At 60.8% G+C, this 114,644-nt stretch carries 99 protein-coding genes, 2 tRNA genes and 2 pseudogenes (2 of these 103 cut by a window edge); 50 read left to right on the top strand and 53 right to left on the bottom strand.

The genetic code is table 11. The annotated features are described in order from the left end of the window. Positions 1-2,196: the 5' portion of a preprotein translocase subunit SecA gene (secA, locus tag NTD89_RS22490; protein ID WP_262209781.1), read on the bottom strand. It extends 540 nt beyond the left edge of the window; only the first 2,196 of its 2,736 coding nucleotides appear in the window; the start codon lies at positions 2,194-2,196; the stop codon falls past the left edge of the window. Positions 2,197-2,503: 307 nt separating this feature from the next. Between secA and NTD89_RS22495 the strand changes: the two genes are divergently transcribed. Continuing rightward, the gene (locus NTD89_RS22495) at positions 2,504-2,962 is read left to right on the top strand and encodes a DUF721 domain-containing protein (protein ID WP_145165373.1); all 459 of its coding nucleotides are present in this window, start codon (positions 2,504-2,506) and stop codon (positions 2,960-2,962) included. Here NTD89_RS22495 and NTD89_RS22500 read toward each other — a convergent pair whose 3' ends face one another. Next, positions 2,963-4,441: a DUF853 domain-containing protein gene (locus NTD89_RS22500; RefSeq protein ID WP_262209784.1), complete on the bottom strand. Its 1,479-nt coding sequence runs from the start codon at positions 4,439-4,441 to the stop codon at positions 2,963-2,965. A 204-nt stretch (positions 4,442-4,645) separates the two neighbouring features. Here NTD89_RS22500 and NTD89_RS29575 point away from each other — a divergent pair. Both NTD89_RS29575 and NTD89_RS29580 read left to right on the top strand, forming a co-directional pair. Continuing rightward, positions 4,646-5,680: pseudogene (locus tag NTD89_RS29575) on the top strand (cache domain-containing protein); the annotation flags it as partial. Between the two features lie 93 nt (positions 5,681-5,773). After that, positions 5,774-6,538, top strand: coding sequence for a methyl-accepting chemotaxis protein (locus NTD89_RS29580; RefSeq protein ID WP_370004806.1), 765 nt, complete (start codon positions 5,774-5,776; stop codon positions 6,536-6,538). Between the two features lie 36 nt (positions 6,539-6,574). Here NTD89_RS29580 and NTD89_RS22510 read toward each other — a convergent pair whose 3' ends face one another. Together NTD89_RS22510 and purU are read right to left on the bottom strand one after the other, a co-directional pair. Then, a complete protein-coding gene (locus NTD89_RS22510; RefSeq protein WP_242199966.1) occupies positions 6,575-6,745 on the bottom strand; it encodes a hypothetical protein in 171 nt (56 codons plus the stop codon). Positions 6,746-6,823: 78 nt separating this feature from the next. Then, on the bottom strand, positions 6,824-7,672 hold the full coding sequence (gene purU, locus NTD89_RS22515; RefSeq protein WP_005790961.1) for a formyltetrahydrofolate deformylase: 849 nt from the start codon (positions 7,670-7,672) through the stop codon (positions 6,824-6,826). Between the two features lie 349 nt (positions 7,673-8,021). On the opposite strand from purU, the gene mvaT reads away from it, so the two are divergent. After that, a complete protein-coding gene (mvaT, locus tag NTD89_RS22520; protein WP_005790963.1) occupies positions 8,022-8,396 on the top strand; it encodes a histone-like nucleoid-structuring protein MvaT in 375 nt (124 codons plus the stop codon). A 90-nt stretch (positions 8,397-8,486) separates the two neighbouring features. Here the strand turns inward: mvaT and sbcB are convergent, their stop codons facing one another. Next, positions 8,487-9,914: an exodeoxyribonuclease I gene (gene sbcB, locus NTD89_RS22525; RefSeq protein WP_262209788.1), complete on the bottom strand. Its 1,428-nt coding sequence runs from the start codon at positions 9,912-9,914 to the stop codon at positions 8,487-8,489. Between the two features lie 167 nt (positions 9,915-10,081). Here sbcB and NTD89_RS22530 point away from each other — a divergent pair, with 167 nt between their 5' ends. From NTD89_RS22530 to NTD89_RS22555, 6 genes are read left to right on the top strand one after another with little or no spacing between them, the layout of a single operon-like run. After that, positions 10,082-10,774, top strand: a complete 693-nt coding sequence (locus tag NTD89_RS22530) for an RDD family protein (protein ID WP_262209790.1) — start codon at positions 10,082-10,084, stop codon at positions 10,772-10,774. Then, positions 10,771-11,751 carry a stage II sporulation protein M gene (locus tag NTD89_RS22535; RefSeq protein ID WP_262209793.1) on the top strand — a complete coding sequence of 327 codons (981 nt, stop codon included), beginning with the start codon at positions 10,771-10,773 and terminating at the stop codon, positions 11,749-11,751. Before NTD89_RS22530 ends, NTD89_RS22535 begins: the two co-directional genes overlap by 4 nt. Next, positions 11,738-13,264, top strand: a complete 1,527-nt coding sequence (locus NTD89_RS22540) for a DUF4129 domain-containing protein (protein WP_262209794.1) — start codon at positions 11,738-11,740, stop codon at positions 13,262-13,264. The genes NTD89_RS22535 and NTD89_RS22540 overlap by 14 nt, the downstream gene beginning before the upstream one ends. Continuing rightward, positions 13,261-14,418, top strand: a complete 1,158-nt coding sequence (locus NTD89_RS22545) for a DUF4350 domain-containing protein (RefSeq protein ID WP_262209796.1) — start codon at positions 13,261-13,263, stop codon at positions 14,416-14,418. Before NTD89_RS22540 ends, NTD89_RS22545 begins: the two co-directional genes overlap by 4 nt. Continuing rightward, complete coding sequence (locus tag NTD89_RS22550) at positions 14,415-15,410, top strand: AAA family ATPase (RefSeq protein WP_242199955.1); 996 nt, start codon at positions 14,415-14,417, stop codon at positions 15,408-15,410. Before NTD89_RS22545 ends, NTD89_RS22550 begins: the two co-directional genes overlap by 4 nt. 7 nt (positions 15,411-15,417) lie before the next feature. Continuing rightward, complete coding sequence (locus NTD89_RS22555; protein ID WP_262209798.1) at positions 15,418-16,749, top strand: DUF58 domain-containing protein; 1,332 nt, start codon at positions 15,418-15,420, stop codon at positions 16,747-16,749. 69 nt (positions 16,750-16,818) lie between these two features. On the opposite strand, the gene NTD89_RS22560 is transcribed toward NTD89_RS22555, so the two are convergent. Together NTD89_RS22560 and NTD89_RS22565 are read right to left on the bottom strand one after the other, a co-directional pair. Then, positions 16,819-17,178 (bottom strand): PilZ domain-containing protein, encoded by a 360-nt coding sequence (locus NTD89_RS22560; RefSeq protein ID WP_145165394.1) that lies wholly within the window; start codon positions 17,176-17,178, stop codon positions 16,819-16,821. Between the two features lie 223 nt (positions 17,179-17,401). Then, positions 17,402-17,776 carry a tetratricopeptide repeat protein gene (locus NTD89_RS22565; RefSeq protein ID WP_106578362.1) on the bottom strand — a complete coding sequence of 125 codons (375 nt, stop codon included), beginning with the start codon at positions 17,774-17,776 and terminating at the stop codon, positions 17,402-17,404. A gap of 175 nt (positions 17,777-17,951) precedes the next feature. Between NTD89_RS22565 and pyk the strand changes: the two genes are divergently transcribed. Next, positions 17,952-19,403 carry a pyruvate kinase gene (pyk, locus tag NTD89_RS22570; protein ID WP_262209801.1) on the top strand — a complete coding sequence of 484 codons (1,452 nt, stop codon included), beginning with the start codon at positions 17,952-17,954 and terminating at the stop codon, positions 19,401-19,403. A 197-nt stretch (positions 19,404-19,600) separates the two neighbouring features. Here pyk and NTD89_RS22575 read toward each other — a convergent pair whose 3' ends face one another. After that, positions 19,601-20,350 (bottom strand): enoyl-CoA hydratase-related protein, encoded by a 750-nt coding sequence (locus NTD89_RS22575; protein ID WP_262209803.1) that lies wholly within the window; start codon positions 20,348-20,350, stop codon positions 19,601-19,603. Between the two features lie 30 nt (positions 20,351-20,380). After that, positions 20,381-21,313, bottom strand: coding sequence for an iron-sulfur-binding ferredoxin reductase (locus NTD89_RS22580; RefSeq protein ID WP_262209804.1), 933 nt, complete (start codon positions 21,311-21,313; stop codon positions 20,381-20,383). A 215-nt stretch (positions 21,314-21,528) separates the two neighbouring features. Between NTD89_RS22580 and NTD89_RS22585 the strand changes: the two genes are divergently transcribed. The 4 genes from NTD89_RS22585 (at position 21,529) to NTD89_RS22600 (ending at position 28,082) form a co-directional block, all read left to right on the top strand. Continuing rightward, positions 21,529-23,052: a fumarate hydratase gene (locus NTD89_RS22585; RefSeq protein WP_005790979.1), complete on the top strand. Its 1,524-nt coding sequence runs from the start codon at positions 21,529-21,531 to the stop codon at positions 23,050-23,052. 338 nt (positions 23,053-23,390) lie between these two features. Continuing rightward, positions 23,391-25,157, top strand: a complete 1,767-nt coding sequence (locus NTD89_RS22590) for an ATP-binding protein (RefSeq protein WP_262209807.1) — start codon at positions 23,391-23,393, stop codon at positions 25,155-25,157. Continuing rightward, positions 25,151-26,476 carry a sigma-54-dependent transcriptional regulator gene (locus tag NTD89_RS22595; protein ID WP_262209809.1) on the top strand — a complete coding sequence of 442 codons (1,326 nt, stop codon included), beginning with the start codon at positions 25,151-25,153 and terminating at the stop codon, positions 26,474-26,476. Before NTD89_RS22590 ends, NTD89_RS22595 begins: the two co-directional genes overlap by 7 nt. 286 nt (positions 26,477-26,762) lie before the next feature. Next, complete coding sequence (locus NTD89_RS22600; RefSeq protein ID WP_145165403.1) at positions 26,763-28,082, top strand: MFS transporter; 1,320 nt, start codon at positions 26,763-26,765, stop codon at positions 28,080-28,082. A gap of 122 nt (positions 28,083-28,204) precedes the next feature. Here the strand turns inward: NTD89_RS22600 and NTD89_RS22605 are convergent, their stop codons facing one another. Next, the gene (locus NTD89_RS22605) at positions 28,205-28,960 is read right to left on the bottom strand and encodes a hypothetical protein (RefSeq protein WP_262209811.1); all 756 of its coding nucleotides are present in this window, start codon (positions 28,958-28,960) and stop codon (positions 28,205-28,207) included. Between the two features lie 194 nt (positions 28,961-29,154). Here NTD89_RS22605 and NTD89_RS22610 point away from each other — a divergent pair, with 194 nt between their 5' ends. Beyond that, positions 29,155-29,787 carry a flavin reductase family protein gene (locus NTD89_RS22610; protein ID WP_242199949.1) on the top strand — a complete coding sequence of 211 codons (633 nt, stop codon included), beginning with the start codon at positions 29,155-29,157 and terminating at the stop codon, positions 29,785-29,787. A gap of 125 nt (positions 29,788-29,912) precedes the next feature. Here NTD89_RS22610 and NTD89_RS22615 read toward each other — a convergent pair whose 3' ends face one another. Continuing rightward, complete coding sequence (locus NTD89_RS22615) at positions 29,913-30,161, bottom strand: hypothetical protein (protein ID WP_106578353.1); 249 nt, start codon at positions 30,159-30,161, stop codon at positions 29,913-29,915. Between the two features lie 44 nt (positions 30,162-30,205). Beyond that, the gene (locus NTD89_RS22620; protein ID WP_145165411.1) at positions 30,206-30,547 is read right to left on the bottom strand and encodes an antibiotic biosynthesis monooxygenase family protein; all 342 of its coding nucleotides are present in this window, start codon (positions 30,545-30,547) and stop codon (positions 30,206-30,208) included. 328 nt (positions 30,548-30,875) lie between these two features. Between NTD89_RS22620 and NTD89_RS22625 the strand changes: the two genes are divergently transcribed. After that, positions 30,876-31,802 (top strand): AraC family transcriptional regulator, encoded by a 927-nt coding sequence (locus tag NTD89_RS22625; RefSeq protein ID WP_242199943.1) that lies wholly within the window; start codon positions 30,876-30,878, stop codon positions 31,800-31,802. A gap of 63 nt (positions 31,803-31,865) precedes the next feature. Here the strand turns inward: NTD89_RS22625 and NTD89_RS22630 are convergent, their stop codons facing one another. The 4 genes from NTD89_RS22630 to edd form a co-directional block, all read right to left on the bottom strand. Further along, positions 31,866-33,293, bottom strand: coding sequence for an ATP-binding protein (locus tag NTD89_RS22630; RefSeq protein ID WP_410017227.1), 1,428 nt, complete (start codon positions 33,291-33,293; stop codon positions 31,866-31,868). Positions 33,294-33,324: 31 nt separating this feature from the next. Next, positions 33,325-34,059, bottom strand: coding sequence for a response regulator (locus NTD89_RS22635; protein WP_262209816.1), 735 nt, complete (start codon positions 34,057-34,059; stop codon positions 33,325-33,327). A 153-nt stretch (positions 34,060-34,212) separates the two neighbouring features. Beyond that, the gene (locus NTD89_RS22640) at positions 34,213-35,169 is read right to left on the bottom strand and encodes a glucokinase (RefSeq protein WP_145165416.1); all 957 of its coding nucleotides are present in this window, start codon (positions 35,167-35,169) and stop codon (positions 34,213-34,215) included. Continuing rightward, positions 35,166-36,992, bottom strand: coding sequence for a phosphogluconate dehydratase (gene edd, locus NTD89_RS22645; protein ID WP_262209818.1), 1,827 nt, complete (start codon positions 36,990-36,992; stop codon positions 35,166-35,168). The genes NTD89_RS22640 and edd overlap by 4 nt, the downstream gene beginning before the upstream one ends. Positions 36,993-37,213: 221 nt before the next feature. On the opposite strand from edd, the gene gap reads away from it, so the two are divergent. The 8 genes and pseudogenes from gap to NTD89_RS29590 all read left to right on the top strand — a co-directional run bounded on the left by gap (position 37,214) and on the right by NTD89_RS29590 (position 46,265). Continuing rightward, positions 37,214-38,215 carry a type I glyceraldehyde-3-phosphate dehydrogenase gene (gene gap / locus NTD89_RS22650; RefSeq protein ID WP_083356951.1) on the top strand — a complete coding sequence of 334 codons (1,002 nt, stop codon included), beginning with the start codon at positions 37,214-37,216 and terminating at the stop codon, positions 38,213-38,215. A 215-nt stretch (positions 38,216-38,430) separates the two neighbouring features. Then, entirely contained in the window at positions 38,431-38,949 is a 519-nt protein-coding gene (locus NTD89_RS22655; RefSeq protein WP_242199938.1) for an RNA polymerase sigma factor, read from the top strand. Between the two features lie 74 nt (positions 38,950-39,023). Next, complete coding sequence (locus NTD89_RS22660) at positions 39,024-39,992, top strand: FecR family protein (RefSeq protein WP_262209820.1); 969 nt, start codon at positions 39,024-39,026, stop codon at positions 39,990-39,992. Between the two features lie 115 nt (positions 39,993-40,107). Beyond that, a complete protein-coding gene (locus NTD89_RS22665) occupies positions 40,108-42,672 on the top strand; it encodes a TonB-dependent receptor (protein ID WP_262209821.1) in 2,565 nt (854 codons plus the stop codon). A gap of 151 nt (positions 42,673-42,823) precedes the next feature. Beyond that, on the top strand, positions 42,824-43,432 hold the full coding sequence (locus NTD89_RS22670) for a biliverdin-producing heme oxygenase (RefSeq protein ID WP_145165426.1): 609 nt from the start codon (positions 42,824-42,826) through the stop codon (positions 43,430-43,432). Positions 43,433-43,585: 153 nt separating this feature from the next. Then, the gene (locus tag NTD89_RS22675; RefSeq protein ID WP_145165428.1) at positions 43,586-43,987 is read left to right on the top strand and encodes a YbaN family protein; all 402 of its coding nucleotides are present in this window, start codon (positions 43,586-43,588) and stop codon (positions 43,985-43,987) included. Between the two features lie 280 nt (positions 43,988-44,267). Continuing rightward, positions 44,268-45,407: pseudogene (locus tag NTD89_RS29585) on the top strand (HAMP domain-containing protein); the annotation flags it as partial. A gap of 102 nt (positions 45,408-45,509) precedes the next feature. Beyond that, complete coding sequence (locus NTD89_RS29590; protein WP_370004810.1) at positions 45,510-46,265, top strand: methyl-accepting chemotaxis protein; 756 nt, start codon at positions 45,510-45,512, stop codon at positions 46,263-46,265. Positions 46,266-46,403: 138 nt separating this feature from the next. On the opposite strand, the gene NTD89_RS22685 is transcribed toward NTD89_RS29590, so the two are convergent. Continuing rightward, positions 46,404-46,967 (bottom strand): NAD(P)H nitroreductase, encoded by a 564-nt coding sequence (locus tag NTD89_RS22685; protein WP_242199932.1) that lies wholly within the window; start codon positions 46,965-46,967, stop codon positions 46,404-46,406. 139 nt (positions 46,968-47,106) lie between these two features. On the opposite strand from NTD89_RS22685, the gene NTD89_RS22690 reads away from it, so the two are divergent. From NTD89_RS22690 to NTD89_RS22700, 3 genes are read left to right on the top strand one after another with little or no spacing between them, the layout of a single operon-like run. Further along, positions 47,107-48,546 carry a di-heme oxidoredictase family protein gene (locus tag NTD89_RS22690; RefSeq protein WP_262209826.1) on the top strand — a complete coding sequence of 480 codons (1,440 nt, stop codon included), beginning with the start codon at positions 47,107-47,109 and terminating at the stop codon, positions 48,544-48,546. Between the two features lie 31 nt (positions 48,547-48,577). Continuing rightward, positions 48,578-49,642 carry an imelysin family protein gene (locus NTD89_RS22695; RefSeq protein ID WP_242199928.1) on the top strand — a complete coding sequence of 355 codons (1,065 nt, stop codon included), beginning with the start codon at positions 48,578-48,580 and terminating at the stop codon, positions 49,640-49,642. 2 nt (positions 49,643-49,644) lie between these two features. Then, positions 49,645-50,745 carry a DUF1513 domain-containing protein gene (locus NTD89_RS22700; RefSeq protein ID WP_262209971.1) on the top strand — a complete coding sequence of 367 codons (1,101 nt, stop codon included), beginning with the start codon at positions 49,645-49,647 and terminating at the stop codon, positions 50,743-50,745. 120 nt (positions 50,746-50,865) lie between these two features. On the opposite strand, the gene NTD89_RS22705 is transcribed toward NTD89_RS22700, so the two are convergent. The 5 genes from NTD89_RS22705 to colR form a co-directional block, all read right to left on the bottom strand. Next, positions 50,866-51,093 (bottom strand): hypothetical protein, encoded by a 228-nt coding sequence (locus NTD89_RS22705; RefSeq protein WP_145165438.1) that lies wholly within the window; start codon positions 51,091-51,093, stop codon positions 50,866-50,868. Further along, positions 51,090-51,809, bottom strand: coding sequence for a lipopolysaccharide kinase InaA family protein (locus NTD89_RS22710; RefSeq protein ID WP_119736897.1), 720 nt, complete (start codon positions 51,807-51,809; stop codon positions 51,090-51,092). The genes NTD89_RS22705 and NTD89_RS22710 overlap by 4 nt, the downstream gene beginning before the upstream one ends. Before the next feature lie 4 nt (positions 51,810-51,813). Beyond that, positions 51,814-52,494 (bottom strand): class I SAM-dependent methyltransferase, encoded by a 681-nt coding sequence (locus tag NTD89_RS22715; protein ID WP_145165440.1) that lies wholly within the window; start codon positions 52,492-52,494, stop codon positions 51,814-51,816. 188 nt (positions 52,495-52,682) lie between these two features. Then, positions 52,683-53,963 carry a sensor histidine kinase gene (locus tag NTD89_RS22720; protein ID WP_145165442.1) on the bottom strand — a complete coding sequence of 427 codons (1,281 nt, stop codon included), beginning with the start codon at positions 53,961-53,963 and terminating at the stop codon, positions 52,683-52,685. Then, positions 53,953-54,636, bottom strand: a complete 684-nt coding sequence (gene colR, locus NTD89_RS22725) for a two-component system response regulator ColR (protein WP_003208587.1) — start codon at positions 54,634-54,636, stop codon at positions 53,953-53,955. Before colR ends, NTD89_RS22720 begins: the two co-directional genes overlap by 11 nt. A 201-nt stretch (positions 54,637-54,837) precedes the next feature. Here colR and NTD89_RS22730 point away from each other — a divergent pair, with 201 nt between their 5' ends. Then, the gene (locus NTD89_RS22730) at positions 54,838-56,787 is read left to right on the top strand and encodes an LTA synthase family protein (RefSeq protein ID WP_262209828.1); all 1,950 of its coding nucleotides are present in this window, start codon (positions 54,838-54,840) and stop codon (positions 56,785-56,787) included. 88 nt (positions 56,788-56,875) lie between these two features. Here the strand turns inward: NTD89_RS22730 and groL are convergent, their stop codons facing one another. From groL to NTD89_RS22755, 5 genes are all read right to left on the bottom strand, one after another. Beyond that, the gene (groL, locus tag NTD89_RS22735; protein WP_106578329.1) at positions 56,876-58,522 is read right to left on the bottom strand and encodes a chaperonin GroEL; all 1,647 of its coding nucleotides are present in this window, start codon (positions 58,520-58,522) and stop codon (positions 56,876-56,878) included. 50 nt (positions 58,523-58,572) lie between these two features. Next, entirely contained in the window at positions 58,573-58,869 is a 297-nt protein-coding gene (groES, locus tag NTD89_RS22740) for a co-chaperone GroES (RefSeq protein ID WP_017846112.1), read from the bottom strand. 247 nt (positions 58,870-59,116) lie between these two features. Next, the gene (locus NTD89_RS22745) at positions 59,117-59,593 is read right to left on the bottom strand and encodes an FxsA family protein (protein ID WP_145165446.1); all 477 of its coding nucleotides are present in this window, start codon (positions 59,591-59,593) and stop codon (positions 59,117-59,119) included. 66 nt (positions 59,594-59,659) lie between these two features. After that, a complete protein-coding gene (locus tag NTD89_RS22750; RefSeq protein ID WP_262209830.1) occupies positions 59,660-60,391 on the bottom strand; it encodes a HugZ family protein in 732 nt (243 codons plus the stop codon). 93 nt (positions 60,392-60,484) lie between these two features. Then, positions 60,485-61,492 carry a DUF481 domain-containing protein gene (locus NTD89_RS22755; RefSeq protein WP_145165448.1) on the bottom strand — a complete coding sequence of 336 codons (1,008 nt, stop codon included), beginning with the start codon at positions 61,490-61,492 and terminating at the stop codon, positions 60,485-60,487. Positions 61,493-61,625: 133 nt separating this feature from the next. Between NTD89_RS22755 and NTD89_RS22760 the strand changes: the two genes are divergently transcribed. The 4 genes from NTD89_RS22760 to NTD89_RS22775 all read left to right on the top strand — a co-directional run bounded on the left by NTD89_RS22760 (position 61,626) and on the right by NTD89_RS22775 (position 66,455). After that, the gene (locus tag NTD89_RS22760; protein WP_145165450.1) at positions 61,626-61,988 is read left to right on the top strand and encodes an MGMT family protein; all 363 of its coding nucleotides are present in this window, start codon (positions 61,626-61,628) and stop codon (positions 61,986-61,988) included. A 43-nt stretch (positions 61,989-62,031) separates the two neighbouring features. Continuing rightward, positions 62,032-63,564 carry an AmpG family muropeptide MFS transporter gene (locus NTD89_RS22765; protein WP_242199923.1) on the top strand — a complete coding sequence of 511 codons (1,533 nt, stop codon included), beginning with the start codon at positions 62,032-62,034 and terminating at the stop codon, positions 63,562-63,564. Between the two features lie 201 nt (positions 63,565-63,765). Next, the gene (locus NTD89_RS22770; RefSeq protein ID WP_106578324.1) at positions 63,766-65,481 is read left to right on the top strand and encodes a proline--tRNA ligase; all 1,716 of its coding nucleotides are present in this window, start codon (positions 63,766-63,768) and stop codon (positions 65,479-65,481) included. 20 nt (positions 65,482-65,501) lie between these two features. Further along, positions 65,502-66,455, top strand: a complete 954-nt coding sequence (locus NTD89_RS22775) for a hypothetical protein (protein ID WP_262209832.1) — start codon at positions 65,502-65,504, stop codon at positions 66,453-66,455. 130 nt (positions 66,456-66,585) lie between these two features. Here NTD89_RS22775 and dinB read toward each other — a convergent pair whose 3' ends face one another. Next, complete coding sequence (dinB, locus tag NTD89_RS22780; protein ID WP_262209833.1) at positions 66,586-67,644, bottom strand: DNA polymerase IV; 1,059 nt, start codon at positions 67,642-67,644, stop codon at positions 66,586-66,588. 280 nt (positions 67,645-67,924) lie between these two features. Here dinB and NTD89_RS22785 point away from each other — a divergent pair. From NTD89_RS22785 to NTD89_RS22800, 4 genes are all read left to right on the top strand, one after another. Beyond that, positions 67,925-68,001, top strand: a tRNA-Met gene (locus NTD89_RS22785). Between the two features lie 208 nt (positions 68,002-68,209). Continuing rightward, positions 68,210-68,286, top strand: a tRNA-Met gene (locus tag NTD89_RS22790). Between the two features lie 279 nt (positions 68,287-68,565). Beyond that, positions 68,566-71,208, top strand: coding sequence for a bifunctional lysylphosphatidylglycerol flippase/synthetase MprF (gene mprF, locus NTD89_RS22795; protein ID WP_145164127.1), 2,643 nt, complete (start codon positions 68,566-68,568; stop codon positions 71,206-71,208). Beyond that, a complete protein-coding gene (locus NTD89_RS22800) occupies positions 71,208-72,494 on the top strand; it encodes a virulence factor family protein (RefSeq protein ID WP_106578320.1) in 1,287 nt (428 codons plus the stop codon). Before mprF ends, NTD89_RS22800 begins: the two co-directional genes overlap by 1 nt. Positions 72,495-72,571: 77 nt before the next feature. Here the strand turns inward: NTD89_RS22800 and recJ are convergent, their stop codons facing one another. Beyond that, the gene (recJ, locus tag NTD89_RS22805) at positions 72,572-74,281 is read right to left on the bottom strand and encodes a single-stranded-DNA-specific exonuclease RecJ (RefSeq protein WP_145164129.1); all 1,710 of its coding nucleotides are present in this window, start codon (positions 74,279-74,281) and stop codon (positions 72,572-72,574) included. Between the two features lie 157 nt (positions 74,282-74,438). Continuing rightward, the gene (locus NTD89_RS22810; RefSeq protein ID WP_003193952.1) at positions 74,439-74,981 is read right to left on the bottom strand and encodes a YaeQ family protein; all 543 of its coding nucleotides are present in this window, start codon (positions 74,979-74,981) and stop codon (positions 74,439-74,441) included. A 149-nt stretch (positions 74,982-75,130) separates the two neighbouring features. Here NTD89_RS22810 and NTD89_RS22815 point away from each other — a divergent pair, with 149 nt between their 5' ends. Both NTD89_RS22815 and NTD89_RS22820 read left to right on the top strand, forming a co-directional pair. Continuing rightward, positions 75,131-76,330 carry a CaiB/BaiF CoA transferase family protein gene (locus tag NTD89_RS22815; protein WP_262209836.1) on the top strand — a complete coding sequence of 400 codons (1,200 nt, stop codon included), beginning with the start codon at positions 75,131-75,133 and terminating at the stop codon, positions 76,328-76,330. After that, the gene (locus NTD89_RS22820; protein WP_410017226.1) at positions 76,330-77,214 is read left to right on the top strand and encodes a TIGR02285 family protein; all 885 of its coding nucleotides are present in this window, start codon (positions 76,330-76,332) and stop codon (positions 77,212-77,214) included. Before NTD89_RS22815 ends, NTD89_RS22820 begins: the two co-directional genes overlap by 1 nt. Positions 77,215-77,396: 182 nt before the next feature. Here NTD89_RS22820 and NTD89_RS22825 read toward each other — a convergent pair whose 3' ends face one another. From NTD89_RS22825 to ffh, 11 genes are all read right to left on the bottom strand, one after another. Continuing rightward, on the bottom strand, positions 77,397-77,681 hold the full coding sequence (locus tag NTD89_RS22825; protein WP_262209837.1) for a DUF3509 domain-containing protein: 285 nt from the start codon (positions 77,679-77,681) through the stop codon (positions 77,397-77,399). A gap of 270 nt (positions 77,682-77,951) precedes the next feature. Beyond that, on the bottom strand, positions 77,952-79,361 hold the full coding sequence (thrC, locus tag NTD89_RS22830) for a threonine synthase (protein WP_119736873.1): 1,410 nt from the start codon (positions 79,359-79,361) through the stop codon (positions 77,952-77,954). Between the two features lie 103 nt (positions 79,362-79,464). Next, a complete protein-coding gene (locus NTD89_RS22835; RefSeq protein ID WP_106578313.1) occupies positions 79,465-80,769 on the bottom strand; it encodes a homoserine dehydrogenase in 1,305 nt (434 codons plus the stop codon). Positions 80,770-80,891: 122 nt separating this feature from the next. Further along, on the bottom strand, positions 80,892-81,629 hold the full coding sequence (locus NTD89_RS22840) for a thioredoxin fold domain-containing protein (RefSeq protein WP_145164137.1): 738 nt from the start codon (positions 81,627-81,629) through the stop codon (positions 80,892-80,894). Positions 81,630-81,805: 176 nt separating this feature from the next. Next, positions 81,806-82,702 (bottom strand): site-specific tyrosine recombinase XerD, encoded by an 897-nt coding sequence (gene xerD / locus NTD89_RS22845; protein WP_262209842.1) that lies wholly within the window; start codon positions 82,700-82,702, stop codon positions 81,806-81,808. A 151-nt stretch (positions 82,703-82,853) separates the two neighbouring features. After that, entirely contained in the window at positions 82,854-83,267 is a 414-nt protein-coding gene (locus NTD89_RS22850) for an acyl-CoA thioesterase (RefSeq protein ID WP_003193963.1), read from the bottom strand. 81 nt (positions 83,268-83,348) lie between these two features. After that, positions 83,349-83,699, bottom strand: a complete 351-nt coding sequence (rplS, locus tag NTD89_RS22855) for a 50S ribosomal protein L19 (RefSeq protein ID WP_003175895.1) — start codon at positions 83,697-83,699, stop codon at positions 83,349-83,351. A 45-nt stretch (positions 83,700-83,744) separates the two neighbouring features. After that, entirely contained in the window at positions 83,745-84,518 is a 774-nt protein-coding gene (trmD, locus tag NTD89_RS22860; protein ID WP_262209844.1) for a tRNA (guanosine(37)-N1)-methyltransferase TrmD, read from the bottom strand. Then, entirely contained in the window at positions 84,500-85,036 is a 537-nt protein-coding gene (gene rimM, locus NTD89_RS22865; RefSeq protein ID WP_003175898.1) for a ribosome maturation factor RimM, read from the bottom strand. The genes trmD and rimM overlap by 19 nt, the downstream gene beginning before the upstream one ends. A gap of 5 nt (positions 85,037-85,041) precedes the next feature. Then, the gene (rpsP, locus tag NTD89_RS22870) at positions 85,042-85,293 is read right to left on the bottom strand and encodes a 30S ribosomal protein S16 (protein ID WP_003175899.1); all 252 of its coding nucleotides are present in this window, start codon (positions 85,291-85,293) and stop codon (positions 85,042-85,044) included. Between the two features lie 250 nt (positions 85,294-85,543). Continuing rightward, complete coding sequence (ffh, locus tag NTD89_RS22875; protein ID WP_010207982.1) at positions 85,544-86,920, bottom strand: signal recognition particle protein; 1,377 nt, start codon at positions 86,918-86,920, stop codon at positions 85,544-85,546. Positions 86,921-87,153: 233 nt separating this feature from the next. Here ffh and NTD89_RS22880 point away from each other — a divergent pair, with 233 nt between their 5' ends. From NTD89_RS22880 to NTD89_RS22890, 3 genes are all read left to right on the top strand, one after another. After that, positions 87,154-87,966 carry an inner membrane protein YpjD gene (locus tag NTD89_RS22880; protein ID WP_106578310.1) on the top strand — a complete coding sequence of 271 codons (813 nt, stop codon included), beginning with the start codon at positions 87,154-87,156 and terminating at the stop codon, positions 87,964-87,966. Positions 87,967-87,978: 12 nt separating this feature from the next. Further along, positions 87,979-89,217, top strand: a complete 1,239-nt coding sequence (locus NTD89_RS22885; protein ID WP_262209849.1) for a transporter associated domain-containing protein — start codon at positions 87,979-87,981, stop codon at positions 89,215-89,217. A 367-nt stretch (positions 89,218-89,584) separates the two neighbouring features. Then, a complete protein-coding gene (locus tag NTD89_RS22890) occupies positions 89,585-90,895 on the top strand; it encodes an MFS transporter (RefSeq protein WP_145164143.1) in 1,311 nt (436 codons plus the stop codon). Positions 90,896-90,991: 96 nt separating this feature from the next. Here the strand turns inward: NTD89_RS22890 and purT are convergent, their stop codons facing one another. From purT to NTD89_RS22915, 5 genes are all read right to left on the bottom strand, one after another. Then, on the bottom strand, positions 90,992-92,173 hold the full coding sequence (gene purT, locus NTD89_RS22895; RefSeq protein WP_262209850.1) for a formate-dependent phosphoribosylglycinamide formyltransferase: 1,182 nt from the start codon (positions 92,171-92,173) through the stop codon (positions 90,992-90,994). 69 nt (positions 92,174-92,242) lie between these two features. Next, entirely contained in the window at positions 92,243-92,710 is a 468-nt protein-coding gene (locus tag NTD89_RS22900) for a VUT family protein (protein ID WP_106578306.1), read from the bottom strand. A gap of 312 nt (positions 92,711-93,022) precedes the next feature. Beyond that, positions 93,023-93,238: a DUF1289 domain-containing protein gene (locus NTD89_RS22905; protein ID WP_262209853.1), complete on the bottom strand. Its 216-nt coding sequence runs from the start codon at positions 93,236-93,238 to the stop codon at positions 93,023-93,025. Continuing rightward, positions 93,235-93,759 carry a gamma carbonic anhydrase family protein gene (locus tag NTD89_RS22910; protein ID WP_106578304.1) on the bottom strand — a complete coding sequence of 175 codons (525 nt, stop codon included), beginning with the start codon at positions 93,757-93,759 and terminating at the stop codon, positions 93,235-93,237. The genes NTD89_RS22905 and NTD89_RS22910 overlap by 4 nt, the downstream gene beginning before the upstream one ends. 36 nt (positions 93,760-93,795) lie before the next feature. Continuing rightward, entirely contained in the window at positions 93,796-94,398 is a 603-nt protein-coding gene (locus tag NTD89_RS22915; RefSeq protein WP_060754282.1) for a CoA pyrophosphatase, read from the bottom strand. A 146-nt stretch (positions 94,399-94,544) separates the two neighbouring features. Between NTD89_RS22915 and NTD89_RS22920 the strand changes: the two genes are divergently transcribed. From NTD89_RS22920 to nagE, 7 genes are all read left to right on the top strand, one after another. Next, a complete protein-coding gene (locus tag NTD89_RS22920) occupies positions 94,545-95,093 on the top strand; it encodes an NUDIX hydrolase (protein ID WP_262209856.1) in 549 nt (182 codons plus the stop codon). Positions 95,094-95,133: 40 nt separating this feature from the next. Beyond that, on the top strand, positions 95,134-95,637 hold the full coding sequence (locus NTD89_RS22925; RefSeq protein ID WP_242199909.1) for a murein L,D-transpeptidase family protein: 504 nt from the start codon (positions 95,134-95,136) through the stop codon (positions 95,635-95,637). Positions 95,638-95,900: 263 nt separating this feature from the next. Next, positions 95,901-96,659: a GntR family transcriptional regulator gene (locus NTD89_RS22930; protein ID WP_106578301.1), complete on the top strand. Its 759-nt coding sequence runs from the start codon at positions 95,901-95,903 to the stop codon at positions 96,657-96,659. A gap of 10 nt (positions 96,660-96,669) precedes the next feature. Then, the gene (gene nagA / locus NTD89_RS22935; protein ID WP_262209857.1) at positions 96,670-97,776 is read left to right on the top strand and encodes an N-acetylglucosamine-6-phosphate deacetylase; all 1,107 of its coding nucleotides are present in this window, start codon (positions 96,670-96,672) and stop codon (positions 97,774-97,776) included. Beyond that, positions 97,757-98,779, top strand: a complete 1,023-nt coding sequence (locus NTD89_RS22940; protein ID WP_262209858.1) for an SIS domain-containing protein — start codon at positions 97,757-97,759, stop codon at positions 98,777-98,779. Before nagA ends, NTD89_RS22940 begins: the two co-directional genes overlap by 20 nt. Before the next feature lie 36 nt (positions 98,780-98,815). Then, entirely contained in the window at positions 98,816-101,326 is a 2,511-nt protein-coding gene (gene ptsP, locus NTD89_RS22945) for a phosphoenolpyruvate--protein phosphotransferase (RefSeq protein WP_262209860.1), read from the top strand. Between the two features lie 27 nt (positions 101,327-101,353). Beyond that, on the top strand, positions 101,354-103,060 hold the full coding sequence (gene nagE / locus NTD89_RS22950; protein WP_262209862.1) for an N-acetylglucosamine-specific PTS transporter subunit IIBC: 1,707 nt from the start codon (positions 101,354-101,356) through the stop codon (positions 103,058-103,060). Positions 103,061-103,178: 118 nt separating this feature from the next. Here nagE and NTD89_RS22955 read toward each other — a convergent pair whose 3' ends face one another. From NTD89_RS22955 to purL, 3 genes are all read right to left on the bottom strand, one after another. Next, complete coding sequence (locus NTD89_RS22955; protein WP_262209864.1) at positions 103,179-103,442, bottom strand: DUF6124 family protein; 264 nt, start codon at positions 103,440-103,442, stop codon at positions 103,179-103,181. A 473-nt stretch (positions 103,443-103,915) separates the two neighbouring features. Beyond that, positions 103,916-104,227 (bottom strand): NGG1p interacting factor NIF3, encoded by a 312-nt coding sequence (locus tag NTD89_RS22960; protein WP_262209866.1) that lies wholly within the window; start codon positions 104,225-104,227, stop codon positions 103,916-103,918. 4 nt (positions 104,228-104,231) lie between these two features. Next, positions 104,232-108,128: a phosphoribosylformylglycinamidine synthase gene (purL, locus tag NTD89_RS22965; RefSeq protein ID WP_145164403.1), complete on the bottom strand. Its 3,897-nt coding sequence runs from the start codon at positions 108,126-108,128 to the stop codon at positions 104,232-104,234. A gap of 287 nt (positions 108,129-108,415) precedes the next feature. On the opposite strand from purL, the gene mltF reads away from it, so the two are divergent. Next, entirely contained in the window at positions 108,416-109,876 is a 1,461-nt protein-coding gene (gene mltF / locus NTD89_RS22970) for a membrane-bound lytic murein transglycosylase MltF (RefSeq protein ID WP_262209869.1), read from the top strand. Between the two features lie 135 nt (positions 109,877-110,011). On the opposite strand, the gene NTD89_RS22975 is transcribed toward mltF, so the two are convergent. The 4 genes from NTD89_RS22975 to treC form a co-directional block, all read right to left on the bottom strand. Continuing rightward, a complete protein-coding gene (locus tag NTD89_RS22975; RefSeq protein ID WP_262209871.1) occupies positions 110,012-110,290 on the bottom strand; it encodes a PTS transporter subunit EIIB in 279 nt (92 codons plus the stop codon). A 2-nt stretch (positions 110,291-110,292) separates the two neighbouring features. Beyond that, the gene (ptsP, locus tag NTD89_RS22980) at positions 110,293-112,824 is read right to left on the bottom strand and encodes a phosphoenolpyruvate--protein phosphotransferase (RefSeq protein ID WP_262209873.1); all 2,532 of its coding nucleotides are present in this window, start codon (positions 112,822-112,824) and stop codon (positions 110,293-110,295) included. A gap of 135 nt (positions 112,825-112,959) precedes the next feature. After that, positions 112,960-114,180, bottom strand: coding sequence for a maltoporin (locus NTD89_RS22985; protein WP_145164168.1), 1,221 nt, complete (start codon positions 114,178-114,180; stop codon positions 112,960-112,962). A gap of 135 nt (positions 114,181-114,315) precedes the next feature. Then, positions 114,316-114,644, bottom strand: the end of a protein-coding gene (gene treC / locus NTD89_RS22990; RefSeq protein WP_262209876.1) for an alpha,alpha-phosphotrehalase. Its footprint extends 1,318 nt past the window's final position; the window shows 329 of its 1,647 coding nt (coding positions 1,319-1,647); its start codon lies beyond the right edge, outside the window; its stop codon occupies positions 114,316-114,318.

Here is a 114,644-nt window from a genome sequence, read left to right on the forward strand (position 1 = left end):
TTCGTACAGGTGATCGTCTTCGTCCAGCCACTGCTGAACCGGCAGGTCGACACCGAAATCGCTCTTCAACGCCGCTTCCAGACCGGCAACATCCCACTGCTCAGGCAGGGACTGTGGCGGGATATGCGCGCTGACGGTGGCGTTGAGCACGTCCTGACGGAAATCGGCAATGGTCTCGCCAATGTTGTCGGCGGCCAGCAACGTGTTACGCATGTGATAAATCACTTTACGCTGTTCGTTGTTGACGTCATCGAACTCGAGCAGTTGCTTACGAATGTCGAAGTTACGGCCTTCTACCTTGCGCTGGGCCTTCTCGATGGCGTTGGTCACCATCCGGTGCTCGATCGCTTCACCGGACTGCATGCCCAGGGCCTTCATGAAGTTCTTCACCCGATCGGAGGCGAAGATGCGCATCAGGCTGTCTTCCAGCGACAGATAGAAACGGCTGGAACCGGCGTCACCCTGACGACCGGCACGACCACGCAGCTGGTTGTCGATACGGCGCGATTCGTGACGCTCGGAGGCGATCACCTGCAGGCCGCCGGATTCCAGCACGGCCTGGTGACGTTTCTGCCAGTCGGCCTTGATCTGAGCGATCTGCTCAGGGCTCGGGTTTTCGAGCGCCGCGACTTCCACTTCCCAGTTACCGCCCAACAGGATGTCGGTACCACGACCGGCCATGTTGGTGGCAATGGTCAGTGCGCCTGGGCGACCGGCCTGGGCGATGATCTCGGCTTCTTTTTCGTGGAACTTGGCGTTGAGGACTTTGTGCTCGATGCCTTCCTTGTTGAGCAGGTTGGACACGTGCTCGGAAGTCTCGATGGTGGCAGTACCCACCAGGATCGGACGTCCCTGGGCCATGCCGTCCTTGATGTCGTTGATGATTGCCGCGTATTTCTCTTCGGCCGTCAGGAACACCAGGTCGTTGTAGTCTTTACGCGCCAGCGGCTTGTTCGGTGGAATCACCATCACGGCCAGGTTGTAGATCTGGTGGAACTCGAACGCTTCGGTGTCGGCCGTACCGGTCATGCCGGACAGTTTGTTGTACAGACGGAAGTAGTTCTGGAAGGTCGTGGAGGCCAACGTCTGGCTTTCAGCCTGGATGTTGAGCCCTTCCTTGGCTTCGATGGCCTGGTGCAGGCCTTCGGACAGACGACGACCCGGCATGGTACGGCCGGTGTGTTCGTCAACCAGTACGACCTGACCGTCCTGGACGATGTATTCGACGTTGCGATGGAACAGCTTGTGGGCGCGCAGGCCGGCATACACGTGGGTCAACAGGCCCAGGTTGTGGGCCGAGTACAGGCTTTCGCCCTCGGCCAGCTCGCCGATCTGGGTCAGCATCTCTTCGACGAACTGGTGACCGGCTTCGTTGAGCTCGACCTGACGGGTCTTCTCGTCGATGGAGAAGTGACCTTCTTTGGTCACCACGTCTTCCACTTCCTCGATGTGCTGCTCCAGACGCGGGATCAACTTGTTGATCTCGGTGTACAGGCGCGAGCTGTCTTCGGCCTGGCCGGAGATGATCAGCGGGGTACGGGCTTCGTCGATGAGGATGGAGTCGACTTCGTCGATCACGGCAAAATTGAGTTCGCGCTGGAATTTTTCTTCCATGCTGAACGCCATGTTGTCGCGCAGGTAATCGAAACCGAATTCGTTGTTGGTGCCGTAGGTGATGTCGGCCGCGTACGCGGCGCGCTTCTCTTCCGGCGGCTGGAACGGCGTTACCACGCCAACGGTCAGGCCGAGGAATTCATACAGCGGGCGCATCCAGTTGGCGTCCCGGCGAGCCAGGTAGTCGTTCACCGTCACAACGTGCACGCCCTTGCCGGACAGTGCGTTGAGGTAAACACCCAGGGTTGCCACCAGGGTCTTGCCTTCACCAGTGCGCATTTCGGCAATCATGCCTTCATGCAAGGTCATGCCGCCGATCAACTGCACGTCGAAGTGGCGCATGCCCATGACACGCTTACCGGCTTCACGGGCGACCGCAAAGGCTTCGGGAAGCAGCTTGTCGAGGGTTTCACCTTTGGCTATGCGGGCCTTGAACTCTTGGGTCTTGGCGCGCAATTGCTCGTCCGAAAGGGCAACCATCTGCTCTTCGAAAGCATTGACCAGCTGCACCGTCTTGAGCATGCGTTTAACTTCGCGCTCATTCTTGCTTCCAAAAAGTTTCTTTAACAAAGGCGCAAACATATCGGCAGGTTCTTCCACACATAGGGATGGAGGGCGCACCGTGAGTGGCCCGAGCAGCCCTCACGGCCGCATGCGAACGCGCATTCTACCCGGAATCGTGGGTGAGGAAAGTGGCGTTATTCCCCGATGCTGGCATGGCGCTGTGAGAGGGCCTGTTTAAAATAAGGGCTTTTGCTGGAACTTCAACCCATCAGGCGCAGAAGTTACCTATTGATTTTACGAGCAAAGCGCTGCGTGACGCATTGGCTGGGGGGCACACAGGCGCTTTCTGCTAAGATGGCGGCTCTGTTACTTAAGGTGTCTAAACATGGCATTTCGCCCTCTTACAGCCCGCGCGCCCAGCGTGTTGCTCCGCGAAGCCAAGCCGTTGAAAGCCATCTTCGGCCATGCGCAACGCTTGGGCCATTTGCAACGCCTGGTCGAAAGCCAGCTACAACCTGCCGCACGTGAACATTGCCATGTGGCGTCCTGGCGCGAAGGAAATTTGCTGTTAATTGTCACCGACGGTCATTGGGCGACCCGTTTGCGCTATCAGCAAAAACGCCTGCAGCGACAATTGATGGCCTTTGATGAATTTGCCAGTTTGACCCGTATCCAGTTCAAGGTGCAGCCGCCGACCGTGCAGCAAGGCGCGGTGGGGCACACCATCAACCTGTCGATAAATGCGGCCGAAACCATTCAGGCAACGGCCGACGGGATCAGCGATCCGGGCTTGCGCGCAGCACTGGAGCGATTGGCCGCGCACGCCAAGCCCAAATCTGAATAGCTACTTACGCTTGCTGCCGCCCAGCAACGAGCCCAACAAACCCCGCACCAACTGCCGGCCCATCTGATTGGCGGCCTGTTGCATGGCTGACTTGAGTGCCTTGCCGGCCGCAGTGCCCAAAAACGCCCCGGCCTTGTCGGTAAAGCTCGGTTCTTCGGCAGCAGGCGTGGCTGCCTCAGTCGGCCCGAGCTCCTTGCGCGCCATCAACACTTCATAGGCCGACTCTCGATCAATCGGCTTGTCATAGCGCCCCAGCAACGGCGAGTTGGCAATCAGCGCGGCGCGTTCGGTTTCGCTGAGCGGCCCGATGCGCGATTGCGGCGGCGCTACCAGCACGCGTTGGACTACTTCCGGCGTGCCCTTTTCCTGCAAGGTGCCCACCAGTGCCTCACCAGTGCCCAGCTCTGTGAGCACCGACAAGGTGTCGAACGCCGGGTTGGCCCGAAAGCCATCCGCTACCGCGCGCAGGGATTTCTGCTCTTTCGTGGTGAACGCCCGCAAGCCGTGCTGAATACGCAGACCAAGTTGCGCCAGGACCGTGTCAGGCAAATCAGCGGGGGATTGCGTGACAAAGTACACACCGACACCCTTGGAGCGGATCAGGCGTACCACTTGCTCCAGTCGATCCTGCAAAGCCTTGGGCGTGTCGGCAAACAACAAATGCGCCTCATCGAAAAACAGCGCGAGCAACGGTTTGTCGGCATCCCCGCGCTCCGGCAACTGCTCGAACAGTTCGGCCAGCAGCCACAGCAGGAAAGTCGCGTACACCTTGGGCGCCTCGTGCACCAGCCGGCTGGCGTCGAGCAGATGGATTCGCCCGCGGCCGTCGCTGGCCGGCTGCAAAATATCTTCAAGCTGCAGGGCCGGCTCACCAAACAAGGCTTCAGCGCCCTGTTGTTCAAGCACCGCCAAGCGCCGCAACAGCGCCTGGCTGGAGCCGGTGGTCATCAGCGCGGCATCGTCACCCAGCAGCTGCGGGTGATAGCGCAGATGGTTGAGCAATGCCTTGAGGTCTTTGAGGTCGAGCAGCAGCAGGCCTTCGCGGTCCGCCACTTTGAAGGTGGCATAGAGTGCCGACTGCTGGCTGTCGGTGAGTTCCAACAGGCTGCCGAGCAATAAAGGTCCCATTTCGCTGATGGTCGTGCGAAGCGGATGACCCGACTGCCCGTGGATATCCCACAGCGTTACCGGATAAGCCTTCGCCGTGTAATTAAGGAAGGGCATGCCCGCGATGCGCTCAGCCACTTTACCTTGAGGGTTCGCGGCAGCCCCCAGACCACATAGATCGCCTTTGATATCAGCGGCGAACACGGCCACACCCGCATCACTGAACGCTTCCGCCAGGCGCTGCAAGGTGACGGTCTTGCCGGTGCCCGTGGCGCCGGCAATCAGGCCGTGACGGTTGGCCAGGCGCATGGCCTGGGCGATGGGCTGGCCGTCGGGGCCGGCGCCAATAAGGAGTTGCGAGGAGTCAGGCATTTCGTCACCTTTGGTTAATCTTTAGTGCCGCAAGGTCGATACAGATAATTGTAAGACCCACAAAGTCTAAAAACAGGTCGGATGGCTCCTACAGGGACTCACAGAGCTATCACCAGAAGTACCACACCTTTTTTGACGCTGCCATTTTGCGCATCCCATGAGGACGCGCTTCGGATACCAAGACCTTAGCGGACCCTTCAAGCCATGAATAAAAACCTGCGCTTCAGCCACAAAATCCTGCTTGCAGCCGCCCTTATCGTCATCGCCGCCTTCGCATTGTTTACCCTCTACAACGACTACCTGCAACGCAACGCGATTCGCGACGACCTCAATAATTACCTGCATGAAATGGGCGACGTCACCGCCAGCAATATTCAAACCTGGCTCACCGGGCGCATAGCGCTGGTGGAAAACGCAGCACAGAACATTGCCATCAACCCTGAACCCGTCGTGGTCGCCGGCCTGCTGGAACAGAAAGCCCTGACGTCCTCGTTCATGGCCACCTACGTGGGCGACAGCAAAGGCGCCTTCACCATCCGCCCCGACACCAAGATGCCCGATGGCTTCGACCCAAGGGTGCGCCCCTGGTACAAGGGCGCCCAGTCCAGCAATGGCTCAACCCTGACTGAACCCTACATTGATGCCGCCACCGGGAAACTGATCATTTCGGTCGCCACCCCCAGCACCACCACAACTGGCCAGAGCATCGGCGTGGTTGGCGGCGACCTGAGTCTGCAAACGCTGGTGGATAACATTGGCGCGCTGAACTTCGGCGGCATGGGTTATGCGTTCCTGGTCAGTGCCGATGGCAAAGTGCTCGTGCACCCGGACAAAAACCTGGTGATGAAGACCCTGGCCGACATGTACCCCAATCACACGCCGAAGATCAGTACTGACTTCAGTGAAGTTCAAGCCAACGGTAAAGACAACATCGTGACCTTTACACCGATCAAGGGCCTGCCCTCGGTGAACTGGTACCTGGGCATTTCGGTGGATAAAGACAAGTCGTTCGCCATGCTCAGCGAGTTCCGCAATTCGGCGATCATCGCCACGATCATCGCGGTGGTGATCATCATTGCGCTGCTGGGCATGCTCATCCGCGTGCTGTTGCAACCCCTGCACGTAATGACCCGCGCGATGCAGGACATCGCCGATGGCGAGGGCGACTTGACCCGCCGCCTGACCATCCAGAACAACGATGAGTTCGGCACGCTGGGCATTGCCTTCAACCGCTTCGTGGAGCGGATTCATACCTCGATCCGCGAAGTGTCCTCGGCCACCGAACAGGTCAACGAAGTCGCTTTGCGCGTGGTCAGTGCCTCCAATTCCTCGATGGTCAACTCTGACGAGCAGGCCAACCGCACCAACAGCGTCGCCGCCGCCATCAACGAACTGGGCGCCGCCGCCCAGGAAATCGCGCGCAACGCCGCACAAGCCTCCAGCCAGGCCAGCGATGCGCGGCACTTGGCCGAAGACGGCCAACAGGTGGTGGATCGCAATATCAAGGCAATGACCCAACTGTCAGCGATGATCAGTGCTTCGAGCAGCAATATAGAAGCGCTGAACAGCAAGACTGTGAACATCGGGCAAATTCTGGAGGTGATCACCAGCATCTCCCAGCAAACCAACTTGCTGGCACTGAACGCCGCCATCGAAGCGGCGCGTGCCGGGGAAGCCGGGCGCGGGTTTGCGGTCGTGGCCGATGAGGTGCGCAACCTGGCCCATCGCACTCAGGAGTCGGCGCAGCAAGTGCAGAAGATGATTGAGGAACTGCAAGTCGGCGCGCGCGACTCGGTCAGCACCATGAGTGAAAGCCAGCGCCACAGCCAGGACAGCGTGGAAATCGCCAACCTGGCCGGCGAGCGCTTGAACAGCGTGACCCAGCGCATTGGCGAGATCGACGGCATGAACCAGTCAGTGGCCACCGCCACCGAGGAGCAAACCTCGGTGGTGGAGTCGATCAACATGGACATTACCGAGATCAATACCCTCAATCAGGAAGGCGTGGAAAACCTGCAATCCACCCTGCGCGCCTGCACCGACCTGGAACAACAGGCCGCTCGCTTGAAACAGTTGGTGGGCAGTTTCCGAATCTGAGCCCAGTGCCCGCCGTTTTTTTAGAGCGGCGGGCCGTTATTTTTCCGGAGGCTCGGATTTGGCCTGTTCGCGCTCCCACAACTCAGCGGCACCCGGAAACTCGGTGCCGTCCTCAGCATCCAGGTCATCCGGGTCATATCGACTTAAACACCCCTCCCCCAGCGTCGCCGGGGCTTGGGAGGTGGCTTTGTCGAGTGGATCGCTCATTGATCAATCCCCAATAGCAGCAAAAAAAAAGGCCTGGGACGATTTAACGCCCAGGCCTGTGCTTCTTCAAGACCTGTATCAGAACACTACGGTCTTGTTGCCGTGCACGAGCACGCGATCTTCCAAGTGATAACGCAGGCCACGGGCCAGCACCATCTTCTCGACGTCACGGCCGAAACGCACCATGTCTTCAATGCTGTCGCTGTGGCTGACGCGTACCACGTCCTGCTCGATGATCGGGCCGGCGTCCAGTTCTTCGGTGACGTAGTGGCACGTTGCGCCAATCAGCTTCACGCCACGCAGGGAGGCTTGGTGGTACGGCTTGGCACCCACAAACGACGGCAGGAAGCTGTGGTGAATGTTGATCACCTTGCCGGCATATTCGCGGCACAGTTCCGGCGGCAGAATCTGCATGTAGCGCGCCAGCACCACCACATCCGCTTCGTGCTGCTTAACCAGGCGGGAAACTTCGGCAAAGGCCGGCTCCTTGTCCTGCGGGTTGACCGGCACGTGGTAGTACGGGATGCCATGCCATTCGACCATGCTGCGCAGGTCGTCATGGTTGGAGATTACGCAAGCGATCTCGCAGTCCAGCTCATCGCTGTGCCAGCGGTGCAGCAGGTCGGCCAGACAATGGGACTCGCGGCTGGCCATCAGCACGACACGTTTTTTCTGTTCGGTGTCGGTGATGTGCCAGGTCATCGAAAACTCTTCGGCGATCGGCGCAAACGCCTCACGAAAAGCTTCAAGACCAAAGGGCAGCGTGTCGGCACGAATTTCGTGACGCATGAAAAACCAACCGCTGAGATCGTCCGAGTGATGGCTCGCCTCGGTGATCCAGCCGTTGTGGGAGGCCAGAAAGTTACTGACTTTGGCAACGATGCCAACCCGGTCCGGGCAAGCAATCACCAGCCGAAAAGTGCGCATTAGGGGGAAACTCCAGAACTTCGCAAAGGCGGCCATTCTAGCGATTGCGCAGAAAAACTGCAGTATTCCTTACGGCTTATTCTGCCCCCACCCTCAGGCTACAGCCCTTAATAGCGTAAGGTTTTACCAACGCTATATGCGTGTCCAACGTGATGCACGGGCAATTGTCGGAAAATAAACGAGATTATCTTTACGTCTACCACCTACTAATTAACTCGATTGCGTAGCAGCGCTACAAACATTCAAAGTAATTCACATAAATGCATCCTTAAATGTTTACTTGGGGTTAGTGCCTGACTATTATTGGGCCACTCTCCTGCCAATCCGCGCTCTACATAAGGTAGTCCACATGTCTCTGATCAACGAATACCGTGCCACCGAAGAAGCTATCAAAGAGCTGCAAGCCCGTTTGAAGAACCTGTCCCAAGACGACAAGCTGCAAACCGAGCTGGAATTCGAAGGCAAACTGCGCACCCTGATGGGTGAATACTCCAAATCCCTGCGTGACATCATCGCGCTGCTGGATCCAGAGTCGAAAGTTAAAGCACCCCGCGGCGCTGTGAAAACTACCGGCACCAAGCGCGCTCGCAAGGTCAAGCAATACAAGAACCCACACAACGGTGAAGTGATTGAAACCAAAGGTGGCAACCACAAGACGCTGAAAGAGTGGAAAGCCAAGTGGGGCGGCGACGTGGTTGAAGGCTGGGCTACCCTGCTGGGCTAAGCCTGGTCGGGCTCTCGCCTGATAAGCGACACAATAAAAAACGCCAGCTTGCTGGCGTTTTTTATTGTCCGAATATTCTCCAATGCCTGACTACAGGTTCAGCCGGGCGGCTAAAGAGTCGGCATACTCCTGCCATTGATCCAGCACCTGACACTGAAACGATGTAGCACTAACAGCCAACTCCTCGCGCGCCTGTTTAAATGCCAACAGGGTAGTCGGCGCGCCCCACTCCGAACTCGACAACCGTTGCTGACAGAAAAGTTTCCAGCGCTGTTGCTCCTCGTTGTTCAAGGTGTCAGGAAAGTTACGCGCGCGGTAGCGGAATAATAATTCCGGCAAACGATGATCATCAAATGGCCACTGCTGATGGGCCAGATGTAAAGGCTCGGCTGCCCGGACTTGTTCGCATAAACGACGATCGCGATCACCAATAAAACCGTCATAGAGCTGCTGCTCGGGATCCGCACTCGGCGCAAAATCTTCCTCGGCATAAATAGCCGCCAACTTATCGCGCCAAACTTCGTGTGCGTCAGTTAGTCGCAGTGCACGTGCCTGGCACGTGTCCATATCCAATTGAAGTCGCTCGCGGTCCTGCGCCCGCAGCACGTTCAATGGGGCAACGACCGGGCAGCGGTTGATATGCACTAACTTGAGCGGTACTGGCAGTTCGCCTTCCGCCAGATCGCCACGGCGCGTGTAGAGGCGCTGGCGCAAGGTATCGGCGTCCAGATCCAGCAACCCCTGCGGGTCCAGCCCAAGGTCACAGACGATCAATGCATTGCGATTGCGCGGGTGCCAGGCCAGCGGCAGCACCACGCCCAAGTAGTGACGCTCGGCGGAAAAGCGTCCGGATATATGGACCATCGGTTGCAGCAGGCGTACCTGATCCATTACCCGCTGCTTGCTGCGCAGTTGAAACAGCCACTCATACAACTTGGGCTGTTTCTCGCGGACCAGACGCGCCAGGGCGATCGTGGCTCGCACGTCCGACAACGCGTCGTGGGCCTCGCCATGATCGATTCCGTTGGCGGCGGTCAAACGCTCAAGCTTGAGAGTGACGCGCCCATCCTGCTCTGGCCAGACGATCCCTTCCGGGCGAAGTGCGTAGGCCGTGCGCACCACATCGATCAAATCCCAGCGACTGTTGCCGCCCTGCCATTCACGGGCGTAAGGGTCGAAAAAATTGCGATACAAACTGTAGCGCGTCATTTCATCGTCAAAACGCAACGTGTTGTAACCGGCACCGCAAGTGCCCGGTGCGGCCAGTTCGGCATGCACTCGGGTCATGAAGTCGGCTTCGGCCAGACCTTTGTCCGCCAGAATGTCAGGGGTGATGCCGGTGATCGCGCAGGCGGCCGGATGAGGCAGGATATCGTCGCTGAGCTGGCAATAAAGGTTGACCGGCGGGCCGATCTCGTTGAGTTCGAGGTCGGTACGAATACCGGCAACCTGAAGCGGGCGATCGCTGCGCGGGTTGATGCCGGTGGTTTCATAGTCGTACCAGAAAATGGAGGTCACGGGTTATTCCTGTGCTGAAGACCGGCAAAGTCTAGGCGCTGTTGGCCGTCCGGGGCCAGCGATACCTTGGCTGTACAAATATCCAGCAAAACCTTGAATGGTTGCTTCCACCGGCGACACTGCTAGCATCCGTGTCTCTTAGCCGCTTCGCACTGCCAGGGATCGCAATGCCGAAAAACCCTTTGGATACCCGCTACCAGATCGAGACCCCTGAAGGCATAGATCTGCCCTTGCGTCCGGCAGGCCTGCCGCCGCGGGTACTGGCCTTTGCTTTCGACCTGGGCTTGCGTGGCTTGGTCATGGGCATCCTGCTCGTGCCGCTGGCCCTGTTGGGCAATATTGGTATTGGCCTGGGTTCATTGCTGCTGTTTCTGGTCAGCTGGTGGTACATGGTCTTGTTCGAAGTGCTCAATCAAGGCTGCTCTCCAGGCAAGCAGGTCATGGGCCTGCGGGTCGTACAGGACGATGGCACGCCTGTCGGCTGGTCCGCCTCGCTGATCCGCAACCTGCTGCGCTTTGTCGACATGCTGCCCTTCGGCTACTTCCTCGGCGCCATCAGTTGCCTGCAACACCCTCATTTCAAACGGCTCGGCGACCTCGCCGCCGGCACCCTGGTGATCTACCGCGAACAATCACTGGCCCGCCCTCGGATACCCCAAGCGGCTGCGTTGCGCCTGCCCTTCGCCCTTGACCTGAGCGAGCAGCGCGCCATTCTCGGCTTCGCCGAACGCCAGGGCGAACTCTCTACCGAACGGGTGCATGAACTGGCGTCCATCCTCGCGGCCCCTCTGCAGGTGTCCCCTGTACGCGCCGTAGAGCAACTCAATGGTGTGGCCCGTGGCTTGTTGGGGCCGACATGAAGCAGAGCCTGTTCGAAAGCCGTCACCAGCCCCAGTGGCAAGCCTTTGCGGCGCAACTGACACAGTTGGAGCAAGGCAAGGCCAAGGCCAGCGACGTGGCGGACTTCCCCCATCACTATCGACGCCTGTGCCAGCACCTCGCGCTGGCACAGGCGCGTGGCTACAGCAGTTATCTGGTAGATCCGCTGCAGCAATTGGCCCTGCGCGGCCACCAGCAGCTCTATCGCCATCGCAGTCAATTGGGAGCGAAGGTTCTGAGCTTCGTCCTGGCCGACTTCCCGCGCCTGGTACGAGAGCAATGGCGCTTCGTGTTAATCGCCGGCCTGTTGTTTTTCGGCAGCCTGCTGGGAATAGCCCTGCTGGTTTACCTGTTTCCCGACCTGATCTACAGCATCGTCAGCGCCCAGCAGGTCGCCGAGATGCAAAGCATGTACGACCCCGCTGCCAGCCGCCTTGGGCGCGCCGCCGAGCGAGCCTCCAGCGAAAACTGGATGATGTTCGGCTACTACGTGATGCACAACATCGGCATCGCCTTCCAGACCTTTGCAGCCGGTTTGCTGTTTGGCCTGGGCAGCGTGTTTTTTCTGATTTTCAACGGTTTGATCATCGGCGCAATCTGCGGCCATCTCACCGAAATTGGCTATGGCCAGACCTTCTGGTCGTTTGTCATCGGCCACGCTGCATTCGAGCTGACCGCCATCGCCCTGGCCGGCGCTGCTGGTTTGCAACTGGGGTGGTCGCTGATCGCGCCGGGACCGCTCGCTCGCAGCGAATCCCTGCGGTTGGCGGCGCGCAAAAGCGTGCAGATGCTCTGCGGTGTGATGGTGTTCCTGCTGATCGCTGCGTTGATAGAGGCGTATTGGTCTTCCACCACCGCTATCACACCTTGGATCAAATACCTGGTGGGCGCCGCGCTTTGGCTGCTGGTGGCCGCTTACCTGATTCTTGCAGGGCGGGCTCACCATGCGCCTGAGTGACGCCAGCGTGGTAATTCGCCCCCGCACTGCCTGGGAGGCCATGGACCTTGGCGTGTTGATGGCCAGGGAGCATCGCTGGCTGTTGATGAGCAGTTGGGCGCTGGTGAGCTTGCCGATATTCGCCTTGCTCACCGTGTTGTTATGGGAGTCTCCCTTTGCCGCTGTTTTTCTGTTTTGGTGGCTCAAACCGGCGTTCGATCGGCTGCCGTTGTACATCCTGTCCAAGGCACTGTTTGGTGAAACACCCAGCGTCAAACAAGCCGTGCGCCATTGGCCACGACTGCTAAAAAGCCAGCTGCTGGTCAGCCTGACCTGGCGGCGTCTGAGCCTGAGCCGCAGTTTCGTGCTGCCAGTGAGCCAACTCGAAGGCCTGGGTGGCCAGGCGCGTCAACACCGCCTTGGCGTGCTGTTACAACGCAACGCAGGGGCCGCGCGCTGGCTGACAATCATTGGCACGCACCTGGAAATCGGCCTGTGGTTTGGCTGCATGGCGCTGTTCTACCTCTTCATTCCTGAACAACTTGAACGGGATTGGGACTGGCAACGGCTGGCGCTCGCCACCCGTTCGCAAGCGCTGTGGCTGGAGCATCTGGGCAACGCGTTCTATGCGCTGATATTGGTGTTCTGGGAGCCTATCTACGTCGCCTGCGGTTTCAGCCTGTACCTCAACCGCCGTACCGTGCTGGAGGCCTGGGACCTGGAACTGGTATTCCGGCGTTTACGCCAGCGCCTGGGCAGCGTGGCGACGCTACTGCTGTTGGCGGTCGGACTGATGCTGCAGGCCAGCCCACAGGTCATGGCGGATGAGTCCAGTAGCCCAAAGCAACTGAGCACCCCGGCCGCGAGTCAATCCATCAAGACTCTGCTGGCCCTCCCCCCGTTCAAGAACCCGGAAACCGTCACCCGCTATCGCTTCGGCGAAGACCAGCCTGCGGCCAAAGGCACCGCGCACGGTGATGGCAAATTACCCGGATGGTTACAGGCACTGCTCGATCATCTCAACAGCAACACCTTCAAACACCTAGGCCAAGGATTGGAAATACTCCTGTGGAGCCTGTTGATTGGAGGCCTCGCGTTGCTCGGCTGGCACTACCGCGACGGGTTGCAGGCTTTTGTCAGTCGGCGCGCAATCAGTCAACCCAGGGTTACCAAGCCCGCTCCAACGCAGTTATTCGGCCTGGAACTGGGCATAGACACTTTGCCCGACGACATCGCCAGCACTGCCGAACACTTATGGCCCACACAACCACGGCAAGCCCTCAGCCTTCTGTACCGAGGCCTGCTCAGCCACCTGTTGCATGACTACAACATGCAACTGAAAACCGCCGACACCGAAGGCCAGGTCCTGGAGCGTGTTCACCAATTACAACAACCACAGCTGCTGGTGTTCAGTGATGAGCTGACACGCCACTGGCAGAACCTGGCCTACGGCCACCGGCTGCCCCCGCTCGCCGCCCAGCAAAAGCTCTGCAGCGACTGGCGTGCGTTGTTCAAGTCGGACGCCGGGCAATGAACCGCCTGTTACTGTGGGCAGGTGTACTGCTGGCGTGCCTGCTGGGGGCCGGTGCATTTTATGCCTGGCACAAGGCGATCCCTTATGACGAAGTGGTTGATCGCGGCCCATCGCCCCAAGCGCGGGAGAATCCCTATTTGGCAGCAGAGTACTTTCTGCGCCAGCAAGGCCTGAGCGTCGAGCATGCCAATAGCCTTGAACGCCTCGCTCACCTCCCGCCACAAGGCCACAGCCTTCTGCTGTTGGGTGATCGCGCCAACATGACGCCACGTCAGGTGGATCAACTGCTGGAGTGGGCGAAGTCCGGTGGCCATTTGCTGCTGGTCGCCGAAGCGCTGTGGGATGAAGAGACAGGTAAAAGCGGCGACCTGCTGCTTGATCGATTGAACATCCACCAGACATTGAGCGAAACCTTCGATGAACCAGCCACGACGCGCAAAAAGAAAACGCCGGACCTGACCAAACTCTACGTCGACAATGAAACCGCCCCGGCGTACTTCAGTTTCGATACCGACTTCAACCTCACCGATCCCAAACACCTGGCACAGTTTTCAGCCAACAGCGCCAAATCCAGCCATCTCATGCAACGCAACCTCGGGCACGGCACCGTAACCGTGGTAACCGACAGCGAGCTGTGGAAAACCCCGGGCATCGGCCAACACGATAACGCCTGGCTGCTGTGGTACCTCAACCAAGGTACTGGCGTGACCTTGTTGTTCAACAGCGACGTAGACAGCCTGTTGACCCTGTTGATGCGCTATTTCCCCCAAGCCTTGGTGGCACTCCTGGCGCTGATTGCCCTGGCACTCTGGCAGACCGGCATGCGCCAGGGCCCGATCCAGGCGCCTGCGCCCAGGGCACGTCGGCAGTTGCAGGAGCATTTGAAGGCCAGCGCCGATTTCCTGCTGCGCCGCACCGGCCAGGGCACGCTCTTGCACGCCCTGCAGCGTGACATTCAGCGCGCTGCCCGCCGACGTCACCCTGGCTTTGAACACCTCGACACCGCTCAACAGTGGCAGGTACTTGAACGCCTGACGCGCCAACCCTCCCACATCATCAGTCAGGCCCTAGGCCCACTCCCGGCAAAACGGCTCACCAGCGCCGATTTCAGCCGTCAGGTGGCATGCCTGCAAACTCTCAGGAATGCCCTATGAGCGAACTCCCTGCAGCCACTGCCCCTACCGCCGAAAGCCTTCAACACGCCAGCCAGCAGGCACAGGCCCTGCGCGTTGAACTGCGCAAGGCGGTGATTGGCCAGGATCAGGTGATCGACGACGTACTGACCGCGCTGATCGCTGGCGGGCATGTCCTGCTCGAAGGCGTACCCGGCCTGGGCAAGACGTTGCTGGTGCGTGCCCTGGCGCGTTGCTTTGGTGGCGATTTCGCACGTATCCAGTTCACACCGGACCTGATGCCCAGCGATGTCACCGGCCACGCCGTGTATGACCTGCACACCGAGCAGTTCAAGCTGCGCAAGGGGCCGCTGTTCACTCACTTGCTGCTGGCCGATGAAATCAACCGCGCTCCGGCCAAGACTCAAGCCGCCTTGCTTGAAGCCATGCAGGAGCGCCAAGTCACTCTCGAAGGCGAGGCGCTGCCTATCGGTCAGCCCTTCATGGTGCTGGCGACCCAGAACCCTATCGAACAGGAAGGTACTTACCCCCTGCCCGAAGCCGAACTCGACCGTTTCATGCTCAAGGTGCGCATGGACTACCCCGATGCTCGGCAAGAACTGGAGATGGTGCGCGAAGTGACTCGCTCGTCCCGGGCAGACATGCTCGATGTGCACCCGCTACGTACAGTGCTGCAGGCCCAGGACGTGTTGCACCTGCAGCAGGTTGCGAGCGAACTGGCGCTGGATGAGCAAGTCCTCGACTACGCCGTGCGCCTGGCGCGAGCCACCCGCACGTGGCCTGGGCTGGCCATCGGCGCCGGCCCTCGGGCCTCCATCGCCCTGGTTCGCGGGGCACGGGCACGCGCTTTGTTGCGTGGCGGTGAATTCGTCACCCCTGACGATATCAAGGGGTGCGCGCTGGCTGTATTGCGTCACCGGGTGCGCATTGCGCCGGAACTGGACATCGACGGGCTCGAGGTAGACCAAGTGCTCCAGCAACTGCTGGACCAGATCGCGGCGCCCCGGCAGTGACTCGTCCATGAAGCCGACCCGCCTGTTGCTCAGCTGGCTGAGCGTGCTGCTGGGCCTGAACATCCTGCTCGGCGCCGCAACGGCGCTGCAGCTTAAAGTGCCCGACACGCTGCACTCGATAGCCTGGGGCTTGTTACTGGCGCTGTTGCTGCTGGCGCTGCTGGATTCCGTGCGCCTGAAGCGTCGCCCCGGTGTGCAAGTACAACGGCAAATGCCGGGCAGCCTGGCACTCGGACGCTGGGGGGAAGTGCGCCTGACCCTGACGCACGATCACTCGCAACCAATCACAGTGAAGGTGTTCGATCATGTTCCTGACGGCTTGAGCATGGAAAACCTGCCCCAAAGCATTGAACTGCGCCCCGGTGAACACAGCGAACTGGGCTACCGCCTGCGGCCTTTGCGCCGTGGACACTTCAGCTTCAGCCGCTGTGAAATTCATCTGCCCAGCCCCATTGGGCTATGGTCGGCACGGCAATTTGTCGAGGTCAGCGATACGACTCGCGTCTACCCGGATTTCGCTCACTTATACGGCGCACAGTTGCTCGGTGTGGATAACTGGCTCAGCCAACTCGGCGTGCGCCAACGCCAGCGAAGGGGCCTGGGGCTGGAATTCCACCAACTGCGCGAATTTCGCGAGGGTGACAGCCTGCGCCAGATCGATTGGAAGGCCACCGCACGACAACGCACACCCATCGCCCGTGAATACCAGGACGAGCGCGACCAGCAGATTGTGTTCATGCTCGATTGCGGTCGACGCATGCGCAGTCAGGACGGCGATTTGTCACATTTCGACCATGCACTCAACGCCTGCCTGTTGCTCAGTTATGTCGCGCTGCGTCAGGGCGATGCCGTGGGGCTGAGCACCTTTGCCAGTGACCAGCCGCGTTACCTGGCGCCGGTCAAGGGCAGCGGCCAGCTGAACCTGCTGCTCAATGCGGTGTACGACCTGAATACCACCCGCCGCACGGCCGACTATCAAGCTGCGGCCAGCCAACTGCTGGCCCGGCAAAAACGCCGGGCGCTGGTGATCGTGGTCACCAATCTGCGCGATGAGGACGATGAAGCTCTGCTGACAGCGGTCAAGCGCATCAGCCGACAGCATCGGGTACTGGTGGCCAGCCTGCGGGAGGAAGTACTCGATGATTTGCGCCAGGCCCCGGTGCAAACCCTGCCCGAAGCATTGGCTTATTGCGGGACGGTCGACTACCTCAATGCACGCAACGAACTCCATGACCGGTTGAGCGCCCATGGGTTATCCGTACTGGACACGCCGCCATCAGCGTTGGGGGCCGCGCTCGTCACGCGTTATCTGGGTTGGAAAAAAGCCGGAGTGTTCTAAACGCGTGCTGACACAAACACATTTCCAAGGCCGGGCTAACGATCCAACCCGGGCCAACACGTTCAATGCCTAAGCGGATGCCTGTAACGGATCGAAGCTGAAGTAATTCAACAAGGCGCTGATCAGCTGGCTGTACTCTTCGCCCGCCTCGATCACGCTGAACCCCGAGTCGTAGTGCTGCGGGTTGATGTCTTCATGGCTCCACAAGCAGGTCGCGGTCAGGTCAATTGCCTGGCACTCGCCGGTCGGGCCAGGAATTTTCAGACGCAACTCGAAATCCACGTCGACCATCATGGGCAACTGGCTGATCAACATCAGCCCACTTTCGGACGCGTTGCCCAGAAAACCGATAGGTTTATCGGTAACACGGTTGAATACCTGCAGGAAGCAAGGTAGCTGGTGCCGCTCGATCCGTCGGTGGGTAAACATGTGAGATCGCCATCCAATGGCCATGCCCTGGCCGGTCCAGTGATTCGGAACGAGCCAATGGCTCGCTCTCCCTGGATCTCGGTGTGCCAACAGACGTCGCTATGGTCACTAAACAACTGCCGAATCCGGGCCTCGCATTCGTTCGAATAGAAACTTGTACAAACGAACACCCAAAGGATAGCTCAAGACTGGCGACGGGCCAGCTATAGCATGACAAATATCATTACAACGACGCCGGCCGTGTCTGTGCAGCACTGGCGCCGGGGTAATGCCCCAACTGCTGCAGGGTGTCGAGCCTGGCTCGCGCACGGTAGGCGTACTCACTTGTCGGGTACTGGCTGATGATGAATTGGTAGGTCTGGACGGCATCCACGAACAATTTCTGCCGCTCCAGGCATTGGCCGCGCAACATCGAGACCTCCGGTTGCACGTAGCGACGGGTGCGGCTCTCGCGGTCAACCTGGGACAATTCCAGCGTGACGCGCTCGCAATCACCCACCCCATAGGCACGGTAAGCGTTGTTCAAATGGTGGTCCATCGACCAGCGGGTACAGCCGACAACACTGACGGCCAGGGCAGCAACGAGCAAAATTCGCATGGGGGTTCTCCTGTCTTGAGCAGTGTATCGACCCCTCGTCGAAAATCTTCAAGGATGTTCGTCTATTCAACCGCTGCAAAAACAAGCCAATCGTCGATAAGTAGTGCAAACGAACAATGACTACAACGAAAGAGCATAGTAGCCTTCTCCAGCGCTTGAACTCAGGAGTCTGTGCATGTCCGTCCGTCGTACCAAAATCGTCGCCACCCTTGGCCCGGCCAGTAACTCGCCGGAAGTCCTCGAACAGCTGATTCTGGCTGGTTTGGACGTTGCCCGTCTGAACTTCTCCCACGGCACCCCGGACGAGCACAAGGCTCGCGCCAAGCTGGTGCGTGACCTGGCCGCCAAGCACGGCCGCTTCGTGGCGCTGCTGGGTGACCTGCAAGGCCCGAAAATCCGTATCGCCAAATTCGCCAACAAGCGTATCGAGCTGAAGATCGGTGACAAGTTCACCTTCTCCACCAGCCATTCGCTGACCGAAGGCAACCAGCAAGTCGTGGGTATCGACTACCCGGATCTGGTCAAGGACTGCGGCGTCGGCGACGAGCTGCTGCTGGACGATGGCCGCGTGGTCATGCGCGTCGACACCGCCACCCCGACCGAACTGCACTGCACCGTGATCATCGGTGGCCCGCTGTCCGACCACAAAGGCATCAACCGTCGCGGCGGTGGCCTGACGGCGCCGGCGCTGACTGAAAAAGACAAAGCCGACATCAAGCTCGCCGCAGAAATGGAAGTGGACTACCTCGCCGTGTCCTTCCCGCGCGACGCTGCCGACATGGAGTACGCCCGTAAACTGCGCGACGAAGCCGGCGGTACTGCCTGGCTGGTAGCGAAGATCGAACGCGCCGAAGCCGTTGCCGATGACGAAACCCTCGACGGCCTGATCAAGGCTTCCGACGCTGTAATGGTTGCGCGTGGCGACCTGGGCGTGGAAATCGGTGACGCCGAGCTGATCGGCATCCAGAAAAAGATCATCCTGCACGCCCGCCGCCATAACAAAGCGGTGATCGTGGCGACCCAGATGATGGAGTCGATGATCCAGAACCCGATGCCAACCCGCGCCGAAGTGTCCGACGTAGCCAACGCCGTGCTCGACTACACCGACGCCGTGATGCTCTCGGCTGAAAGTGCTGCCGGCCCGTACCCGTTGGAAGCCGTACAGGCCATGGCGCGGATCTGCGTCGGTGCCGAAAAGCACCCGACCAGCAAGACCTCCAGCCACCGCATCGGCAAAGTGTTCGAAAGCTGCGACCAGAGCATCGCCCTGGCAGCCATGTACACTGCCAACCACTTCCCGGGCGTTAAAGCGATCATCGCCTTGACCGAAAGTGGCTACACGCCGTTGATCATGTCGCGCATCCGTTCCTCGGTGCCGATCTACGCGTTCTCCCCGCACCGTGACACCCAGGCTCGCGCAGCGATGTTCCGTGGCGTGTACACCGTGCCGTTCGACCCGGCCTCGTTGCCGCCGCATGAAGTCAGCCAGGCTGCCATCGACGAGCTGATCAAGCGCGGCGTTGTGGAGAAAGGCGACTGGGTCATCCTGACCAAGGGCGACAGCTACCACACCATCGGTGGCACCAACGGCATGAAGATCCTGCACGTTGGCGACCCAATGGTCTGAGTGACAGCCTGACATGCAAAAAGCCCCGCCATGTGAATGGCGGGGCTTTTTGCATGTCAGGCTGGCGGTTGTGTTGGCGTCACTGGCCTCTTCGCGAGCAAGCCCGCTCCCACATTTGACCGCACACACCCTGAAGAAACACGCTCGAATGTGGGAGCGAGCTTGCTCGCGAAGACGTCAGAACAATCGACAAAAATCTAGCGCCTGGTGACAAAAGCCGACAACGCCGCAATCGCCTCCGGCGATTTCAACCGCTGCGTAAACAAAGCCCCCTCCTCTTCAATCACTTGGCGCAACTGCTCGCGATCCACACTTTTCATCAAGTGTTTGCTGACTTGCACCGCGCCCGGCGCCAGCGCCTCAAAACGTTCAGCCACTTCCCGCGCCTTGGCCAGCGCCGCTTCACCGCTGCTCAACGCCTGCGTGGCAATGCCCCACGCGGCCGCCTGCTCACCGGTGAATCCCTCGCCCAGCAGCAACAGCTCAGCCGCCTTGGCATGCCCGAGCAATCGCGGCAGGATCAGGCTTGAGCCAAACTCCGGACACAGCCCAAGGTTGACGAATGGCATGCGCAAGCGCGCGTCGCGGCTGATATAGACCAGGTCGCAATGCAGCAGCAGGGTCGTGCCGATGCCCACCGCCGCGCCGGCCACAGCGGCGATCACTGGCTTGCGGCAATTGAGCAGGCTTTTCATAAAGTGAAACGGCGGGCTGTCGAGGTCGCTGGGCGGCTGTTCAAGGAAATCGCCGATGTCATTACCGGCGGTAAAACACTCACGGCTGCCCTGAATCAGCACGGCACGGATGTCTGGGTCCGCATCGGCCTGCTCCAACGCGTGAGCCAATTGCGTGTACATGGCGCGGGTCAGGGCGTTTTTCTTGTCCGGGCGGTTGAGCTGCAAGGTCAGCAGCCCGCGTTCGCGTTGCAGCAGGATGGCGTCGGTCATGGTGGATCTCGCGGCTGTAGAAATCAGCGCTCAACCACGGGGCACAAACACATCGGCCAGCAGTTGATTGCGCGGCAGACCGGCCAGGAACAAGCGCTTGGAAAACGCCTCGACGCTGACAGGGTGCCCGCAGAGTAAGGCCAGAGTTTGCCGCGAAACAAGCCGCAGTTGCGCCAATGCCTGGGTCAACTCAGCCGCAGTCCACAGCTCCACGGTCACGTTCGGATGCTGCAAAGCCAACTGCGCCAGGGGCTCGGCCAGGTAATGCGCGTCGGCATCATGAGCCAGGTGAATCACACGGATAGCGCCCTGATGATCCTGGCGCAACGCCTCGCGCAGCACGCCCCATAACGGCCCAAGCCCGGTGCCGGCGGCCAGTAGCCATAGCGGCCGCGAATGCCAGTCGGGATCGTATTGCAGCGCCCCGCCCCTCAACTCGCCCAGGCGCAGGTCGTCTCCCACTTGCAACTGGCGGGCAATATTTATGAATTCACCGGGCTGACGGCAATCGAGGTGAAACTCCAGGAAGGGATCTTCCTGAGGCAAGCTCGCCAGGGAATAGGGCCGCGCCACCTGTCCCGCCCACACCACCAGATGCTGCCCGGCGCGATAACGCAGGCCACGCTCCGGTTGCAAGCGCAGGCGCAACACACTCGCATTCAACCAGTCGACGCCCACCACCTTGGCGGGCAAACCGTCACGCAGCGGGTCGAACGTTTCGACTTGCACGTCCCCGACAACCTGGCATTGGCACGCCAAACGCCACCCCTGCTGACGTTGCGCCGGGCTCAAGGCGTCGGGTTGTTTGTCCTCGACCGCACCCTGGCAGCGCACCAGGCACGCATGGCAACTGCCCGCCCGACAACTGTAAGGCACGGCCACACCCGCCAGATTCAGGGCATCCAGCAAGTTGCTGCCGGTGGCTACCGACCAGTGGCGTTCGCCGACGTGCAGTTCAGGCATATAAGGTCTCAATCAGAAGAGGCGCGCACAGGGAATCATGCCTGCGACAGTTTGACCATAGTCGGGTGTATCGGCCACCGCGCCGGGTTATACTGCCGCGCCTTTTTAGCGTCGCGCCTGCACCTACGGCGTGCCTTGGAAAGGTGGACTCAGCCGACCGATGTACCCCACTGAGCCACCTTTATTGAATGTTCCCTTATAGAGGAGCGCGACTCATGACCGTGATCAAGCAAGACGACCTGATTCAGAGCGTTGCCGACGCCCTGCAATTCATTTCCTACTACCACCCCGTTGACTTCATCCAGGCGATGCACGAAGCCTACCTGCGCGAAGAATCGCCGGCAGCCCGTGACTCCATTGCGCAGATCCTGATCAACTCGCGCATGTGCGCCACCGGCCATCGCCCGATCTGCCAGGACACCGGTATCGTCACCGTGTTCGTGCGCGTGGGCATGGACGTACGTTGGGATGGCGCCACCATGGGCCTGGACGACATGATCAACGAGGGCGTGCGTCGCGCCTACAACCTGCCGGAAAACGTCCTGCGTGCATCGATCCTCGCCGACCCGGCAGGTGCGCGTAAAAACACCAAGGACAACACCCCGGCCGTGATCCACTACTCCATCGTCCCGGGTAACACCGTGGAAGTGGACGTGGCAGCCAAGGGCGGCGGTTCCGAGAACAAGTCGAAAATGGCCATGCTCAACCCGTCCGACTCGATCGTCGACTGGGTGCTCAAGACCGTTCCGACCATGGGCGCCGGCTGGTGCCCACCGGGCATGCTGGGCATCGGCATCGGCGGCACCGCCGAGAAAGCTGCGGTCATGGCCAAGGAAGTGTTGATGGAATCCATCGACATCCACGAGCTGAAAAAGCGCGGCCCGCAGAACCGTATCGAAGAGATGCGCCTGGAGCTGTTCGAGAAGGTCAACCAACTGGGCATCGGCGCCCAGGGCCTGGGTGGCCTGACCACCGTGCTCGACGTGAAAATCATGGACTACCCGACCCACGCCGCCTCGCTGCCGGTGTGCATGATCCCCAACTGCGCCGCCACCCGTCACGCACACTTCGTGCTCGACGGTTCGGGCCCGGCGTCGCTGGAAGCGCCATCGCTGGACGCCTACCCGGAAATCGTCTGGGAAGCCGGCCCATCGGCCCGCCGCGTCAACCTCGACACGCTGACCCCGGAAGAAGTGCAAAGCTGGAAACCGGGCGAAACCGTGTTGCTCAACGGCAAGATGCTCACTGGCCGCGACGCGGCGCACAAGCGCATGGTCGAGATGCTGAACAAGGGCGAAACCCTGCCGGTAGACCTCAAGGGTCGCTTCATCTACTACGTCGGCCCGGTTGATCCGGTGCGCGAAGAAGTGGTTGGCCCGGCTGGCCCGACCACCGCCACGCGGATGGACAAGTTCACCCGTCAGATCCTCGAGCAGACCGGCCTGCTGGGCATGATCGGCAAATCCGAGCGCGGCCCGACCGCCATCGAAGCGATCAAGGACCACAAAGCCGTGTACTTGATGGCTGTGGGCGGTGCGGCGTACCTGGTGGCGCAAGCCATCAAGAAGTCGCGCGTAGTCGCGTTCGCCGAACTGGGCATGGAAGCGATCTACGAGTTCGACGTGAAGGACATGCCGGTCACCGTTGCGGTGGACAGCAAGGGCGAATCCGTACACATCACCGGTCCTGCCATCTGGCAGAAAAAGATCAGTGAAAGCCTGGCGGTAGAAGTGCAGTAAGCACTTCACTGCGAGGATAAAGGCGACTGCGGCCCATGGCCCAGTCGCCTTTTTTATGGCTTGCTCATTCCTTTGGGCCAGTGGGGTCTGTTGCGGCTGGTGGGCATGTTGTGGCTAGAGGGATTGGTTGTGGCGAGCGGGCTTGCCCCGCGTTGGGTGGCGAAGCCGCCCCAATAAGGCCACCGCAGTGTGCCAGGCCTATCGCGGGGGCAGTTTTTAGGGCGGCTTCGCCCCCCCTACGCGGGGCAAGCCCGCTCGCCACAACAAGCCCGCTCGCCACAAACTGAACGGCGTGCATGCTATGGTGCTCACCCCTTACCGTGCCTGTTCATCACCGTATGATCGCGATCCCACGCCCCCTGCGCCTGACCTTCTATTCCCTGTTGATCATCGCCGGAGCGGTGCTGGCCGCTGCCTTGGCCACTCGCCATGCCGAACGCCAAGCCTTGGTGGATGACGCCGCCCGCGCCAATCAACAGCTCACGCTCTATGGCAATTCCCTGCACACCCTGATCGAACGCTACCGCGCCCTGCCCGCCGTACTGGCGCTGGATTCGGAAATGATCAGCGCCTTGAAAGGCCCGCTCGACGCCACCACCCAAGACCTGCTCAACCGCAAACTGGAGCGCATCAACGGCGCAGCACAGTCCTCAACCCTGGAACTGATGGACCGCAACGGCCTGGCCGTGGCCGCCAGTAACTGGAACTTGCCGAGCAGTTATGTCGGCCACAACTACGCCTTTCGCCCCTATTTCAGCCAGACCTTGAGCCAAGGCACCGGGCGTTTTTATGCGGTCGGCGTAACCACCGGCATTCCGGGTTACTTCCTCTCCAGCGCGGTGGTCGATGAACATGAGCAGTTTCTCGGCGCCATGGTCGTGAAGCTCGAACTCTCCGAACTTGAACGTGAGTGGGCCCAGGGCAATGACCTGCTGCTGGTCAGCGACGCGCGCGGCATCGTGTTTATCGCCAACCAGCCGGGCTGGCGTTATCGCAACCTGCGGCCGCTGTCGGCCAGCGACCTTGCCGAACTCAAGGCCAAGCGCCAATACGATAAAAAGCAATTGCAGCCGCTGCAAACCCAGACGCTGCAGCGCTTCGACGAAAACAGCCACCTGATGCGCGTCAATGGCCCTGACGGCAATGCCAACTACATCTGGGAATCCTTGCCACTGAAGGCCGAAGGCTGGACCCTGCACCTGCTGCGCAAACCGCAGTTCGCCTTTGAGGATCAGCGCAACGCCGGCCTGGCCGCTGCTGGCTCGTGGCTGGCGCTGGTGTTTCTGGTGCTGTTCCTGACCCAACGCTGGCGCCTGGCCCGCCTGCGCCAGCGCAGCCGCGAAGAGTTGGAACAGCTTGTGGAGGAGCGCACCCAGGAGCTGCGCACGGCCCAGGATGGCTTGGTGCAATCGGCCAAACTGGCGGCACTGGGCCAGATGTCCGCCGCACTCGCCCATGAAATCAACCAGCCGCTGACCGCCCAACGCATGCAGTTGGCGACTCTGCGCCTGCTGCTGGACCACGGCCGCGTGGACGATGCCTACCAAGCGCTCACACCGCTGGACGACATGCTCACGCGCATGGCCGCACTCACCGGCCACCTCAAGACCTTCGCGCGCAAAAGCCCCAGCGGCTTGCGCGAAAAGCTCGACCTGGCCACCGTCGTCGACCAATCCCTGCACTTGCTCGACGCGCGCCTGCGCGAGGAAGCCATCGGCGTGGTGCTGGACTTGGCCCGCCCCGCGTGGGTTCGCGGTGATGCCATCCGCCTGGAGCAGGTGTTGATCAACCTGCTGCGCAACGCTTTGGATGCGATGGCCGACAAGCCACGCAAGCGCCTGGAGATCCGCCTGCACGCCGACCAGCAGTTATGGCGACTGACCGTCAGCGACAGCGGCGGCGGCATTGCAGAGGAACACTTGAGCAACGTGTTCGACCCGTTCTTTACCACCAAACCCGTCGGAGACGGCCTCGGCCTCGGGCTGGCGGTGTCCTACGCTATCGTGCATGAACTGGGCGGGCGCCTGCTCGCCGGCAACCGTGGCGACGGCGCAATATTCACCTTGACCTTACCGATTGCGCTGGAGACGCCCGACCTATGTTGAACGCCGTGATTGTGGTCGATGACGAAGCCAGCATTCGCACGGCCGTCGAACAGTGGTTGAGCCTGTCAGGGTTTGACGTGCAGTTGTTCAGCCGCGCCGAGGAATGCCTGGCGCACCTGCCCAGGGACTTTGCCGGGGTGATCTTGAGCGATGTGCGCATGCCCGGGCTCAGCGGCCTGGAACTGCTGGCCGAAGTGCAACGCCGGGATGCCGATTTGCCGGTGATTCTGCTCACCGGCCACGGCGATGTGCCGATGGCGGTGGAAGCGATGCGCGACGGCGCCTATGACTTTCTGGAAAAGCCCTTCAGCCCCGACGCCTTGCTCAACAGCCTGCGCCGTGCCCTGGACAAACGCAGGCTGATCCTGGAAAACCGTCGTCTGCATCAACAGGCCGACCATCGCGCGCAGCTCGAATCGAGCCTGCTGGGCGTGTCCCGAGGCTTGCAGAACCTGCGACGCCAGGTCCTGGATCTGGCGAACCTGCCGGTCAATGTGTTGATCCGTGGCGAGACCGGCAGCGGTAAAGAGCTGGTCGCGCGCTGCCTGCACGATTTTGGCCCGCGCGCAAAAAAGCCGTTTGTCGCGCTCAACTGCGCCGCCATCCCCGAGCAGCTGTTTGAGGCCGAATTGTTCGGCCACGAAAGTGGCGCGTTCACCGGAGCCCAAGGCAAGCGTATCGGCAAGCTGGAATATGCCCATGGCGGCACGCTGTTCCTGGATGAAATCGAAAGCATGCCGCTGGCCCAGCAGGTGAAGTTGCTGCGCGTATTGCAGGAACAAAAGCTCGAGCGACTGGGCTCCAACCAAAGCATTCACGTGGACTTGCGCATCATTGCCGCCACCAAGCCGGACCTGCTGGAAGAGGCGCGCGCCGGGCGTTTTCGCGAAGATTTGGCCTACCGACTGAACGTCGCACAACTGCGCCTGCCACCTCTGCGCGAGCGCCGTGAAGACATTCCGCTACTGTTCGACCACTTTGCCCACAGCGCCGCCGAGCGCCTGGGCCGCAGCGCCGAGCCCTTGAGCGGCGCGCAACTGGGGCGGCTGCTCAGCCATGATTGGCCGGGTAATGTGCGTGAACTGGCCAACGTCGCCGAGCGCCAGGTGCTGGGGCTTGGCGACCCGGAACCGGAAGGCGTCGAGGCCGGGCAATCCCTGGCGGCGCAGCAGGAGGCGTTCGAGGCTCATTGCTTGAAGGCCGCGTTGACCCGGCATAAAGGCGATATCAAGGCGGTGCTGGCGGAGTTGCAACTGCCGCGCAGAACCTTGAATGAAAAGATGCAGCGGCATGGGTTGGTGCGGGAGATGTTTCTCTAGGCCAATCGTTGTGTTGACTGGCAGGCCGCTATCGGGGGCAAGCCCCCTCCCACACTTGAGCGTGTTCACAAATCAAAATGTGGGAGGGGGCTTGCCCCCGATAAGGACAGCAGCCATAAGCGGATTTCCGCTCATCACCTGAAAATCATCAGCAAATTTCCGCTCAATAAAATCTTGTAACCCTTCTATTCCGGGCCTTCACCCACCTGGCACAGCTCCTGCTATAGCCCCAGCCAGGCAGTGCTCAAGCACGCTCCATAAAAACAACTAGATGAAGGATCCTTCAATGGATAACTCCAACTCCCTGCCTCTGGGGTCGGCGGCTGCGCCGGCAAAAGAACGCAGTACTTCCAGCCGGATCAAATCGATTTTCAGCGGTTCGGTCGGCAACATGGTCGAGTGGTACGACTGGTACGTCTACGCCGCCTTCTCGCTGTACTTCGCCAAAGCCTTCTTTCCGAAAGGCGACACCACCGCCCAACTGCTGAACACCGCCGCGATCTTCGCCGTGGGCTTCCTGATGCGCCCGATCGGTGGCTGGCTGATGGGGCTGTATGCCGACCGTGCCGGTCGCAAAGCGGCCTTGATGGCTTCGGTGCTGTTGATGTGCTTCGGCTCACTGATCATCGCCCTGAGCCCGGGTTATGAAACCATCGGCGTCGGCGCACCGATCCTGCTGGTGTTCGCCCGCCTGCTGCAAGGTCTGTCGGTGGGTGGCGAGTACGGTACCTCGGCCACTTACTTGAGCGAAATGGCGACCAAGGAACGTCGCGGCTTCTTCTCCAGCTTCCAATACGTGACGCTGATCTCCGGCCAACTCATCGCGCTGGCAGTATTGATCGTGCTGCAACAGGTGCTCACCACCGAACAACTGTACGACTGGGGCTGGCGCATCCCGTTCGCCATCGGCGCCCTGTGCGCAGTGGTCGCGCTGTACCTGCGTCGTGGCATGGAAGAAACCGAGTCGTTCACCAAAAAGGAAAAGGCCAAGGAAAGCGCCATGCGCACCTTGATGCGCCACCCCAAGGAACTGATGACCGTGGTCGGCCTGACCATGGGCGGCACCCTGGCGTTCTACACCTACACCACCTACATGCAGAAATACCTGGTGAACACGGTGGGCATGAGCATTTCCGACTCCACCACCATTTCGGCGGCCACGCTGTTTCTGTTCATGTGCCTGCAACCTATTGTCGGCGGGCTGTCGGACAAGGTTGGCCGCCGGCCGATCCTGATCGCCTTCGGTATCCTCGGCACCTTGTTTACCGTGCCGATCCTTACCACCCTGCACACCATCCAGACCTGGTGGGGCGCGTTTTTCCTGATCATGGCGGCACTGATCATCGTCAGCGGCTACACCTCGATCAACGCGGTGGTGAAGGCCGAGCTGTTCCCTACGGAAATCCGTGCCTTGGGCGTGGGCCTGCCGTATGCGCTGACCGTGTCGATCTTCGGCGGTACGGCTGAATACATCGCGCTGTGGTTCAAGAGCATTGGCATGGAAACCGGCTATTACTGGTATGTGACGGCCTGTATTGCGGTGTCGCTGGTGGTCTACGTGACCATGAAAGACACCCGCAAGCATTCACGGATTACCACGGACTAAACAGTGTGAGAGCGGGCTTGCTCGCGAAAGCGCAGTGTCAGTCAATGTTGCTCTGACTGATCCACCGCATTCGCGAGCAAGCCCGCTCCCACATTTTGGTCTTCAGCGTTTCATAAACAGCGTCAGGTCAGCTCTACGGGCTGCCGGCGCCCGTAACGGCGCTGCGCATACGACGCCCCGGCAATCATTACCACCAACACGCCCGCCAACACCGCCGATGAACCGATGGTGCCGAAATCCAGCCCGCCCTTTTCATGGGGCTTGGTGAGGAAATCGCCCAGGGTCGCACCGAACGGCCGAGTCAGCACAAACGCCACCCAGAACAACAGCACCGAAGAAATCTGGGTGAAGTATTTAAGTGCTACCACCACCGCAATGGCCGAGCCGATCAGCAAGGCGCCACCGGCAAAACCCAACCCGAAGTCGTCCGCCAGGAAGTCACCCAACGCGGTGCCCAAGGTGTTGGAGAACAGAATCGCCATCCAGTAAAACAGCTCGCCTCGAAAGGTCTGGACCTTGTTCACGTTCAGCGAATCACCGCTGAGGTGCCACAACGCGAAGATGATCATCAGGATCACGATCAGGATCATCGAGCCGGTGGCGTACCCGAGACCCAAGGTGCGGTCCATGAAATCCGACATCGTGGTGCCGGCGGTACTCGTGGACAGAATCACGATCCAGTACAACACCGGGTTGTAGGTTTTCGACCAGAGCTGCGTCATCAGGGTGACGAGAAACACGCTGATCAAGATCATCGAACTGATGGCGTAGCCGACATTCAGGGTCATCGACAACAAATCCCCGGCGGTTTCGCCCAGGGTGGTTGCGCAGATTTTCATGACCCAGAACGCCAGGGTGATCTGAGGAAGTTTGTTCATTGTGCGCAAGGCTCCGAAGCTCAGTCGTGCATTGGGCCGACGTATAGGGGGTGTCGACCTGGCGCGCAGACTGAACGGGACGCTGTGAAAAATAGGTGGGCAATCAATGAAAATTCCATCCGGCCAATGGAAATTCACCGTCATGGATTGCACTATGGCTACCTCACAGCCCCCCGCAGCAGGAACCCCGGCCCATGTCTGACGATATCCACTTCTACGAACCCGCCAATGGCCACGGCCTGCCCCATGACCCGTTCAATGCCATCGTCGGGCCACGGCCGATTGGCTGGATTTCTTCCCACGACCGCGAAGGCCGCCTGAACCTGGCGCCCTACAGCTTTTTCAATGCATTCAATTACATTCCGCCGATCATTGGGTTTTCCAGCGTCGGGCGCAAAGACAGCCTGAACAACATCGAACAGACCGGCGAGTTTGTGTGGAACCTGGCCACTCGCCCGTTGGCCGAGCAGATGAACCAGAGTTGCGCGGCGGTATCGCCAGAGGTCAACGAGTTCGAGCTGTCCGGCCTGACGCCAGTCGCCTCGAAAATTGTCGGCGTGCCGCGCGTGGGCGAAAGCCCGGTGTCGTTCGAATGCAAGGTGACGCAGATTATTCAGTTGCAGCGCGCCGACAAAGAGTTGGTGCCGAGCTGGCTGGTGTTGGGCGAGGTGGTCGCGGTGCACATTGCCAAGTGGCTGCTCAAGGATGGGATCTATGACACGGCCGCCGCGGAGCCGATCTTGCGCGGCGGTGGCCCGGCGGATTACTTCCAGCTGGGGCCGCAGGCACTGTTCAAGATGTATCGCCCAGGCGCCACTCAGCGCTGAGTGAAAGGCAAAAAAATGTGGGAGCGGGCTTGCTCGCGAAGGCGGTGAATCAGTCGATATTTTCGGTGACTGACACTGCGCCTTCGCGAGCAAGCCCGCGCCCACATTTGGATCGGTGGGGTTGATTAGTCAGCGGCAGGTGACCAGGTCAATTGCCCTTCTTCGTCCACGTCGACCAACCGCTGCAATTGCGCGGCAGCCGCATCGTCGGCGTCGTCAGCGGTCTTGAACGTGTGGCCTTCAAGGATCTTGTGAAACCTGGGGGCGCCCATGCCATCCAGTGCCTTGACGGCGATGGCGGCGCTGTAGCCACCCTCTTCTTCACGCACCAAGGCGGAAACGGCTTCGTGGTGGGCAAACTCTTTACGTGCCATGTTGCAGGTCCTGGCCAATGGGAAAGTTGGCCATTCTAACCTTCTCAACCGGCCAGTTGCAGGTACTCGCCGTAGGCATGCGCCGCGGATGCATCAGTAAAGGTCTGGAAGTCCATGCTGCGTACCACCATGTCGTTCAACAGCTCGGTAAAGACCATCAAGGCGGGCGAGTTGAAGTAGGCGCTCATCGCCTGCTCGCTGCTCCAGAAGCCGCAGACCAGCCACACATCGGGATCCACTTGGGAATGCTGCAACGAGAATTGCAGGCAACCCTGAGCCTGACGGCCCGGTTCGATCAAACTGCTCAAGCGTGCACCGAGTTCGGTGCTGCACCCGGTACGGGCACGGATAAAGGCCATATGGCTCGCGGGAATGGGGGTGGACATGTTCGACTCTCCCGTTGAGAAGTGATGCTCGGCAAGCACTGTGAGGGCGTGCTGCCACAGGATCAAAGATAACGGCGCGGGTGCGGGCGCGGTTAGTCAATTCCTGCCGGCTTATTGCACAATCCTGCCAGAGGCGTAGATAAGACGTTTGGCCCCGGGGGTTTATTCCATGGCCATGTTCAGTGTTTCAGGCAGATGACAGGCACTGCACTTGCCTGATTCGCGACTTATCGCAGGATCAGGCAAGGATTGTGCAGGATCGACGTAACACTTTCTCAAAAGCCGCCGCTAAGCTGATCCCATCAAAAAAGCTTGTAGAGAACACGTCATGTCGTCGGAACATAAGTCCATTCCTCTCGATGCCGAGACGGAAAAACAGCGCGCCGAACTCGCCAGCATCGTGCACCGGCATACCTGGGAAGATGGCTCCTACGGCACGGCGATCACCTCGTTGTTCCTCAACCGCCACAACACGCCGCGCGACTTCATGCCGGTGCTGGTGGAACCTGCGCTGTGCATCCTCGCCAGCGGCAGCAAGGAAGTACGCCTGGCTGACGAAATCTTCGCCTACGACCCGCTCAACTACCTGGTGTTCTCCGTGGCGATGCCGGTGGCCGGGCGGATCATCGATGCCACGCCGGAAGATCCCAACCTGTCGGTGCGCATCAATATCGACCCGGCGCAACTGACGGCGCTGATCGCCGAGGCCGGGCCGATGGGCGTGCCCTCGCGTCCGACTTCGCGCGGCATGTACGTCGACCGCATCGACACCCAATTGCTCGACGCCGTGCTGCGCCTGGCGCGCCTGCTGGATACGCCCAAAGACATCGCGATGCTGGCGCCGTTGATCAACCGCGAGATTCTTTACCGCTTGCTGCGTGGGCCGCAGGGTTACCGGCTGTATGAAATCGCCGTGGCCAACAGTCAGAGCCATCGGGTGAGCCAGGCCATCAAGTGGCTGAACGGCAACTATGAACAGCCGCTGCGTATTGATGACCTGGCCCGCGAAGTAAACCTCAGCGTCTCGACGTTGCACCACCGCTTCAAGGCGATTACCGCGATGAGCCCGCTGCAATACCAGAAGCAGTTGCGCCTGCAGGAAGCGCGGCGTTTGATGATTGCCGAAGGGCTGGAAGCCTCGGCGGCGGGGTATCGGGTGGGGTATGAAAGCCCGTCGCAGTTCAGCCGCGAGTACAGCCGGCTGTTTGGGGCGCCGCCGTTGAGAGACTTGGCCAGAATGCGCCAAAGTATCTGACCCACCACAAGTCTCATTGGGGGAGCTGGCTTGCCTGCTCCCACATTTGATCCTCGGAGTGCTTTAGTCCAAGGTCCGGGGCAACTGCAAAGTGACGCGCAAACCACCCTCGCGCAAATTCTGCAAACTCACCTCACCGCCATGGCTGTGGGCGATGTTGCGCGCAATGCCCAACCCCAAGCCATAACCCTGCTGCTGCCCGGCCAACCGAAAGTGCGGTTCAAACACTTGCTCCAGCCGCTGCTCCGGCACGCCGGGGCCTTCGTCGTCGACGTGCAGGATAAATTCCGCGCCATCGTCTTCAATGTGCAAATGCGCGCTCTGACCGTACTTCAACGCATTGTCGATCAGGTTACCGATGCAGCGCTTGAGCGCCAGCGGCTTGCCTGCATACGGCGCCAGGGCGCGGCCATCCTGGGTGATGCGGCCATTGCCGTTTGGCGCCAGGTACGGCTCCACCAGGCAATCAAGGACGTGATTTAGGTCGACCGGCTCGATGTTTTCGTGGATGTCAGTGTCTTTCACGCATTGCAGCGCGCCCTTCACCAGCAACTCCAATTCATCCAGGTCGCGACCGAACTTGGCTTGCAGGTTCTCGTCTTCGAGCAGTTCCACGCGCAGGCGCAAGCGGGTGATCGGCGTGCGCAAATCGTGGGAAATCGCGCTGAACAATTGGCTGCGCTCGGTCAGGTAACGGCTGATGCGTTCGCGCATGGCGTTGAACGCACGGCCCACTTCCACCACTTCGCTGCCGCCGCCTTCGGCCACCGGCTCGACATCCGCGCCCAGGGACATATCACGCGCCGCCCGCGCCAGACGCTTGAGCGGTCGGCTTTGCCAGTGCACCAGCAGGCCGATAAACAACAATAGAAAACCGCTGGTCAGCACGATAAACCACACCTGCTGCGACGGCAGGCCCTGTTCTTCAAGGCTGGTGTAGGGCTCGGGCAACAACGAGGCGATGTACAGCCATTCGCCCGGCGCCAGCTGGATCTGCGTGACCAGCACCGGCGGATTCACCGGTTCCAGGGTCAACGCGTAATGCGCCCAGGACCGCGGCAGTTCATCGAGCTTCAGGCCAGCGTTGAAAATGCGCAGGTCTTCGGCACTGACGAACTCCACCGAGATATGCACGTCGCCGCCCAGGGTCTGGCGCAAGACTTCGTCTACCGCTTGCAGCACCGCCTGTTTGCGCGGGGTCTGCGGCAATATCTGCATATCCAGAGGTCGGTCGTTGAGGGTCACCACAAAACGGGTGCCGCCCATGCTGCGCAACTGGTCCAGCACCAGCGGGCGGTAGGCCACTGGCAACGAGCGGAAATAACTCACGCTGGCCGTCATCGAATGCGCCAGGCTGCGGGCGCTCGTGACCAGGCCCTCGAGCTGGGTGGCGCGCAATTGCGAGACCCAGATCACGCTGGACAGTGCCTGGGCGAACAGCACCGCGAGCAAGGTCAGCAGCAACATCCGCCCCAGCAGCGAGCGCGGCACCGGGAAACGGCGGCGGCGTTCGCTTAAATGCTCAGTGGGCATTGCCGGCAACCACGCTGGCTGCCAGTTGGTAACCGCTGCCGCGCACGGTGCGGATCAGCCGTGGGGGTTTTTCGGTATCGCGCAGGCGTTGGCGCAAGCGGCTCACGGCCATGTCGACGATACGGTCCAGCGGCATCAGGTCGCGGCCACGGGTGGCGTTGCCAATGGTGTCGCGGTCGAGAATTTGCTGCGGGTGATCGAGAAACAGTTTGAGCAGGGCAAAGTCGGCGCCGGAAAGAATCACCTCTTCGCCGTCCACGTGAAACAGGCGATGGCTGATCATGTCCAGTCGCCATTCATCAAACACCCACACATCGCCGCCGCTGCTGCGCTCCTGGCCGAACTGGGCGCGGCGCAGCAAGGCTTTGATTCGCGCTTGCAGCTCGCGCGGGCTGAAGGGCTTGCCGATGTAGTCGTCGGCGCCCAGCTCCAGGCCGATCACGCGGTCGGTTTCGTCGGAACTGGCAGTGAGCATGATGATCGGCACCTGCGCCTGGCGCGGGTGCTGGCGAATCCAGCGGCAGAGGCTGAAACCGTCTTCGTCGGGCAGCATCACATCGAGGATGACCAGATCGCACGGCGCCTCGTTCATCGCCTGGCGAAACCCTGCACCATCCGGCACGCCACGCACCTGGAAGCCGGCGCGACTGAGGTAGGTTTGCAGCAATTCGCGGATTTCCTGGTCGTCGTCGACGAGGAGAATCGATTTACTGATTACGCTCACGGGGTCCTCCTTGTTGTTATGGCCAAGCTTGAGTCATCTGTTGCTCTTGAGGCCCTATCGCGGGCAAGCCCGCTCCCACATTTAAACTCATTCCAACTGGATGAATGCGGTTGAATGTGAGAGCGGGCTTGCTCGCGAAGAGGCCATCACTGCCTATGCAAAAGCCTGCTCCAGCGCCACACCCGCCCCAGTCAACCCGGAATATGGCGCGGTCACCAACCACACCGGAATGCCTTTGAAATAATCGCTCATGCAGCCTTTGTCGCTGAAGCTCTTGGCGAAACCGCTGTTGATAAAGAAGTCGGCAAAGCGTGGGATGACCCCGCCCACGATATACACGCCACCGCGTCCACCGGTGGTCAGCACGTTGTTGCCGGCCACGCGGCCCAGCCAGATGCTGAACTGGTTCAACACTTCGATCGCCACCGGGTCCCCGGCCAGGCCGGCTGCCGTAATGGCTTCGGGCGTGTCCAGCACCGGCGTGTGCCCGTCGACCGCGCAAATCGCGCGGTACACCCGTGGCAGGCCGCCGCCGCTCAAGGCGGTTTCGGCACTGACGTGCCCGATCTCGGTGTAGATGTGCTGCCACAGCTGGGTTTCACGCGGGCTGCTCAGCGGCAGGTCGACGTGGCCGCCCTCGCCCGGCAGCGCCGTATATCGGCCTTCGCCCAGGTCCAGCAAGGTGCCGACGCCAAGGCCGGTGCCCGGCCCGATCACCACCGCCGGGCGCAGCGGTTCCGGCGTGCCTTCGCAGACCACGCGAAATTCGTCGGGCTTGAGGCGAGTCATGCCCAGGGCCATGGCCGTGAAATCATTGACCAACAGCAGCTCATCCACCTGCAAGGTTTTACAGAATGCAGTTTTGCTCAGGCGCCAGTGATTGTTGGTGAATTTAAATTCATCGCCACTCACTGGCCCGGCCACCGACAGGCATACCGCGCCGATGTCCCCGATTTCCAGGCCTTCTTCCTTGAGGTAGACCTTGATGGCCTCCTCAGGGCTGTGGTGATCCGCGGTGGCATGCACGCGGATCGAGTGCAGTTCCTGATCCCGCCACAACGCAAAACGGGCGTTGGTACCACCGATGTCACCGACCAGCGCAAGCTTCACTTAAGCGTCTCCAAGGCAGAGGTAAAGGCGCTGGCGCCCTGCTCTGCGGAGCTTGCGGCCAAGCGCATAAATGCAAACAGCTCACGCCCCGCCCCCACGTTGTTGCCCAACAGGCCCGTGGCAGGCTTGCGCGCTGCGAATTCTTCGGCGTCCACCTTAAGCTCCAAGGTGCCGTTCACGCCATCCACGCGAATGATATCGCCATCTTTGACCCGCGCCAGCGGCCCGCCGCTTTGAGCTTCGGGGTTGACGTGAATCGCGGCAGGGATCTTACCCGACGCGCCGGACATACGCCCGTCTGTTACCAATGCCACTTTGAAGCCACGGTCCTGCAATACACCCAGGAACGGCGTCATCTTGTGCAATTCCGGCATGCCGTTGGAGCGCGGGCCCTGGAAGCGCATCACCGCGACAAAGTCTTTTTCCAACTCACCGGCCTTGAAGGCGTCGGCCAAGTCCTGTTGATCCTGGAACACCACGGCCGGCGCTTCGACGATCTGGTGCTCCGGGGCAACGGCGGAGACTTTCATCACGCCACGGCCGAGGTTGCCTTCCATCACGCGCAAGCCGCCTTCCGGCGAGAACGCACGGGCCACGGGGCGCAGGATGGTTTCATCGAGGCTTTCGATCGGGCCGTCGCGCCAGATCAGCTCGCCGTCGACCAGGAACGGCTCCTGGGTGTAACGGCTCAGGCCCTTGCCGGCCACGGTGTTGACGTCTTCGTGGAGCAGGCCGGCTTCGAGCAGTTCGCGGATCAGGAACGACATGCCGCCCGCCGCCTGGAAGTGGTTGATGTCGGCCTTGCCGTTTGGATACACGTGGGACAGGGTCGGCACCACCTCGGAGAGGTCGGCCATGTCCTGCCAGGTGAGGATGATGCCCGCCGACATGGCGATGGCCGGCATGTGCAGGGTGTGGTTGGTGGAACCGCCGGTGGCGTTGAGCGCGACGATGGAGTTGACGATGGATTTTTCGTCGACGATCTCGCCGATCGGCGTGAAGTTGCCATTGGCTTTGGTCAGGCGCGTGACCTGGTGCGCGGCTTCGCGGGTCAGCGCATCACGCAGCGGCGTGTACGGGTTGACGAACGAGGCGCCCGGCAAGTGCAGGCCCATCACTTCCATCAGCAGCTGGTTGGTGTTGGCGGTGCCGTAGAAGGTGCAGGTGCCGGGGCTGTGGTAGGACTTCATCTCCGATTCCAGCAGCTCTTCGCGGGTGGCCTTGCCTTCTGCGTAGCGCTGGCGCACGTCAGCCTTCTGCTTGTTGGAGATGCCCGAGGGCATCGGGCCGCCTGGCACAAAGATCATCGGCAGGTGGCCGTAGCGCAGCGCGCCCATCATCAGGCCGGGGACGATCTTGTCGCAGATGCCCAGCATCAGCGCGGCGTCGAACATGTTGTGGGACAGCGCTACCGCCGTCGACATGGCAATGACTTCACGGCTGAGCAGGCTCAGCTCCATGCCGGGTTCGCCTTGGGTCACGCCATCGCACATGGCAGGCGTGCCGCCGGCAAACTGGCCGACCGAGCCGACTTCGCGCAGGGCCTTTTTGATCTGTTCAGGGAAATGTTCGTACGGCTGGTGCGCCGAGAGCATGTCGTTATATGAGGAAACAATCGCCACATTGGCGGCGTTCATCATGCGCAGACTATTTTTATCTTCAGTGCCGCAGCCCGCCACGCCGTGGGCGAAGTTGGCGCATTGCAGCTTACCGCGCATCGGGCCATCGCTGGCGGCGCCGCGAATGAGCGCAAGGTAAGCCTCGCGGGTTGCACGACTGCGGGCGATAAGCCGTTCGGTGACCTCAATTACGCGGGGATGCATGTGTAGAACTCCAGGCTAACGGATGTGGCGACCCTCGTTCCTATGCTGATCAAACGCCCGCAGCTCATGGGATGGCAGGGTGTCGTTTGTATCATCGGACCAGTTGATTCAGGTCACTCGTTGTAGATTGAACAAAATATTGCCACTAAAAAGGCTTGTTTTCTATTTTTATGCGAATAATCTTGTAATTCTTACAACAAATCGACGACAGGCACTTTCCAATGACTCTTCGTATCGCAATCAATGGTTTTGGCCGTATCGGCCGTAATGTCCTGCGCGCACTGTATACCCAAGGCTACCGCCAGGATTTGCAGATCGTCGCCATCAATGATTTGGGCGACAGTTCGATCAATGCCCACCTGCTCAAATACGACACCGTGCACGGTACTTTCGAAGCAGAGGTTGCCCACGATCAGGAAAGCCTGACCGTCAATGGTGACCGGATTGCCGTCAGTGCCATTCGCAACCCCGCTGACCTGCCGTGGGCTGCGCACAAGATCGACGTGGTGTTCGAATGCACCGGTCTGTTCACCGACCGTGACAAGGCGGCCGCTCATATTACCGCCGGCGCGCGCAAGGTAATCATCTCGGCCCCCGCCAAAGGCGCAGACGCCACGGTGGTGTACGGGGTGAACCATGACATTTTGCGCCAATCGCACCAGATCATCTCCAACGCTTCCTGCACCACCAACTGCCTGGCGCCTGTGGCTCAGGTGCTGCACCGCGAGCTGGGCATCGAGAACGGCTTGATGACCACCATTCACGCCTACACCAACGACCAGAACCTGACCGACGTCTACCACACCGACCCGTACCGCGCGCGCTCGGCCACCCAGAACATGATCCCAAGCAAGACTGGCGCCGCTGAAGCGGTAGGCCTGGTGCTGCCGGAACTGGCGGGCAAGCTGACCGGCATGGCGGTGCGTGTACCGGTGATCAACGTGTCGCTGGTCGACCTCACCGTGGAGCTGAAGAAAGAAGCCACCGCCGAGCAGGTCAACGCGCTGCTCAAAGAAGCCAGCCAGCACTCGAAAATCCTCGGCTATAACACCCTGCCGCTGGTTTCCAGTGACTTCAACCATAACCCGCTGTCGTCGATTTTCGATGCCAATCACACCAAGGTCAGCGGCAAATTGCTGAAAGTGCTGGCCTGGTACGACAACGAGTGGGGTTTCTCCAACCGGATGCTGGATAACTGCCTGGCACTCTGCAACGCGGAGTAAGCAGGCAACGAAACTCTCTGTGGGAGCGGGCTTGCTCGCGAAGACGGTGGTTCAGTAGGCATCTTCGTTGACTGACACCCCGTATTCGCGAGCAAGCCCGCTCCCACATGAGTTTTGCGCGCTACTCAACCCCTTTTAGGCTCACAGCAATAGCCACTTGCCATTTCCGTTGATGATAAGCATTATCATTAACTGCAAATCGATCTGGTGGCACTGTGAGCCAATCTCGCTTCAACCAAGTCTTTATCACCCAACGGGTGATTCTGCTTCGCACCTTGCAGCGGATGGTGAATAACCACAGCACCGCCGAGGACCTGCTGCAGGAAACCTACCTGCGCGTCACCCGGGCCCTCAGTGAGCGGCCGATCGACCACCTCGAACCCTTCGTCTACCAGACTGCCCGCAACCTGGCGCTGGACCACCTGCGTTCGCGGCGCATTCAAGCCCGCACGCTGCAGGAAGATGTCCCGCTGGACGTGCTGCAAAGTGTCGCCGCGCCCATCAGCACGCCCGAAGACGCCACCCAGGCCGAGCAATTGCTCGAACACCTGAGCATCAGCCTCGGCCAGCTGAGCGCTCGCCAACAGCAGATATTCATCCTCAGCCGCCTGCACGGTTGCAGTTACCAAGAGATTGCCGATCAGTTGCAAGTGTCCTTGAGCACCGTGCAAAAGGAACTGAAATTGATCATGGCCATCTGTGTAGGAGTGGCTGAACGGCTGGATCAGCCTTAAGCTTCAGCCGACAGATGTGGCGATCCAGTCTGTAGGAAAGATGAATAGAACGTGGCGAAGACCCGAGGAACACCGTGACAGACCCGAATAAACTGCGCCCCCATGAGCTGGCTCATGAGGTGTTGCAAGACACTGCCATGGACCAGGCCCTTGATTGGCTGATCGTCTTGCAGTGCCCGCAACCCGGGCAGCAAGCGCAGTTCGATGCCTGGCTGGCCAGTGACCCGGCACACGTACACGCGTTCAACAAAGCCCAGACCGCCTGGGGCGGAGCGCCAGTGCACAGCGCCGCCGTGGCCCTGGCAGCGCCGCGCAAACCGAGCGTCTGGCGCCGGGTAAAACCGCATTGGAAACCCTTGGCCACCGCCGCCGCGCTGTTGATCGGCCTGTTCAGCTTCAGCAACCTGCCCGTGCGCCTGCAAGCCGACCACCTCACCGTCGTCGGTGAACGCCAGCGCGTGCAATTGGACGACGGCTCCAAAGTACTGCTGAACACCAACTCGGCGTTTTCCAGCAGCATCAAAGACCACCAGCGCATCGCCCGCCTGTACCAGGGCGAGGCGTTTTTTGAAGTTGCGCCCAACCGCGGCCTGCCCCTGGAGATTGACGCCGGGCCAGTACGCGCCAGCGTAAGCGACACCGACTTCGCCGTGCGCTACCTCAACGGCGAGGCCCAGGTGCAGGTGCAGCGCGGTGACGTCGACCTGAGCAATACCTTCGACGATGCCCGTGTGCGCCTACGTGCCGGTGAGAGCATCCGCATCGGCCCCAAAGGCTTTGGCCAACCCGCCAAGCTGGATGTGAGCAAGGACCTGGCCTGGGTTCAAGGTCGGCTGGTGTTCGAAAACTGCCCGATGAGCGACGTGCTGGCCGAGCTGCGCCGCTATTACCCGGGCTGGATCATCAACACCAACGACAAGCTCGCCAGCACAGCCGTCACCGGCAACTACCGCCTCGACCAGCCGCTGGACGTGGTGCGCTCGCTGGCGCACATCACCTCGGCCACGCTTTCGGAATACCCGGCGCTGGTCATTTTGAACTAAATGAGAATTATTTTTACTCGATGTTAACCGGCGGTACGTCTCGTTATAGCCAATGCAACTGATTCCTATTTGATTCGGTTCGCAACTATAAGATTCGTACTCCGGAGCGCTCTCGATGTCCTCTCGTTTCAATCGCCGGTCTTCCTCGCCCGTCCTGTCATTGCTGACCGCTGCCATGCTGCTGGCCAGCGCGCCAGTCATGGCCGCCACTGCCGCCGAGCCGGTCGCCCGCAGCCACGGCAACTACAATTTCAGCATCGAGCAGCAGCCGTTGGTCTCGGCGCTGAACGCGTTTACCGCCGTGACCGGCTGGCAAGTCGGCCTGCCGGCAGAGCTGGGCCAAGGTGTGTCGTCCCCTGGCGCACGCGGCCCGCTGTCACCCGAAAAAGCCCTGGACCGGTTGTTGGTGGGGACCAACCTGAGCTATCGCAAACTGGGCACTAACAATATCGTGCTGGAAAAACGCGCAGCCGGCAGCGTGCTCAACCTGCAACAGGTGACCATCAGCGCCACGCGTAACGAACAGGACGTCAACAGCGTGCCCAGCACGGTCACTGTGCATGATCGCCAGGAACTGGACCGCCAGAACGTCAACACCATCCGTGAACTGGTGCGCTACGAGCCCAACGTTTCAGTCGGCGGCGCAGGCACCCGCGCCAGCAACGCGGGCTACAACATTCGCGGCATCGACGGCGACCGCATCCTCACCCAAGTCGACGGCGTCGAAGTGCCGGACAACTTCTTCAACGGCCCCTACGCCAAGACGCGCCGCAACTACGTCGACCCGGAAATCGTCAAGCGCGTGGAAATCCTGCGTGGCCCGGCCTCGGCTTTGTACGGCAGCAGCGCCATCGGCGGCGCAGTGAGCTACTTCACCCTCGACCCGGACGACATCATCAAGCCCGGCCAGGACGTCGGCGCCCGCCTGAAAACCGGCTACAGCTCCGCCGACGACAGCTGGCTGACCTCCGGCACCGTTGCCGGCCGCGTGCAGGACTTCGACGGTTTGCTGCACTTGAGCCAGCGCAATGGCCATGAAATGGAATCCTACGACGGCAACAACGCCACCGGCCTGGCCCGCACCGGCGCCAACCCGGAAGATGCGCGCACCACCAATATCCTGGCCAAATTGGGCTGGAACTATGGCGATGACAACCGACTGGGCCTGACCTACGAGAAGTTCAAGGATGACCGCGACGTTAACCTGAAAAACGCCGTGGGCGGCCCGTTCATCGGCGGTCGAGGAATGAATTTGTACCGCGCCCGCTCCGGCAACGACACCATCACTCGCGAGCGCTTCGGCCTGGAAAACACCTTTGCCCTCGAGTCGCCGATTGCCGATCGCATCAAGACCAGCCTGAACTACCAGATCGCCAAGACCGACCAGACCACCGCCGAAATCTACCAGGCGGGCCGTCGCGTATTACGCACCCGTGACACGCTTTACGAAGAAAAACAGTGGGTCTTTGACGCCCAACTGGACAAGGCTTTCAACCTCGGTGAAACCGATCACCAAGTGACCTATGGCACCACACTCAAACAGCAGAAAGTCACCGGCTCGCGCGAAGGCTCGGCCTCCTGCCTCGCCGTCGGCTCGGGTTGCACAGCCATCGGCGCACCCAGCCCACAAGCTAGCGACAGCGTGAAAAAATCCAGCGACTTCCCGGACCCGACCATCAACACCTACTCGCTGTTCGCCCAGGACCAGATCACCTGGAACAAATGGACCTTCCTGCCGGCAGTGCGCTATGACTACACCCAGCTCAAACCCAAGCTGACCCAGGAATTCCTCAACACCGTAAACCCGACCGGCGCCTACCCGGTCAGCGACAAAGAAAAAACCTGGCACCGTGTAACGCCCAAATTCGGCCTGACCTATGCGCTGACCGAGCAATACACCTGGTTCGGTCAATACGCCGAGGGTTTCCGCACGCCATCGGCCAAGGCGCTCTATGGCCGCTTTGAAAACCTTAACCTGGGCTATACCGTCGAGCCGAACCCGAACCTCAAGCCGGAAACCAGCAAGGGCATCGAAACCGGGATTCGCGGCAATTTCGACGAGGGCTCTTTCGACATCGCGGTGTTCTACAACAAGTACCGCAACTTTATCGACGAAGACGCCTCGGTCGCCGGCGGTGACATACAAACCTTCGAAGCCAATAACATCAAGCACGCCACCATCAAAGGGGTTGAAGCCAAGGGCCGCCTGAACCTCGACGCGTTCGGCGCACCGCAAGGCCTCTACACCCAAGGCTCGGTCGGTTACACCTACGGCCGCAACGACGACAACGGCGAGCCGCTCAACAGCGTCAACCCGCTTAAAGGCGTGTTTGGCCTGGGCTACGAGCAAGAGCAATATGGCGCGTTGGTCAGCTGGACGCTGGTCAAAAAACAGAACCGCGTCGACAGCACCACCTTCCACGCACCGGATGGCAGCACCAGTGCGCCGTTCAAAACGCCAGGCTTCGGCATCGTCGACCTGACCGGTTACTACAAAGTCACCGACGATGTGACCATCAACGGCGGCCTCTACAACCTCACCGACAAGAAGTACTGGAACTGGGATGACGTGCGCAGCTACGACGGCGTCGGCGAAGCCGGCGTGACAGCGCCCGCCAACCTCGACCGCCTGACCCAGCCCGGCCGCAACTTCGCGATCAACCTGATCTGGGACATCTGACAGCACTTCACCCAAATGCCGTCTCCTCACCTCGCCGGAATTTCACCGGCGAGGTGAGGATTTTTTACTGTGCCGCGTCTTCTTGTTCGTCTAGTTGATAACAGCTCTCTTTAGGGCACCCAGGCGCTACTCTTCTCAAGGACTTTTTTCGATGACCGCTTCCCCTACCGCAGAACGCCCAAGCCTGCGCTCCCAGCGCCTGAACCAGATCACCAACGCGCCCCACACCAAGCTCGATGCGCTGGTCAAAGCCCACGCCCCGTTCGAAACCCAAGCCAACTTCGCCCGCTTCGTGGTCGCGCAGTACCTGTTCCAATCGGAACTGGTGGCCCTGTACAACGACCCTGAGTTGATCAAGATCGTCCCCGATCTGGCTGAACGCTGCCGCGCCGAAGCCGCCAAGCTGGACCTCGGCGACCTGGACACCGAAGTGCCTGCACCGGTCGCCGGCGCTGTTAAGAACCCGAGCAAGGCCGAAGCCCTGGGCTGGCTGTTCGTCTCCGAAGGCTCCAAGCTGGGCGCCGCGTTCCTGATCAAACGCGCCGTGGGCCTGGGCCTGAGCGAAACCTTCGGCGCCCGCCACCTCGGCGAGCCGGCCGGTGGTCGTGCTGAAGGCTGGAAAAGCTTTACCCGTACCCTCGACGGCCTTGAGTTCAGCGCCGAAGAAGAAGCCGCAGTAGAAAAAGGTGCAATCGACGCGTTTGTGCGCTTCACCGTGCTGCTGGAACAGGCGTACGCTAGCGCCCCTGAATTGGCCTGACTGCTGGAATGCGATTAAAAATGTGGGAGCGGGCTTGCTCGCGAAAGCGGTGTGTCAGTCGACATATGCATGACTGAACCACCGCCTTCGCGAGCAAGCCCGCTCCCACATTTGGATCTCATTTCAACCTGATTTTCTGTGATCACCCAACCTATGACCGGCAAAACCCAATCCACCTCAAAAATCGCGCAGATCCTCTTCGGCCTGCTGGCCTACGTCAGCCTGGGCATTGGGTTGGTGGCGATTGTCATACCGGGTTTGCCCACCACTGAATTCATCCTGCTTGCCGCCTGGGCCGCGACCAAAAGCTCGCCGCGCCTGAGTGCCTGGCTGGAAAACCACCGGCTGTTCGGGCCGATCCTGTTCAATTGGCGCAACGGCAAGATCATCGCGCGCCGTGCCAAAGTCAGCGCCACCGTCAGCATGCTGCTGTGCGCCGGTTTGATGCTGGTGATGCTCGATCACGGCTGGCCGATCTACCTGGCGATCGCCGGCATGAGCCTGGGCAATCTGTGGATATGGTCACGCCCGGAACGGCTTGCAGCCCCCGTATAGCGCGGCGTGTAGTCTTTTTCCTACCGCTCATCGCCTTTCCCTCATGAAACATCTCGTTACGCCGATGTTCCGGACATAGCGCCGAATGGACTTGGCTCGCCCTGCTTGCAGGTCAACAAGTCCAATCGCGAGTGAACCTATGTTCGACACCCTCTCTATCCGCTTGAAAATCGTGCTGCTGTCCGGCCTCTGCCTGTTGGGGGTGATTGCACTGGTCGTCGGCGTCAACCTCTACGAAGCCGATCAGAACAACCGACTGGTCAGCGATTCAAGCTCGCGAATGCTCACCAACAGTGTGCAGAACCTGTTGCAAGCCAAGGCCGGTGAACAGGCGGTACAGCTGCAGAAGACCTTTGGCGAAAGCCTGGTGGTGGTCACCGCACTGGCCGACCAGATCAAGGGCCTGCGCACCACCGCCGCCAAGCGCGGGCTGGAAGCGGGTGCCCTGCGTGAAGAGCTCAACCAGAGCCTCAAGACCGCCTTTGAGCGCAACACCAAGGTGCTGGGAATCTGGCTGTCGTTCGAACCCAATGGCCTGGATGGCAAGGACAGCGAGTTTGTCAACGACAAGGCCCGCGTCTCGAATGAAAAAGGCCGCTTTTCGAGCTACTGGAGCCGCGCCGCCGGTGAAGGCCTGAACACGGTGATGGTCGAGGAAGACCTGACCAAAACCACCCTCAATCTCAGCGGTACGCCCTACAACATTTGGTACACCTGCCCACGGGACACGCGCACTGTTTGCCTGCTTGACCCGTACTCCGACGACGTGGCCGGCAAGCAGGTGCTGATGACCACCCTCTCGCTGCCGTTGATCGTCGACGGCAAGGTCATCGGCGTGGTCGGCGTGGACCTGGCCCTCAACACCCTGCAGGCGGTGACCGACGCAGCACAAAAAGAACTCTTCGACGGCGCCGCGCACCTGGAGATTCTCTCCAGCACCGGCTTGATCGCCGCCTACAGCGGCGAGCCGGCGCGGGTCGGCAAAAACCTGATCGACACCCTGGGCGCCGAGGGCAAAGAGATTGTGCAGTTGCTGGCCAATGACACGCGCACGATCCGCGAGCAAGACGATACGATCCGCGCCGTGTACCCCGTCAAGCCGATTGCCGACGCCAAGTCCTGGGGCATCGTGATCAAACTGCCCAAGAACGTGATGCTGGCTGACACCTTGAAACTGCAAGGCGTCCTCGACAACGCCCAGGAAGCCGGCACGCTCAAGGCCTTGCTGGTCGGCGCCGCTGCCGCATTGCTGGGCCTGGTGCTGATCTGGCTGACCGCCACCGGCGTGACCCGCCCGATCAACACCGTGGCCGCAATGCTCAAGAACATCGCCAGCGGCGAAGGCGATCTTACCCAGCGCCTGACTTACGCTAAAAAAGATGAACTGGGCGAGTTGGCGAACTGGTTCAACCGCTTTCTCGACAAGCTGCAACCAACCATCGCGCAGATCAAACAAAGCATCACCGAAGCACGCGGCACGGCTGATCAGTCATCAGCCATCGCGCGCCAGACCAGCGAAGGCATGCAGGTGCAGTTCCGCGAAATCGACCAGGTTGCCACGGCGTCCAATGAAATGAGCGCCACCGCCCACGACGTGGCCAACAGCGCGTCCAACGCAGCCAGCGCGGCACGCGGCGCGGACCAGTCGGCGCGCGAGGGCATGTCGATCATTGAGCAGAGCACCCGCGACATCACCACCCTCGCCGAAGAAGTCAGCAAGGCGGTGAGCGAGGTCGAGGCCTTGGCGGTGAACAGCGAGCAGATCGGTTCGGTGCTGGAAGTGATCCGCAGCATTGCCGAGCAGACCAACCTGCTGGCCCTCAATGCCGCCATCGAAGCGGCGCGCGCCGGGGAAAGCGGGCGTGGGTTTGCGGTGGTGGCCGACGAAGTGCGCAACCTGGCCAAACGCACACAGGATTCGGTGGAAGAAATTCGCCTGGTGATCGAGCGCATCCAGAGCGGCACCCGTGGCGTGGTGGCAACCATGCATTCCAGCCAGCATCAGGCCCAGAGCAATGCAGGGCAGATCCATCAGGCCGTGCAAGCGTTAGGCAAGATCAGCGACGCGGTCACAGTCATCAGCGACATGAACCTGCAAATCGCCAGTGCCGCCGAGCAGCAGAGCGCCGTGGCCGAAGAGGTCAATCGCAATGTTTCGGCAATTCGTACCGTGACTGAAACCCTCACTGGCCAGGCCACCGAGTCGGCGGCCATCAGCAGTCAACTGAATGCCTTGGCCAGCCAGCAGATGAAGTTGATGGATCAGTTCAAGGTGTAACACCACTGCTGAAACCGATAGAGGTCTCTGTGGGAGCCGGGCTTGCCCGCGATAGCGGTGGGTCAGTCCATACCTTTATGGCTGACACACCGCTATCGCAGGCAAGCCAGCTCCCACGAAGAGCAGAACTGTGGTGGCTTAGAGGCCAGTCCACGCCTGAACAAACGCCGCCACATCTTCCTTCGGCGCAACACGCGGCGGGTTCTGCGGCGTGCCCAGATAAAGGAAGCCAATCACCTCCTCATCCGCCGTCAGCCCCAGGCCTTTGGCGACGTGAGCCGAGTAAGACAATTCCCCGGTGCGCCACACGGCACCAATGCCCTGTGCATAAGCCGCCAGCAGAATACCGTGGGCCGCACACGCAGCCGCCAGCAGTTGCTCGGATTTCGGCACCTTGAAGTGTTCTTGCAGGCGGGCAATCACCACCACCACCAACGGCGCGCGCAGTGGACCGTTCTGGGCTTTATCGATGGCGGCTTGCGGCGCGTCGGCGTCCTGCAGGCGCGCCGCTTCGGCCAACAGCGTGCCCATCTGCTCGCGGGCCGCGCCTTCGACGGTGAGAAAACGCCATGGGCGCAACTGGCCGTGGTCCGGCGCACGCATGGCGGCGGCGAACAGCACATCGCGCTGCTCCTGGGTCGGTGCCGGTTCCAGCAAACGCGGCACGGAAACACGGTTGAGCAAAGCGTCGAGAGCCTGCATTGGTCACCTCCAGAGAAAAATGTGCGGCCATTCTAGCGGGAATGAATCGGATTCGACCAAACGATAATTGCTCTTATTCATTGAGCCCCGCCCTGTTAGACTTTGCGGCCTAATTTTGGCCATTGCTTCAGGAAACTTGATGTTCCGTTCGCTTTTTCGCCTGTCCGCAGCGTTGATGGCCTTGAGCCTGACCGCCTGCGATGACGCCCCACGTTTCACCAAGGCCGAACCTGGTGAAGCGCGAGCCGGCGGCGCGACGACGGTGAACAAGCGCGACCAGAACGCCTTTTCCCTGCCCTCGGCCAACCTGGCGCCGACCCGTCGCCTGGACTTCAGCGTCGGCAACAGCTTCTTTCGCAGCCCGTGGGTGATCGCGCCGTCCACCACCACCGCGCGCGACGGCCTGGGCCCGCTGTTCAATACCAACGCCTGCCAGAACTGCCACATCAAGGACGGCCGGGGTCACCCACCACTGCCCGACGCGCCCAATGCGGTGTCGATGCTGGTGCGCCTGTCGATTCCCGTGCCGATGACAGAGCCGGCGCCCTACGCCAAAATCATCGAGCAGCTCGGCGTAGTGCCCGAGCCGGTCTACGGCGGGCAATTGCAGGACATGGCCGTGCCGGGCGTGGCGCCGGAAGGCAAGGTGCGCGTGGATTACACAGCGGTCAACGTGACGTTCAAGGACGGTACCGTGGTCGAGCTGCGCAAGCCCGACCTGCACATCACCCAGCTCGGCTACGGCCCGATGCATCCGGATACACTTTTCTCGGCGCGCGTCGCCCCGCCCATGATCGGCCTGGGCTTGCTCGAAGCCATCAGCGACGCCGATGTGTTGCGCAACACCGACCCGAAAACGGCCGACAAAGAAGCCCTCGTCGGCCGCGCCAATTGGGTCTGGGATGACGCCCAGCAGAAAACCGTGCTCGGGCGCTTTGGCTGGAAAGCCGGGCAACCCAACCTCAATCAACAAAATGTTCACGCGTTTTCTGGTGATATGGGCCTCACCACGTCCCTGAGACCCTTTGATGACTGCACCGACGCCCAAGTCGCCTGCAAACAGGCCCCCAACGGCAATGGCCCCGATGGCGAGCCGGAAGTCAGCGATAACATCCTGCGCCTGGTGCTGTTCTACACCCGCAACCTCGCCGTGCCGGTGCGCCGTGGCGTCAACACGCCGCAGGTACTGGCCGGCAAAAACCTGTTCTACCAAGCCGGTTGCCAGGGCTGCCACAAACCCACGTTCACCACGGCCGCAGCCGCCGCCGAACCCGAACTGGCCAACCAAGTGATTCGCCCTTACAGCGACCTGCTGTTGCACGACATGGGCGAAGGCCTTGCCGACAACCGCAGCGAATTCAAGGCCGGTGGCCGCGACTGGCGCACGCCGCCGTTGTGGGGCATTGGCCTGACACAGACCGTCAGTGGCCACACCCAGTTTTTACATGATGGCCGCGCCCGCAATCTGCTCGAAGCCGTGCTGTGGCATGGCGGTGAAGCACACGCGGCGCAGCAGCATGTGCTGTCCTTTAATGCCGAGCAGCGTGCCGCGTTGCTGGCGTTCCTGAATTCTTTATAAGCTTTGCCGCACTTACAGAAGGGAGCTCGACATGTTTCGTCCCAAGTTGTTGTTCACCAGCCTGGCCGCCCTCGCCCTCGGCGCCTGCTCGCCGCAGGACCCGCAAGCGGTGACCTCGGCGGCCATCGCCAAGCAAGTGATCCTGCCGACCTACAGCCGTTGGGTTGAAGCCGACCGCCAACTGGCCGTCAGCGCCCTCGCCTACTGCCAGGGCAAAGAAAGCCTGGAGACCGCCCGCGCCGACTTCCTCCACGCGCAAAAAGCCTGGGCCGAGCTGCAACCGCTGCTGATCGGCCCGCTGGCCGAGGGCAACCGTTCGTGGCAAGTGCAGTTCTGGCCGGACAAGAAAAACCTGGTCGGCCGCCAAGTCGAACAACTGGTCACCGCCCAGCCGCAGATCGACGGCGCCGCCCTGGCCAAGTCCAGCGTGGTGGTACAAGGCCTGTCGGCCTACGAATACATCCTCTACGACGCCAAGACCGACGTCGCCGACGAAGCGCAGAAAGCCCGTTACTGCCCGCTGCTGGTCGCCATCGGCGAGCGCCAGAAAGCCTTGGCTGAAGAGATCCTGGCGAGCTGGAACAGCACCGACGGCATGCTCGCGCAGATGACCAAGTTCCCCAACCAGCGCTACGCCGATTCCCACGAAGCCATCGCTGACCTGCTGCGCGTGCAAGTCACTGCGCTGGACACGCTGAAGAAAAAACTCGGCACGCCGATGGGTCGCCAGACCAAGGGCATCCCGCAACCGTTCCAGGCCGATGCGTGGCGCAGCCAGTCGTCCCTGCAAAGCCTGGAAGCCAGCCTGGCCGCGGCCCAGACCGTGTGGGCTGGCGTCGACAACAAAGGCCTGCGTGGCTTGTTGCCGTCGGAGCAGAAGTCGTTGGCCGACAAGATCGACGCCGCCTACGCCGCGTCTTTGAAGCTGTTCGCCAGCAATCAGCGCACGCTCAATGAAATGTTGGCCGACGACGCCGGCCGCCAGCAGCTCAACGACATTTACGACAGCCTCAACGTGGTCCACCGCCTGCACGAAGGTGAGCTGGCCAAAGCGCTGGGCATCCAACTGGGCTTTAACGCCAACGACGGTGACTGATGATGCTCAGGCGACAGGCTTTGGCGGTGGGCAGCGTGCTGCTCAGCGCGCTCACGTTGGGCGGTTGGACGCTGTTCAAGCAGAAGGGCTCGAACAGCCCGCTGCTGCTGTCCGCACGGGATGATGCGGACGGCAAGCACTACGCCGTGGGTTATCACCTGGACGGCAAGCAGGTGTTTGCCACCCAGGTTGGCCAGCGTTGCCACGACATCATCAACCACCCGACGTTGCCAATTGCGTTGTTTGTGGCCCGTCGCCCGGGCACTGAGAGTTACCTGATCAACCTGCGTGATGGCGCGCTGCTGCAGACCATCACGTCGAATGCCAATCGCCATTTCTATGGGCATGCGGTGATCCACAAGAGCGGCGACTGGTTGTATGCCACCGAGAACGACACGTCCGACCCAGGCCGTGGGTTGCTGGGTGTGTATAAGTTCGAAGGCGAACGGCTGGTGCACAGCGGCGAGATGTCCACCCACGGTATCGGGCCGCACCAAGTCTCGTGGATGCCCGACGGAGAAACCCTGGTGGTGGCCAACGGCGGGATTCGCACCGAGGCTGAAAGCCGGGTTGAGATGAACCTCAATGCGATGGAACCGAGCCTGGTATTGATGCATCGCGATGGCCGGTTGATCAGCAAGGAAACCCTGGCCCAGCAGATGAACAGCGTGCGTCATATGGGGATTGCCGGCGACGGCACAATTCTCACGGGGCAGCAGTTCATGGGGCCGTCTCAGGAGCGATCCGAGTTGCTGGCGATCAAGCGACCGGGGCAGCCGTTTGTGGCGTTCCCGGTGGCGGATGAGCAGCTGCAGGCGATGGGGCATTACACCGCCAGCGTCGCAGTGCACAGTGAGTTACGCCTGGTCGCGCTGACGGCGCCACGGGGCAATCGCTTTTTTATCTGGGACATGGACAGCGGCGAACTGCGCCTGGATGGGCCTTTGCCCGACTGTGCCGGCGTGGGTGCGGTAGCGGACGGGTTTGTGGTGACTTCAGGCCAGGGACGCTGCCGCTTCTACGACTGTCGCCAAAAGCAGTTGGTGGCTAAGCCGTTGGAGCTGCCGTCCGGGTTTTGGGATAACCATCTGCACGTGATTTGAAATCGGCACCTGTCCGTGACTGCGGTAACGGACAGGTGCCGGGCCCCAAATCAACAGCCAAAAAAAAGGCCTCGCATCGCAAGGCCTTTTTTGGGGGTTTGAATCTATTCAACGCTGTATTCAGCTCTGCGGCCTCATGCCCTGAGACATCCCGAACATGAACAACAACAACTCATGATCAGGCTTGACCGCCACATTCGCCTTGGCGATGCGCGGTAACGGACACTGCCCGCCCCCTTGCACCGCACTGAGCACTTGTGTCCGAGGCAGCTCCCAGGCAGCCAGCGCCAGGGCTGAAATGCCCAACGCGCCGACCAGGAACAAACCTCGTGCTATTTCTAGCTTCATCTGGTTAAACCCTTGATAGCGCTGCCAAACGCCGTCTCGTAAAAGTAGCTGAGTTTTTTCCAGTCGGTATCGTTCCACGACGAATGGCGCCGCAGTTGCAGCATGTCATGGGACGCCGCCCGATAAGCGGTCAAACGCTGCCGGCATTTTTCAAAATCCAGCAACGCCACTTCTACTTTGGCCGAGTCGCCTTCGCCGGTTACGCGTACGAACACGTGCTTGATGTACAGGCAGCCATGCTGCCAGCGGCCTTTGTGCATACGTGCCAGGGTGCCCGCCAATTCCTTGAGGAGGCGCTCATGCACCGCCTCACCGTATTGCTCACGACCACCGGCGGCGTACCAGTTTTCGATTTCGTCGAAACCGTCGAGCGACGCAGTCACCAACAACGCTTTCCATTGATGCTCAGGGTCGCGACGTGCCTCGCAGAACACCAGCTCCGGCACGCGTACATTCAATGAACGCAACCCCCTGAGGGCATCACGCTCACGCAATACGGTCGGGCGCCCGAACGGGTGAAGCCAGCTGCGATAGATGTGACCGGTCTGGCGCTTGCTGTAAAGCAAGCGGCCGTTGGGGCTCATCACGCGTTGCACACCACTTTCACCGCCACGTCGGCGATTGGGTTCTTCAACCCACTCGCCCTGCAGGCGCCAGAAAAAATCGAATCGTTCCTCGGGAGCTACATGACTGCCTACTACGCACTCAACTGCCATCCTGTTACCTCTTACGCAATACATATACTCGCCACATGGCGTAGAGCGGTATGAAGTCCAGGGATTCCTGAACACGGAAACCGGCCTGCTCAAACTCTGCCTCGACAGTAGCAGCCGGTAACACAAACCGGTTTTGGTAACCTTCTTGCTCACCTTTGTTGCGACGTTTCACTTCGGCGCGTTTGCGTTTCCAGGCCTTGAAATTGCCATCCACCCACAGCGAAATAATCACGCTGTCGCGGGTAACCCGCTGAAATTCTCGCAGTATTGTCATCCTGTGCGCCGGATCACCAATGTGGTGCAGCAAGCGCATGCAGAAAATACTGTCGACCGAGTTATCCGGTAAATCGATATCAAAGGCAGACGTCTGCAAGGGTCGTACCCGTTTCACCACGTCCGCTGGCTGAGCAACGGTCGCGACCTTGAGCATCGACGCTGAATTATCGGCCCCGATAATCACACGGTTGGGTTTCTCAGCCAACAGCGGCCAGAAGCGCCCGGCGCCGCACGGCAGGTCCAGCACCAGGCCAGGTTCGCCGGCCATGGCCAGCGCACCCCGCGCCAATTGCTCGTCGCGCTTGTGGGACAACCGGCGAGCCAGATTGTCCTGATGCTTGAGCAAATAATTTTGCGCGTGCTGATCGTCGTACTTTTCAGAAAAATCGAGCTTGATCGGGGTAGACATCAACGGATCTCCGGTAACTGATGCCTACAACCTTATGCAGCGAACTGTGATCAACAGGTCAACCCGTTGTGAAAAACTTGTCCTGTCCAATCTCATACATTTCAAGACTTTACAGATACAAGCAATAGCATGGGGCCATCTTCGCCGATTTACGGGGATGTCTGGCAGGATAACGGCAGGGGCAAGTGTCAGGGCTTGACCTGACTCAACTGCACGTGAAAACGACAGCCGTTGGGTTCCATCGTGCTGAGGCTGACCGTCCACCCCTGGTTCTCACAGATACGCTGCACCAGCGACAAACCCAGGCCAAGCCCTTCGCCGCGCTTTTCGCTGCCACGTACGAACGGCTCGAACATCGCCTCACGCTTGTCTTCGGGAATCCCCACACCGGTGTCCTCCACCACAAAACCGCTGGGTTCGAGGGTCAGGCGGATGAAGCCCTGCTCGGTGTAATGCAGGGCATTGCGCAACAGGTTGCCCATAACGGCGTGGAGAAAAGTAGTGTTGTAGCGCGCGTCCGAAGGGTTGCCTGGCTGGTAGATCAACGCCAGGCCTTTGCGCTCGATCGGCTCGCGCCAGATGCCGAGCAAATCGTCCGCCACCTGCGCCAGCGTGACCTGCGGCGACATGGCGGCTTCATCGTGTTCGGCACGGGCCAGCATCAGGAAGGTCTGCACCAGCTCGCGCATTTCTTCGCAGGCGCGCGCGATGCGCTCAACCTGATTGCGGCCGCGCTGATCGATCGCCGGGTTTTCCAGCAGCAGTTCGCAGGAGCTGGCCAGCACCATCAAAGGCGTGCGCAATTCATGGCTGACGTCACTGGTAAACAACTGCTCGCGTGATAACGCCTGACGCAGACGCCCCAGCGTGGCATCGAAGGCCACGGCCAGTTCGCCGACTTCATCCGCCGCATAATCGGGTGCCAGCGGTGGCGCCAGGCCCAGCAACTGGTCGCGATGACGCACCTGGCGAGCGAGCCGCACCACCGGCGCCATCACTTTGCGCGCCAACACCCAACCAAGGAACACCGCCAGCGCCAGGCTAAGCACGAAGCCCACCAGCACCACGGCAAATAAAACCCGCTCGCGCTCCTCGAAGTCGCTCTGGTCCTGCAGCAGCACATACCGACGGCCATCCACCACTTCGACCATGGCGTGGTAAGACAGCGCCTCGCGGAACACCTCATGAAAGCCGGGTTCCAGGTGCCGCAAATCCTTGGGCAGCTCGAAATCCCCGCGCCCGCCACTGAAATAGAACAGCTGATCGGGCTCCGGCCGGTGGCTCCAGTCCTCGACGCTGTCCATCAACAACAGCCGTTGCAGGTCGCCGCCCAAGCCCGCCGAAATCAGTTTTTCTTCTACCAGGTGCACGGTCGCAACAATGCCCATGGCGAACGCCCCTGCCACCAACGCACTCATCAAGGCAAAGGCGATGATGATCCGCTGGGCAAGGCTTTGCTTAAACTCCATCACGACCCTCGGCCAGGCGATAACCCACACCGTGCACGGTTTGCAGCAGCGGTTTGGCGAAGGGTTTATCGATCACTTGGCGCAATTGGTGGACGTGGCTGCGCAGGCTGTCGCTGTCCGGGCAGTCATCGCCCCACAAGGCTTCCTCAAGAATTTCGCGACGCAGCACATGCGGGCTTTTTTGCATCAACACCGCGAGCAACTTCAGGCCCACGGGGTTGAGTTTGAGCAGGCGCCCCTCGCGGGTCACTTCCAGGGTATCGAGGTCATAGTTCAAGTCGCCGACTTGCAGGGCGCGGCGGCCGCCACCCTGGGCACGGCGCAGAACGGCTTCAATGCGGGCGGCCAACTCCGACAGGGCGAACGGCTTGAGCAAGTAATCATCGGCGCCGGACTTGAAGCCCTGCAGCCGGTCATCCAACTGGTCGCGGGCGGTGAGCATGATCACCGGCGTGTCGCGGCGCGCGTCTTCACGCAGGCGTTTGCACAAGGTGTAGCCATCGATGCCAGGCAGCATGATGTCGAGCACGATCAAGTCGTAATGCTCGGTAGCGGCCAGGTGCAGGCCCGACAAACCGTCCTGCGCACAGTCCACGGTGTAGCCCTTTAGCCCCAGGTAATCGGCCAGGTTGGCCAGAATATCGCGGTTGTCTTCAACCAATAAAATTCGCATGGGCAGTGTCTCCGTACGCGGTAACGGCCGTGTTGGCTCGCGCAGCTTAAGGCCAAGTGTGGCTCAGGGATAGACCTCAGAGCCGTGTCGATAAAGGTTTTCAACCAATAAGATAAACCAACAAGTTTTTCACTATAGCTTCACAAACTGACTACAGTGTCAGGCCGAAGATCACCGCCCATCGATATAAGGAACATAGACATGGGGTTTCTCAAAACAGCGCCTATGCGCTTTCTGCTGCTCGTCACCGGCACCTGGCTGGTTATTTTCCTGATCACCCGCGGTGTGCTGCTCTTCACGCACCTGGACGAAGTCGGTGGCAACCTGCTGCCGGTGTTTGGCGTCGGCTTGCTCTACGACCTGGGCTTTCTCACCTACGCCGCCCTGCCGCTGGGCCTGTACTTGCTGCTGTGCCCGCCCGCGCTGTGGCATCGCCGCGGCCATCGCTGGTTCCTGCAGGCCGTGCTGACAGTCAGCCTGTTCGCGATGCTGTTCACCTCGGTTGCGGAGTGGCTGTTCTGGGATGAGTTTGGCGTGCGTTTCAACTTTATCGCCGTCGATTACCTGGTGTACTCCAATGAGGTATTGAACAACCTGTTGGAGTCCTACCCGATCGGCAAGCTGCTCAGTTTGCTGGCGATGTTGGCGATTGTGTTGAGCCTGGCCCTGCGCAAACCCTTCAACGCGGCGATGCGCGCGCCTCTGCCGCCGATGCGTGGGCGGCTGCTGAATGCCTTGGGCTTATTGATCGCCGCCGGGCTCAGCCTGCAATTGATCAGCCAGGACAGCCCACGCGCCCAGGGCGGTAACGCTTACAACAATGAATTAGCCAGCAATGGCCCGTATCAGTTTTTCGCCGCGTTCCGAAACAACGAGCTCGATTACACACAGTTCTACAAAAGCCTGCCTGACGACGTCGTCGCCAGGCAATTGCGCGCCGAGCTCAGTGAGCCCAATGCGCGCTTCGTCGGCACTGACCCGCTGGACATACGCAGGGCAATCACCAACCCCGGCACATTGCGCAAACCCAACATCGTGCTGGTGACCATCGAAAGCTTCAGCGCCAAGTACATGGGCAGCAACGGCGATGGGCGCAACCTCACGCCCAATCTGGACGCCTTGCGTAAACAAAGCCTGTACTTCAGTAACTTTTATGCCACCGGCACCCGTACAGACCGTGGCCTGGAGGCGATCACGCTGGCGATTCCCCCAACGCCAGGCCGCTCGATTGTCAAACGTATCGGGCGTGAAAGCGGTTTCGCCAGCCTCGGCCAACACCTCAGTGCCATCGGCTACGACAGCGTATTTGTCTACGGCGGGCGTGGTTACTTCGACAACATGAACGCGTTTTTCAGTGGCAACGGTTACCGGGTGGTGGACCAGAGCAGCGTGGCCGAATCAGAAATCTCGTTCAAAAACGCGTGGGGCATGGCCGACGAAGACCTCTACCGGCAAACCCTGAAGCTGGCCGACGCCGATTACGCCAAACAGCAACCCTTTTTGCTGCAACTGATGACCACCTCCAATCATCGCCCCTACACCTATCCGGAAGGGCGCATTGATATCAAGTCCGGCAATGGCCGGGACGGTGCGGTGAAATACACCGACCACGCCATCGGCGAGTTCCTCAATGCGGCACGCCAGAAACCCTGGTTCGATAACACGATCTTCGTGTTTGTCGCCGACCACACCGCCGGCAGCGCAGGCAAAGAGGACCTGCCTGTCGCCAACTACCAGATCCCGCTGTTCATCTATGCACCCAAGCTGATTGAAGCGCGTGAAACCGCACAACTGGCCAGCCAGATCGACCTGGCGCCCACCTTGCTGGGCCTGATCAACCTGAGCTACGAGTCGACCTTCTTCGGCCGCAACCTGTTGCAGGACAATCCGCTGCCGCCGCGTGTCGTCATCGGCAACTATCAACACCTCGGGCTGTTTGACGGCAATGACCTGGCGATCCTCAGCCCGCGCCAGGGCCTGCGTCGCCATGACCAGGCGCTGGGTGAGAGCCAGGAGTTGCGTGTGGGCAGTGACGACCCGTTGATCCAGCGCGCAATCACCTACTACCAAGGCGCGAGCTACGGCTTCAAGCAACAATTGCTGAGCTGGAAGGCACCCAAGGAAGTCATCCCGCAGGTGAGCACGCGCTGACCGGCGTGCCGGCGGCAAATACCGCGCATAAAAAAACCCCGCCTGCATCACTGCAGGCGGGGTTTTTCAGGTGCCGGGTAAGGCTGGCTTACATCATGCCGCCCATGCCACCCATGCCGCCCATGTCTGGCATACCGCCGCCAGCCGAGCCTTCTTTCTTCGGTGCATCAGCGATCGCAGCTTCGGTGGTCAGGATCAGACCGCCGATGGAGGCCGCTGCCTGCAATGCCGAACGGGTCACCTTGGTAGGGTCCAGGATGCCCATTTCGATCATGTCGCCGTAGACGCCAGTTGCAGCGTTGTAACCGTAGTTACCTTTGCCGTTCTTGACTTCGTTGACCACAACGCTCGGCTCGTCGCCGGAGTTGGCAGCGATCTGACGCAGTGGCGCTTCAACGGCGCGACGCAGTACAGCGATGCCCACGTTCTGGTCAGCGTTGTCGCCTTTAAGGTCAACCAAAGCTTCCAGAGCACGGATCAGCGCAACGCCACCGCCAGGTACCACGCCTTCTTCAACGGCTGCACGGGTTGCGTGCAGGGCGTCTTCAACGCGGGCTTTCTTCTCTTTCATTTCAACTTCGGAACCAGCGCCAACCTTGATCACTGCAACGCCGCCGGACAGCTTGGCCAGACGCTCTTGCAGTTTTTCACGATCGTAGTCCGAGGAAGTTTCGGCAACCTGGGCACGGATCTGAGTGATGCGAGCCTGGATGTCCTGGTCTACGCCAGCACCGTCAACGATGATGGTGTTTTCCTTGGAGATGGTCACGCGCTTGGCGCTACCCAGGTTTTCCAGGGTGGCGCTTTCCAGGCTCAGGCCGATCTCTTCGGAGATAACGGTACCGCCAGTCAGAACAGCGATGTCCTGCAGCATGGCCTTGCGACGGTCGCCGAAGCCTGGAGCCTTGACGGCTGCGACTTTAACGATGCCACGCATGTTGTTCACAACCAGCGTCGCCAGGGCTTCGCCTTCAACGTCTTCGGAAACGATCAGCAGTGGGCGGCCGGCTTTGGCAACGGCTTCCAGCACTGGCAGCATTTCGCGGATGTTGGAGATCTTTTTGTCGACCAGCAGGATCAGCGGGCTGTCCAGCTCGGCAACCATGGTTTCTGGCTTGTTGACGAAGTACGGGGACAGGTAGCCACGGTCGAACTGCATGCCTTCTACAACCGACAGTTCGTTTTCCAGGCCAGTGCCTTCTTCAACGGTGATCACGCCTTCTTTACCGACTTTTTCCATGGCTTCGGCAATGATGTCGCCGATGGAGCTGTCGGAGTTGGCGGAGATGGTGCCGACCTGAGCGATAGCCTTGGTGTCAGCGCATGGCTTGGACAGGTTTTTCAGCTCAGCAACAACAGCAATGGTCGCCTTGTCGATGCCGCGCTTGAGGTCCATCGGGTTCATGCCGGCAGCGACGGCTTTGTAGCCTTCGTTGACGATAGCTTGAGCCAGAACGGTAGCGGTGGTGGTGCCGTCGCCTGCGTCATCGTTGGCACGGGAGGCAACGTCTTTGACCAGCTGCGCGCCCATGTTCTCGAAACGGTCTTCCAGTTCGATTTCTTTTGCTACCGAAACGCCGTCCTTGGTGATGGTCGGAGCGCCGAAGCTCTTCTCGATGATCACGTTACGGCCTTTAGGGCCCAGGGTCGCTTTTACTGCGTCAGCCAGGACGTTGACACCGGTGAGCATTTTTTTGCGGGCGGAATCGCCGAATTTAACTTCTTTAGCAGCCATGATCGATATTCCTTAAATTCTTTGGAGTAACGGAAAAATGAGCGGGAAAATCAGCCTTCCAGTACAGCGAGAATTTCGTTCTCAGCCATTACCAGCAGGTCTTCGCCGTCAACTTTCACAGTGTTGCTGCCGGAGTAAGGGCCGAAAACAACCTTGTCACCGACTTTAACGGCCAGCGCACGCACTTCACCGTTTTCCAGAGTCTTGCCTGGGCCTGCAGCGACGATCACACCGTGGTTGGCTTTTTCAGCAGCCGAACCTGGCAGAACGATACCGCCAGCGGTTTTCTTTTCTTCTTCGCTGCGACGGATAACGACGCGGTCGTGCAGAGGACGAAGCTTGCTCATTGTCGATCTCTCCTAATTGTGTTTTTCATCGGCCGGTATCGGTACCGGCGGGTTGTATTCCGGCTGTGCCGGTCGCGCCTCGCCAAGCAAGACGCGGAAGTCTGTCTGGTGTCGCCACCAGAAACCTTGCGGTGACCGTTACATAAGGGCGCATAAGCTTATTACAAGGGGCCGCGGCGGAAATTTTTTATGCTTGCCGACGCACAAAAGCAACACGGCACCCGAAGGTGCCGTGCCAATAAAGCGGTTATTTGCTGTCGCGGTGTTCGAATTCGCCTTCGATCACATCGCCCTCGCGTCCCAACGGCGGGCGCGGAGCCGGGCCACCACGGGGTTGCAGGTCATCGGCGAACGCACGCTGGCGAATCGCCGCTTCTTCGGCGCGCTGACGCATCTTGCCGGCCAGCAGCTTGCGAGTGACCGGCAGCAACATCACCAGGCCGACCACGTCGCTGATAAAACCCGGCAGGATCAACAGGCCACCGGCCAGGGCCATCATCAGGCCTTCCAGCATGGTTTGAGCGGGCAGCTCGCCGCGGTTCAGGCTTTCACGCGCACGCAACGCTGTAGCCAAGCCGGCGACGCGCAGCACCAGAACGCCGAGCATCGAGCCGAGAATGATCAATAACAGTGCCGGGAAAAACCCGATTGCACTGCTGACTTGAACGAATACGAACAGCTCCAGCACCGGGAACAGCAGAAAGAGCAATAAAAAAGGGCGCATCAAATGGTTCCTCAACGCAAGAATGCCTTGCCAGTCCACCTTAGATGACGTCGCCATTTCGTGAATTCAAGCGTTGGCAGGCTCTTTTTTCGGCCAGACCTCAGCGTGAGCCAATGAAACCAGGGCTTCGCGTACTTGTGTCGGAGTGTTGCAAGGCGTCGCGAACGGCAACCAATGCAGCGACTGGCCAATGCGCAGGTGCATGCCTTCGCTGTCGATGCCGGCCAGTTGCGCGGGTTCAAAGGTCGGCAAGCCGGTCAGCGCGACGTAATGGGCAATGGCCTTGGTGTGGTCGGCGTTCATGTGCTCGACCATGCTGCGCTCGGCCTTGCCTGCAAACGGGTTGGCCAGTGTCAGGTGGTCGACCCAGTGAATCGCACCAAACCCGCCTATATAGCGGTGACGCACCGGCTTGAGCACCCAGAAGTCGAAATCGTGAGCCTTGTGGTAGTTGGCCGAATCGGGGAAGTAACGGTAGTAACGCTCGGCAGCCGCTTCAATGGCGGTGGCATCTTCGAGTTTCTCGGCTTCAGCCAGGTAGGTCAGGCGCCCCACTGCCTGCACGTCATCGGCATCGCGCTCACCCACCAGCAGCGAGCACTTGGGGTCTTTCTGCAAGTTATGGGTGTGCTGGGCGATACGGCTGATCAGGATCAGCGGGCGGCCCAGCTCGTCGAGGCAATACGGCACGACCGAGCCGAAGGGAAACCCGGGCATGGCTTTGGACAATGTGGAGAGAGCCCCACGGTATTCCTTGAGCAACAGCTCTCGGGCGTTCTTGGCAACGTGCGCGCTCAACGTATGACTCCTCGGGTATTCCGCCGCCCACAGCATATGGGAATGGATCTCAACACAAGGTAATCAATATCCGCGCAGGTTGCCAGAGTGCACTTACCAGGCCACACCGAACCCTGCGGTGTAACGGGTCTTGCTCAGGCTGCTTTGCGATTCGCCACTGATGATGTCGCGTTCAGCCTTGAGGTTGAGGGACGCCCATTCGGTGACCTTGTAACGCAGGCCCATTTGCGCATCGAGGGAATAATCGGACGGCCCGGCGAGCGGCTTGCCCACCTCGCCGTTGGTGAAGAACTCCACGGTCTTGCCCACCAGGTAGCGGTTGTAGTTCCACTTCATGGCCAGCGAGTAGAAATTGGATTTGCCGCCGTCGGCATATTCGTAATCGGTGCGGTTAACCAGCGAACCGAGGGAGAACGCGCCCAGCTCATCGTCCCAGAACTGGTAGCCAGGGCCGGTACCGACCGTGCGCTGGCGGGACAAGTCTTCCACCTTGTCGCGCTTGTAGGTCAGGCGGCCTTGCCAGAACCAATGCTCGGTGATGAAACGGTCCAGGTCATATTCCAGCGCCCAGTTGTCGGTGGTGGTGACGTCGTCCTGGAACTCGCGGTTGTATTCGCCCTGCGCGGTATGGCGCCACTGGCCGTGACGGGCCGTGGTCTTGAAGTCCACGTCGTAGTCGTTGGTGTCTTTGTCGGCACGCTTGTAGTCCAGCGCCAGGTCGACATTGCCCTTCCACACCAGGTCTTCGATGACCGGCTTGGGCTTGAGGATTTGCTGGATGCTGGCCAGTTCCACGGTTTTGGGCGCCTCGCCATTGGCCAGCACCACCTTGCCGTCATCCGCAGCTTTCAGGGATTTGGCCTTCTCACCGCTGTACGCGTCCTGCTTGACCAGTAGCTCCTGGTCACTTTCCAGGGTTTTCACCTGCTTCCAATCCACCGGGATGGCCCCTGCGTAGCTGGTCTGAATCAGCAACTTGCCACCGTCGAAGACTTTGATCTTGCCGGTCAGGCGGTCACCGTTCTTTAACCACACGGTGTCAGCGAGCAGGGGCGTGGAGGCGCTGAAAACAGCGAGGCACAGCAGGGTTCTGGACAACATAAGCGTATTCGGGGCTCAGGGTTGGCGAAAAAGGGGCGCTATCGTGTTAGATAGCTACGACTGACTCAAGTATTTATATTGAGTTCAATTCTCAACAGCATGATTACAGACGTTTCTTACAAAGACCCTGACGATGCCCACAGTGAATCAACCCGCCGATATTGCGCAAAGCCCGGCAGAAATGCGCCGCACGGCGTTGTACCTGACCTTGGCGCAAGTGCCCGAAGGCTGCGTAGTGAGTTACGGCGAATTGGCGCACCTGGCCGGGCTGGGCCGCGCGGCCCGCTGGGTCGGGCGCACGCTGAGCCAGTTGCCCGAGGACACCCGGTTGCCCTGGCACCGAGTGCTGGGTGCCGGTGGTCGGATAAGTCTGCCAGTGGGCAGTGCCTCAGGCGACGAGCAACGTGCGCGTTTACGCAGCGAAGGTGTCAGTATCCTGAACAATCGCGTTGATATTCAGCGTCATGGCTGGCGCCCGGTAGAGCACAGCGGTTAGAGTGCGCGCTTTGTTTCCGCAAATCTGAGGCAGACTCCAGCCCATGCCCCGTAAAACCTGGCGCGCCGCGCTCGCCGCCTATGCCAGCCCCTCGACGTTAGTGCTGTTGTTGCTCGGTTTCGCCGCCGGCTTGCCTTACATGTTGGTGTTCTCGACGCTTTCAGTGTGGTTGCGCGAGGCCGGTGTGGCCCGCGAGACCATCGGTTATGCGAGCCTGATCGGCTTGGCCTATGCCTTCAAATGGGTCTGGTCACCGCTGCTCGACCAATGGCGTTTGCCGCTGCTCGGTAAACTCGGACGACGTCGCTCCTGGCTGGTGCTGGCCCAGACGCTGGTGATCCTCGGGTTGATCGGCATGGGTTTTTGCGACCCGCAAAAACACCTGTCCTGGCTGATTGCGATTGCTGTGATCGTCGCCTTCGCCTCGGCCACCCAAGACATCGCGGTAGACGCCTATCGCCTGGAAATCGCCGACGACAGCCGCCAGGCTGCCCTCGCCGCCAGTTATATGTCCGGTTATCGCATCGCCGCCCTGCTGGCCACCGCCGGTGCACTGTTCTTTGCCGAGGGCTTCGGCTCGACCGGTTTCAACTATAAGCACTCGGCGTGGACCGGCACTTACGTGCTGTTCGGCCTGCTGATGATTCCGGCGCTGCTGACCACCCTGTTCATGCGCGAGCCCAATGTGCCACTGCGCACGCAGTTGCAGGCCGGCCGCTACAGCTTCGTGCATCAGCTGGTCTCGGTGTTTGTACTGATCGTGTTGCTGGTGTCCGTCCCGGCGATGTTCACCCAGCTCTACAACACCGATTTTGCCAGCGTCCTGTTCCACGGCGTCAGCCTGTGGGAACTGCTGATGGAAGACCGCGCCTTCCTGCGCGCCATCCTCTATATCATCCTGACCACGCTGTGCCTGTCGACCATGGGCCGACGCGGCCTGGCACCGGTGCTGACGCCGGTCAACGACTTTATCCTGCGCTACCGCTGGCAGGCCTTGCTGCTGCTCGGGCTGATCGCCACCTATCGCATGTCGGACACGGTGATGGGCGTGATGGCCAACGTGTTCTACATCGACCAGGGCTTCACCAAGGACCAGATTGCCGGAGTGAGCAAGATTTTCGGCCTGATCATGACCCTGCTCGGCGCCGGCATGGGCGGCTTGCTGATCGTGCGCTTCGGGATCCTGCCGATCCTGTTTATCGGCGGCGTGGCCTCGGCCGGCACCAACCTGTTGTTCGTGATGCTCGCGGACATGGGCCCCGACCTGCAGATGCTGATCTTCACCATCTCGCTGGACAACTTCAGTTCCGGCCTTGCCACCTCGGCGTTTGTCGCCTACCTGTCGAGCCTGACCAACCTCAAGTTCTCCGCCACCCAATATGCGCTGCTCAGCTCGATCATGCTGTTGCTGCCGCGCCTGATTGGCGGTTATTCAGGGGTAATGGTGGAGAAGTTCGGCTATCACAACTTCTTCCTGATCACCTGCCTGCTAGGCGTACCGACGCTGTTCCTGATTGCCCTGCACTGGTTTCAGGAAAATCGACGGATTCGGTTGAGCCCGCCCACCGAAGAATGACTCACCTCGGTCAATGTGGGAGCTGGCTTGCCTGCGATAGCATCAGCGCGACGTAACTGATACACCGCATCGCAGGCAAGCCAGCTCTACACAAGCCCGGTCGCCACAGAAACACCCCGCGACCTCATGCCTGTACTCCGGCAGCAACCGCCCGTACAATCCCAAGTCATTTCAAGTCCAAGCAACCGACAACGGCCTACCATGCGTACCAGTCAATATTTGCTCGCCACACAGAAAGAAACGCCTTCCGACGCGGTTGTGATCAGCCATCAGCTGATGCTGCGCGCCGGCATGATCCGCAAACTGGCCTCGGGCCTGTACACCTGGCTGCCCATGGGCTTGAAGGTGATGCGCAAGGTCGAAGCCATCGTTCGCGAAGAAATGAACGCCGCCGGCTCTCTGGAAGTGTTGATGCCGAGCACGCAACCGGCTGAGTTGTGGCAGGAATCCGGGCGCTGGGAAGAGTACGGCCCTGAGTTGCTGCGCTTCAAGGACCGTCATGGCCGCGATTTCTGCGCCGGCCCGACCCATGAAGAAGTGATCACCGACCTGATGCGCAACGAGCTGAGCAGCTACAAGCAGCTGCCGCTGAACCTGTATCAGATCCAGACCAAATTCCGTGATGAAATCCGCCCACGCTTCGGTTTGATGCGCGGCCGTGAATTCATCATGAAGGACGCCTACTCCTTCCACGCCGACCAGGCCTCCTTGCAGGTCACCTACGACCGCATGCACCAGGCCTACTGCAACGTGTTCACGCGCCTGGGCCTGAAATTCCGCCCGGTTGAAGCGGACAACGGCTCCATCGGCGGCGCCGGCTCCCACGAGTTCCACGTACTGGCCGAGTCCGGCGAAGACGATATCGTCTTCAGCAACGGTTCCGACTACGCGGCGAACATCGAGAAAGCCGAAGCCGTGCCACGGGAAACGTCCCGCCCGGCGCCAAGCGAAGAGTTGCGCCTGGTGGACACCCCAGAGACCAAGACCATCGCGGCGCTGGTGGAAAAATTCAATCTGCCGATTGAAAAGACCATCAAGACCCTGATCGTGCGCGCCGAAGAAGAAGGCAAGCTGATCGCCCTGGTCATCCGTGGCGACCACGAGCTCAACGAAATCAAGGCTGCCCAGCAACCTGGCGTGGCCAGCCCGCTGGTCATGGCCACCGATGCCGAACTGCGCGATGCGATTGGCGCCGGTGCCGGTTCGCTCGGCCCGCTGAACCTGCCGCTGCCGATCATCATCGACCGTTCGGTCGAACTGATGAGCGACTTCGGCATCGGCGCCAACATCGACGACAAGCACTACTTCGGCGTGAACTGGGAGCGTGACCTGCCAGTTCCAACCGTGGCCGACCTGCGTAACGTAGTCGCCGGCGACCCAAGCCCGGATGGCAAGGGCACCCTGGAAATCAAACGCGGCATCGAAGTCGGGCACATCTTCCAGCTGGGCAACAAGTACAGCAAGGCGATGAAGTGCGAAGTGCTGGGCGAGAACGGCAAGCCGATCACCCTCGACATGGGCTGCTACGGCATTGGCGTTTCCCGCGTGGTGGCAGCTGCCATCGAACAGAACAACGACGAGAAAGGCATCATCTGGAGTGACGCCCTGGCCCCATTCCAGGTGGCCCTGGTACCGCTGCGCTACGAAACCGAGCAAGTACGCGAAGCCACCGACAAACTGTATGCCGAACTGACGGCCGCCGGTTTTGAAGTGCTGCTGGATGACCGCGACAAGAAAACCAGCCCGGGCATCAAGTTCGCCGACATGGAACTGATTGGCATCCCGCACCGGATCGTGGTCAGTGACCGCGGCCTGGCCGATGGCAATCTGGAATACAAGAGCCGGACCGAAGCCGAAGCCCAACCGTTGCCGGTGGCTGACGTGCTGTCTTTCCTTCAGGCGCGTATTCGTCGCTGAAAACCAGATCAAGAGAAGTCATGTTCAAGCGAAACACCAGAGCCCTGAGGGGCGCCGCCTTGTGCGGCGCCCTGCTGGTCAGCGGCTGCGCCAACCAGATGTCGCAACGCAGTGAGCACGAGGAACGGGTCGAGCGCAAATTGCTCGACCACAGCCTGCAGATCGATGTAGGTGAACCCAAAGTGCTGGAACTGCCGCAACGCCGGGTTCGCATTCACGAGCAAAAGACCTTTGAGGTCACTGAATTCGAAGTCACCCGCCGTTACGATCGCTACACCCCCTACCAACCCTGGCGCAAACTCTACGAGATGCCCTTGGGCGCGGTCGCCCTGGTGGCCGGCGCGGGGGCCAACGTGGCGAACATCTTCGCCCTCGGCAACCTGCCGACCAGCATGACGCGTGATTGGCTGAGCTACGGCGTGGACGGCATCAACCCGTTCATGAACGTGCAATCCCACGGCCGTGCGCAACAGAACCTGGCCGGGATCGATGAAGTCCAGCGTGACAAGCGCACGGAGTATTCGAGCCTGCCCTGGAGCGAGCGCCCGGTACAGGTCACCGCCGGCAAGCAGACCCATGAGCTGACCACCGACCGCGACGGCGTGCTGCGCCTGAACCTGTTGGACAGCCCGTTTGCCGAGCAGGACCTGAACCGCGTCACCACCTTGAAGATCAGCGTGGAAGATGGCCAGGACGACGTGCACTCAGACTCCTCCCTGGCGATCAGCAACACCCTGCGCGGCAAGTTGCTGGAAGCCCATGGCCTGATCTACGACGACCTGGAAGACGACGAAGTCAACCAGTGGGTGCACCGGGTCAAGCGCCTGTCGGAGTTGGGCCTTGAGGAAGAAGCCAGTGAGCTGGAACAAAGCCTGATCGAACTGACCCGCAATGATCCCGAGTTGCAGCAGGAGTTTGTGCAGGCACTGACCAAGGATGCGGGGCGGTTGGTGGCGGACCCTGGGGCACGCTAGGACCTCAAGACAGGTAAAGATCTAAATGTGGGAGCGGGCTTGCTCGCGAAAGCGGTGTATCAGTGATGAATGTATCGACTGACACGGCGCCTTCGCGAGCAAGCCCGCTCCCACATTTGGCTCCCGGTTTTTACCAGGGAAACTGCAGCTGTTCGTTACCGCTGCTCAGATCCAGCAACCGCACCCCAATCCCCAGCAACCGCACCGGTTTGCCGCCGCGATTGAACGCCTGGGTCAACAGCTGTTGATAACTCTCCAGATCCCGCCCTGCCCCTGCCTGCTCCAGGGTGGTTTGGGTGAAGTCATGAAACTTCACTTTGACGAACGGCTTGCCCGCGCGATAGCTGCTGTCGATGCGCGCCATGCGTCCGGCCAGGGTTTCCATCAGCTCGGGCAGTTTCGCCAGGCAACTTGAGAGATCCGGCAAGTCCGCATCGTAGGTATTTTCCACACTGATGGATTGCCGACGGCTGTCGTTCTGCACCACGCGGTCATCAATCCCACGGGCCAGGCTCCAGAGCCGCTCGCCGAAACTGCCGAATTCACGCACCAGCGCCAGCTTGTTCCACTCACGCAATTGCAGGCAGTCTGCAATCCCCAGGCGCGCCAGCTTATCGGCGGTCACCTTGCCAACGCCGTGCAACTTGTTCACCGGCAACTGGGAGACGAAGTCTTCGACCTGATCCGGGGTGATCACAAACAGGCCGTTGGGTTTTTTCCAGTCGCTGGCGATCTTGGCCAGAAACTTGTTCGGCGCAACGCCGGCGGACACTGTGATGTGCAGCTGGTTGGAGACCCGGCGACGAATGTCTTGAGCGATGCGCGTGGCACTGCCGCCAAAGTGCGGGCTGTCAGAGACGTCCAGGTAGGCTTCGTCCAGCGACAGTGGCTCGATCAGGTCGGTGTAATCGCGAAAGATCGTCTGGATTTCCTTCGACGCTTCCTTATAGGCATCCATGCGCGGCTTGACGATGGTCAGGTCCGGGCACAGCTTCAAGGCGTGGCGCGATGACATGGCCGAACGCACCCCATAAGCCCGCGCCTCATAGTTGCAGGTGGCGATCACCCCTCTTCTGTCGGCCGAGCCGCCGACCGCGAGGGGCTTTTGTGCCAGGCTCGGATCGTCGCGCATCTCGATGGCGGCGTAGAAGCAATCACAGTCGACGTGGATGATTTTGCGCTGCGTCATATAAACAGAGGGTGTAATCCAACGGGCGGCCAGTATCGCATTCACCCCTGTATATAGCACCAGTAGTTTGAATCTTCCGCTTCAGCGGTAGGAAATTTCACTGATGAATTTATTTTCTCAATCGAAATTCGCCTGCCAATAGAGCTGAAACCCTCGGCCACACTGGCCTCGCGACCTTCCAAGGCTTGCCTTGGAGAGCTAACCGATTGAACCACAAGCGCTTTTCTTCGATTCACAGGTTGACACACTCGCGTTCCTCTGTAGAATGCCGACACACAGACGCGGGATGGAGCAGTCTGGTAGCTCGTCGGGCTCATAACCCGAAGGTCGTCGGTTCAAATCCGGCTCCCGCAACCAAACATCAAAAAAGGCTACTCGAAAGAGTGGCCTTTTTTGTGCGCGCCTGTTTTGCATGTGTACGCAAATTGTAAGACAGAAAAATCTTTGTCCGTCGCGCACTTACCGCACGTGGTCGGGGTGAAAGACGCTAATTCACACTAATTTGACCCATCGACCCATTAACGGTTGACACCTCGGCGTTGGGCTGTAGAATGCCGCCCACAGACGCGGGATGGAGCAGTCTGGTAGCTCGTCGGGCTCATAACCCGAAGGTCGTCGGTTCAAATCCGGCTCCCGCAACCAAACATCAAAAAAGGCTACTCGAAAGAGTGGCCTTTTTTGTATCTGACGAAAAAGTTCTTCTGAAACAATGGCATGGCATCTTTCATGAAACCGTACACGGTTTGTAGAGTCCATCTCATTGCAAGCTATGCTGAATGCTCAAGCATTACCCTCTACGACCAATGGCCGCAGTCGCCGCACCCGGCGATACGCGTTAATATTTGTAATTATTTTGTCCATAGGGATTGGTAACTTGGCTGGATACCTCCATCCTGTCGCGCACAATCCACGAGGTGATTGATGCGCGCCAACTCGTCTGAACCACAAGACACCGTCACAGCGACACAACCGATCACACCCACCCGCTTGCGTTGGCTGGATCTGTTGAGCAAATACCGTCAGCCGATCGGGCTGGCCGTTACCCTGTTGCTGTTCGCAATCGCCCTGATCGCCTGCCGACACTTACTGCTGGAACTGGATCTGTATGCGCTCCACGACTCGATCCTGGAAGTGCCCAGACCCGCCCTGCTGGGTGCGTTCGCGGCGGCCATCGCCGGTTTCATCATTCTGCTGGGTTATGAATTCTCCGGCGCACGCTATGCCGGGGTAAAACTGCCGGCCAAGACCCTGGCGCTGGGTGGCTTCACCGCGTTTGCCATCGGCAACGCCATTGGTTTGTCGATGCTCTCCGGCGGGTCTGTGCGCTACCGTTTATATGCACGTCACGGTATCGGGGCTTCGGAAGTGGCGCACATGACCGTGTTCGCCAGCCTGGCCCTTGGTACGGCGCTGCCGCCACTGGCAGCACTGGCCACACTGAGTAACCTGCCGGCGGCATCGACCTACCTGCACCTGTCGCAAGGCGTGCTCGGTGGTATTGCCGGTGCAGTGCTGCTGCTGTCCGCCGCGCTGTGCATCGGCATTTATCGCCGTCGCCTGCCGGAGCAACCTTATCCAGACAACCTGCTGGTCAAGGCGGGACGTCGTACCCTGCGCCTGCCGGGCCGGCGCCTGACGTTCCTGCAACTGATCATCACCGCGCTGGACGTAGCCGCTGCCGCCACCGTCCTTTATATGCTGCTGCCGGAAGCGCCGCCGTTCGGCCCCTTCCTGCTGGTGTACCTGCTGGCCCTGGCTGCCGGTGTACTCAGCCATGTGCCAGGCGGTGTTGGCGTGTTCGAAGCGATTCTGCTCGCGGCATTTGCCGACAAGCTTGGCGCCGCGCCATTGGCTGCCGCCCTGCTGCTATACCGCATGATTTATGTGGTGCTGCCGCTGCTGATCGCCTGCGTGTTCCTGCTGGTCAACGAGGCCCAGCGCCTGTTCCAGACGCAGCAAAGCCTGCGGGTTGCCTCTGGCCTGGCCGCGCCGGTGTTGGCCGTACTGGTTTTTTTGTCCGGCGTGGTCCTGCTGTTTTCCGGCGCAACGCCGGAAATCGACTCACGCCTGGAAAACATCGGCTTCCTGATTCCCCACCGCCTGATTGACGCCTCGCACTTCGGTGCCAGCTTGATCGGCGTGCTGTGCCTGTTGCTCGCCCAGGGCTTGCGTCGGCGTTTGTCGGCCGCCTGGATGCTGACCATGGTGTTGCTGCTCACCGGCGCCCTGCTCTCACTGCTTAAAGGCTTCGATTGGGAAGAAGCCAGCCTGATGATCATGACCGCCGTGCTGCTGGCGATCTTCCGGCGCTCGTTCTACCGCGCCAGCCGCCTGACCGAGCTGCCGTTCTCGCCGCTGTACCTGGTGGCCAGCGTCTGTGTGTTGGGCGCCTCGATCTGGCTGCTGCTGTTTGCCTATCAAGACGTGCCGTACAGCCACCAGCTGTGGTGGCAGTTCACCCTGGACGCCAACGCCCCACGCGGCCTGCGCTCGCTGCTGGGTGCAGCGGTGCTGTTGGTGATCGTCTCGCTGACCTGGCTGCTGCGCACCGCACGCCCGGTGATTCATCTGCCAACCCCGGACGAACTGGAACGCGCCACCAAGATCCTGATGGCCTCCTCACAGCCCGACGGAGGCCTGGCGCTGACCGGCGACAAGGCGCTGCTGTTCCACCCCAACGATGAAGCCTTCCTGATGTACGCCCGCCGTGGGCGCAGCCTGGTGGCCTTGTATGACCCGATCGGCCCGACCCAGCCGCGCGCCGAGATGATCTGGCAGTTCCGTGACCTGTGCGACATCCATCACGCGCGCCCGGTGTTTTACCAGGTACGCGCCGAGAACCTGCCGTACTACATGGACATCGGCCTGACCGCGATCAAGCTGGGCGAAGAAGCCCGCGTCGACCTGAAACGCTTTGACCTGGAAGCCAAGGGCAAAGAGATGAAGGACCTGCGCTACACCTGGAACCGTGGCACCCGGGACGGCCTGTCCCTGGAAATCTTCGAACCGGGCCAGGCGCCGATGGAAGAACTCAAAGTCATCTCCGATGCCTGGCTGACCGGCAAGAACGTGCGGGAAAAGGGCTTTTCTCTGGGCCGTTTCAGCGACGACTACCTCAAGCACTTTCGTATTGCGATTATTCGCTTCGAAGGGCGCCCGGTGGCCTTCGCCAACCTGCTCGAGACTTACAACCATGACCTGGCCAGTCTCGACCTGATGCGTGCGCACCCGGACGCGCCGAAGCTGACCATGGAATTCATGATGGTTGGCCTGATTCAACATTATAAGAACCACGACTACGCCCGCTTCAGCCTCGGCATGGTGCCGTTGTCGGGCCTGCAACCACGCCGTGGCGCACCGCTGACCCAACGCCTGGGCTCGATGGTGTTCCGACGTGGCGAGCAACTGTATAACTTCCAAGGTTTGCGCCGCTTTAAAGACAAGTTCCAGCCTGACTGGGAACCCCGTTATATGGCCGTGCCCGCAGGACTTGATCCGCTGGTGGCACTGGCCGATACCGCCGCCCTGATTGCGGGCGGCTTGACTGGATTGGTGAAACGCTGATGATTCGACGCTCCTGGCGGTATGTATTGGCCTTTGTAGTGCTGCTCGCGCTGATCGCGGCGGGTGGCTTCTGGTACTGGAACCGCCCTGCCCCGCAACCGACCCTGGAACAACTGCCCCAGGCCGACGGTTCGGTGATGACCCGCGTGACGCCTAACGGCTCGGCAAAAGCCCGTGTGGCCGTGGCCGTGATGGCCGATGAGACCCTGACCGATAGCCAACTGATTGCCCTGAGCCAGGGCGGCTCCGCGCAAATCGTTCAAGTGATCCTGCCAAAGGATGACTGCAAGCTGCAGGAACAAGCGCTGCAAAGCGCCCTGGCCCAGCTCAAAGGCCCGGCGACGCTGGTCAGCGGCATCGGCCCTGGCGCAGCACTCGCCTGGCGCTGGCTGGCCACACAGAACGACGACAAGGCCAATGCTATCTCCGTCGGCTTCGCCCTGGTGCAGGAAGGCTGCAAGGACCCGCTGCCCAAGACCTCTGCCCATGGCAATTGGCTGGTGGCGTGGAACGACAACCCTGACGATGAAAGTGCCAGTTTCGTACGCGACACCCCGCGCGCGACGACCAGCATCAGCGACTACGACATCCACTACCCGCAAGTGCTGAACAACGAACTGCGCAAGCAACTGGTGGGTTCGGACAATGGCGGCCTGGCGATTCCCGTGGTGGAAGTACCGGCCGGCCAAGCCAAGGACACCGTTACCCTGTTCCTCTCCGGTGATGGCGGCTGGCGTGACCTGGACCGTGACGTCGCCGGTGAAATGGCCAAGATCGGTTACCCGGTCGTGGGCATCGACACCTTGCGCTACTACTGGCAGCACAAAACGCCCGAGCAAAGCGCCAAGGACCTCACCGAATTGATGCAGCACTACCGGCAGAAATGGGGCACCAAGCGCTTCGTGCTGACCGGTTATTCATTCGGCGCCGACGTACTCCCGGCGATCTACAACCGCATGCCGGAAAACGAACAGCAACGCGTCGACGCAATCATCCTGCTGGCGTTCGCACGTACCGGCAGCTTTGAGATCGAAGTGGAAGGTTGGTTGGGCAACGCCGGCAAAGAAGCCGCGACCGGCCCGGAAATGGCCAAGCTGCCGGCTGACAAAGTGGTGTGCATCTACGGCGCCGAAGAAGTCGACGAGAGTGGCTGCACCGACAAGACCGCTGTTGGCGAAGCCGTGAAGCTGCCAGGCGGGCATCACTTTGACGAGAACTACCCAGCGCTGGCACAGCGCCTGGTGGATATCATCGTGAAGCATCAGGCCAAGGACAAAGCCGAGTAATTCCAGGTATTACATGGCTTAAAATGTGGGAGGGGGCAAGCCCCCTCCCACATTTGTTTTTGCAGTGTTATTTAGATTTAGCGCGGTTCGATATGCGCAATCATCAATTGCACAGTTTCATTCCCACGAAACTCGTTCACGTCCAGCTTGTAGGCCAACTCGACCCAACGCACTGTCGGATTAGGCCAGACCTCACGGTCCACACCAAACGCAATGCCATCCAGCTTCACCGACCCGCATTCGCTTTTGAGCACCACTTTGAGGTGCCGCTCACCCACGACGCGCTGCTCGACCAACTGAAACACACCGTGAAACAACGGCTCGGGAAAGTGCTGCCCCCACGGCCCGGCATGCCGCAATGCGCGCGCCAGTTCCAGGTGAAACTCTTCCACCGCCAGGGTGCCGTCCGACAGCAGCCGGCCCGTCAGGTCTTCTTCCCGCAGTTGCCGACGGACTTCAGCGTCAAAGGCTTCGGCAAACAGTGGGAAATTCGCCTCGGGCAAGGTCAGACCGGCCGCCATCGCGTGGCCGCCGTATTTGGTGATCAGGTTGGGATGCTGGCTGGCGACGACCGCCAGCGCATCACGGATGTGAAAACCCTGCACAGAGCGCCCTGAGCCCTTGAGCAGGCCATCACCGGCATCGGCGAAGGCGATGGTCGGGCGGAAATACCGCTCCTTCATTCGCGACGCCAAAATACCGATCACGCCTTGGTGCCATTCCGGGTCGAACAGGCACAAACCGTAGGGCATCGATTCCACGGGCAAGTCCTTGAGCTGGGCGAGCGCTTCGCGCTGCATGCCCTGTTCGATGGATTTGCGGTCCTGGTTCATACCGTCCAGCTGCGCCGCCATTTCCCGCGCGGCGGCGAAGTCGGTGGTGAGCAGGCATTCGATGCCCAGGCTCATATCGTCCAGGCGCCCGGCGGCGTTCAAGCGCGGCCCGAGGATAAAACCAAGGTCGGTGGAGGTGATTCGCGCGTGGTCGCGCTTGGCGACTTCAAGAATCGCCTTGATGCCCGGCCGCGCACGACCGGCGCGAATGCGCTCCAGGCCCTGATGCACCAGGATGCGGTTGTTGGCGTCCAGCGGCACCACGTCGGCGACACTGCCCAGGGCCACCAGGTCGAGCAACTCGCCGATGTTCGGCTGAGGCGTGTTGGCGTACCAACCCAGGCTGCGCAGTCGCGCGCGCAGGGCCATCAGCACATAAAAGATCACGCCTACGCCAGCCAGCGCCTTGCTGGGAAATTCACAACCGGGCTGGTTCGGATTGACGATGGCATCTGCCGCCGGCAGCTCATCACCCGGCAAGTGGTGGTCGGTGACCAACACCTTCAACCCCGCCGCCTTGGCCGCCGCGACGCCTTCGACACTGGAAATGCCGTTGTCCACGGTGATCAGCAACTGCGGCTCGCGCTGCAGCGCCACCGCAACGATTTCCGGAGTCAGGCCATAGCCGTACTCGAAGCGGTTGGGCACCAGGTAGTCGACATGGGCCGCACCGAGCAAACGCAGGCCCAGGGTGCCCACCGTGCTGGCAGTGGCGCCATCGGCGTCGAAGTCACCGACGATGAGGATGCGCTGGCGCTGCTCCAAGGCCGTCACCAGCAGGTCTACCGCCGCGTCGATGCCCTTGAGCTGCTGGTAGGGAATCAACCGCGCCAGGCTCTTGTCCAGCTCAGCTTCGGACTGCACCCCGCGTGCGGCGTAAAGACGGGTCAACAGCGGTGGCAATTCACCGAGAAACGGCAGGACAGCGGGCAACGGGCGAGGATCGATACGCATGGGGCGACGGAAGCTTCTCTTCTAGTACAACGGTTAAACAACAATGCTGAAAGCAACATGGATCAACTGTAGGAACCGGCTTGCTCGCGAATGCATCACCTCGGTATAGCTGAAAGACCGAGGTGTCTGCATCGCAGGCAAGCCAGCTCCCACAATTTCAACCGCGCTCGCCGACCAGCCACTGCAGTTGCACTTCGTGCTGACCGCGATCGTCGGTCACAAAAATCGTGCCTTCACTGATCATCACGTCCCACTTGATCACGCGCGGCATGTCCTTGGCCAGGGTCTCGAGGACTTCCTGCGGCACGGCAGCGATGTGCACGTTCTTCAGGTTGTTGGCCACCGGCACCACTTTGCCTTCCCACACGCGCAAGCTGCCATAGGCCAGCAAACTGGTGCGCTCGGTACGGCGTGAACACCAGGTCAGGCGGTCGGCGTCAGGCTGGCCGACTTCGATCCAGTGCAGAACCCGATCATCCAGGCTTTTTTCCCACAGGGCTGGTTCGTCTACATCTGACAGGCCACGACCGAACGCCAGTTGCTCGTTGTACCAGAGGGCGTAGGCCAGCAGGCGCACGGTCATGCGCTCTTCGGTTTCCGATGGATGGCGGGCGATGGTCTGTTTGACGCTCTCATACACCGAGCGATCAAGGTCGGTGAGGTTGAGTTCGAATTTGTAGGTCGTGGACGGCTGGGCCATGAACGGGCTTCTAGAGACAGGGAAAGGCGGCCAGTCTAACCGATGGCGAGGTCAATCAACGAATACGGCGTTGCATCATCCTTATCCCTGGGCCGCTCGCCTATGTTAAAAGGCATCACACCACCGCCCCACGCTTGCTAAGGATCCTCATGTCGTTTAATGCCAAACCGCTTGCCGGCCTGAAAGTCATCGAACTGGGCACCCTGATCGCCGGACCGTTTGCGTCACGTATCTGTGCCGAATTCGGGGCCGAGGTGATCAAGGTCGAGTCCCCTGATGGCGGCGACCCGCTGCGTAAATGGCGCAAGCTGTATGAGGGCACATCGCTGTGGTGGTTTGTGCAGGCGCGCAACAAGAAGTCGCTGACGCTGAACCTCAAGCACCCGGATGGCCTGGCGATTCTCAAACAGTTGCTGGCAGACGCCGACATCCTGATTGAAAACTTTCGCCCCGGGGTACTGGAAAAACTCGGTTTGAGCTGGGAAACCCTGCATGCCCTGAACCCGAAGCTGGTGATGGTACGGCTTTCAGGTTTTGGCCAGACCGGGCCAATGAAGGACCAGCCAGGGTTCGGCGCAGTGGGCGAATCCATGGGCGGTTTGCGCTATATCACCGGTTTCGAAGATCGCCCGCCGGTACGCACCGGGATTTCCATCGGCGATTCGATAGCCGCCTTGTGGGCAGTGATTGGTGCGCTGATGGCGCTGCGTCATCGCGAAGTCAACGGCGGGCTTGGCCAGGTGGTGGACGTGGCGCTGTATGAAGCTATCTTCGCGATGATGGAGAGCATGATCCCGGAGTTTGATGTGTTCGGGTTTATCCGCGAACGCACCGGCAACATCATGCCCGGCATCACGCCGTCTTCGATCCATACCAGCGCCGATGGCAAGCATGTGCAGATTGGGGCCAATGGCGATGCGATCTTCAAGCGCTTCATGTCGGCGATTGGGCGTGAGGACCTGGCCAACGATCCGACCTTGGCGAGCAATGATGGACGCGACAGCCGCCGTGACGAGCTGTATGGCGTGATCGACCGCTGGGTCAATTCGCTGCCCCTGGACCAAGTGGTCGAGCAACTCAACCAGGCCGAGGTGCCCGCCAGCCGCATCTACAGCGCCGAAGACATGCTTGGCGACCCGCAGTTTCTGGCGCGGGAAATGTTCCTCAAGGCGCAGTTGCCGGGCGGCAAGGACTTCAAAATGCCGGGGATCGTGCCCAAGCTGTCGGACACGCCCGGCAGTTGTGAATGGGTCGGGCCGCAGTTGGGCGAGCACAACAGCGAGGTGCTTAACCAATTGGGCTACGACACGGCGGCCATCGCCCGCTTGCGCGAGGGCGGCGCGATCTGATGGCTGGCCCGTGTAGACGCTGGTCCATTCCCCTGTGCTTTGTCGGCGCGATGTTCGGCGTATGGCCGCTCGCCGCGCGTGCCGAGGACACGATAATCTGGTTGCTGCGCGACCTGCCGCCGCTGATCATCTTCGAGGGCCCACAGAAAGGCCAAGGGGCATTGGATCAATTGCTGCCAGTGCTCAGCGAGCGCCTGACGCAATACCGGCACACCGTGATGCACGTCAATCGCGCCCGCGGCATCCAGATGCTGCGCGCTGACTCCCTGACCTGCGATCCGTTACTGCTGTGGACGCCGGAACGCGCGAAGTACATTGTGTTTTCCGCCCAGGCGTTTGCGGTGGCGAGCAACGGCGTAGCCATTCGACGAAGCCAGCAGGCGGCAATGGCGCCCTTTATCGTCAATGAACAATTTGACCTGCAAGCCTTCCTCGACGCCCACAAAGCACGCATCGGCGCCACGGCCGAACGCAGTTACGGCCCCGTCATCGATGAACAGCTAAAAGGCGCCGATCCGCACATTCTGGCGCTGCATTACGGCAATGACGCCCTTGGCAGTCTGCTGCAAATGCAACGTCTTGGGCGGCTGGAGGCGGTGCTGGGCTACTGGCCGGAAATCCGCTATCACGCCACGCAACAGGGCATCGCCGCACGAGACCTGGTGTTTTATCCCATCAAGGGCTCAGCGCCTTATCAGCGTACGCATATCGGTTGCTCGGACACGCCTCAAGGCCGCCAGGCCATGGCACGTATCGACCAGGTATTACGCGACATCCCACAGGCGCAGTTACAGCAGTCCTATACGTCGTGGTTGGACCCGGTCACGCGTGAACAGTACTTGCGTGACAACCCTGATTTTTTCCAGGATTCACCGACCCCCTGAGGCATCACAGGGCAAATCGCAGGCAAAAAGAAACCCCGAAGAGTGGGGAGACACTTCGGGGTTAAACGTGGCCTACAAAGACCAGTACAACAAGCCACAAACACCGGAGCACAATGTTTGCTCTTGCTGTTACAAAATCTGACCGGCCATGCTGTAGGAAGTTTCCCTAGTTAAACAATTCTTCATGCAAGGGCGCCATTGCGGGCCTGGGCAGCGCTGCGCAAGGCCGCGATGACGGACGGCTCCAGACGCCCTTCGGCGATTTTCAGGTCGCGCAGCAGGCAATCCACCACATCCACCAGCACGCGTTTATCGGTCAATTGCGCGCGGTCGACTTCACGCTCCACAACGATGGCGCCGGCCGGGTTCTTCACGGTCACCAGGCACTCGTCTTGCACACCAGCGGTGGTCAATGTCACCTGATAAGGGCTCAGTGCTTCTTCGAGCAATAGGCTGATACTTTCCATCTCGATCACCACTCAATAGTTCGGGAACAATCGTTTCAACGGGAGCTGCATCTATCCTAAGTGACTGGTTATGACGTAGGAAAGTTCGCTTTATCGTCTTTATGGGGCAGTCAGGGAGCGACGTGAACCAGCATGCGCTTGCAACATGACAGGCAAAAAACGGCCGCACATAACTGCTTACGCAATGGTTGACCGTTTTGAGGTTCCCGAAACAAAAAACGCCGCTGCCCCAACGAAGGGAAAGCGGCGTTTTTGTCTACGCGGCTCGCCTTACAACGGCTTACCACGATTCCCGTGCTGGCTGACAAACGCCTGCACAGTCTTCAAGTCATTGGCCAGCACCGTGCAACGCTCTTCGCGCTCGAACAGGTCAGCCAAGTGCTCCGGCAATTCCAGCGCCTTGCCTACGCCCGCCTTCTCCACCGCTTCCGGGAACTTGACCGGGTGAGCCGTACCCAGAATGACCATCGGAATATCCAGGCTGCGACGGCATTCGCGCGCAGCCTTCACGCCGATAGCGGTGTGCGGGTCCAGCAGCTCGCCGGTCTGGGCGTAGACCTCAGCGATGGTTTCGCAGGTCTGTGCGTCGTCCACCGCCAGGGAGTCGAACAGCTTGCGCGTTTCGGTCCAGCGCTCTTGGTCAACGCTGAAACCGCCACCGCTCTTGAAGCTGCTCATCAACTCGGCCAGGGCGGCGCCATTGCGACCGTGCATGTCGAAGAGCAGGCGTTCGAAGTTCGACGACACCATGATGTCCATCGACGGCGACAGCGTGGCGTGCAGGGTTTCCTTGACGTACTGGTTGCCGCTCATGAAGCGGTGCAGGATGTCGTTGCGGTTGGTGGCGACGATCAGTTGGTTGATCGGCAGGCCCATGTTGCGCGCCAGGTAACCGGCGAAAATGTCGCCGAAGTTGCCGGTCGGCACAGAGAACGACACCGAACGCGCCGGGCCGCCCAACTGCAGGGCTGCGTGGAAGTAGTAGACGATCTGGGCCATGATCCGCGCCCAGTTGATCGAGTTCACGGCGACCAGGCGCGTGCCCTTGAGGAAGCTCTGGTCGGCGAAGCTGTTCTTGACCATTTCCTGGCAGTCATCGAAGTTGCCTTCGATGGCGATGTTGTGGATGTTCTCACCAAAAATGGTGGTCATCTGGCGACGCTGCACTTCCGACACGCGCTTGTGCGGGTGCAGGATGAAGATGTCGACGTTTTCACAGTGCTTACAACCTTCAATGGCCGCCGAACCGGTATCACCGGAGGTCGCGCCAATGATCACCACGCGCTCGCCGCGTTTTTCCAACACGTAATCGAGCAGGCGACCGAGCAATTGCAGGGCGAAGTCCTTGAACGCCAGGGTCGGGCCGTGGAACAGCTCAAGTACCCATTCGTTGCCATTGAGCTGACGCAATGGCGCGATGGCGCTGTGGGAAAACACGCCGTAGGTCTCTTCGAGGATCTTCTTGAAGTCCGCATCCGGAATGCTGCCGGTGACAAACGGGCGCATCACACGGAAGGCCAGCTCGTGGTACGGCAGGCCGGCCCACGAGGCGATTTCTTCCTGGGTGAAGCGTGGCAGGTTTTCCGGCACATACAGGCCGCCGTCAGTGGCAAGGCCTGCCAGCAAAACGTCTTCGAAATTCAGGGCCGGTGCCTGGCCGCGGGTGCTGATGTAACGCATAGGGGCAAACCTTCGGTTTGGGCTTCAAGCTTCAAGTGACAAGCTGCAAGTAACAGTGGATCTGCTTTTACTTGCAGCTTGCAGTTTGGCGCTTGCAGCTGAATTAATTTAGATGTTCGACGCGAATACGAACGACCGGCCCAACCACGCCTTGAAGAGCTTCGAGCGCCCGGATGGCATCGTTCATGTGCTGCTCGAGCACGCGATGGGTCAGCAGGATCATCGGCACCTGGCCGTTTTGTTCCTCGACTTCCTTCTGCATGATCGACTCGATGTTGATGCCGCGCTCCGACAGGATGCTCGCCACCTGGGCCAACACGCCCGGATGATCCTGGGCCTGGATACGCAGGTAGTAGGCGCTTTCGCAGGCTTCGATCGGCAGGATCGGGTGAGCCGACAGCGAATCCGGCTGGAACGCCAGGTGCGGCACGCGGTTCTCCGGGTCGCTGGTCATGGCGCGAACCACGTCAACCAGGTCGGCGATCACCGACGAAGCGGTCGGCTCCATGCCTGCGCCGGCGCCGTAGAACAGGGTCGAACCTGCCGCGTCACCGTTAACCATCACCGCGTTCATCACGCCGTTGACGTTGGCGATCAGGCGATCGGCCGGGATCAGGGTCGGGTGTACACGCAGCTCGATACCGGCCGGGGTGCTGCGCGCTACGCCCAAGTGCTTGATGCGGTAGCCCAAGGCTTCGGCGTAATTCACGTCGGCGGTGGTCAGCTTGGTGATGCCTTCGGTGTAGGCCTTGTCGAACTGCAGCGGGACGCCAAACGCGATGGACGCCAGGATGGTCAGTTTGTGCGCGGCGTCGATGCCTTCAACGTCGAAAGTCGGGTCGGCTTCGGCGTAACCCAGGGCTTGGGCTTCGGCCAGCACGTCTTCGAAGGTACGGCCCTTCTCGCGCATTTCGGTGAGGATGAAGTTACCGGTACCGTTGATGATCCCGGCCACCCAGTTGATGCGGTTGGCGGACAGGCCTTCACGGATCGCCTTGATCACCGGGATGCCACCGGCCACGGCGGCTTCGAAGGCCACGATCACACCCTTTTCGCGCGCCTTGGCGAAGATCTCGTTGCCATGCACGGCAATCAGCGCCTTGTTGGCGGTGACCACGTGCTTACCGTTCTCAATGGCCAGCAGCACCAGATCACGGGCCACGGTGTAGCCGCCAACCAGCTCGATGACAATATCGATTTCAGGGTTGGTCGCCACGGCGAAGACATCGTTGGTAATCGCAATACCGGTCGTTTGGAACTGAGGCTTTGGCGTACGCGTGGCAATTTGTGCCACTTCAATCCCACGCCCTGCACGGCGGGAAATTTCTTCAGCATTACGCTGAAGTACGTTGAAGGTGCCGCCACCGACGGTCCCTAACCCACAGATGCCTACTTTGACCGGTTTCACTGAAGAACTCCCCATGAAACGGCCGACTCAAGGTCGGCCGTGAAAAACAGCCGCACAACTGCGGCTCTCAATTAATGCCCCGCCGACTGTTCGGCGGAGCATGATCGCCAAAGGCTCGACGATTACTGCTTACTCGCACCCAGTGCCAGTTTGGCAACTTGTGGCGCCGGCTGGTAGCCCGGAATGACTTGGCCGTCAGCCAAAACGATGGCCGGTGTACCGTTCACGCCAATCGACTGCCCCAAGGCAAACTGCTTGGAAACCGGGTTGGCGCATTTGGCCGCCTTGATTTCCTTGCCATCGACCATTTTGTCCATCGCGGCTTTCTTGTCGGCCGAGCACCATACCGCCTGCAACTGCTCGTCACCCGGCGAGCCCAGACCCTGGCGCGGGAACGCTACGTAGCGCACTTCCACACCGAGCTTGTTCAGCGCAGGCACTTCGGCGTGCAGCTTGTGGCAGTACGGGCAGGTGGTGTCGGTGAACACGGTGATGTGGGTCTTGGTCTCGCCGATGGCCGGGTACACCACGGTTTCAGCCACTGGAATGCCGTTGATCAGCTTGGACACGCCCAGGCGCTCGGCTTTCTCGGTCAGGTTGACCGGCTTGCCATCTTTCAACTGGAACAGGTAGCCCTGAACGATGTACTGGCCATCGGCACTGGCGTACAGCACGCGGCTGCCCTTGAGCTTGACTTCATACAGGCCGGCCATCGGGCTGGCACTGATGCTTTCGATCGGCGTGTCGAGCTGCAGGTTGGCCAGACTCTTGCGAATCGTTTGCTCGGCGGCGTCGTCGGCGACAACAAAAGTGGAAACCAACGCAATCGCTGCGGCGGCAATAATCTGGGTCAAGCGCATGGGAACTCCTGAAGGCAGATGCAGGGACGGGTGTGGAACACCGATCTGAAAATACGGGGTCATACACACAAGGCAAACAAAAGTCTGACCGTCCCCTTTGCTAACCGGCAAAGCCTACCACAGTTGGGCCGGAGGGCAGACTGCGGCGGGTAAATTGGGCCGTTTCGGATGCAATTTCATCCGCGCGGGTGGTGCTTGGCGTGCATATCCTGCAAGCGTGCCCGCGCAACATGCGTGTAGATCTGGGTTGTGGATAAGTCACTGTGCCCCAGCAGCATTTGCACCACACGCAGGTCCGCACCGTGGTTGAGCAAGTGGGTGGCGAACGCATGGCGCAACGTGTGCGGCGAAAGCGCCTTGCCGATCCCGGCCACCTTGGCCTGATGCTTGATACGGTGCCAGAAGGTCTGGCGGGTCATCTGCTCGCCGCGCAGGCTGGGAAACAGCACATCGCTGGGCCGCCCACCGAGCAACTCGATGCGGGCATCACGCATGTAGCGCTCGACCCACACGATTGCCTCCTCACCCATCGGCACCAGGCGTTCCTTGCTGCCCTTGCCCATCACCCGCAGCACGCCCTGGCGCAGGTTGACTTGCTCAAGGGTCAGGCTGATCAGCTCGGTCACGCGCAGGCCGCAGGCGTAGAGCACTTCGAGCATGGCGCGGTCGCGCTGGCCGATGGCTTCGCTGAGGTCGGGTGCGGCGAGCAAGGCATCCACGTCGGCTTCCGACAGGGATTTGGGCAATGGCCGGCCCAGTTGCGGCATGTCGATTTGCAGCGTCGGGTCGGCGGCGATGAGCTTTTCCCGCAGCAGGTAGCGATAAAAGCCACGCACGCCAGAGAGAAAACGCGCAGTGGAACGCGGCTTGTAGTTCTGCTCCAGGCGCCAGGCCAGGTGATCGAGGATCAGCTCGCGACCGGCATTGATCAGTTCGAGGTTTTTTTCCTGCAGCCAGCCATTGAACAGGGCGAGGTCACTGCGATAGGCCTGGCGGGTGTTGTCCGACAGGCCTTTTTCCAGCCACAAGGCGTCGAGAAAGCGGTCGATCAGAGGATGGTCAATGGCGGGCATAGGGGCTCAGGCTGATTACTGGAGTGTCTGGTAGATCCTATCGCAGGCAAGCCAGCTCCCACATGGGTTTTGTGTTTTGCCTGATAGCATCATCAACATCGATCGAATGTGGGAGCTGGCTTGCCTGCGATGGCCGCGACTCGGTTCAGGATCAGTCAACAAACCCTGGCAGCACCGGCACCGGGCGCTTGTCGGCATCGATCGCGACAAAGCTGAACACGCCTTGGATCGCCTTTTCGCGACCGTCGGCACTCATGCTCTCGACGAACACTTCGACTTCGACCTTGAGACTGGTGTTGCCCACCTTGATGACGCGGCCGATCAGCTCGACGATAGAACCGGCCGGAATCGCGTGATTGAAATCAATGCGATCGGTGGAGACCGTCACCAGCGGCAAGCGGCAAAAACGCGTGGCGGTAATGAACGACACTTCGTCCATCCAGGCCAAGGCAGTGCCGCCGAACAGGGTGTTGTGGTGGTTGGTAGTCGGCGGGAATACGGCCTTGGTCACGTGGGTCACGGACAGGTCGGTACGACGCTGGATTTCTTCGAGGCGGGTGGTCATGGGCAAGTACCGGCAAGGGACAAATTTCAGGCACAAAAAAGCAGCCCGTAGGCTGCTTTTTTCTGCATCGGGAAGCTGGACTTAAGCCAGTTTTTCCTTGATGCGAGCTGCTTTACCGGACAGGTCACGCAGGTAGTACAGCTTGGCTTTACGTACGTCACCGCGACGCTTAACGGCCATGCTGTCGATTTGCGGGCTGTAGGTCTGGAAAGTACGCTCTACGCCAACACCGTTGGAGATTTTACGAACAGTGAAAGCACTGTTCACACCACGGTTACGCTTGGCGATTACCACGCCTTCGAACGCTTGCAGACGCGAACGGTCGCCTTCCTTCACTTTCACCTGAACGACAATAGTGTCGCCTGGGGCAAAGGTAGGGATCTCTTTGGTCATCTGCTCTGCTTCGAGTGCAAGGATGATTTTGTTAGTCATGCTGTGCTCCTAAGGTAAGTCAATGGACCTACCATCGATACGTTGTTAACTATCGTCCCGCGCGAGGATGTATTCCTCGAGCAGCTTCTTCTCTTCTCCAGAAAGCGAGCGGCTTTCCAGAAGATCGGCGCGTCGTTCATAGGTCCGACCAAGGGACTGCTGTAAACGCCAACGCCGGATGTGTGCGTGATTGCCACTTAGCAATACGTCGGGAACACGCTGATCCGCATACACCTCCGGTCGGGTGTAGTGCGGGCAATCCAGCAAACCATCCGTGAAGGAATCTTCCTCCGCGGAGTCCGCATGCCCTAAAGCTCCAGGCAGCAGTCGTGTAACCGCATCTATCAGGACCATCGCCGGCAGCTCGCCGCCAGACAGGACATAGTCCCCAATCGACCACTCTTCATCGACATGAGCTTCAATAAACCGCTCGTCAATGCCTTCATAGCGACCGGCAATCAGGATCAGTGCTTCCTCATTCGCCAGTTCGCGTACCGCAGCCTGTTTCAGCTGACGGCCTTGAGGGGACAGGTAAATTACCTTCGCCTTCTCCCCGGCGGCGGCCTTGGCCTCAACCAACGCGTCTTCCAGGGGCTTGATCTTCATCACCATGCCCGGACCACCGCCAAATGGGCGATCATCCACAGTGTGATGTCGATCTGTCGTGTAGTCTCGCGGGTTCCAACAGGTGAGCTGCAACAGCCCCTGTTTCACCGCCCGACTGGTGATGCCGTACTCGCTGATGGCGCAGAACATCTCGGGAAACAAACTGATCACTTCAATGCGCAAATTAGCCACGCTTAGAAGTCCGCGTCCCATTCCACCTTCATCTCGCCCGCTGCCAGGTCGACGGCCAACACGCATTGCTCGGTATACGGCAACAGGCGTTCGCGATCATCCAGGCTGCCAGCGCAAGGCTTGACCACCATTACATCATTGGCGCCGGTTTCCAGAAGATGATCGATTTTCCCGAGCAATTGCCCGAGTTGATCAATAACCTTCAGACCTTCCAGCTGGTACCAGTAGTACTCGCCGTCGGTCAATTCAGGGAACAGGTTGCGCGGCACGCAGATCTCATAACCGGCCAGAAGACGCGCTTCTTCACGATCATCAAGACCCTTGAGCTTTGCGACCAGGAACTTATCGCTCCCGCGTCCACTGACCAGCTCGACCTGTTTCACACTCCCTTCGCGCTTGAGCGTCCAGGTTTTGTACTGCAACAGGTTTTCAGTCGGATCAGTAAAGGAATACACCTTCACTTCGCCGCGAACGCCATGAACAGAGTAAATCTTGCCGATAACGATCAAATCATCAGCAACAGCTGGCGTCGCGTTCATATTGCTCAGGCTGCGGCCTTAGCCGAGTCCTTCAACAGTTTTGCAACGCGCTCGGATGGCTGTGCACCCACGCTCAGCCAGTAGGCTACGCGCTCTTGGTTCACGGACAGACGAACTTCTTGACCACGAGCAACAGGGTTGAAGAAACCAACCTGTTCCTTGTGCGAACCGTCGCGCGGGTTGCGGCTGTCGGTTACGGTCAAGTGGTAAAACGGGCGCTTTTTGGAGCCGCCAAGGGCAAGACGGATTGTTAGCATGTGAACATCGTTCCTGTAGTCGGTGCTGCAAATCTAAATGCACAGCGGGCATAGGTGCCCGAAAGGCCGCATATTCTAAGGAATATCCGGACTTTTGCAAATGTCTTTTTCTGGCGCCTATCAGCGTGCCACTCAGATCTGCTATAGAGCCGTCGGTTAAAACGGCGAGTCAGCTCCCGCTAACCGCGGGTTTGCTGGAGATCCCACATCCTTGTGGGTCGGAGCAGAAGTGAACTTCCGCTCGAATTCTTTACATTTTTGGCATGCCGCCACCGGGCAACATACCGCCCATGCCGCGCATCATCTTGGCCATTCCGCCTTTTGCGGAGAACTTCTTCATCATCTTCTGCATCTGCTTGTGCTGCTTGATCAAGCGACCGATGTCCTGCACCTGGGTGCCGGAGCCCATGGCGATCCGACGCTTGCGCGAACCGCTGATCAGCTCAGGGTCGCGGCGCTCGGCCGGGGTCATGGAGTTGATGATGGCTTCCATCTGCTTGAACTGCTTCTCTGCCGCGCCCTGGGCATTGCCCATTTGCGCCAGGTTCACACCGCCGATGTTCGGCAGTTTGTCCATCAGGCCGCCGAGGCCGCCCATATTCTTCATCTGTTGCAGCTGGTCACGGAAGTCTTCGAGGTCGAAGCCCTTCCCCTTCTTCAGCTTCTTGGCCAGCTTATCGGCCTTGTCCTTGTCGAGCGTGGCTTCGGCCTGCTCGATCAGGCTGAGCACGTCGCCCATGCCGAGAATACGCGAGGCGATACGCTCAGGGTGGAACGGCTCGAGCGCGTCGCTCTTCTCGCCCATACCGATGAACTTGATCGGCTTGCCGGTGATTGCACGTACCGACAGCGCAGCACCGCCACGGGCATCACCGTCGACCTTGGTCAGGATCACGCCGGTCAGCGGCAGCGCATCACCAAAAGCCTTGGCGGTATTGGCCGCATCCTGGCCGGTCATGGCGTCGACCACGAACAGCGTCTCGACCGGATTGATCGCGGCATGCAGCGCCTTGATCTCGCCCATCATCTCTTCATCGATGTGCAGGCGACCGGCGGTATCGACGATGACCACGTCGATGAATTTGAGCTTGGCTTCTTTAATAGCCGCGTTGGCAATGTCGACCGGCTTCTGGCTCAGGTCGGACGGGAAGAAGGTCACGCCCACTTCACCCGCGAGCATTTCCAGCTGCTTGATGGCCGCCGGACGGTACACGTCGGCCGATACCACCATCACCGACTTCTTCTTGCGCTCTTTAAGGAAGCGCGCCAGCTTGCCGGCAGTGGTGGTCTTACCCGCACCTTGCAGACCGGCCATCAGCACGACGGCCGGTGGCACGGCGCTGAGGTTCAAGTCTTCGTTGGCCGCGCCCATCAGGCTTTCGAGTTCGGCCTGCACGATCTTCACAAAGGCCTGGCCCGGGGTCAGGCTGCGGGACACTTCGGTGCCGACCGCGCGCTCTTTGACCGAGTTGACGAAGTCCTTCACCACCGGCAAGGCCACGTCGGCTTCCAGCAACGCCATGCGTACTTCACGCAGGGTGTCTTTAATATTGTCCTCGGTCAGCTTGGCCTTGCCGGTTACGTGGCGCAGCGTCTGCGAGAGACGGTCAGTCAAGTTTTCAAACATGCGCGATCCTTTCAGGCCCTATTCATCGAAATGCTTTGTAGACCGAGGTAATGGCGGCCCAGGCTGTGGTAAATCGCTGTTAAAAACAGCGCTCGGCGAGCCTGCGGCGTGGGCAGGTCGCGGATTATAGCGAAGACTGCGCCTGTGCACACCCGCTGTCTGGCCCGTGAGTCTTTCGTGCGGCGTTGGTGTGTGCCAAACTCAGCGCCTTTCGGGCTTGTCTATCAGGATTTATGGTCCCCTTGTCACCCAGTTTGCTACCCAGCCTCGCCGCCGCCATTTTGTACGCCGCTGCGACTCTCTATCAGGGCACTCGTCTGGCCCAAGGCACAAAAGCGGATAAACGTCTGCTGGTGGGCCTGGGCGTCGTCGCCCTGCTCGCCCACGCCGCGAGCCTGTTCACTCATTTGATGACGCCGGTCGGCCTGGGCCTGGACTTTTTCAGTGCCGCCAGTCTGATCGCCGCTGCCGTCATCGCCCTGACGCTGCTGGCCTGTTACCGCATTCCCGTGGAAAACCTGCTGGTGCTGCTATTCCCGCTGGGAATGCTGACAGTGCTGCTGGCGCAATTCACCCCCACTGGCACCGTGCAAGTGATCGACGAGGAGCCGGGCATTCTCGCCCACATTCTGCTGTCGATCCTGGCTTACGGCATGTTCACGATTGCGGTGTTCCAGGCGTTGCTCCTGCTGCTGCAGGACCACCAGCTTAAAAACAAGCACCCGTCCGGGCTGATCAAGAACTTCCCGCCGCTGCAGACCATGGAAAGCCTGCTGTTCGGCTTCCTGTGGGCCGGCTGGACGCTGTTGTCGCTGTCGCTGATTTCCGGCTGGCTGTTCGTCGAAAACCTCTTCGCCCAACACCTGGTGCACAAAACCCTGCTGGCGTGCCTGGCCTGGGTAGTGTTCAGCGTGTTGCTGTGGGGGCGTAACCGCCTCGGCTGGCGTGGGCACAAGGCGATCCGCTGGACCCTGGCCGGTTTCTGCCTGCTGATGCTGGCCTATTTCGGCAGCAAGCTGGTTCGCGAATACATCCTGCATATCTGACGGGCAGCGATCATGGACAACTTGCCCCTTGGGCCGATGCTCGCGGTAATCGCCTTGCTGGTGTTATGGGCGGCGCTGTTTACCGCCATTGAAGCCGCACAACAGTATTTGCTGGCCCTGCGTCCCGGTACACGCCAGGGTGACAAGGCCGCCGCCCGCCTGAACTTCCCGCGTAACAGCCTGATTCTGTGCAACAGCCTGTGTCGTGCGGCCGTGGTGATTCTCTGCACGTTGCTGGCAATCTACGCCTGGGCGCAGAACGGCCCGTGGCTCGGCTGGCTGATCTCCTGCGCGATCCTGCTGGTGCTCGCCGACTACCTGCCCCGCGCCCTGGCGGTTCGCCACCCGCAAGCCGTACTGGGCTTTGGCAATACGCTGCTGGGTGTGCCGCTGAAAATCCTCTACCCCCTGGCCTGGCTGCTCAATGGCATCAGCCTGTTATTGCTGCGCCCGTTCGCACGCAAATCCGGCGTGGTGAAAAAGAGCGACGAGCCACTGCCCGATCACGACGATGAACCCGAGCCCGAGACCGATGAAAGTCGTACGCCCGGCATGCCCGGCATTCACGCGCTGGACAACATCACGGTCAACGACATCCTGGTGCCACGCAGCGAAGTGGACGGCATCAACCTGGATGACTCGGTCGAGGAGATCATTGAGCAGCTGCGCACCTCGCAACGCACGCGCCTGCCGGTGTTCCACAGTGACATCAACCAGGTCGAAGCCGTGCTCAATACCCGGCAGATCCAACACCTGCTGCCCGACGCCAGCCTGACCAAAGAAGCCTTGCTCGCTGCCTGCCACGAGCCCTATTTCGTCCCCGAAAGCACGCCCCTGCAACTGCAACTGCTGAACTTTCACAAGCAGCAGCGGCGCCTGGGCATGGTGGTGGACGAATACGGCGAAGTGCTGGGCATCGTCACTCTGGAAGATATCCTCGAAGAAATCGTCGGCGAATTCGAAAGTGATCAGGCAGCGGACAATCCGCACATCGAAGCGCAGCCCGATGGCCGCTACATCATCGACGGCGCAGCTTCGATCCGCGAACTGAACAAGAGCCTGGGCTGGCACCTGCCCAGTGACGGCCCCAAGACCTTGAACGGCCTGGTGACCGAAGCGCTGGAGACCATTCCGGATTGCGCGGTGTGCCTGAAGATCGGCCGCTATCGCCTGGAAATCCTCGAGACCGAGGACAACCGCGTCAGCAAGGTGCTGATCTGGCACACCAGCCGCGTGCCCGTCGCCGCCTAGCTTTTCGGCACTGCGCATTCCAATGTGGGAGCGGGCTTGCTCGCGAAAGCGGTGGATCAGTCAGCCCATCTTTAACTGACCCACCGCTTTCGCGAGCAAGCCCGCTCCCACAGTTGATTTGCAGCGTTTGATAGATCGTGACTGAGCCTCTTGTTGGATCCGCAAACCCCTTCCTATAATCGGGACGGCTTACCAGAGCCCTGCCCGACCGCGTGCTACCCGCACTCAGCGCGTCCAGGCACTGCGTTACCGTGTCTGACCGGTGTTTGCTCCCATCCCGAGCCGCCCCGCTTACACCCCTGATCCATGGGTGTTTGACCAATAATAATCCGCGTCCAAACGCGCAATGACCGTCAGGGATACCTCAATGAGCACCACCTATACCGAGGCTGCAACCGCCGCCCCGCTCAACTCGACCGCACGGGTCGCCACCGCGAGCATCGTCGGCACCGCCATCGAGTTCTACGATTTCTACATCTACGCCACGGCCGCTGCGCTGGTGATCGGCCCGGTGTTCTTCCCGCAGACCTCCGGCACCGCGCAGATGCTGGCGTCGTTCCTGACCTTCGGCATCGCCTTTATCGCTCGCCCGCTGGGTTCGGCGCTGTTCGGCCACTTCGGTGACCGTATCGGGCGCAAATCAACCCTGGTGGCGTCGTTGCTGCTGATGGGCGTGTGCACCACGTTGATTGGCCTGCTGCCCGGCTATGACAGCATCGGCGCCTGGGCCCCGATCCTGTTGTGCGTGCTGCGCTTCGGCCAGGGCCTGGGGCTTGGCGGCGAATGGGGCGGCGCAGCATTGCTGGCCACCGAGAACGCCCCCAAGGGCAAGCGCGCCTGGTTCGGCATGTTCCCGCAACTGGGCCCTTCGATTGGCTTTCTGGCGGCCAATGGTTTGTTCCTGATCCTGGCCATGAGCCTGAACGACGAACAGTTCCGCAGTTGGGGCTGGCGCATCCCGTTCATTCTCAGCGCGGCGCTGGTGATGGTCGGCCTGTATGCCCGCCTCAAACTGCATGAAACCCCGGTATTCGCCAACGCCGTCGCCAAGCAAGCGCCGGTGAAAGTGCCGCTGGTGGAGCTGTTCAGCCAGCATTGGCTGCCGGTCCTACTGGGCGCGGCGTCGATGGTGGTGTGCTATGCGCTGTTCTACATCACCACCGCGTTCTCGCTGAGTTACGGCGTTGCAACGCTGGGCTACAGCCGCGAGACGTTCCTGGGCCTGCTGTGCTTTGCGGTGTTGTTCATGGGCCTGGCGACGCCGCTGGCGGCCTTGGCCAGCGACCGTTACGGGCGCAAGCCGGTACTGATCGTCGGCGCCATTCTTGCGATTCTGTCGGGCTTCACCATGGAGCCGCTGCTCACCCACGGCTCGACCTGGGCCGTCGCACTGTTCCTGGCACTGGAATTGTTTCTGATGGGCGTGACCTTCGCCCCAATGGGCGCGATGCTGCCGGAACTGTTCCCCACCCGCGTGCGTTATACCGGCGCTTCGGCGGCGTATAACCTGGGCGGGATTGTCGGGGCATCGGCCGCACCCTTTTTCGCGACCAAGCTGGTGGCGATGGGCGGGCTGAGTTATGTCGGCGGGTATGTGTCGGCGGCAGCGTTGCTCAGCTTGATTGCTGTGCTGTGCCTGAAAGAGACGCGGAATAACGACTTGAACAAGGTCGCCTGATAGACCGCTATCGCAGGCAAGCCCGCTCCCACATGTTGAATTGTGAATGCCTTCAAATGTGGGAGCGGGCTTGCCTGCGATGGGCGCGACGCGGTTTTACAGCTCTACAACAACCGCCTTCGAAGCCCGAGTCGCCTTGGCCCGCGCCGCCTCGATCGACTCATCCCGCGCCAACGCCACACCCATCCGGCGCTGACCATTGACTTCCGGCTTACCAAACAGACGCAACGCCGTGTCCGGCTCGCTCAAGGCCGCGCCGAGGTTGGCGAATGCGGTCTGGGTGGACTGCCCTTCCACCAGGATCACCGCCGAAGCCGAAGGCCCGAACTGACGGATCAACGGAATCGGCAGGTCCAGGATCGCGCGCGCGTGCAGCGCGAACTGCGACAGGTCCTGAGAAATCAAGGTCACCAAGCCGGTGTCATGCGGGCGCGGCGACACTTCGCTGAACCACACTTGATCGCCCTTGATGAACAATTCCACGCCAAACAGGCCACGGCCACCCAGCGCCTCGGTCACGGCTTTGGCAACCCGCTCGGATTCCGCCAGGGCAATCGGGCTCATGGCTTGCGGCTGCCAGGATTCCTGGTAGTCGCCCTTCTCCTGACGGTGGCCGACCGGCGCGCAGAAGGTGGTGCCGCCAATGTGGCGCACAGTCAGCAGGGTGATTTCGTAATCGAAGTCGATAAAGCCTTCGATGATCACGCGGCCTTTACCGGCACGCCCGCCCTCTTGAGCGTAATCCCAGGCTTTCTGCACGTCATCGGCGCTGCGCAGCAGGCTCTGGCCCTTGCCCGAAGAGCTCATCACCGGCTTGACCACACACGGGAAGCCCAGGTCCTGCACGGCCTTGCTGTAGTCCTCGAAGGTGTCAGCAAAGTGGTACGGCGACGTCGGAAGGTCCAGCTCTTCGGCGGCCAGGCGACGAATGCCTTCACGGTTCATGGTCAGCGAGGTGGCACGCGCGGTCGGAATCACGGTGAAGCCTTCGGCTTCAAGCTCTACCAGCGTGGCGGTGGCGATGGCTTCGATTTCCGGCACGATGAAGTGCGGCTTCTCGGCTTCGATCACGGCACGCAGGGCGGCGCCGTCGAGCATGTTGATCACGTGGCTACGGTGCGCAACCTGCATGGCAGGCGCGTTGGCGTAACGATCCACGGCAATCACTTCAACGCCCAGGCGTTGCAGTTCGATTACCACTTCCTTGCCAAGCTCACCGCAGCCACACAGCAAAACGCGGGTCGCGGTTGGCGACAATGGAGTTCCGATTCGGGTCATCTCAGGTCCTCAGGGGAGCGGATCATGGGGAGAAAGGCCGGCATTTTACATGAACTGCAAGAATTGGCCTCAGTTGGCGACGGCGCGTTTGCGCAGGCGCCAGGCCATGATCAACCACACCACCGTGACCCCGGCGAATTTCGACACCAACGCCGTGCCCGCCACCGCCGGCGTCAGCGCGCCGATCAGGCCGAAGAAGATAAAGGTATCGAGCGGAATACTCAGCGCCGAACTTATCCACAGGCGATCGTGCAGTGGGCGCTTGGTGATGCTGAACACCAGCCAGTCAATGCATTCAGACACCGCAAATGCCGTGGCGCTGGCCAGGGCGATGGACGGGTCGGAGGTGATATACGACAGCACCAACGCCGCCAGCATGGCGAGTATCGCGCCATGGCCGAAGCGGGTTTGCACCATGTCGCGCAGGATAAACACCAGGCCACCCCAGGCGGACCAGATGACGTCCAGGTGCGGAGCGGTGGAGAAGGCGAAGTTGATCAACACGACGCTGCTGATGTAGGCGATCAGGAAGAGCATGGGGAAGGACCTGTGGGTAATGCCGCACAGGGTAATGCACCACAACCCCTGTGGCGAGCGGGGCTGGCAGTGGCGACCGGGCTTTGGGTGGCGAGCGGGCTTGCCCCGCGTTGGGCTGCGCAGCGGCCCCACTAAGAACGCCGCGTCTTGTCAGGCAAACCGCGGCGCCAGTTTCAGGGCTGCTTCGCAGCCCAACGCGGGGCAAGCCCGCTCGCCACCCAAAGCGCGGTCGCCACAACAAGCCAGCTCCCACATTTTTGAATGTATTCACATATCCATTGTGGGAGCTGGCTTGCCTGCGATAGCGGTGGTTCAGGCGCCCGATTTCCCCGGAATCATCCACACCAACCCACTCGCCTTTGCCCGCTCATGGCACAACGCCAACACCACCCGGCGTTCGGCATTGTCCATGCGGCTCCAGCGCGTAATTTCATCCACGTTGCGCTGGCAACCTGTGCAAATATCATCGTCATCCAGCGCGCAAATACTCACGCAGGGCGAGGCAACAGGGCGTTCAATCGGGTTCATTCTTCTTGCTCAACCAAGTCCCGGGCATAGCGCTGCGCGTTATGCACATAGTGCGCAGCGCTGGCTTCGAGCATGCGCTTTTGCGCCTCGGTCAACTCACGCACCACTTTGCCCGGCGACCCCATTACCAGCGAGCCATCGGGAATTTCCTTGCCTTCGCCGATCAACGAATTGGCGCCGATGATGCAATGCTTGCCGATTTTGGCGCCGTTGAGGATCACCGCGTTGATGCCAATCAGGCTGTAATCGCCGACGGTGCAGCCGTGCAGCATGGCGTTATGGCCAATGGTCACGCCGGTGCCCAGGGTCAGCGGGTAGCCCATGTCGGTGTGCATCACGCTGCCGTCCTGCACGTTGCTGTTCTTGCCGATCAGGATCAGTTCGTTGTCGCCACGCAACACCGCGTTGAACCACACATTGGCGCCCTCCTCCAGCTTGACCTTGCCGACCAGCGTGGCATTGGGCGCCACCCAGCTTTGCGGATGAGTCTCGACGCGGGCGTCGCCCAGGCGGTATTTCATGGTGTGTCCTCACGACGATGCCATTCAAGCGATGGCTCAGGTATTGATGAAACTCTTGGGTGGCTGGTGCAGGCTGATCTGCGCGTCGTCATAGAGCAGGTTGATCAGCTCGACAATCATGATTGCCGTCAGCCCCCAGATTTTGTATTCGCCAAACCGATAGCTGGGCACATACCAACTGCGGCCCTGGTAATCGATACGGTGGGTATGTTCGCGCGGGTCCTGGCGGAAGAACTCCAGAGGCACGCTGAACACGGCGGCGATCTCGGCATCATTGGCCAGGTATTCGACGTAATCGGGGATAACCCCGACATAAGGCGTTACGCGGATACCGTGCAGGGAAATCAGCGGGCTCAACGGGCCGATGACTTCCACCAGGCCGGGCGGCAGGCCGATTTCTTCTTCGGCTTCGCGCAGCGCGGTAAAAATCAGGTCCGGGTCTTCGGGGTCACGTCGCCCGCCCGGAAACGCCACTTCGCCGCCGTGGGTCGACAGGCCACTGGCGCGCAGGGTCAGGATCAGCTCAGGTTCGTCACTGCGGGTAATCGGCACCAACACGGCGGCCTCGGGGAAACGCCCGTCAGTTTCCAGTGTGTGAGGGGTGTGATTGCTTACCCGGCGAAGTAGCTCGTCCAGCATGAGTCATCTCGGTCTGTTGGCTACCTTGCATCATGCACCAAAGCGGGCGGGTGCCCAACCCCAAAACCCGGCACATGTCGCGAAACGACAACTTGCAGGGCCCTGCCCGCCAAGCCAAGATAGGCCCACTCTCCAGGAACCCCAGCATGAACTTCTGCAGCCAGTGCGGTAAACCGGTTACCCAGCGCATTCCCGAAGGCGACACACGCCTGCGCTATGTGTGTGATCACTGCTCGACCATTCACTACCAGAACCCCAATATCGTCGCCGGCACCGTGCCAGTGTGGGGCGACCAAGTGCTGCTATGCCGCCGCGCCATCGAGCCGCGCCTGGGTTACTGGACCTTGCCCGCAGGCTTTATGGAAAACGCCGAGACCGTAGAGCAGGCCGCCGTGCGCGAAACCCTGGAAGAAGCCTGCGCCCGCGTGCGCAACCTGAACATCTACACCCTGATCGACGTGCCGCACATCAGCCAGGTGCATATTTTCTACCGCGCCGAACTGGTCGACCTGGACTTTGCCGCAGGCCCCGAAAGCCTTGAGGTGAAGCTGTTCGATGAAGCCGATATCCCTTGGTCAGAGCTGGCTTTCCGCACGGTCGGGCGTACCTTAGAATGCTTCTTCGCTGACCGCCGGCAACAACAGTTCCCGGTACGCAGCGAGTCGGTGCCGCCGATGACGCGGCCGGCCAAATAACACCTTCAGGCAGCACCGTCTAACAAGGGAAACCGTTTCAATGCGTTGGTTGCTCGCTTTCATCTGCCTGTCGTTCGCTACCCTGTCCTCGGCCTCCACGGTGGAAATCCTCGGCGGCAAACCTGTCGAGAAAATCCTGGTGCTCAAGTCGGCGCACCAGTTGCAACTGATCAACGACGGCAAACCGCTCAAGACCTATCGCATCTCGCTGGGCAAAAACCCCAAGGGCACCAAGCAGTTCGAGGGCGACCGCCGCACGCCGGAAGGTTTTTACTGGATCGACTGGCGCAAGACCAGCGACCGCTACAACCTGGCCATGCACATTTCCTACCCCAATATCAGCGACTCTGCCCGCGCGCGCCGCGAAGGCGTGAGACCGGGCAGCATGATCATGATCCACGGCACGCCCGACACCGAGGAATACCCGGAGCAATGGTTCCACACCCTCGACTGGACCGATGGCTGTATCGGCATGCGCAACGTCGACATGCGCGAAGTCTGGAACCTGGTCAAAGACGGCACCATGATCGAGATTCGGCCGTAATTTCGTACCGTTCGTAAAATAATCTGAAAATAATTCCTGCCCCTGGCAGCGCCTGCCGGTGAATACCAGTTCACCGCGCCGGGCTGCCCAGTTCTGCGCGCTATAAAGACCTCTCTAATACCACTTGATACCACGCACCCTTAAAGCGCCCTGAAACCGGGTTCCGCACCGTTTTGGCCGCATTGACATGGTATTTAAGTGGTATTAATTTCCGGCCATTACCGGGCGACAACACTCCAATAACCGCATCGGAAACTTCACAGATGAATCCCATCCAGACGCTGCGCCCTGACGAGAAACAATCCACGCCGCTGTACCTGCAACTGGCCCGCAACCTTGAAGCGGCGATCCATGCCGGCCAGTGGAAATCCGAGCAGGCCTTGCCGTCGGAACGCGCCCTCAGCGAGCAACTGAGCATTTCGCGGGTGACCGCACGTAAAGCGCTGGAAGTGTTGTTCGCCCAAGGCCTGATCCGCCGCAGCCAAGGCTCCGGCACCTTTATCACGCCGCGCCTGGAACAACCGCTGTCACGCCTGTCGGGCTTCAGCGAAATGCTGCGGCTCAAAGGTTTTGTACCGACTTCGCAGTGGCTGGAACGCGACATCACCCCGCCGACCCACGAAGAGCTGATTCGCCTGGGCCTGTCGCCTACCGACAAAGTCGCGCGACTCAAACGCTTGCGTAAAGCCGACGACACGGTGATGGCAATTGAAATGACCGCCATGCCCGCCTCGGTGCTGCCGCATCCGCAGGCCATCGGCAATTCGCTGTACGAGTACCTGGAAAGCATCGGCAAGCCCATCGTGCGCGCCTTGCAGCATATCCAGGCGATCAACGCCTCGGATGAGTTCGCCAAGCTGGTGGGCATCGCCCCCGGCACCGCCATGCTGCTGATGACGCGTGTCGGTTACACCGCTGACAACACGCCGATTGAAATCACCGACACCTACTGCCGCAACGACTACTACGACTTCGTCGCAGAGCTGCGCCGCCATGACTACTCCGCTGAACTGCGCATTTAGAGAACTGCCCATGTCCGAAGACAACATCCTCACGCCCAGCGGCTGGATTCGCGGCCGCCTGGTGCACGAACACGGCAAAGTGGTCGCCGTCCAAGGCACGCCGTGCGACCCGGCTGACAACGACCTGCCCTACCTGCTGCCGGGTTTCATCGACCTGCATGTGCATGGCGGTGGCGGCAAAGACATCATGGAAGGCGTCGACGCCTTCGAGACCATCACCCGCACCCACGTGCGTTTTGGCACGACGTCGCTGCTGGCCACCACCATGACGGCGCCGGTGAACGAGATCTCCCGTGTGCTCGGCGAGCTCGGCACCTTCTGCGAGCAGCGCCCGAGCGGCAGCGCCCGCGTACTCGGCGTGCACCTGGAAGGCCCCTACATCAATCCGGGCAAACTCGGCGCCCAACCCAACTTCGCCCACACCGCGCTGATGGCCGAAGTGGAAACCTATCTGCGCCTGGCGCCGATCCGGGTGATCACCATCGCCCCGGAAATTGCCGGGCATGACGGCCTGATCCGCGCCCTCAGCCAACGCGGCGTGCGCATGCAGATCGGCCACACATTGGGCAGTTATGAAGAAGGCGTCGCCGCCCTCGCCGCCGGCGCCACCAGCTTCACGCATTTGTACAACGCCATGAGCCCGCTGCATCACCGCGAGCCGGGCATCGTCGGCGCCGCTCTGGCCCACGCCCAATACGCGGAACTGATCCCCGACCTGCTGCACGTGCATCCCGGCGCCATGCGCGTGGCCCTGCGTTCGATCCCGTGCCTGTACTGCGTCACCGATTCCACCGCCGCCGCCGGCATGCCCGACGGCGAATACAAGCTGGGCAGCCACACCGTGACCAAATGCCTGGGCGGCGTGCGCCTGGCAGATGGAACGCTGGCCGGCAGCACGCTGACCATGGACCAGGCGCTGCGCAACCTGGTGAAAATCGGCCTGCCCATCAGCGAAGCCTCACAACGCCTGTCGCAATTTCCTGCGGATTACCTGGGCCTGGAAGAACGCGGCCGCCTGCAACCCGGCAGCTTCGCCGACTGCGTACGCCTGGACCGCTCCCTGCACCTCACCGACGTAATGGTCGAAGGAGAAACCATTGACTTCAAAAATGCTTGAAGAGGCCCTGGCCTCCTGTGACGCCGTGGCCGCTCAACTGCAACGCCTGGACCCGCTGCTGGAAGAAGTCGCCGGTCGCCTGCGCCGCCAGCCGCCGCAAGTGGCGATGACCATTGCCCGTGGCAGTTCGGACCACGCCGCCAGCTACTTTGCCTACCTGGCCATGCAGCACGTGGGCATTCCGGTGGCGTCGTTGCCGATGTCAGTGGTGACCCTGTTGCAGGCGCCATTGAAAGTCAGCGGTCAGGTGGCATTCGGTTTCTCGCAGTCGGGGCAAAGCCCGGACCTGGTCAACAGCCTGCGCCTGCTGCGCAAACGCGGTGCGTTGAGTATTTCGCTGGTCAACGCCGAAGACTCACCACTGGAAGCCGCCTGCGAATTCCACCTGCCGCTGTGCGCCGGGCCGGAACTCAGCGTGGCCGCGACCAAAAGCTTCATCGCCACCCTCAGCGCCAGCGCGCAGTTGATTGGCCACTGGAGCCAGGAAGACGACTTGCTGCAGGCCTGCCGCACGCTGCCCGATGAACTGCGTGCAGCGGCCAAACAGGATTGGAGCGCCGCTATCGAGGCCCTGCGTGGCTGCCAGCAATTGATGGTGATCGGCCGTGGCGCCGGTTTTGCCATCGCCCAGGAAGCCGCGCTCAAGCTCAAGGAAACCTCGGCGATCCAGGCCGAAGCCTTCAGCAGCGCCGAAGTCCGCCACGGACCGATGGCCTTGATTGACGAAAACTACCCGCTGCTGATATTCGCCCCACGCGGCGCCGAGCAGGCCGGGCTGCTGAGCCTGGCCGCCGACATGCGCCAGCGCGGCGCCCGTGTGCTGCTGGCCGCGCCAGACGATATCGCCGAGCGCGACCTGACCCTGAGCCGCGCCGAACACCCAAGCCTGGACCCGATCCTGGCGATTCAAAGCTTTTACGTAATGGCCGCCGGCCTGGCGCAAGCCCGGGGCATGGACCCCGACCAGCCGCGTCACCTGAGCAAAGTTACCCGCACTCACTGAGTCGATTGTCGTGTTTTCCTGATGAGTACCGTGCCCATGTCCAACAACAATAATGAATTGACCCTCAGCGCCCCACTCAGTGGCCCGGTGCTCGCCCTGGGCGAGGTGCCCGACGAAGTGTTCGCCAGTGGTGCCATGGGTGACGGTATCGCCATCGACCCGCTGAACGATTGCCTGCATGCACCCTGTGACGGGGTGATCATCCATGTCGCGCGCACCGGGCATGCCCTGACGATTCGTGCCGAGAACGGCGCCGAGGTGCTGATGCACGTGGGCATCGACACCGTGGAACTCAATGGCGAAGGGTTTGCGCTGCTGGTCAAGGAAGGCGCGCGGGTGAGCAAAGGCCAGGCGCTGGTGCAGTTTGATCTGGACCGCATTGCGCGCCAGTGCAAAAGCCTGGTCAGCCTGATTATTCTGACCAATGGCGAGCGTTTTGAGCTGCGGCCGGTAGCAGGAAAAATCACCAAGGTCGGTGAGCCGTTGCTGCACATCGTCACGCGCTCAGCGACCACCCAGCCGGCGGTTGTGGATAACTCGGTCACCGAAGTCCGCGCCTGCGTGCGCATCACACACCGTGGCGGTTTGCATGCACGCCCCGCCGCATTGATCCGCAAAACCGCCCAGGGTTTCAGCAGCCAGGCGCAGTTGCACTTCGCGGGCAAATCCGCGCCGTGCGACAGCCTGATTGGCTTGATGGGGCTGGGGATCGGTGAAGGCGACGAAGTGCGCGTCACTTGCCGCGGCAAGGATTGCGAGGCGGCGTTGCAGGCGTTGGTGGCGGCGCTGTCCGCGGCGGTCAGCGAAGAACATCACGCGCCCGTGGCGGTCGCCCCACGCAAGGAGAGCACCGAAACCGGTGTGTTGCAAGGCGTGTGCGCGGCCCCCGGCCTGGTCTGCGGGCCGCTGTTGCGTCTCACCGGTATAGAACTGCCGGCCGACACCGGCAATCACTCGGCCGATGAACAACTGCAACGTTTGGACACGGCCCTTGAGCAAGTGCGTGGCGAGATCCGCACGACCCTGGACCACGCCCGCCAACGCAAAAACGTCGAAGAAGAAGAGATCTTCGCCGCCCACCTCGCCCTGCTGGAAGACCCGGCCCTGCTGGACGCGGCCACCGCGGCCATCGAACAAGGCAGCGCCGCCACCCACGCCTGGCGCGATGCAATCCAGGCGCAATGCGCGGTGTTGCTGGCGTTGGGCAAACCGCTGTTCGCCGAGCGCGCCAACGACCTGCGCGACTTGCAGCAACGCGTGCTGCGTTCACTGCTGGGCGAAACCTGGCATTTCGAATTGCCTGCCGGTGCGATTGTCAGCGCCCATGAGCTGACGCCGTCCGACCTCCTGCAACTGAGTGCGCAACACGCGGCCGGCATCTGCATGGCCGAAGGCGGTGCTACGTCCCACGTGGCCATTTTGGCTCGCGGCAAAGGCTTGCCCTGCGTAGTGGCGCTGGGCGCAGCAGTGCTTGATGTGCCCCAAGGCCAACGCGTGGTGCTCGACGCGGTCAATGGGCGCCTGGAACTGACGCCCAGCGAGGCGCGTCACGCTGAAGTGCACCAGATTCGCGACGCGCAAAAACTGCGCCGCCAGCAGCAACAGACACAAGCACAAGAACCGGCGCACACCCGCGATGGCGTGTGTATTGAAGTGGCCGCCAACGTCGCCTCCAGCGCCGAGGCCCACGTGGCGTTTGAAAACGGCGCCGATGGCGTCGGCCTGCTGCGCACCGAATTCCTCTTCGTCGATCGCCGCACCGCGCCGGATGAACAAGAGCAGCGCCAAGCCTACCAAGCCGTGCTGGATGCCATGGGCGACAAGTCGGTGATTATTCGCACCATCGACGTGGGCGGCGACAAGCAGCTCGACTACCTGCCGCTGCCCGTGGAGGCCAACCCGGTGTTGGGCCTGCGCGGTATCCGCATGGCCCAGGTGCGGCCCGAACTGCTCGACCAGCAACTGCGCGCGCTGCTGCAAGTCAGCCCGTTGGCACGGTGCCGCATTCTGCTGCCGATGGTCAGCGAAGTGGATGAACTGCTGCAGATCCGCCAGCGCCTGGATGAGTTATGTGCCGAGCTGGGGCTGACGCAGCGCCCGGAGCTGGGCGTGATGATCGAAGTGCCCGCCGCCGCGCTGATGGCCGAACAGCTGGCCAAACATGCCGACTTCCTCTCCATCGGCACCAATGACCTGTCCCAGTACACCCTGGCCATGGACCGCGACCACTCCGGCCTCGCCGCGCGGGTCGATGCCTTGCACCCGGCGCTGCTACGGCTGATCGCGCAAACCTGCGCGGGCGCGGCCAAGCATGGGCGTTGGGTCGGCGTTTGCGGCGCCCTCGCGTCCGATCCGCTGGCCACGCCAGTGCTGGTCGGCCTGGGCGTCAGCGAGCTGTCGGTGAGCCCGCCACAGATCGGAGAAATCAAGGACCGCGTCCGTCACCTGGACGCGGCTCAATGCCGGCAACTGAGCCTTGGCCTGCTCGACCTGAGCAGCGCCAAGGCGGTTCGCCAAGCCTGCCAACACCACTGGCCGCTGAGCTGACAACAACAAGAACAAGGGAGACACGCCATGTACCAACATTTTATCGAAGGCTTACAACGCCTGGGCCGCGCGCTGATGCTGCCGATCGCGATCCTGCCGATCGCCGGCCTCTTGCTGCGCCTGGGCGACACCGACCTGCTCAACATCGCCGTGATGCACGACGCCGGGCAGGCGATCTTCGCCAACCTCGCGCTGATCTTCGCCATCGGTATTGCTGTGGGGTTTGCCCGCGACAATAACGGCACGGCGGGCCTGGCCGGTGCAATTGGTTACCTGGTGATGGTTTCCACGCTCAAGGTGATGGACACCACCATCAACATGGGCATGCTCGCCGGTATCGCCAGCGGCTTGATGGCGGGCGGGCTGTACAACCGCTTCAAGGACATCAAGTTGCCCGAATACCTGGCCTTCTTTGGCGGGCGACGTTTTGTGCCGATTGTCACCGGCTTTTCGGCAGTGGCCCTGGGCGTGATCTTTGGCCTGATCTGGCCGCCGATCCAGCACGGCATCAACAGTTTCGGTGTGTTGCTGATGGAAAGCGGCAGCTTTGGCGCTTTCGTGTTCGGCGTGTTCAACCGCCTGCTGATCGTCACCGGCCTGCACCATATCCTCAACAACATGGCGTGGTTCGTGTTCGGCACCTTCACCGACCCGACCACCGGCGCCGTGGTGACCGGCGACTTGACCCGCTACTTTGCCGGCGACCCCAAAGGTGGCCAGTTCATGACCGGCATGTTCCCGGTGATGCTGTTCGGCCTGCCCGCCGCCTGCCTGGCGATGTACCGCAACGCGCTGCCGGAGCGCCGCAAAGTGATGGGCGGGATCTTCCTGTCGATGGCGCTGACCTCGTTCTTGACCGGCGTGACGGAGCCGATTGAGTTCGCGTTCATGTTCCTCGCGCCGTTCCTGTACTTGATCCACGCCGTGCTGACTGGCCTGTCGATGGCTGTCACTGACCTGTTGAATATCCACCTCGGTTTTACCTTCTCCGGTGGCTTTATCGACATGGTACTGGGCTGGGGCAAGTCCACCAACGGCTGGCGGGTGATCCCGGTGGGGTTGGCGTACGCGGTGATCTACTACAGCGTGTTCAACTACTGCATCCGTCGCTTCAACCTGAAAACGCCTGGGCGTGAAGACATCCAGGTGGTGCAGGCCGAGGCGATGAGTGATAACCAACGGGCCGGTGCGTATATCCGTGCGCTGGGCGGTGCGGCCAACTTGCTGAGTGTCGGCGCGTGCACCACCCGCCTGCGCCTGGACATGGTGGATCGCAACAAAGCAGTGGACGCGGACTTGAAAGCACTCGGCGCCATGGCCGTGGTTCGCCCAGGCAATGGCGGGAGCCTGCAGGTGGTGGTCGGGCCCATGGCCGACAGCATTGCCGATGAGATTCGCTTGGCCATGCCGTCGTTTGTTGCCAGTGCGCCGGTGGCGGCTGCACCTGTGGATAAGCCGGTTGCGGTGAATGTGCAGGAGGCCGAGAAATGGCTGAAGGCCTTGGGTGGCCGTGAAAATGTCCGGCAGCTGGACGCCGTGGCGATGACCCGGTTGCGGGTGGAGTTGGGGGATGATTCGGTGCTGTCCGAAACTGATCTGACGGCGCTCGGTTGCCAGGGCATGAGCCAGTTGGATAGCGGTGTTTGGCACTTGTTGATTGGTGACAAGGCCTCGGGATTGAGTGAGGCGCTGGAGCGGTTGGTCAGTGGCCGTGAGGTCGGCGCCAGGGTCTAGCGCTGTAGCGGCTTTTCTGGCCTCATCGCGGGCAAGCCCGGCTCCCACATTTGACTGTATTCACAGCTCAAAAATGTGGGAGCGGGCTTGCCCGCGATTGGGCCCGACAGGCGTCCGATTACTTCGGTTCAGGCACCTCAGCTAAATCCAACACCCGATCCACCATCAACTGGATACCCTCCAGCATCCGATGAATTCCCAGCACCGCATCACGCTGCGGGCCGTCGATGTCAAACGCCAGATTGCCCGCCAGCGCCTGCACGGATGCCAGGTCTTGGGAGGCATTGGCGAGGAGGGTTTCGCTGTTCAGGTTGGGGAGTATGGTGAAGATTTGGTCGGTGGGCTGAGAATCAGATGGAGGATTTGGACTGTCTTTGATCATGGTGTATTTCCTAGTGAGAGTTTAGGAACTACCAACATCACTTGCAGTTGATGGGTGGCAGCTGTGCGCGGGCCTGCAAGACCGAGTCCCACCAGCACCTCGGTAGACCCGAAGGTCTCCCGCACACAGCCGCCATAAATGACGACCATGAAAAAACGCCGCAATTATAAAGGCGCTTAGGAGTAACTGGTGAGGTTTCGGCGGGCTTGCAGTCCCGGTCGCCACATTGGCAGCGACCCGAGAAGATTAGTGAGGCCAGTTCCGAGGGACAACCTGAAAGGCATGTGGGAAAGGTCTGAGGTGCCTGTCCCGACGCCTTCGCGAGCAAGCCCGCTCCCACAGTTTGATCGGTGCCCGACGTGGCAATGCGGTCAAATGTGGGAGCTGGCTTGCCTGCGATTGGCCCGTACAGGCAACAAAAAACCCGCTGACCAAACTGGCCCAGCGGGTTTCTTGTTTCTGCAATCTGCGAATCAAAAATCCGCCAGCTGCCACACCTCATACGCCGGTGTCTCATACGGGTGACTCAGTTTGAGCGCAGCCACTACAGCCACAATCAATTCATCCGCCACCACCAGCTCAACCTTCCACTCTTCGACCACTTCAACCTGGCCCACCTGCCCAATAAACGGCTGGCTGCCGTCCAATGCGCGGAATTGGCCCTGGCCCAGCACTTGCCAGGCGCAGCTGTCGTAGTCGCCGATGCGCCCGCCGCCGGCTGCGAAGACGGCGGTTTTTACCGTCTCCACGTGGCTTGCGGGCACAAAGAAGCTGAGCTTGTACACCGCCTTAGTTCACCCACACGCGGGCGTTGCGGAACATGCGCATCCAGGCGCCGTCTTCGTTCCACTCTTCCGGGCGCCACGAGTTCTGCACGGCGCGGAACACACGCTCCGGGTGCGGCATCATGATGGTCACGCGGCCGTCGCGGCTGGTAAGGCCGGTGATCCCGCGCGGCGAGCCGTTCGGGTTGGCCGGGTAGCTTTCGGTGACCTTGCCGTGGTTGTCGACAAAACGCATCGCCACGCAACCGGACAGGTCGGCTTCGAGCAAGGCTTCTTCGCTTTCGAACTCGGCATGGCCTTCACCGTGGGCGATGGCGATTGGCATGCGCGAACCGGCCATGCCCTGCAGGAAGATCGAGTTGGATTCCTGCACCTGCACCATGGCGACACGGGCTTCGAACTGCTCGGAACGGTTACGCACAAAGTGCGGCCAGAACTCGCTGCCCGGGATCAGTTCGCTGAGGTTGGACATCATCTGGCAACCGTTGCACACACCCAGGGTGAAGCTGTCGTTGCGCTCGAAGAAGCCCTGGAACGCATCGCGGGCACGGCTGTTGAACAGCGCCGACTTGGCCCAGCCTTCACCGGCACCCAGCACGTCACCGTAGGAGAAACCACCGCAGGCGACGAGGCCTTTGAACGCGTTGAGGTCAACGCGACCGGCGAGGATGTCGCTCATGTGCACGTCGATCGCATTAAAGCCGGCGCGGTCGAACGCGGCCGCCATTTCCACCTGGCCGTTGACGCCCTGCTCACGCAGTACCGCAACTTGTGGGCGGATGCCTTTCTTGATGTAAGGCGCGGCGATGTCCTGGTTGACGTCGAAGCTGAGCTTGGTGCTCAGGCCCGGGTTTTCTTCTTCCAGGATCACGTCGAATTCCTGCTCGGCGCAGTCGGCGTTATCACGCAGGCGTTGGATCTGGTAGCTGGTCTCGGCCCACTGGCGTTGCAGCAGACGGCGCTGGCCGGCAAACACGGTGTCGCCATTAAAGGAGATATTGACTTCACCGTTGTTGATCGGCTGACCGATCACTGCCACGCAGTCGTCCAGGCCGGCGGCGCTGAATTGTGCGAGCACGTCCGGAGTGGCGTCCTGGCGAACCTGGATCACGGCGCCCAACTCTTCGTTGAACAGGATGCCGTTGATTTCGCAGGCGGCCTCGGCAACGCTGTCGAGCACGATGTTCAGGCCGCAGTGACCGGCGAAGGCCATTTCTACAACGCTGGTCAGCAAGCCGCCGTCGGAACGGTCGTGGTAAGCCAGCAGGTGGCCGTCAGCGTTCAGGCCCTGGATCACGGCGAAGAAGGCTTTCAGGTCTTCGGCGTCATCCACGTCCGGCGCGTGCTTGCCGAGCTTGCCGTGGGTTTGCGCGAGGATCGAGGCGCCCATGCGGTTCTGGCCACGGCCCAGGTCGATCAGGATCAGATCGGTGGTGCCCTTGTCCATGCGCAGTTGCGGGGTCAGGGTCTGACGGATGTCGGTCACCGGTGCAAAACCGGTAACGATCAGCGACAGCGGCGAAGTGACGCTCTTGTCGGTGCCGTCTTCGTTCCAACGGGTGGCCATGGACATCGAGTCCTTGCCCACCGGAATGGTGATGCCCAGCTCCGGGCACAGCTCCATGCCGACAGCCTTGACGGTGTCGTACAGGCGCGCGTCTTCACCGGGGTGACCGGCAGCAGACATCCAGTTAGCCGACAGTTTGATGTCGGACAGCTTGCCGATGCGGGAGGCGGCGATGTTGGTGAGGGTTTCACCAATGGCCATGCGGCCCGACGCCGGCGCGTCCAGCAGGGCCAGCGGCGTGCGCTCGCCCATGGCCATGGCTTCACCGGTGTACACGTCGAAGCTGGTGGCGGTGACGGCAACGTCGGCCACCGGCACTTGCCATGGGCCGACCATTTGGTCACGGGCCACAAGACCGGTGATGGTGCGGTCGCCGATGGTGATCAGGAAGCTTTTGCTCGCCACGGCCGGGTGGTGCAGCACGCGTTCGATGCTGTCGGTCAGGTCGAGACTGCTTGGGTCGAAGTCATCGCCCAACTCGGTTTCACGCACGGCCGAACGGTGCATGCGCGGGGCTTTGCCCAGCAGCACTTCGAGTGGCATGTCAACCGGGCTGTTGCCGAAGTGGCTGTCGGTGACCGTCAGCTGTGGCTCGGCAGTGGCTTCGCCGACCACGGCAAACGGGCAACGCTCGCGTTCGCAGATGGCCTGGAAGCGCGCGAAGTCTTCAGGGCCGACGGCCAGTACGTAGCGTTCCTGAGATTCGTTACTCCAGATTTCGTGCGGGGCCATGCCCGGCTCGTCGTTTGGAATGTTGCGCAGTTCGAAACGACCGCCACGCTCGCCATCGTTGACCAGTTCTGGGAAGGCGTTGGACAAACCGCCGGCGCCGACGTCGTGGATGAAGCTGATCGGGTTCTTGTCACCCAACTGCCAGCAACGGTCGATGACTTCCTGGCAGCGGCGTTCCATTTCTGGGTTTTCACGCTGTACGGAAGCAAAATCCAGGTCTGCCGAGCTGGTGCCGGTGGCCATGGAGGAAGCAGCGCCGCCGCCCAGGCCGATCAGCATGGCCGGGCCGCCGAGGACGATCAGCTTGGAGCCGACCAGAATCTCGCCTTTCTTGACGTGTTCTTCACGGATGTTGCCCATGCCGCCAGCCAACATGATCGGCTTGTGGTAGCCGCGCACTTCATCGCCACGCGGGGTGGTGATGGACTGCTCGAACGTACGGAAGTAACCGGTCAGCGCCGGACGCCCGAATTCGTTGTTGAACGCGGCGCCGCCCAGCGGGCCTTCGATCATGATGTCCAGCGCGGTCACGATGCGCTCAGGCTTGCCGTACGGCACTTCCCACGGCTGTTCGAAGCCTGGGATCTGCAGGTTGGACACGGTGAAACCGGTCAGGCCCGCCTTTGGCTTGGCGCCACGGCCGGTGGCGCCTTCGTCGCGGATCTCACCGCCGGAACCGGTGGCTGCGCCCGGGAACGGGGCAATTGCGGTCGGGTGGTTGTGGGTCTCAACCTTCATCAGGATGTGCACCGGCTCCTGCACCGCGCCGTACTGGCGGGTCTCAGGGTCCGGGAAGAAACGGCCGGCAACCGAGCCGACGATCACCGAGGCGTTGTCCTTATAAGCCGACAGAACGCCTTCGCTGTGCATCACGTAGGTGTTCTTGATCATGCCGAACAGACTTTTTTCCTGGCTTTCGCCGTCGATGTCCCAACTGGCGTTGAAGATCTTGTGACGGCAATGCTCGGAGTTGGCCTGCGCAAACATCATCAGTTCGATGTCGTGCGGGTTGCGCTTCAAGCCGTTGAAGGCGTTGACCAGGTAGTCGATCTCGTCTTCGGCCAGGGCAAGGCCCAGTTCAGTGTTGGCCTTCTCGAGGGCGGCGCGGCCACCGCCAAGCACGTCAATCGCAGTCAGCGGCTTGGGTTCGGCGTGGCTGAACAGGCCGCCAGCGTGTTCCAGCTGGCTGACGATGATCTGGGTCATGCGGTCGTGCAGGCTGCTGGCAATCAGCTCGGCTTCGGCGTCGCTGAACTGGCCGGCAACATAGAAAGCGATACCGCGCTCCAGGCGCTGGATTTTTTCCAGGCCACAGTTGCGGGCGATATCACTGGCCTTGCTCGACCAGGGCGAGATGGTGCCGAACCGCGGCAGAACCAGGAACAAGCGGCCGTCAGGCTCTTGAACGGGAACGCTTGGGCCGTACTTCAGAAGGCGCGCCAGCACTTGCTGTTCGTCGGCGGTCAACACGCCGGTCACGTCGGCGAAGTGAGCAAATTCAGCATACAAGCCTGTAACCGCTGGAACCTTCTGGCTCAGTTGCTCAAGGAGTTTGCTGTGGCGAAAGGCAGAAAGGGCAGGAGCGCCGCGCAGGATCAACATCTTCGGGACAGCCTCGGGAAGGGGGTGTGCTTTGAGGCCGTGCATTCTAGCGTAAACCATCGCCAACGGCACCCGAAACGGCACGGCTGGCCGCTGCCGAACGTCAGTTGGCACGGTTTGCACAGTATCGGGGCATTTTCCGGGGCTGGGCGCGCAGTTATTTTAACCGTCATAAACCCTCGCCAACCCGCGTTTCTGCGGGCTGCAGCCCGGTTCTGCGGGCGCTAGCAGACAAGTGCGCTGCTGTCGAGATATGGCGCTGAGGGTCGTTTGCGTATACTGCGCAGATGTTCTTCCCTACTGCTTTGCGCCCGCGATGCGCCAAATGGCTGATCGCAACCGGACTCTTCCTGATGCTCAGCGCCTGTGTTGATAAACCCAGCACGCTCGAGCGAATCAAGGAGGATGGCGTATTGCGGGTGATCACCCGAAACAGCCCGGCCACTTATTTCCAGGACCGCAACGGTGAAACCGGTTTCGAATACGAACTGGTCAAGCGGTTTGCCGACGACCTGGGGGTGAAGCTGGAAATCGAGACCGCCGACAACCTTGATGACCTGTTCGGCCAGTTGGGCAAACCCAACGGCCCGGTTCTGGCCGCCGCCGGTCTGGTCAGCAGCGAACAGCGCGAGCAGCAGGTGCGCTTCTCGCACCCTTACCTGGAAGTGACGCCGCAGATCATCTACCGCAACGGCCAGTCGCGCCCCACCACCGCAGCCGACCTGGTGGGCAAGAAGATCATGGTGCTAAAGGGCAGCACCCACGCCGAGCAATTGGCGGCGCTTAAAAAGCAAAATCCCGCGATTGAATATGAAGAGTCCGACGCCGTTGAGGTGGTCGACCTGCTGCGCATGGTGGACGAGGGGCAAATCGACCTGACCCTGGTGGACTCCAACGAAGTCGCGATGAACCAGGTGTACTTCCCCAACGTGCGCGTGGCCTTCGACCTCGGCAATGCCAGCCACCAAAGCTGGGCCGTGGCGGCAGGCGATGACAACAGCCTGCTCAACGAGATCAACAGCTACCTGGACAAGGTGGAAAAGAACGGCACCCTGCAGCGTCTTAAAGACCGCTATTACGGGCACGTCGATGTGCTCGGTTACGTCGGCGCCTACACCTTTGCCCAGCACTTGCAGCAACGCCTGCCCAAATACGAGAAGCATTTTCGGACTTACGCCAAGGAAGAAAAAGTCGACTGGCGCCTACTGGCGGCCATCGGCTATCAGGAATCACTGTGGCAACCGGCCGTCACCTCCAAGACGGGCGTGCGTGGCCTGATGATGCTGACCCAGAACACCGCTCAGGCGATGGGCGTGTCCAACCGCCTGGACGCCAAGCAAAGCATCATGGGCGGCGCCAAATACCTGGCCAAGATCAAGGATGAGCTGGACGACAGCATCGCCGAGCCGGATCGCACCTGGTTCGCCCTCGCCGCCTACAACGTCGGCACCGGCCATCTGGAAGACGCGCGTACGCTGGCGAAGAAGGACGGCCTGAACCCCAACAAGTGGCTGGACGTGAAGAAGATGCTGCCGCGCCTGGCGCAGAAGCAGTGGTACAGCAAAACCCGCTATGGCTATGCGCGCGGCGGTGAGCCGGTGCATTTTGTGGCGAACATCCGGCGTTACTACGACATCCTCACCTGGGTGACCCAGCCGCAGCTGGAAGGCAACCAGGTGGTCGACGGCAACTTGCACGTGCCGGGCGTGGACAAGACCAAGCCGCCGGAAGATAACCCGCAGCTGTAAGCCACTCTCCAAAACACCACAAAACCCTGTGGGAGCCGGGCTTGCCCGCGATGGCGGCCGGCCAGTCAACCTATTCGTTACCTGACACACCGCGATCGCGGGCAAGCCCGCTCCCACATTGGAAGAGTGGTCGCCTTAAAGACCCGTGAGCAAATGCACGACGCCGCCGCCCAACACCATCACCCCCGGCACACCCGCCGCCTTTAACGCCGGCTCATCCAACCGCGCCGCATCCTGCAGTTGCACACGCACCCGCGTCAGCGCCACGCGCTGCTGCGACTTGAGGTTATCCGCGCCACCCAATGCACTCAGCACGCTGGCCGACAACAGACCCGGCGTCGGCGCCGCGACCGTCTCGGCAATCAAATCCGGGGTCAGGGCTTTCCAGAACGCCCGCTGCAATTTCTCGAACATGCTCAGTGCTCCACGACAGGTGAGGTTTCAACGGTAGCCGCGTGGTACTGGCGCAGGGCCTCGCGCACATGCGCGGCTTCTTCCAGGCCCAGCACCTGGCGGGCAATGATCTGGCAATCGGCCAGGTCCAGCTCGCGCACGGTGGCCTTGATGGTCGGGATCAGCGGCACGCTGACCGACAACTCATCCACGCCAAGCCCGATCAACATGGGTACCGCCAACGCTTCGGACGCCAATGCGCCACACACGCCCACCCACTTGCCATGGGCATGCGCGGCCTTGACGGTGGTGGCGATCAGGCGCAACACCGCCGGGTGAAAGCTGTCAGCCTGGCTGGCCAGCCGCGGGTGATCACGGTCCATGGCCAAGGTGTATTGGGTGAGGTCATTGGTGCCGATGGAGAAAAAGTCCACATGCGGGGCAAAGACATCGGCCATCAGCGCCGCAGACGGCACCTCGATCATGATGCCCAGCTTCGGCAACGCTTCAAGCCCCAGCGCCAGCGCTTCCTCTTCAAGAATCTTGCGCGCCAAGTGCAGCTCCGACAGCAAGCTGACCATCGGCAACATGATGTGCAGCCGCGCCAACCCGGCGCTGGCAAGGATCGCGCGAAACTGTTCGCGCAGGAGCTCCGGGCGCGCCAGGCACAGGCGGATACCGCGCAAGCCCAAAAACGGGTTGGTCTCGCTTTCCATCGGCACATAGGCCAACGGTTTGTCGCCCCCCACGTCCAGAGTGCGCACCACCAAATTACGCTCAGTGCCCAAGGCGCGGGCGATGGCGCTGTAGGTGCCCGCTTGCTCCTCGGGGCTGGGGGCGCGGTTGCGGTCCAGGTAGAGGAATTCCGAACGCAGCAGGCCGACGCCTTCACCGCCCAGGGCCAGGGATTGCTCCACTTCCTGCAATGAAGCGACGTTGGCCGTGACCTCAACGTGATGGCCGTCGCGGGTCGTGGCCGGCAAGGCCGCCTGCGCCACCTCACGCTGACGGCGCTGCACTTGCTGATCACGGGCCGCCTGCAGTTTTTCGATTTCAGCCAGGTCTGGCTCCAGGTGCAGCTCGCCTTTGTCGGCGTCGAGCAGGACTTGTTTGCCATTGGCCAGTGCCAACACGTGCCCTGGCACACCGCAAATCGCCGGCAGGCCGAGCGCACGGGCGAGGATCGCCACATGACTGGTCGCGCCGCCGCCGACAGTGACAAACCCCAGCACCTTGCGGGTATCCAGGCCGGCGGTTTGCGACGGCGTCAGTTGCTCGGCAATCAGGATGGCCTGCTCGGGCAAGTCCCATGCGCGGTCCTGGATACCGAGAATCAGCTTCAGCACACGCTGGCCGACATCGGCCAAATCCGCCGCGCGCTCGGCGAGCAGCGCATTGCCCAAGCCCTGGAACAGCTTGGCGGTGGCAACGGTGGCGCTGTTCCAGGCAAAGGCGGCGCTTTTGCCTTCGGCCAGCAGGCCATGGGCTTGCTCCAGCAAGGTCGGGTCTTCGAGCAACTCCTGATGGGCCCTGAAAATCTCGGCCTGGGCGCTGCCGGCCGCCTTGGTTTGCAGGGTTTGCAACGCCTCGGTTGCCGCCAGCAGGCCACGCGTCAACGCGTCGCGCTCGGCGGTTTCGCCGATGCCATTTTCAGTGATGTTCAGCTCCGGTTCGGCCACCTGCACAACTTGGCCAAACGCCGAACCCGGTGACGCACACACGCCGCGCAGCAACGCGGCCGACGACACGGGCGCGACCGCCTCAACCACCTGCGTCGGTGCCGCGACCGTTTCGCCACAGCCCTCGGCCAACAGCGCGACCAATGCCTTGATCGCCGCGTCGGCATCGTTACCCGCCGCACTGACCTGCAAGGTGTCGCCCTGCGCGGTTTGCAGCGCCATGATCGCCACCAGGGATTTTGCGTTGGCGCTTTGGGTTTGCTTGTGTAAGTAAATGCTCGCGTCAAAACCCTTGGCCGCCTGGGCAAACACCGCCGCAGGTCGGGCGTGCAGGCCATTGGCGTTGGGCAAGCTCAGCGGCTTGGAGAACAGGGCATCACCCTCCTCCTGCGCGACGGCTGCAGTTGCCTCGCCGGGTGATACCCGCAACAGCGGCTGGCCCACATCCACCCAATTGCCGTCCGGCGCCAACAGCGTAAATGGCTCGCCGCTGACCACCAGCATCAAGGTCAACAAACTGCGCGCAGTGAGCGCCACGTAATCGGCATCGAATTCGATCAGCGGCTGCCCAGCTTCCACTCGCTGGCCTTCCTGCACCAGCCGCGTGAAGCCCTGGCCTGCCAGGTTCACCGTGTCCAGGCCGATATGCATCAGCACCTGAACGCCGTTGTCGTCGGTAATGCTGACCGCATGGCCACTGTCCTGGAGACTGCTGATCACCCCGGCCAGCGGCGCGCAAAGGGTCTGCGAGGTGGGATCGATGCACAGGCCGTCGCCGATCATGCGACTGGCGAACACCGGGTCGGGCACCTGATCCAGCGCCAGCAGCACACCCGACAGCGGCGCCAGCAGTTCCAGGGGTTGAGTTGTGGTCATGACTTCACCTGCTGTTTTGTTCTGTAAAAATCCGTGTGGGAGCGGGCTTGCTCGCGAATGCGGTGGTTCATTCAATAGATGTGTTGCCTGATATACCGCTTTCGCGGGCAAGCCCGCTCCCACATTTGGTCCGCGTTATTTCCACCAGTATTCGACCTGCACACCCACATTCGAGCCATGCCGCGCTGTGCCGTAGGCGCCGGTGTCGGACAACGCCGAGCCCGCCGCCAATTCATTCGCCGCGCGCTTGGCCGCTTCGTTCCAGGTTGCATAGGTGTAGTACAAACGCACTTCCGGCCGCGCCCAGAAATCCGGGCCGTTGGGCGACCAGGTCGGGGCGAAGGTGAACTTGCTCAGCTTGCGCGTGCCACCGGTGGCGTCGACCTGATCATGCCCAAGCTCGGTGACCAGTTTGAACTGCTCGCTGATGGCATACGCCGGGCGCACGCCGATGGACATCCAGGTTTGGTCCTGGCTGCCAGGACGGATGTCTTTCTGGTACACCGCCTCAACCTGCCCGCCAAAACGCGGAGTCACCTGCCAGTCGAAGAACTCCACGGCGCGGTAGCTTTTACTGCTGTTATCCAAAGCCGTGTTGCCGGTGTAGCCCAAGCCCGTGCCGGGGCCTTCGCCGTACTGCAAGGCAAACTTGTTTTTGCCGCCCAGGAAAGGTTTTTGCACGTGCTGCGCCGTGATCGCCCAACCGCTGTTGGCGTCACGACCACCGGCTTTTTCGATGTAGCTCAAGCCGAACTCCAGTTCACCGCCGGGGTTGGTCTTGAACCCCGCCACGTTGAAGTCGTGACGGGTGGCGTATTCCTTCTGGTACAGGTTGTCTTTGCGGGAAATGGCGTAGCTGTATTTGAGGTCGCCGATCAGCACGTCCTCGACGCCGCCGCCGGTGGCGCTCTGGTTCCAGTAGTAGAAGTCGGAGATGTGGATGTCATTACGTTTGTAGTAACGCCGGCCCGCCCACACCGAGCCGCCATTGAGGCTGGGCAAATTGGACCACTGCGCATACATCTGCGGCATGCGCGCCGAGCCGTTGTCTTCGCCCTGGAACTTCAGGGCACGGTCGTATTTGTTGTACAGCGACGCCATGGCATCGACGCTGAGCACCGAGCCGTCGTCGAGGGTCAGCAAGTCCTGGCGCAATTCCAGTTCGGCGTATTGCTCGCATTCGTTACCCAAACGGTACTTCGTTTGCGCCCCCGGCAACTGGAAGCACTGCTGCTTGCCACTGCCCGTTGAAGTGCCCGCGCCGCTGCGCAAGTAACCGGCAAATTCCAGGGCCTGCGCGGCAAAAGGTGCAGTAAGGCATGACGCAATAAGGCCCAGCTTTATTGTTGTTTTCATGAAGCACTCCTTTTATTTTTATTTTTTCTTACTTTTTGTCTTACGCGCGGCGTGCAGAGGCCGGCTCGCTGGCAATGGCGCGCGTTCAGGGCGCTATCGCCGGCAAGTGGGCTCCTACGGGTGACTCGCGGTGTTTCAGTCGGTCAGGTGCAGCACGAATGATTCATAGGGGCGCAACACCACCGTGGCCGTACGCAACGGGCAATCGGGGTAGTTGCTGATCAGCAGGCGTTGCTCGCTTGAGGCGTTGATCACGCCTTGCGGCAGCTGGATTTCGCAGGGTTTGCCATAGAAGTTGTTCACCACCAGCAAGCGCTCGCCGTGGCCTTCGCGCAGGTAGGCCCAGACCTGGAGGTGGTCTTGCAGCAGTTGGCGATAAACCCCCTCCTGAATCAGCGGCTCATGCCGACGCAACGCAATCAGCGCACGGTAGTGATGCAGCACCGAATCCGGGTCATCCCGTT

The sequence above is a fragment of the Pseudomonas sp. 14P_5.3_Bac1 genome (assembly GCF_025466135.1).
Classification (GTDB): Bacteria; Pseudomonadota; Gammaproteobacteria; order Pseudomonadales; family Pseudomonadaceae; genus Aquipseudomonas.

What these genes read in the sequence shown, in the direction of transcription:
- NTD89_RS22495 (WP_145165373.1), top strand. Translation starts at nt 2,504, where the DNA reads ATGGCATTTCGCCCTCTTACAGCCCGCGCGCCCAGCGTGTTGCTCCGC.
- NTD89_RS22500 (WP_262209784.1), bottom strand. Translation starts at nt 4,441, where the DNA reads ATGCCTGACTCCTCGCAACTCCTTATTGGCGCCGGCCCCGACGGCCAG.
- NTD89_RS29580 (WP_370004806.1), top strand. Translation starts at nt 5,774, where the DNA reads ATGGTCAACTCTGACGAGCAGGCCAACCGCACCAACAGCGTCGCCGCC.
- NTD89_RS22510 (WP_242199966.1), bottom strand. Translation starts at nt 6,745, where the DNA reads ATGAGCGATCCACTCGACAAAGCCACCTCCCAAGCCCCGGCGACGCTG.
- purU (WP_005790961.1), bottom strand. Translation starts at nt 7,672, where the DNA reads ATGCGCACTTTTCGGCTGGTGATTGCTTGCCCGGACCGGGTTGGCATC.
- mvaT (WP_005790963.1), top strand. Translation starts at nt 8,022, where the DNA reads ATGTCTCTGATCAACGAATACCGTGCCACCGAAGAAGCTATCAAAGAG.
- NTD89_RS22530 (WP_262209790.1), top strand. Translation starts at nt 10,082, where the DNA reads ATGCCGAAAAACCCTTTGGATACCCGCTACCAGATCGAGACCCCTGAA.
- NTD89_RS22535 (WP_262209793.1), top strand. Translation starts at nt 10,771, where the DNA reads ATGAAGCAGAGCCTGTTCGAAAGCCGTCACCAGCCCCAGTGGCAAGCC.
- NTD89_RS22540 (WP_262209794.1), top strand. Translation starts at nt 11,738, where the DNA reads ATGCGCCTGAGTGACGCCAGCGTGGTAATTCGCCCCCGCACTGCCTGG.
- NTD89_RS22545 (WP_262209796.1), top strand. Translation starts at nt 13,261, where the DNA reads ATGAACCGCCTGTTACTGTGGGCAGGTGTACTGCTGGCGTGCCTGCTG.
- NTD89_RS22550 (WP_242199955.1), top strand. Translation starts at nt 14,415, where the DNA reads ATGAGCGAACTCCCTGCAGCCACTGCCCCTACCGCCGAAAGCCTTCAA.
- NTD89_RS22555 (WP_262209798.1), top strand. Translation starts at nt 15,418, where the DNA reads ATGAAGCCGACCCGCCTGTTGCTCAGCTGGCTGAGCGTGCTGCTGGGC.
- NTD89_RS22560 (WP_145165394.1), bottom strand. Translation starts at nt 17,178, where the DNA reads ATGTTTACCCACCGACGGATCGAGCGGCACCAGCTACCTTGCTTCCTG.
- NTD89_RS22565 (WP_106578362.1), bottom strand. Translation starts at nt 17,776, where the DNA reads ATGCGAATTTTGCTCGTTGCTGCCCTGGCCGTCAGTGTTGTCGGCTGT.
- pyk (WP_262209801.1), top strand. Translation starts at nt 17,952, where the DNA reads ATGTCCGTCCGTCGTACCAAAATCGTCGCCACCCTTGGCCCGGCCAGT.
- NTD89_RS22575 (WP_262209803.1), bottom strand. Translation starts at nt 20,350, where the DNA reads ATGACCGACGCCATCCTGCTGCAACGCGAACGCGGGCTGCTGACCTTG.
- NTD89_RS22580 (WP_262209804.1), bottom strand. Translation starts at nt 21,313, where the DNA reads ATGCCTGAACTGCACGTCGGCGAACGCCACTGGTCGGTAGCCACCGGC.
- NTD89_RS22585 (WP_005790979.1), top strand. Translation starts at nt 21,529, where the DNA reads ATGACCGTGATCAAGCAAGACGACCTGATTCAGAGCGTTGCCGACGCC.
- NTD89_RS22590 (WP_262209807.1), top strand. Translation starts at nt 23,391, where the DNA reads ATGATCGCGATCCCACGCCCCCTGCGCCTGACCTTCTATTCCCTGTTG.
- NTD89_RS22595 (WP_262209809.1), top strand. Translation starts at nt 25,151, where the DNA reads ATGTTGAACGCCGTGATTGTGGTCGATGACGAAGCCAGCATTCGCACG.
- NTD89_RS22600 (WP_145165403.1), top strand. Translation starts at nt 26,763, where the DNA reads ATGGATAACTCCAACTCCCTGCCTCTGGGGTCGGCGGCTGCGCCGGCA.
- NTD89_RS22605 (WP_262209811.1), bottom strand. Translation starts at nt 28,960, where the DNA reads ATGAACAAACTTCCTCAGATCACCCTGGCGTTCTGGGTCATGAAAATC.
- NTD89_RS22610 (WP_242199949.1), top strand. Translation starts at nt 29,155, where the DNA reads ATGTCTGACGATATCCACTTCTACGAACCCGCCAATGGCCACGGCCTG.
- NTD89_RS22615 (WP_106578353.1), bottom strand. Translation starts at nt 30,161, where the DNA reads ATGGCACGTAAAGAGTTTGCCCACCACGAAGCCGTTTCCGCCTTGGTG.
- NTD89_RS22620 (WP_145165411.1), bottom strand. Translation starts at nt 30,547, where the DNA reads ATGTCCACCCCCATTCCCGCGAGCCATATGGCCTTTATCCGTGCCCGT.
- NTD89_RS22625 (WP_242199943.1), top strand. Translation starts at nt 30,876, where the DNA reads ATGTCGTCGGAACATAAGTCCATTCCTCTCGATGCCGAGACGGAAAAA.
- edd (WP_262209818.1), bottom strand. Translation starts at nt 36,992, where the DNA reads ATGCATCCCCGCGTAATTGAGGTCACCGAACGGCTTATCGCCCGCAGT.
- gap (WP_083356951.1), top strand. Translation starts at nt 37,214, where the DNA reads ATGACTCTTCGTATCGCAATCAATGGTTTTGGCCGTATCGGCCGTAAT.
- NTD89_RS22665 (WP_262209821.1), top strand. Translation starts at nt 40,108, where the DNA reads ATGTCCTCTCGTTTCAATCGCCGGTCTTCCTCGCCCGTCCTGTCATTG.
- NTD89_RS22670 (WP_145165426.1), top strand. Translation starts at nt 42,824, where the DNA reads ATGACCGCTTCCCCTACCGCAGAACGCCCAAGCCTGCGCTCCCAGCGC.
- NTD89_RS22675 (WP_145165428.1), top strand. Translation starts at nt 43,586, where the DNA reads ATGACCGGCAAAACCCAATCCACCTCAAAAATCGCGCAGATCCTCTTC.
- NTD89_RS29590 (WP_370004810.1), top strand. Translation starts at nt 45,510, where the DNA reads ATGCAGGTGCAGTTCCGCGAAATCGACCAGGTTGCCACGGCGTCCAAT.
- NTD89_RS22685 (WP_242199932.1), bottom strand. Translation starts at nt 46,967, where the DNA reads ATGCAGGCTCTCGACGCTTTGCTCAACCGTGTTTCCGTGCCGCGTTTG.
- NTD89_RS22690 (WP_262209826.1), top strand. Translation starts at nt 47,107, where the DNA reads ATGTTCCGTTCGCTTTTTCGCCTGTCCGCAGCGTTGATGGCCTTGAGC.
- NTD89_RS22695 (WP_242199928.1), top strand. Translation starts at nt 48,578, where the DNA reads ATGTTTCGTCCCAAGTTGTTGTTCACCAGCCTGGCCGCCCTCGCCCTC.
- NTD89_RS22700 (WP_262209971.1), top strand. Translation starts at nt 49,645, where the DNA reads ATGCTCAGGCGACAGGCTTTGGCGGTGGGCAGCGTGCTGCTCAGCGCG.
- NTD89_RS22705 (WP_145165438.1), bottom strand. Translation starts at nt 51,093, where the DNA reads ATGAAGCTAGAAATAGCACGAGGTTTGTTCCTGGTCGGCGCGTTGGGC.
- NTD89_RS22710 (WP_119736897.1), bottom strand. Translation starts at nt 51,809, where the DNA reads ATGGCAGTTGAGTGCGTAGTAGGCAGTCATGTAGCTCCCGAGGAACGA.
- NTD89_RS22715 (WP_145165440.1), bottom strand. Translation starts at nt 52,494, where the DNA reads ATGTCTACCCCGATCAAGCTCGATTTTTCTGAAAAGTACGACGATCAG.
- NTD89_RS22720 (WP_145165442.1), bottom strand. Translation starts at nt 53,963, where the DNA reads ATGGAGTTTAAGCAAAGCCTTGCCCAGCGGATCATCATCGCCTTTGCC.
- colR (WP_003208587.1), bottom strand. Translation starts at nt 54,636, where the DNA reads ATGCGAATTTTATTGGTTGAAGACAACCGCGATATTCTGGCCAACCTG.
- NTD89_RS22730 (WP_262209828.1), top strand. Translation starts at nt 54,838, where the DNA reads ATGGGGTTTCTCAAAACAGCGCCTATGCGCTTTCTGCTGCTCGTCACC.
- groL (WP_106578329.1), bottom strand. Translation starts at nt 58,522, where the DNA reads ATGGCTGCTAAAGAAGTTAAATTCGGCGATTCCGCCCGCAAAAAAATG.
- groES (WP_017846112.1), bottom strand. Translation starts at nt 58,869, where the DNA reads ATGAGCAAGCTTCGTCCTCTGCACGACCGCGTCGTTATCCGTCGCAGC.
- NTD89_RS22745 (WP_145165446.1), bottom strand. Translation starts at nt 59,593, where the DNA reads ATGCGCCCTTTTTTATTGCTCTTTCTGCTGTTCCCGGTGCTGGAGCTG.
- NTD89_RS22755 (WP_145165448.1), bottom strand. Translation starts at nt 61,492, where the DNA reads ATGTTGTCCAGAACCCTGCTGTGCCTCGCTGTTTTCAGCGCCTCCACG.
- NTD89_RS22760 (WP_145165450.1), top strand. Translation starts at nt 61,626, where the DNA reads ATGCCCACAGTGAATCAACCCGCCGATATTGCGCAAAGCCCGGCAGAA.
- NTD89_RS22765 (WP_242199923.1), top strand. Translation starts at nt 62,032, where the DNA reads ATGCCCCGTAAAACCTGGCGCGCCGCGCTCGCCGCCTATGCCAGCCCC.
- NTD89_RS22770 (WP_106578324.1), top strand. Translation starts at nt 63,766, where the DNA reads ATGCGTACCAGTCAATATTTGCTCGCCACACAGAAAGAAACGCCTTCC.
- NTD89_RS22775 (WP_262209832.1), top strand. Translation starts at nt 65,502, where the DNA reads ATGTTCAAGCGAAACACCAGAGCCCTGAGGGGCGCCGCCTTGTGCGGC.
- dinB (WP_262209833.1), bottom strand. Translation starts at nt 67,644, where the DNA reads ATGACGCAGCGCAAAATCATCCACGTCGACTGTGATTGCTTCTACGCC.
- mprF (WP_145164127.1), top strand. Translation starts at nt 68,566, where the DNA reads ATGCGCGCCAACTCGTCTGAACCACAAGACACCGTCACAGCGACACAA.
- NTD89_RS22800 (WP_106578320.1), top strand. Translation starts at nt 71,208, where the DNA reads ATGATTCGACGCTCCTGGCGGTATGTATTGGCCTTTGTAGTGCTGCTC.
- recJ (WP_145164129.1), bottom strand. Translation starts at nt 74,281, where the DNA reads ATGCGTATCGATCCTCGCCCGTTGCCCGCTGTCCTGCCGTTTCTCGGT.
- NTD89_RS22810 (WP_003193952.1), bottom strand. Translation starts at nt 74,981, where the DNA reads ATGGCCCAGCCGTCCACGACCTACAAATTCGAACTCAACCTCACCGAC.
- NTD89_RS22815 (WP_262209836.1), top strand. Translation starts at nt 75,131, where the DNA reads ATGTCGTTTAATGCCAAACCGCTTGCCGGCCTGAAAGTCATCGAACTG.
- NTD89_RS22820 (WP_410017226.1), top strand. Translation starts at nt 76,330, where the DNA reads ATGGCTGGCCCGTGTAGACGCTGGTCCATTCCCCTGTGCTTTGTCGGC.
- NTD89_RS22825 (WP_262209837.1), bottom strand. Translation starts at nt 77,681, where the DNA reads ATGGAAAGTATCAGCCTATTGCTCGAAGAAGCACTGAGCCCTTATCAG.
- thrC (WP_119736873.1), bottom strand. Translation starts at nt 79,361, where the DNA reads ATGCGTTACATCAGCACCCGCGGCCAGGCACCGGCCCTGAATTTCGAA.
- NTD89_RS22840 (WP_145164137.1), bottom strand. Translation starts at nt 81,629, where the DNA reads ATGCGCTTGACCCAGATTATTGCCGCCGCAGCGATTGCGTTGGTTTCC.
- xerD (WP_262209842.1), bottom strand. Translation starts at nt 82,702, where the DNA reads ATGCCCGCCATTGACCATCCTCTGATCGACCGCTTTCTCGACGCCTTG.
- NTD89_RS22850 (WP_003193963.1), bottom strand. Translation starts at nt 83,267, where the DNA reads ATGACCACCCGCCTCGAAGAAATCCAGCGTCGTACCGACCTGTCCGTG.
- rplS (WP_003175895.1), bottom strand. Translation starts at nt 83,699, where the DNA reads ATGACTAACAAAATCATCCTTGCACTCGAAGCAGAGCAGATGACCAAA.
- trmD (WP_262209844.1), bottom strand. Translation starts at nt 84,518, where the DNA reads ATGGGACGCGGACTTCTAAGCGTGGCTAATTTGCGCATTGAAGTGATC.
- rimM (WP_003175898.1), bottom strand. Translation starts at nt 85,036, where the DNA reads ATGAACGCGACGCCAGCTGTTGCTGATGATTTGATCGTTATCGGCAAG.
- rpsP (WP_003175899.1), bottom strand. Translation starts at nt 85,293, where the DNA reads ATGCTAACAATCCGTCTTGCCCTTGGCGGCTCCAAAAAGCGCCCGTTT.
- ffh (WP_010207982.1), bottom strand. Translation starts at nt 86,920, where the DNA reads ATGTTTGAAAACTTGACTGACCGTCTCTCGCAGACGCTGCGCCACGTA.
- NTD89_RS22880 (WP_106578310.1), top strand. Translation starts at nt 87,154, where the DNA reads ATGGTCCCCTTGTCACCCAGTTTGCTACCCAGCCTCGCCGCCGCCATT.
- NTD89_RS22885 (WP_262209849.1), top strand. Translation starts at nt 87,979, where the DNA reads ATGGACAACTTGCCCCTTGGGCCGATGCTCGCGGTAATCGCCTTGCTG.
- NTD89_RS22890 (WP_145164143.1), top strand. Translation starts at nt 89,585, where the DNA reads ATGAGCACCACCTATACCGAGGCTGCAACCGCCGCCCCGCTCAACTCG.
- purT (WP_262209850.1), bottom strand. Translation starts at nt 92,173, where the DNA reads ATGACCCGAATCGGAACTCCATTGTCGCCAACCGCGACCCGCGTTTTG.
- NTD89_RS22900 (WP_106578306.1), bottom strand. Translation starts at nt 92,710, where the DNA reads ATGCTCTTCCTGATCGCCTACATCAGCAGCGTCGTGTTGATCAACTTC.
- NTD89_RS22905 (WP_262209853.1), bottom strand. Translation starts at nt 93,238, where the DNA reads ATGAACCCGATTGAACGCCCTGTTGCCTCGCCCTGCGTGAGTATTTGC.
- NTD89_RS22910 (WP_106578304.1), bottom strand. Translation starts at nt 93,759, where the DNA reads ATGAAATACCGCCTGGGCGACGCCCGCGTCGAGACTCATCCGCAAAGC.
- NTD89_RS22915 (WP_060754282.1), bottom strand. Translation starts at nt 94,398, where the DNA reads ATGCTGGACGAGCTACTTCGCCGGGTAAGCAATCACACCCCTCACACA.
- NTD89_RS22920 (WP_262209856.1), top strand. Translation starts at nt 94,545, where the DNA reads ATGAACTTCTGCAGCCAGTGCGGTAAACCGGTTACCCAGCGCATTCCC.
- NTD89_RS22925 (WP_242199909.1), top strand. Translation starts at nt 95,134, where the DNA reads ATGCGTTGGTTGCTCGCTTTCATCTGCCTGTCGTTCGCTACCCTGTCC.
- NTD89_RS22930 (WP_106578301.1), top strand. Translation starts at nt 95,901, where the DNA reads ATGAATCCCATCCAGACGCTGCGCCCTGACGAGAAACAATCCACGCCG.
- nagA (WP_262209857.1), top strand. Translation starts at nt 96,670, where the DNA reads ATGTCCGAAGACAACATCCTCACGCCCAGCGGCTGGATTCGCGGCCGC.
- ptsP (WP_262209860.1), top strand. Translation starts at nt 98,816, where the DNA reads ATGTCCAACAACAATAATGAATTGACCCTCAGCGCCCCACTCAGTGGC.
- nagE (WP_262209862.1), top strand. Translation starts at nt 101,354, where the DNA reads ATGTACCAACATTTTATCGAAGGCTTACAACGCCTGGGCCGCGCGCTG.
- NTD89_RS22955 (WP_262209864.1), bottom strand. Translation starts at nt 103,442, where the DNA reads ATGATCAAAGACAGTCCAAATCCTCCATCTGATTCTCAGCCCACCGAC.
- purL (WP_145164403.1), bottom strand. Translation starts at nt 108,128, where the DNA reads ATGTTGATCCTGCGCGGCGCTCCTGCCCTTTCTGCCTTTCGCCACAGC.
- mltF (WP_262209869.1), top strand. Translation starts at nt 108,416, where the DNA reads ATGTTCTTCCCTACTGCTTTGCGCCCGCGATGCGCCAAATGGCTGATC.
- NTD89_RS22975 (WP_262209871.1), bottom strand. Translation starts at nt 110,290, where the DNA reads ATGTTCGAGAAATTGCAGCGGGCGTTCTGGAAAGCCCTGACCCCGGAT.
- ptsP (WP_262209873.1), bottom strand. Translation starts at nt 112,824, where the DNA reads ATGACCACAACTCAACCCCTGGAACTGCTGGCGCCGCTGTCGGGTGTG.
- NTD89_RS22985 (WP_145164168.1), bottom strand. Translation starts at nt 114,180, where the DNA reads ATGAAAACAACAATAAAGCTGGGCCTTATTGCGTCATGCCTTACTGCA.